The sequence below is a fragment of the Sphingomonas colocasiae genome (genome assembly GCF_019880585.1).
In the GTDB taxonomy this organism is placed as follows: domain Bacteria; phylum Pseudomonadota; class Alphaproteobacteria; order Sphingomonadales; family Sphingomonadaceae; genus Sphingobium_A; species Sphingobium_A colocasiae.
In genome coordinates this window covers 401438-516780 of sequence record NZ_JAINVV010000003.1, presented here as the reverse complement: position 1 = coordinate 516780, position 115343 = coordinate 401438, and the positions used below count along the sequence as shown (strand labels likewise).

General features: G+C 65.7%; 94 protein-coding genes, 1 tRNA gene, 2 pseudogenes and 1 riboswitch (2 of these 98 running past the window's edge). Of the genes and pseudogenes, 54 read left to right on the top strand and 43 right to left on the bottom strand.

Annotated elements, in window-relative coordinates:
* A protein-coding gene (locus tag K7G82_RS05985; RefSeq protein ID WP_246623300.1) for a nucleotidyltransferase family protein crosses the window boundary here: on the top strand, positions 1–433 show its 3' portion. 200 nt of this gene lie to the left of the window's left edge; only the last 433 of its 633 coding nucleotides appear in the window; its start codon lies beyond the left edge, outside the window; its stop codon occupies positions 431–433.
* Positions 434–439: 6 nt separating this feature from the next.
* Here the strand turns inward: K7G82_RS05985 and K7G82_RS05980 are convergent, their stop codons facing one another.
* Both K7G82_RS05980 and K7G82_RS05975 read right to left on the bottom strand, forming a co-directional pair.
* On the bottom strand, positions 440–1627 hold the full coding sequence (locus K7G82_RS05980) for a diaminopropionate ammonia-lyase (RefSeq protein ID WP_222988910.1): 1188 nt from the start codon (positions 1625–1627) through the stop codon (positions 440–442).
* A gap of 20 nt (positions 1628–1647) precedes the next feature.
* The gene (locus K7G82_RS05975) at positions 1648–2811 is read right to left on the bottom strand and encodes a M20 aminoacylase family protein (protein WP_222988909.1); all 1164 of its coding nucleotides are present in this window, start codon (positions 2809–2811) and stop codon (positions 1648–1650) included.
* A gap of 73 nt (positions 2812–2884) precedes the next feature.
* Between K7G82_RS05975 and K7G82_RS05970 the strand changes: the two genes are divergently transcribed.
* From K7G82_RS05970 to K7G82_RS05925, 10 genes are all read left to right on the top strand, one after another.
* Positions 2885–3883, top strand: a complete 999-nt coding sequence (locus K7G82_RS05970) for a polysaccharide deacetylase family protein (protein ID WP_246623299.1) — start codon at positions 2885–2887, stop codon at positions 3881–3883.
* 411 nt (positions 3884–4294) lie between these two features.
* Positions 4295–4945: a protein-L-isoaspartate O-methyltransferase family protein gene (locus tag K7G82_RS05965; protein WP_222988908.1), complete on the top strand. Its 651-nt coding sequence runs from the start codon at positions 4295–4297 to the stop codon at positions 4943–4945.
* A gap of 17 nt (positions 4946–4962) precedes the next feature.
* Entirely contained in the window at positions 4963–6432 is a 1470-nt protein-coding gene (locus tag K7G82_RS05960) for a TolC family outer membrane protein (RefSeq protein WP_222989046.1), read from the top strand.
* 10 nt (positions 6433–6442) lie between these two features.
* A complete protein-coding gene (locus tag K7G82_RS05955; RefSeq protein WP_222988907.1) occupies positions 6443–6919 on the top strand; it encodes a DUF2497 domain-containing protein in 477 nt (158 codons plus the stop codon).
* A 220-nt stretch (positions 6920–7139) separates the two neighbouring features.
* On the top strand, positions 7140–9212 hold the full coding sequence (locus K7G82_RS05950; protein WP_222988906.1) for an alpha/beta hydrolase family protein: 2073 nt from the start codon (positions 7140–7142) through the stop codon (positions 9210–9212).
* 160 nt (positions 9213–9372) lie between these two features.
* Positions 9373–12024: a valine--tRNA ligase gene (locus tag K7G82_RS05945; RefSeq protein WP_222988905.1), complete on the top strand. Its 2652-nt coding sequence runs from the start codon at positions 9373–9375 to the stop codon at positions 12022–12024.
* Between the two features lie 163 nt (positions 12025–12187).
* Complete coding sequence (locus K7G82_RS05940; RefSeq protein WP_222988904.1) at positions 12188–13645, top strand: MATE family efflux transporter; 1458 nt, start codon at positions 12188–12190, stop codon at positions 13643–13645.
* Between the two features lie 7 nt (positions 13646–13652).
* Positions 13653–14606 (top strand): oxygen-dependent tRNA uridine(34) hydroxylase TrhO, encoded by a 954-nt coding sequence (trhO, locus tag K7G82_RS05935; protein ID WP_222988903.1) that lies wholly within the window; start codon positions 13653–13655, stop codon positions 14604–14606.
* A complete protein-coding gene (locus K7G82_RS05930) occupies positions 14596–15246 on the top strand; it encodes a glutathione S-transferase (RefSeq protein ID WP_246623298.1) in 651 nt (216 codons plus the stop codon). Before trhO ends, K7G82_RS05930 begins: the two co-directional genes overlap by 11 nt.
* Before the next feature lie 69 nt (positions 15247–15315).
* Positions 15316–17049, top strand: coding sequence for a DUF885 domain-containing protein (locus tag K7G82_RS05925; RefSeq protein ID WP_222988902.1), 1734 nt, complete (start codon positions 15316–15318; stop codon positions 17047–17049).
* Positions 17050–17088: 39 nt separating this feature from the next.
* Here the strand turns inward: K7G82_RS05925 and K7G82_RS05920 are convergent, their stop codons facing one another.
* Together K7G82_RS05920 and K7G82_RS05915 are read right to left on the bottom strand one after the other, a co-directional pair.
* The gene (locus K7G82_RS05920; RefSeq protein ID WP_222988901.1) at positions 17089–17886 is read right to left on the bottom strand and encodes a hypothetical protein; all 798 of its coding nucleotides are present in this window, start codon (positions 17884–17886) and stop codon (positions 17089–17091) included.
* A gap of 118 nt (positions 17887–18004) precedes the next feature.
* Complete coding sequence (locus tag K7G82_RS05915; RefSeq protein WP_222988900.1) at positions 18005–18886, bottom strand: diacylglycerol/lipid kinase family protein; 882 nt, start codon at positions 18884–18886, stop codon at positions 18005–18007.
* A 112-nt stretch (positions 18887–18998) separates the two neighbouring features.
* Here K7G82_RS05915 and hemB point away from each other — a divergent pair, with 112 nt between their 5' ends.
* The 4 genes from hemB (at position 18999) to K7G82_RS05895 (ending at position 23377) form a co-directional block, all read left to right on the top strand.
* Complete coding sequence (gene hemB, locus K7G82_RS05910; protein ID WP_222988899.1) at positions 18999–19988, top strand: porphobilinogen synthase; 990 nt, start codon at positions 18999–19001, stop codon at positions 19986–19988.
* Positions 19989–20074: 86 nt separating this feature from the next.
* Complete coding sequence (locus K7G82_RS05905; RefSeq protein WP_222988898.1) at positions 20075–22279, top strand: fused MFS/spermidine synthase; 2205 nt, start codon at positions 20075–20077, stop codon at positions 22277–22279.
* Between the two features lie 10 nt (positions 22280–22289).
* A complete protein-coding gene (locus tag K7G82_RS05900) occupies positions 22290–22841 on the top strand; it encodes a GNAT family N-acetyltransferase (protein WP_222988897.1) in 552 nt (183 codons plus the stop codon).
* Entirely contained in the window at positions 22829–23377 is a 549-nt protein-coding gene (locus tag K7G82_RS05895; RefSeq protein WP_222988896.1) for a gamma carbonic anhydrase family protein, read from the top strand. The genes K7G82_RS05900 and K7G82_RS05895 overlap by 13 nt, the downstream gene beginning before the upstream one ends.
* Here the strand turns inward: K7G82_RS05895 and K7G82_RS05890 are convergent.
* A complete protein-coding gene (locus K7G82_RS05890) occupies positions 23364–23879 on the bottom strand; it encodes a hypothetical protein (protein WP_222988895.1) in 516 nt (171 codons plus the stop codon). The two genes, K7G82_RS05895 and K7G82_RS05890, sit on opposite strands and share 14 nt — an antisense overlap.
* Before the next feature lie 85 nt (positions 23880–23964).
* Between K7G82_RS05890 and K7G82_RS05885 the strand changes: the two genes are divergently transcribed.
* The 3 genes from K7G82_RS05885 (at position 23965) to K7G82_RS05875 (ending at position 27026) form a co-directional block, all read left to right on the top strand.
* Positions 23965–24041 (top strand) — tRNA-Arg (locus K7G82_RS05885).
* 236 nt (positions 24042–24277) lie between these two features.
* Positions 24278–25222 (top strand): DinB family protein, encoded by a 945-nt coding sequence (locus K7G82_RS05880; RefSeq protein WP_222988894.1) that lies wholly within the window; start codon positions 24278–24280, stop codon positions 25220–25222.
* 175 nt (positions 25223–25397) lie between these two features.
* Positions 25398–27026, top strand: a complete 1629-nt coding sequence (locus K7G82_RS05875; RefSeq protein ID WP_222988893.1) for a hypothetical protein — start codon at positions 25398–25400, stop codon at positions 27024–27026.
* Positions 27027–27062: 36 nt separating this feature from the next.
* On the opposite strand, the gene K7G82_RS05870 is transcribed toward K7G82_RS05875, so the two are convergent.
* From K7G82_RS05870 to K7G82_RS05815, 12 genes are all read right to left on the bottom strand, one after another.
* Positions 27063–27599, bottom strand: a complete 537-nt coding sequence (locus tag K7G82_RS05870) for a DUF3617 domain-containing protein (RefSeq protein ID WP_222988892.1) — start codon at positions 27597–27599, stop codon at positions 27063–27065.
* A gap of 113 nt (positions 27600–27712) precedes the next feature.
* Positions 27713–28156: an HIRAN domain-containing protein gene (locus K7G82_RS05865; protein WP_222988891.1), complete on the bottom strand. Its 444-nt coding sequence runs from the start codon at positions 28154–28156 to the stop codon at positions 27713–27715.
* Positions 28157–28239: 83 nt separating this feature from the next.
* Positions 28240–29484, bottom strand: a complete 1245-nt coding sequence (locus K7G82_RS05860; protein ID WP_246623297.1) for a glycosyltransferase family 4 protein — start codon at positions 29482–29484, stop codon at positions 28240–28242.
* The gene (locus K7G82_RS05855; RefSeq protein WP_222988890.1) at positions 29481–30140 is read right to left on the bottom strand and encodes a DedA family protein; all 660 of its coding nucleotides are present in this window, start codon (positions 30138–30140) and stop codon (positions 29481–29483) included. Before K7G82_RS05855 ends, K7G82_RS05860 begins: the two co-directional genes overlap by 4 nt.
* Before the next feature lie 96 nt (positions 30141–30236).
* Positions 30237–30983, bottom strand: coding sequence for an anti-sigma factor family protein (locus K7G82_RS05850; protein ID WP_222988889.1), 747 nt, complete (start codon positions 30981–30983; stop codon positions 30237–30239).
* Complete coding sequence (locus tag K7G82_RS05845) at positions 30973–31509, bottom strand: sigma-70 family RNA polymerase sigma factor (RefSeq protein ID WP_222988888.1); 537 nt, start codon at positions 31507–31509, stop codon at positions 30973–30975. The genes K7G82_RS05850 and K7G82_RS05845 overlap by 11 nt, the downstream gene beginning before the upstream one ends.
* A 78-nt stretch (positions 31510–31587) precedes the next feature.
* Positions 31588–32700 (bottom strand): dipeptidase, encoded by a 1113-nt coding sequence (locus tag K7G82_RS05840; RefSeq protein ID WP_222988887.1) that lies wholly within the window; start codon positions 32698–32700, stop codon positions 31588–31590.
* Between the two features lie 22 nt (positions 32701–32722).
* Positions 32723–35131 carry a S9 family peptidase gene (locus K7G82_RS05835; RefSeq protein WP_222988886.1) on the bottom strand — a complete coding sequence of 803 codons (2409 nt, stop codon included), beginning with the start codon at positions 35129–35131 and terminating at the stop codon, positions 32723–32725.
* Between the two features lie 76 nt (positions 35132–35207).
* The gene (locus K7G82_RS05830) at positions 35208–37610 is read right to left on the bottom strand and encodes a TonB-dependent receptor (protein ID WP_222988885.1); all 2403 of its coding nucleotides are present in this window, start codon (positions 37608–37610) and stop codon (positions 35208–35210) included.
* Between the two features lie 487 nt (positions 37611–38097).
* Positions 38098–39546 carry a peptide MFS transporter gene (locus K7G82_RS05825; RefSeq protein WP_222988884.1) on the bottom strand — a complete coding sequence of 483 codons (1449 nt, stop codon included), beginning with the start codon at positions 39544–39546 and terminating at the stop codon, positions 38098–38100.
* Positions 39547–39844: 298 nt separating this feature from the next.
* A complete protein-coding gene (locus K7G82_RS05820; RefSeq protein ID WP_222988883.1) occupies positions 39845–40477 on the bottom strand; it encodes a TetR/AcrR family transcriptional regulator in 633 nt (210 codons plus the stop codon).
* Between the two features lie 52 nt (positions 40478–40529).
* Positions 40530–41735 (bottom strand): MFS transporter, encoded by a 1206-nt coding sequence (locus K7G82_RS05815; protein WP_222988882.1) that lies wholly within the window; start codon positions 41733–41735, stop codon positions 40530–40532.
* A 206-nt stretch (positions 41736–41941) separates the two neighbouring features.
* On the opposite strand from K7G82_RS05815, the gene K7G82_RS05810 reads away from it, so the two are divergent.
* Positions 41942–42187, top strand: a complete 246-nt coding sequence (locus K7G82_RS05810; RefSeq protein ID WP_222988881.1) for a hypothetical protein — start codon at positions 41942–41944, stop codon at positions 42185–42187.
* Positions 42188–42204: 17 nt separating this feature from the next.
* The gene (locus K7G82_RS05805) at positions 42205–43521 is read left to right on the top strand and encodes a L,D-transpeptidase family protein (protein ID WP_222988880.1); all 1317 of its coding nucleotides are present in this window, start codon (positions 42205–42207) and stop codon (positions 43519–43521) included.
* A 99-nt stretch (positions 43522–43620) separates the two neighbouring features.
* Here K7G82_RS05805 and K7G82_RS05800 read toward each other — a convergent pair whose 3' ends face one another.
* On the bottom strand, positions 43621–44586 hold the full coding sequence (locus K7G82_RS05800; RefSeq protein WP_222988879.1) for a 2-dehydropantoate 2-reductase: 966 nt from the start codon (positions 44584–44586) through the stop codon (positions 43621–43623).
* 361 nt (positions 44587–44947) lie between these two features.
* On the opposite strand from K7G82_RS05800, the gene K7G82_RS05795 reads away from it, so the two are divergent.
* The 5 genes from K7G82_RS05795 (at position 44948) to K7G82_RS05775 (ending at position 50215) form a co-directional block, all read left to right on the top strand.
* Positions 44948–45490: a Csu type fimbrial protein gene (locus tag K7G82_RS05795; RefSeq protein ID WP_222988878.1), complete on the top strand. Its 543-nt coding sequence runs from the start codon at positions 44948–44950 to the stop codon at positions 45488–45490.
* Between the two features lie 15 nt (positions 45491–45505).
* Positions 45506–46042 (top strand): Csu type fimbrial protein, encoded by a 537-nt coding sequence (locus K7G82_RS05790; protein ID WP_222988877.1) that lies wholly within the window; start codon positions 45506–45508, stop codon positions 46040–46042.
* A 21-nt stretch (positions 46043–46063) separates the two neighbouring features.
* Positions 46064–46825 (top strand): fimbrial biogenesis chaperone, encoded by a 762-nt coding sequence (locus K7G82_RS05785; protein WP_222988876.1) that lies wholly within the window; start codon positions 46064–46066, stop codon positions 46823–46825.
* Positions 46826–46928: 103 nt separating this feature from the next.
* Positions 46929–49223, top strand: a complete 2295-nt coding sequence (locus K7G82_RS05780) for a fimbria/pilus outer membrane usher protein (protein WP_246623353.1) — start codon at positions 46929–46931, stop codon at positions 49221–49223.
* Positions 49214–50215, top strand: coding sequence for a Csu type fimbrial protein (locus K7G82_RS05775; protein WP_222988874.1), 1002 nt, complete (start codon positions 49214–49216; stop codon positions 50213–50215). The genes K7G82_RS05780 and K7G82_RS05775 overlap by 10 nt, the downstream gene beginning before the upstream one ends.
* A gap of 98 nt (positions 50216–50313) precedes the next feature.
* Here K7G82_RS05775 and K7G82_RS05770 read toward each other — a convergent pair whose 3' ends face one another.
* The 4 genes from K7G82_RS05770 to K7G82_RS05755 form a co-directional block, all read right to left on the bottom strand.
* Positions 50314–51942, bottom strand: coding sequence for an NAD(P)/FAD-dependent oxidoreductase (locus K7G82_RS05770; protein ID WP_222988873.1), 1629 nt, complete (start codon positions 51940–51942; stop codon positions 50314–50316).
* A gap of 48 nt (positions 51943–51990) precedes the next feature.
* Positions 51991–52749, bottom strand: a complete 759-nt coding sequence (locus tag K7G82_RS05765; RefSeq protein WP_222988872.1) for an acyl-CoA thioesterase — start codon at positions 52747–52749, stop codon at positions 51991–51993.
* A gap of 4 nt (positions 52750–52753) precedes the next feature.
* Positions 52754–55057, bottom strand: a complete 2304-nt coding sequence (gene metE / locus K7G82_RS05760) for a 5-methyltetrahydropteroyltriglutamate--homocysteine S-methyltransferase (protein ID WP_222988871.1) — start codon at positions 55055–55057, stop codon at positions 52754–52756.
* 110 nt (positions 55058–55167) lie between these two features.
* Positions 55168–55374: riboswitch (cobalamin riboswitch) on the bottom strand.
* 182 nt (positions 55375–55556) lie between these two features.
* Entirely contained in the window at positions 55557–56426 is an 870-nt protein-coding gene (locus tag K7G82_RS05755) for a DUF3011 domain-containing protein (RefSeq protein WP_222988870.1), read from the bottom strand.
* 177 nt (positions 56427–56603) lie between these two features.
* On the opposite strand from K7G82_RS05755, the gene K7G82_RS30010 reads away from it, so the two are divergent.
* The 9 genes from K7G82_RS30010 (at position 56604) to K7G82_RS05710 (ending at position 70279) form a co-directional block, all read left to right on the top strand.
* Entirely contained in the window at positions 56604–59276 is a 2673-nt protein-coding gene (locus tag K7G82_RS30010) for a winged helix-turn-helix domain-containing protein (RefSeq protein ID WP_281422966.1), read from the top strand.
* 333 nt (positions 59277–59609) lie between these two features.
* Positions 59610–61868, top strand: coding sequence for a TonB-dependent receptor (locus K7G82_RS05745; RefSeq protein WP_246623296.1), 2259 nt, complete (start codon positions 59610–59612; stop codon positions 61866–61868).
* Between the two features lie 84 nt (positions 61869–61952).
* On the top strand, positions 61953–62744 hold the full coding sequence (locus K7G82_RS05740) for an aspartate/glutamate racemase family protein (RefSeq protein WP_222988869.1): 792 nt from the start codon (positions 61953–61955) through the stop codon (positions 62742–62744).
* A gap of 11 nt (positions 62745–62755) precedes the next feature.
* Entirely contained in the window at positions 62756–63082 is a 327-nt protein-coding gene (locus tag K7G82_RS05735) for a cupin domain-containing protein (protein ID WP_222988868.1), read from the top strand.
* Positions 63083–63087: 5 nt separating this feature from the next.
* The gene (locus K7G82_RS05730) at positions 63088–65136 is read left to right on the top strand and encodes a hydantoinase/oxoprolinase family protein (protein ID WP_222988867.1); all 2049 of its coding nucleotides are present in this window, start codon (positions 63088–63090) and stop codon (positions 65134–65136) included.
* 11 nt (positions 65137–65147) lie between these two features.
* Positions 65148–66833 carry a hydantoinase B/oxoprolinase family protein gene (locus K7G82_RS05725; RefSeq protein WP_222988866.1) on the top strand — a complete coding sequence of 562 codons (1686 nt, stop codon included), beginning with the start codon at positions 65148–65150 and terminating at the stop codon, positions 66831–66833.
* Complete coding sequence (locus K7G82_RS05720) at positions 66833–67831, top strand: zinc-dependent alcohol dehydrogenase family protein (RefSeq protein WP_222988865.1); 999 nt, start codon at positions 66833–66835, stop codon at positions 67829–67831. Before K7G82_RS05725 ends, K7G82_RS05720 begins: the two co-directional genes overlap by 1 nt.
* Positions 67828–69078 carry a purine-cytosine permease family protein gene (locus tag K7G82_RS05715; protein WP_222988864.1) on the top strand — a complete coding sequence of 417 codons (1251 nt, stop codon included), beginning with the start codon at positions 67828–67830 and terminating at the stop codon, positions 69076–69078. The genes K7G82_RS05720 and K7G82_RS05715 overlap by 4 nt, the downstream gene beginning before the upstream one ends.
* A complete protein-coding gene (locus tag K7G82_RS05710; RefSeq protein WP_222988863.1) occupies positions 69056–70279 on the top strand; it encodes a metal-dependent hydrolase family protein in 1224 nt (407 codons plus the stop codon). The genes K7G82_RS05715 and K7G82_RS05710 overlap by 23 nt, the downstream gene beginning before the upstream one ends.
* Here K7G82_RS05710 and K7G82_RS05705 read toward each other — a convergent pair.
* Positions 70276–71160 (bottom strand): PhzF family phenazine biosynthesis protein, encoded by an 885-nt coding sequence (locus K7G82_RS05705; protein WP_222988862.1) that lies wholly within the window; start codon positions 71158–71160, stop codon positions 70276–70278. The genes K7G82_RS05710 and K7G82_RS05705 overlap by 4 nt on opposite strands.
* A 234-nt stretch (positions 71161–71394) precedes the next feature.
* Between K7G82_RS05705 and K7G82_RS05700 the strand changes: the two genes are divergently transcribed.
* Positions 71395–73341: a serine hydrolase domain-containing protein gene (locus K7G82_RS05700; protein WP_246623350.1), complete on the top strand. Its 1947-nt coding sequence runs from the start codon at positions 71395–71397 to the stop codon at positions 73339–73341.
* Between the two features lie 134 nt (positions 73342–73475).
* The gene (locus tag K7G82_RS05695; protein WP_222988860.1) at positions 73476–73739 is read left to right on the top strand and encodes a hypothetical protein; all 264 of its coding nucleotides are present in this window, start codon (positions 73476–73478) and stop codon (positions 73737–73739) included.
* A 289-nt stretch (positions 73740–74028) separates the two neighbouring features.
* Here K7G82_RS05695 and K7G82_RS05690 read toward each other — a convergent pair whose 3' ends face one another.
* The gene (locus K7G82_RS05690) at positions 74029–75165 is read right to left on the bottom strand and encodes an arylamine N-acetyltransferase family protein (RefSeq protein WP_222988859.1); all 1137 of its coding nucleotides are present in this window, start codon (positions 75163–75165) and stop codon (positions 74029–74031) included.
* Positions 75166–75485: 320 nt separating this feature from the next.
* Between K7G82_RS05690 and K7G82_RS05685 the strand changes: the two genes are divergently transcribed.
* Positions 75486–76130, top strand: coding sequence for a TetR/AcrR family transcriptional regulator (locus K7G82_RS05685; RefSeq protein WP_222988858.1), 645 nt, complete (start codon positions 75486–75488; stop codon positions 76128–76130).
* Positions 76131–76136: 6 nt separating this feature from the next.
* On the opposite strand, the gene K7G82_RS05680 is transcribed toward K7G82_RS05685, so the two are convergent.
* From K7G82_RS05680 to K7G82_RS05650, 7 genes are all read right to left on the bottom strand, one after another.
* Positions 76137–77828 carry an FAD-dependent oxidoreductase gene (locus K7G82_RS05680; RefSeq protein ID WP_222988857.1) on the bottom strand — a complete coding sequence of 564 codons (1692 nt, stop codon included), beginning with the start codon at positions 77826–77828 and terminating at the stop codon, positions 76137–76139.
* Between the two features lie 28 nt (positions 77829–77856).
* Complete coding sequence (locus K7G82_RS05675) at positions 77857–78633, bottom strand: SDR family NAD(P)-dependent oxidoreductase (RefSeq protein WP_222988856.1); 777 nt, start codon at positions 78631–78633, stop codon at positions 77857–77859.
* A gap of 2 nt (positions 78634–78635) precedes the next feature.
* Positions 78636–79793 carry an acyl-CoA dehydrogenase family protein gene (locus K7G82_RS05670; protein WP_343228532.1) on the bottom strand — a complete coding sequence of 386 codons (1158 nt, stop codon included), beginning with the start codon at positions 79791–79793 and terminating at the stop codon, positions 78636–78638.
* 127 nt (positions 79794–79920) lie between these two features.
* A complete protein-coding gene (locus tag K7G82_RS05665; RefSeq protein WP_222988854.1) occupies positions 79921–81066 on the bottom strand; it encodes a thiolase C-terminal domain-containing protein in 1146 nt (381 codons plus the stop codon).
* 26 nt (positions 81067–81092) lie between these two features.
* The gene (locus tag K7G82_RS05660; protein WP_222988853.1) at positions 81093–84563 is read right to left on the bottom strand and encodes an indolepyruvate ferredoxin oxidoreductase family protein; all 3471 of its coding nucleotides are present in this window, start codon (positions 84561–84563) and stop codon (positions 81093–81095) included.
* Positions 84564–84603: 40 nt separating this feature from the next.
* Positions 84604–85056 carry a Zn-ribbon domain-containing OB-fold protein gene (locus tag K7G82_RS05655; RefSeq protein WP_222988852.1) on the bottom strand — a complete coding sequence of 151 codons (453 nt, stop codon included), beginning with the start codon at positions 85054–85056 and terminating at the stop codon, positions 84604–84606.
* Positions 85053–85880: an enoyl-CoA hydratase/isomerase family protein gene (locus tag K7G82_RS05650; protein WP_246623295.1), complete on the bottom strand. Its 828-nt coding sequence runs from the start codon at positions 85878–85880 to the stop codon at positions 85053–85055. Before K7G82_RS05650 ends, K7G82_RS05655 begins: the two co-directional genes overlap by 4 nt.
* 171 nt (positions 85881–86051) lie before the next feature.
* On the opposite strand from K7G82_RS05650, the gene K7G82_RS05645 reads away from it, so the two are divergent.
* Both K7G82_RS05645 and K7G82_RS05640 read left to right on the top strand, forming a co-directional pair.
* A complete protein-coding gene (locus K7G82_RS05645; protein ID WP_222988850.1) occupies positions 86052–87794 on the top strand; it encodes an FAD-dependent oxidoreductase in 1743 nt (580 codons plus the stop codon).
* A 44-nt stretch (positions 87795–87838) separates the two neighbouring features.
* Positions 87839–88915 carry an aromatic ring-hydroxylating dioxygenase subunit alpha gene (locus K7G82_RS05640; protein WP_222988849.1) on the top strand — a complete coding sequence of 359 codons (1077 nt, stop codon included), beginning with the start codon at positions 87839–87841 and terminating at the stop codon, positions 88913–88915.
* A 90-nt stretch (positions 88916–89005) separates the two neighbouring features.
* On the opposite strand, the gene K7G82_RS05635 is transcribed toward K7G82_RS05640, so the two are convergent.
* Together K7G82_RS05635 and K7G82_RS05630 are read right to left on the bottom strand one after the other, a co-directional pair.
* Positions 89006–89800, bottom strand: a complete 795-nt coding sequence (locus K7G82_RS05635) for an enoyl-CoA hydratase/isomerase family protein (RefSeq protein WP_222988848.1) — start codon at positions 89798–89800, stop codon at positions 89006–89008.
* A gap of 28 nt (positions 89801–89828) precedes the next feature.
* The gene (locus tag K7G82_RS05630; RefSeq protein WP_222988847.1) at positions 89829–91463 is read right to left on the bottom strand and encodes a class I adenylate-forming enzyme family protein; all 1635 of its coding nucleotides are present in this window, start codon (positions 91461–91463) and stop codon (positions 89829–89831) included.
* 222 nt (positions 91464–91685) lie between these two features.
* Here K7G82_RS05630 and K7G82_RS05625 point away from each other — a divergent pair, with 222 nt between their 5' ends.
* Together K7G82_RS05625 and K7G82_RS05620 are read left to right on the top strand one after the other, a co-directional pair.
* A complete protein-coding gene (locus K7G82_RS05625; protein ID WP_222988846.1) occupies positions 91686–92849 on the top strand; it encodes an acyl-CoA dehydrogenase family protein in 1164 nt (387 codons plus the stop codon).
* A gap of 54 nt (positions 92850–92903) precedes the next feature.
* Entirely contained in the window at positions 92904–93224 is a 321-nt protein-coding gene (locus K7G82_RS05620; RefSeq protein ID WP_222988845.1) for a 2Fe-2S iron-sulfur cluster-binding protein, read from the top strand.
* Between the two features lie 59 nt (positions 93225–93283).
* Here K7G82_RS05620 and K7G82_RS05615 read toward each other — a convergent pair whose 3' ends face one another.
* On the bottom strand, positions 93284–93589 hold the full coding sequence (locus tag K7G82_RS05615; RefSeq protein ID WP_222988844.1) for a DUF1330 domain-containing protein: 306 nt from the start codon (positions 93587–93589) through the stop codon (positions 93284–93286).
* Between the two features lie 154 nt (positions 93590–93743).
* Here K7G82_RS05615 and K7G82_RS05610 point away from each other — a divergent pair, with 154 nt between their 5' ends.
* Positions 93744–94415: a TetR/AcrR family transcriptional regulator gene (locus K7G82_RS05610; protein WP_246623294.1), complete on the top strand. Its 672-nt coding sequence runs from the start codon at positions 93744–93746 to the stop codon at positions 94413–94415.
* An 8-nt stretch (positions 94416–94423) separates the two neighbouring features.
* Here the strand turns inward: K7G82_RS05610 and K7G82_RS05605 are convergent, their stop codons facing one another.
* Positions 94424–95209, bottom strand: a complete 786-nt coding sequence (locus K7G82_RS05605; RefSeq protein WP_222988842.1) for an enoyl-CoA hydratase-related protein — start codon at positions 95207–95209, stop codon at positions 94424–94426.
* A 209-nt stretch (positions 95210–95418) separates the two neighbouring features.
* Between K7G82_RS05605 and K7G82_RS05600 the strand changes: the two genes are divergently transcribed.
* The 7 genes from K7G82_RS05600 to K7G82_RS05570 are packed head-to-tail and all read left to right on the top strand — an operon-like array spanning position 95419 to position 101268.
* Positions 95419–96570 carry a cytochrome P450 gene (locus K7G82_RS05600; protein WP_246623293.1) on the top strand — a complete coding sequence of 384 codons (1152 nt, stop codon included), beginning with the start codon at positions 95419–95421 and terminating at the stop codon, positions 96568–96570.
* Between the two features lie 15 nt (positions 96571–96585).
* Positions 96586–97557 carry a VOC family protein gene (locus K7G82_RS05595; RefSeq protein ID WP_222988841.1) on the top strand — a complete coding sequence of 324 codons (972 nt, stop codon included), beginning with the start codon at positions 96586–96588 and terminating at the stop codon, positions 97555–97557.
* Positions 97558–97567: 10 nt separating this feature from the next.
* Positions 97568–97978 (top strand): VOC family protein, encoded by a 411-nt coding sequence (locus K7G82_RS05590; RefSeq protein WP_222988840.1) that lies wholly within the window; start codon positions 97568–97570, stop codon positions 97976–97978.
* A complete protein-coding gene (locus K7G82_RS05585; RefSeq protein ID WP_222988839.1) occupies positions 97975–99165 on the top strand; it encodes an acyl-CoA dehydrogenase family protein in 1191 nt (396 codons plus the stop codon). The genes K7G82_RS05590 and K7G82_RS05585 overlap by 4 nt, the downstream gene beginning before the upstream one ends.
* A 2-nt stretch (positions 99166–99167) precedes the next feature.
* Positions 99168–100268: an acyl-CoA dehydrogenase family protein gene (locus K7G82_RS05580; protein ID WP_222988838.1), complete on the top strand. Its 1101-nt coding sequence runs from the start codon at positions 99168–99170 to the stop codon at positions 100266–100268.
* Positions 100269–100276: 8 nt separating this feature from the next.
* Positions 100277–100792 carry an FAS1-like dehydratase domain-containing protein gene (locus K7G82_RS05575; RefSeq protein ID WP_246623292.1) on the top strand — a complete coding sequence of 172 codons (516 nt, stop codon included), beginning with the start codon at positions 100277–100279 and terminating at the stop codon, positions 100790–100792.
* The gene (locus tag K7G82_RS05570; RefSeq protein WP_222988836.1) at positions 100789–101268 is read left to right on the top strand and encodes a hotdog family protein; all 480 of its coding nucleotides are present in this window, start codon (positions 100789–100791) and stop codon (positions 101266–101268) included. Before K7G82_RS05575 ends, K7G82_RS05570 begins: the two co-directional genes overlap by 4 nt.
* 39 nt (positions 101269–101307) lie before the next feature.
* On the opposite strand, the pseudogene K7G82_RS05565 reads toward K7G82_RS05570, so the two are convergent.
* From K7G82_RS05565 to K7G82_RS05545, 6 genes and pseudogenes are all read right to left on the bottom strand, one after another.
* A pseudogene (locus tag K7G82_RS05565) lies at positions 101308–101457 on the bottom strand (transposase); the annotation flags it as partial.
* A pseudogene (locus tag K7G82_RS30280) lies at positions 101452–101547 on the bottom strand (IS5/IS1182 family transposase); the annotation flags it as partial. The pseudogenes K7G82_RS05565 and K7G82_RS30280, both read right to left, overlap by 6 nt.
* A 677-nt stretch (positions 101548–102224) precedes the next feature.
* Entirely contained in the window at positions 102225–102998 is a 774-nt protein-coding gene (locus K7G82_RS05560) for an SDR family NAD(P)-dependent oxidoreductase (protein WP_222988835.1), read from the bottom strand.
* Positions 102999–103031: 33 nt separating this feature from the next.
* On the bottom strand, positions 103032–104237 hold the full coding sequence (locus K7G82_RS05555; protein WP_222988834.1) for an acetyl-CoA acetyltransferase: 1206 nt from the start codon (positions 104235–104237) through the stop codon (positions 103032–103034).
* On the bottom strand, positions 104238–105692 hold the full coding sequence (locus tag K7G82_RS05550) for an OB-fold domain-containing protein (RefSeq protein WP_222988833.1): 1455 nt from the start codon (positions 105690–105692) through the stop codon (positions 104238–104240).
* A 141-nt stretch (positions 105693–105833) separates the two neighbouring features.
* Positions 105834–106595, bottom strand: coding sequence for an EthD domain-containing protein (locus tag K7G82_RS05545; RefSeq protein ID WP_222988832.1), 762 nt, complete (start codon positions 106593–106595; stop codon positions 105834–105836).
* 391 nt (positions 106596–106986) lie between these two features.
* Between K7G82_RS05545 and K7G82_RS05540 the strand changes: the two genes are divergently transcribed.
* Together K7G82_RS05540 and K7G82_RS05535 are read left to right on the top strand one after the other, a co-directional pair.
* Positions 106987–109311 (top strand): TonB-dependent receptor, encoded by a 2325-nt coding sequence (locus K7G82_RS05540; protein WP_222988831.1) that lies wholly within the window; start codon positions 106987–106989, stop codon positions 109309–109311.
* A 14-nt stretch (positions 109312–109325) separates the two neighbouring features.
* Positions 109326–110984, top strand: coding sequence for an FAD-binding protein (locus K7G82_RS05535; RefSeq protein WP_222988830.1), 1659 nt, complete (start codon positions 109326–109328; stop codon positions 110982–110984).
* Positions 110985–111004: 20 nt separating this feature from the next.
* Here K7G82_RS05535 and K7G82_RS05530 read toward each other — a convergent pair whose 3' ends face one another.
* Positions 111005–111799 carry a crotonase/enoyl-CoA hydratase family protein gene (locus tag K7G82_RS05530; protein ID WP_222988829.1) on the bottom strand — a complete coding sequence of 265 codons (795 nt, stop codon included), beginning with the start codon at positions 111797–111799 and terminating at the stop codon, positions 111005–111007.
* Positions 111800–111899: 100 nt separating this feature from the next.
* Here K7G82_RS05530 and K7G82_RS05525 point away from each other — a divergent pair, with 100 nt between their 5' ends.
* From K7G82_RS05525 to K7G82_RS05515, 3 genes are all read left to right on the top strand, one after another.
* Positions 111900–112775 (top strand): LysR family transcriptional regulator, encoded by an 876-nt coding sequence (locus tag K7G82_RS05525; RefSeq protein ID WP_222988828.1) that lies wholly within the window; start codon positions 111900–111902, stop codon positions 112773–112775.
* 102 nt (positions 112776–112877) lie between these two features.
* Positions 112878–114017, top strand: coding sequence for an acyl-CoA dehydrogenase family protein (locus tag K7G82_RS05520; protein WP_246623290.1), 1140 nt, complete (start codon positions 112878–112880; stop codon positions 114015–114017).
* Positions 114018–114019: 2 nt separating this feature from the next.
* Positions 114020–115012 (top strand): acyl-CoA dehydrogenase family protein, encoded by a 993-nt coding sequence (locus K7G82_RS05515; RefSeq protein ID WP_246623289.1) that lies wholly within the window; start codon positions 114020–114022, stop codon positions 115010–115012.
* Here K7G82_RS05515 and K7G82_RS05510 read toward each other — a convergent pair.
* Positions 114994–115343, bottom strand: partial view of an Lrp/AsnC family transcriptional regulator gene (locus tag K7G82_RS05510; protein ID WP_222988827.1) — the 3' portion only. Its footprint extends 142 nt past the window's final position; only the last 350 of its 492 coding nucleotides appear in the window; its start codon lies off the right edge, out of view; its stop codon occupies positions 114994–114996. The two genes, K7G82_RS05515 and K7G82_RS05510, sit on opposite strands and share 19 nt — an antisense overlap.

Genomic DNA, 115343 nt, shown 5'->3' with positions numbered 1-115343 from the left:
GAACAGGGCGTCGGGGCATGCGCCCGGTTGGGGGATCAAGGACTACGACATCTTCTATTTCGACGATGGCGATCTGTCCTGGGATGCGGAGGATGGCGTCATCCGCGCGGTCGACGCGCTGACCGCCGATCTGGGTGTCACCGTGGAGGTGCGCAACCAGGCGCGCGTCCATCTCTGGTATGCGGAGCGCTTCGGCACCGGCTATCCGCAACTCCGTTCCGCCCGCGACGGGATCGACCGCTATCTGATCGCCTGCACCTGTGTCGGCATCGAGGTCGCGACCGGCGAATTTTACGCCCCCGATGGGCTCGACGATCTGGCGCGCGGCGTGCTGCGGATGAACCCGCGCAATCCCCGGCCGGCGCTGTTCCGCGAAAAGGCGGAAAGCTATCGATCGCGCTGGCCGTGGCTTACGGTGGTGGAGCCGGAATAGCGGAATTCACCCCGGCGGCATGGCGGGATCCAGCCCCGTCAACGCGCGGTAGCGCTCGGGATCGGTCGCGCCCTCGCTGTTGATCGCCAGGATGCGTGCATCGGGGCCGATCCCCAGCGCCGCGCGGCGTGTCGTGTCGCCGGCGATGCGGATAAAACCCGCAAGCCCGGCGCCGCCGCTTTCGCCCGCCACGATCGCCGGATCGTCCCCAGCCGGGCGGGCCAGCCGGTTCATCGCCGCCACGGCATCATCCTCCCCGACGGTCATGAACGCATCGGCCGCACGCGACAGTACGCGCCACGCCAGCGGCGAGGGATCATAGCATTCGAGCATCGCCATCACCGTGGGTTCGCCATGTGCGATCTTCACTGGGCGGCCCGCGCGCGCACTTTCGTACAGGCAGGCGGCGCGCTCGGGTTCGACGACGATCATGGTCGGCCGGGTATCGCCCAGCACCAGCGCCATATGGCCCGCGACCGCGGCGGCTAGGCCGCCGACGCCCGCCTGGACGAAGACATGGGTGGGCGGTGCGGGCAGCGCCTTGACCGTTTCGGCGACGAGCGCGGTATAGCCCTGCATGACAAGGCCGGGGATATGCTCGTAACCGGGCCAGGATGTGTCGGAAACGGTGATCCAGCCGCGCTCGTTCGCGACGCGCGCCGCTTCGGTCACCGAGTCGTCATAGGTGCCCGGCACGCGCACGATCTCCGCGCCGAAGCGTGCGATGGCGGCGACGCGGGCGTCGCTGACGCGCTCGTGCATGAAAATCACGCAGCGCGCGCCGATCAGTTCCGCGCCTTGCGCCACCGATCGGCCATGATTGCCGTCGGTCGCGCAGGCGATGGTGAGCCCGGATGCGATCCGGCGCACCGCGCCGGACTGCATCTCGGCATAGTCGACGGGGCGGCCAAGGGCCCGGCCTGCTTCCGCCAGCACCAGCCGGATAACCGCATAGGCCCCGCCCAGCGCCTTGAAGCTGCCCAGGCCCAGGCGGGGGCCTTCATCCTTGATATGGATCGCGGCGACGCCGAGTTCGGTTGCGAGCGCGGGCAGGGCATGAAGCGGCGTCGGCCGATGATCGGGCCGGTGCGCCAGATAGGCCGCAACCTCTGCGGTGGCGGCAGCGTCGAGCATCGCGGTGTCGCGCGGGTCGAGCGCCGCTCCGTGATCGGGGTGGCTGTTCAGGATCAGCATGGACAGGGCTTTCTTTGGGATCAGGCGAGCGGCAGCCGCTGGCGGGCGATGGTCGCCAGCCAGTGCGCGCCGTTCGTCAGGATCGCGTCGTTGAAATCATAGCCGGCATTGTGCAGCGGCAGGGATTCGGCGCCATTGCCGATAAAACCGAAACAGCCGGGCACGCGTTCCAGGAAACGCGCGAAATCCTCCGAAGCGGTGATCGGCGCGCAGTCGCCGGATACATTCCCGGCCCCGAACACGGTTTCCGCGGCCTGGACTGCGGCCGCCGTCGCGATGGGATCGTTGATCAGCGGGACGAATTCGCGGCTGTAGGAAATTTCGACGGCGCAGCCGTGCGCTGCTGCGATGCCGGCGGCGATCTGCCGCATCTCCGCTTCGATCGCCGCGCTCACCTCCGCGCGGAAACTGCGTGCATCGCCCAGGATGCGCGCTTCGCCCGGCAACACGTTGCGCGTGCCGTCGGTCACGATTTCGGTGACGGAGACCACGGCGATATCGGTGGGGCTCAACCGCCGGGAGACGATGGTCTGCAGCGCAAGCACCGTCGCACAGGCTGCGACCATCGCCTCACGCCCGGCTTGCGGGCGGGAGGCATGGCCGCCGACGCCCTTGATCACGATCTCGAAATTGTCTTCGGCGGACATGGCCGGGCCGGCGGTCGTTTCGAAGCGGCCGGCGGCGATGCCCGGCATATTGTGCAGGCCGTAGATCTCGTCGAACGGAAATCGCTCGAGCAGCCCGTCATCGAGCATGGCGATTGCGCCGCGCCCCCATTCCTCGGCGGGCTGGAAGATCAGCCGGACGGTGCCGTCGAAACCGCCCTCGTCGGCAAGCAGCCGTGCGGCGCCGAGCAGCATCGCGCTATGGCCGTCATGTCCGCAGGCGTGCATGACGCCCGGGTTGCGGGATTGATGCGGCAGGCCGCTGCGTTCGGTGATGCGCAGCGCATCCATATCGGCACGCAGCGCGACCGCGCGATTGCCGGTGCCCGACCGCAGCGTGGCGACCACGCCGGTTCCGCCCACGCCCTCCGTCACATCGGCTATGCCGAAGCCGCGCAGTTTCTCGGCGACGAACGCGGCCGTCTGCCGTTCCTCGAAGCCCGTTTCCGGATGTGCATGCAGCGCATGGCGCCAGGCGATCATGTCGTTGAGGAGTCTGTGATTATGCGGGTCGGTCATTCGGCACATCGTGTCCATGCGGCGGTTCAGCGCCTGAATAGTGCAATCGGCGCGCATGATGTGCTGAAAACCGATGGCCAATATGCAAGTTTCGCGCGCAGTCTTCGGCTTCATCGCCCGCCATTGCCGATCTGTCGCGGTGCTGGCGGCCGCGATGCTGCTTGTTCATCCCGCGATGGCGCCTGCGCAAAAGCGGATCGCCTTCAGTTTCGACGATGTGCCGCGCAAGGCCGGCGGGTTCTTCTCGCCGGATGCGCGGACGCGGACCTTCATCGCCGCGCTCAAGCGAGCACGCATTCGTCAGGCCGCGTTTTTCGTGACGCCGGGCAATCTCGACGCGCCGGACGGCAAGGGCGGGGAGACACGGATCGCGGCCTATGTCCGGGCCGGCCATGTCATCGGCAATCACAGCTACAGCCATCTCTGGCTCTCCAAGACCTCGGTGGCGGACTATGTCGCGGATATCGATCACGCCGCCGCCTGGCTGAAGGGACGCCCGGGCTTTCGCCCCTGGTATCGCTATCCCTTTCTCGACGAGGGGCGACGTGATCTGGCCAAGCGGGCGGAGGTTCGCGCGGCGCTCGCCGAACGCGGCCTTTCCAACGGCTATGTCACCATCGACAATTACGACTGGCATCTCGACGGGCTGGCGACGCGGGCGAAGGCGGCCGGCGAAAATGTGGATATGAAGGCGTTGCGCGATCTCTATGTCGAAACGCTCGTCGGTGCCGCCAATTTCTATGACCGTATCGCGCGGGAAGCGCTCGGCCGCCAGCCCGTCCAGGTCATCCTGCTTCACGAAACCGATCTCAACGCGATGTTCATCGACGATCTCGCCGCCGCGCTGCGCAAGGATGGATGGGAGATCGTTCCGATCGACCAGGCCTATCGCGATCCCATCGCCGCGCGCGAGCCCGATGGCTGGTTCACCAATGGCGGCCGTATCGCCGCGCTGGCGCAGGAAAAGGGGCGGGCGCCCAGGGATCTGATCGATCCGCGCTCTGACGAGGATGTGCTGACCGGCCTGTTCGAGGCGCGCGTCATGAAGCGGGGCAAGGCGCCGCCGCGATGATGGTGCCGGCGCGACGCTCGTCGAATGCCGGCTGCCGTTTGTCGAAAGGGAACGGGCAGGGAACGGCACGCGCGGCATGTGCGCCGCACGGTCCCTTAAGCCGTGGCGGGTAGCGCTGCCCGTGGATGGCCGGCGTGTGGAGGCCTTTCAGGCATTCCGCTCCCGGCCATCGCTCGATGCGCGAATTCGCAGGGCTGAGTGCCGGATTTCAGCGATTTCCGCTGGTGCCGATGCCCTTGTTGGGGCGTATCGACGAAATGGCCGATCTGCGCTCGCATGATCGGCTTTCGATCATTCGTCGATGATGTCTGCTCTTTCGCTTGGCGATGCGTGTTCCAGGGGATAGAAGCCGCGTTGGCGCAATATGGTGTATTGCGCATGTAAGACAGTTGTGCGATCTGGAAGCCGATGATGAGCGAAGCGAATTTCGAAACGATGCGTGCGGCGATGGTGTCCAATCAGTTGCGGACATCCGCCGTGTCGGATGCGCCGGTGGTGGAGGCGATGCGCGCGGTTCCGCGTGAAGCGTTCATGCCTGCGGGCCGGGCCGATCTGGCCTATATCGATACGCCGGTCGCTGTGGGCGAGGGGCGTTCGATCAATCCGCCGCTGGTGACCGGCCGGCTGCTGACCGCGCTTGCGCCGCGCGCCGGCGAACGGGCCCTCGTGGTGGGTGCCGCCACCGGCTATGCGGCGGCAGTGCTCGCCGAGCTCGGCCTGGTCGTCACGGCGCTGGAAGAGAATGCGACGCTCGCCGCTTTTGCGGAAGCTGCGTTGGCGAAGGCCGGGGTCAGGGTCGTGAACGGGCCGCTCGCGGCGGGCGTCGCGGAAGCCGCGCCCTATGACGTGATCCTGATCGACGGCGCGGTGGAACAGGTGCCCGGCGCACTGACGGCGCAGCTTGCCGATGGCGGCCGCATGGCCGGCGCCCTGGTCGAACGCGGCGTGACGCGGCTCGCGTCGGGGCGGAAGGTCGGCGATTCGCTGGTGCTGGCGGATTTCGCGGATTCGGAAGCGGTGGCGCTTCCGGGCTTCGCGGTGCCCGCGGGGTTCGTATTCTGAAGAAGGTTGCGGGTGTGCTGAGAACGAAATTCAGGTCCCTTGCGGGCGTTGCGGCGATCACGGCACTCGGCCTGGCTCTCGGCGGCACGCCCGCTTCTGCGGAAACGCTGCGCGAGGCGCTGACCCGCGCCTATGGCAGCAACCCGACCTTGACCGGCGACCGGGCGCGCCAGCGCGCCGAGGACGAGAATGTGGTGATCCAGCGCGCCCGCTCGCTTCCCAGCGCGAACGCGCAGGCGAACTACACCGAAAATGTCGTTCTGCCGCCCAATGCCATCACCGCGCCGGAGCGCTCGATCTCGCTGCAGGGGCAGATCGAGGTGCCGATCTACCAGGGCGGTTCGGTCCGCAACGGGCTGCGTGCCGCCGATCGCCGCGTCGATGCCGGGCGATCCGTGCTGCGCGGCACCGAGTCGAGCGTCTTCAGCTCGGTCGTCGCCGCCTATATGGACGTGATCCGCGACGAGGCGATCGTTCAGCTCAACCAGGCCAATGTCGGCGTGCTCGACGTGAACCTGCAGGCTACCAACGACCGGTTCGAGGTGGGCGATCTCACGCGCACCGACGTCGCCCAGTCGGAGGCGCGGCTTGCGATCGCGCGCAGCCAGCTCCAGAGTGCCGAATCGCGATTGATCGCGAGCCGTGAGCGCTACATCCAGGTGGTGGGTACGCCGCCGGGTACGCTCGAAGCGCCACCACCGCTGCCGAATCTGCCCGCGTCGCCCGATTCGGCGGTCGAGACCGCGCTGGCGGACAATCCGGATCTGCTCGCCGCGCAGCAGCGGCGCGAAGCCGCGCGCTACGATGTCGGCGTTGCCAATGCGACGCGACTGCCGCGCCTTTCGGCGGTCACCAACGGCCAGTATCAGAACTATCTCGGCACCTTCGGGACCAATGTTCCGGGCGTTTCGATCGCCCAGACGCAGAAATCGGCCACGCTCGGGCTACAGGCGACGATCCCGATCTATCAGGGCGGCGGGCCTTCGGCGCAGGTTCGCCAGGCCCAGGCCCGCGAAGGCCAGGCCATCGAAGGGCAGATCGAGATCGAACGCAGCGTGATCTCCCAGACGCGCTCGGCCTATGCGAGCTGGCAGGCCGCGAACGAGGTGATCACGAGCTCGCAGACCGCTGTTTCCGCGAACCGGCTCTCGCTCGAAGGCGTTCGCGCGGAAAACAGCGTCGGCACGCGCACCATTCTGGATATCCTGAACGCCGAGCAGGAATTGCTCAATTCGCAGGTCCAGCTCGTTACCGCGCGCCGCGATGCCTATGTCGCCGGCTTTACGTTGCTGGCCGCGATGGGGCAGGCGGAAGCGCGTGATCTCGGCCTCGACGGCGGAGCGCTCTACGATCCGGTAACCAATTATAAGCGCGTCCGGCATATCATCTGGGATTGGGACAGCGATCCGAAGCCGGAACCCGTGGCGACGCGTACCGTTGACACGCCGGCCCAGAATCCGTCAGTAACACCGTTACCGAAGCAGTAAGGCTGTGAAGATGGGGGACATCGCCAACGAACCGTCGATGGAAGACATATTGTCTTCGATCAAGCGGATCATCGCCGAAGACGCCGATACCTCGGCGGCAACGGCGCGCGCGCGCGCCGCTGCGCGGCGGAAAGTGGCGCCGGCCCCCGTGATTTCCGAGGAACCGGAGGACGAGGACGAAGTTCTCGAATTGACCGAGACCGTCGCGGAAGCCGATGCCTATGCAGAGGAAGAGCCCGAGCCCATGAAGGAAATCGCGGAAGATCCCGAACTGGTTTCCGAACGCGTGGCCAAGGCCAGCCGGCAATCGCTCGAGTCGCTGTCGTCTCTGATCGTGAAGCCGGAAGCGGGATCGAACACGCTGGAAGGGCTGGTGCGCGAAATGCTGCGCCCGATGCTCAGCGAATGGCTGGACGCCAATCTGCCCGCCGTGGTGGAGCGTATGGTCTCGCGCGAAATCCGCAGGATCACCGGCAAGGACCTGTAAAAACGGTATCATTCCCAGGCGTTTGTCCGGGCTTTCTGATAGTTGCATCACCGTCGCTCCAGTGAAAGCTGGAGCCTATGCGATCCTGATGCATCTCCGAAGCGGATAGACCGAATGGGCTCCAGCTTTCGCTGGAGCGACGGGTGGAAGACGCTAAGCGCTCGTCCACAACCCATTCTCAAACATGGCGGCGCCTGGAAAATGGGTCTATTGAGCGCCCATGAAGACGTTGCTGCTCGCGAGCCTTGCCGCGCTCGCCATCGCCCAGGCGCCCGGCGCCGCCATTGCCCGCCCCATGACTGCCGAGGATCTGGCGACGATGCATCGCATCGGCGCGCCCGCGGTTTCTCCCGATGGACGATGGCTGGCCTATTCGCTGAGCGAAACCGATCTGCCCGCCAACAAGCGTCGCACCGATCTGTGGCTGCTCGATCTTTCGGCGAAGAATGCCGTGGCCGTGAAGATCGCTTCCGCCGCCGACAAGAACGAGCATGATCCCAAATTCTCCGCCGACGGCAAATATCTCTATTATCTGAGCAACGCCGCCGAAAACGAGCAGGTCTGGCGTGTCGGCTTGCCTGGCGGCACGCCCGAACAGGTGACCGAGCTTTCCGCCGATGTCGCGGGCTATGCGCTGGCGCCGAGCGGAGACCGTATCGCGATCTGGGGAGAGCGCAATCTGGGCTGCCGCGATTTCGCCTGTTCCACGGTCCGGCTCGCCAATACCGCGATCGGCACCGGGCGGACCTATGACCAGCTCTTCGTCCGTCATTGGGACGAATGGGAAAATCCCACCGAACGCTCGCGTCTCTATGTCTTCCCGCTCGAAAACGGCAAGGCGGTCGGCACCGGCGTATCGGTGGTCGGCGAACTGGTCGGCGATACGCCCTCCAAGCCCTTTGGCGGCGCGGAGGAAATCGCCTGGGCGCCTGACGGCCGGACGATCTACTTCACCTTGCGCGAAGCCGGGCGGATCGAGGCGACGTCGACCAATCTCGACATTTTCGCGAGTCCCGCCGACGGCAGCGCGGCGCCGGTCAACCTGACCGACGCCAATGACGCGACCGATACGCTGCCCGCCGTCTCGCCCGACGGCAAATGGCTGGCCTATGTCGCGATGAAGCGGCCGGGCTATGAGGCCGATCGCCAGGTCGTCCAGCTCCGCAATCTCGCGACGGGCCAGGTCCGTGCGCTGACCGAAGGCTGGGATCGCTCGGTCGGTTCGCTCGCCTGGGCGAAGGATGGCAAGAGCCTGTTGGTGACGGCGGGCGACACGCTCGACGATCCCGCGTTCCGCGTCGATGTCGCGACCGGCAAGGTGGCGCGGCTCACCCAGGCCGGCACTGCCGGCAATATCCTGCCGCTGGCCGATGGCGGCGCGATCCTGACGATCAATTCGATCCAGGCGCCCGACGATCTCTACCGGATGAGCAAGGCGGGCAAACTCACCCGGCTTACCCGCGTGAATGCCGACAAGCTGGCGCAGATCGATCCGGTGAGCGTCGAGCGTTTCAGTTTCGCGGGTGCCGGCGGGGACCCCGTCTGGGGCCAGGTCGTCAAGCCGCAGGGCGCGGCCGGCAAGTTGCCGGTGGCTTTGCTCGTTCATGGCGGGCCGCAGGGCAGCTTCGGAAATGGCTGGTCCTATCGCTGGAACCCCCGGCTGTTCTCGGCGCCGGGCTATGCTGCCGTCACCATCGATTTCCATGGATCAACGGGTTATGGCCAGGCTTTCACGGACAGTATCAACCGTGATTGGGGCGGCAAGCCGCTCGAGGATCTGAAGCTCGGCATCGTCGCGGCGGGCGCGAAGGATGCCGGGATCGACATCGCCAATGCCTGCGCGCTCGGCGGATCCTATGGCGGCTATATGATGAACTGGATCGCCGGCCAGTGGCCCGACCGGTTCAAATGCCTGGTCCAGCATGACGGCGTCTTCGATGCGCGCGCCATGGCCTACGAGACCGAGGAACTCTGGTTCGACGAATGGGAGCATGGCGGCCCCTATTACGAGAAGCCCGAGGAGTTCGAGAAATGGAACCCGGTCAACCATGTCGCCAAATGGAAGACGCCGATGCTGGTCATCCATGGCGCCAACGATTTCCGCATTCCGGATACCCAGGGGCTGGCGGCCTTCACCGCGCTCCAGCGCCGTGGCGTGCCCTCGCGCCTGCTGCATTTCCCGGACGAGAATCACTGGGTGTTGAAGCCCCGCAACTCGATGCAATGGTATCACGAGGTGTTCGCCTGGCTCGACCAGTGGACGAAGGGGGACGGAAGCGCGACGCCGCGCTGATGGACCGCGCGAGAAGGGCGGCACTCCGACATGTGCCGTACCCGAATCGCAATGAGCAGTTGGAATCTGGTGCGCTTGGCCCGGATTTTTTGTTTCGCCGCGATTTTCGAGTCGTTCGATGATTCCATCGAACTCCAAATCGCTCTAAGGCCCGCTCATCATGACCGAACTCGCAAAGACCTTCGATCCGGCCGCCATCGAGGCGCGGTGGTACGACCATTGGGAAAAGGGCGGACTGTTCCGCCCGGAACGGCTCGACGCCGTACCCTTCACCATCGTCAATCCGCCGCCCAACGTCACGGGCAGCCTGCATATCGGGCATGCGCTGGACAACACCTTGCAGGACGTGCTGGTCCGGCATGCGCGGCTTCAGGGCAAGGACGCCCTGTGGGTGGTCGGCACCGATCATGCCGGCATCGCCACGCAGATGGTGGTGGAACGCAACCTGAATTCGCAGGGCGTGAAGCGCACCGACATGAACCGCGAGGCGTTCGTCGAGCATGTCTGGGAATGGAAGGCGCAGTCCGGCGGGCAGATCACCCGCCAGCTCCGCCGGCTCGGCTGCTCGATGGACTGGAGCCGCGAGCAGTTCACCATGGATCCGCATTTCAGCCGCGCGGTCATCAAGGTGTTCGTCGATCTCTACAATCAGGGTCTGCTTTATCGCGACAAGCGCCTGGTGAACTGGGATCCGGGCTTCAAGACCGCGATCTCCGATCTCGAGGTCGAGACCAAGGAGGTCGCCGGCAAATTCTGGCATTTCCGCTATCCGCTCGAGGATGGCAGCGGCCATATTTCGATCGCGACGACGCGGCCCGAAACCATGCTGGCCGACATGGCGGTCGCGGTGAATCCCGAGGACGATCGCTACAAGGCGCTGATCGGCAGCAACGTTCGCCAGCCGATCACCGGCCGGCTGATCCCGATCGTCGCTGACGAGCATGCCGATCCCGAACTGGGTTCGGGCGCGGTCAAGATCACGCCGGGTCATGACTTCAACGATTTCGAGGTGGGGCGTCGCGCCGGCATCAAGCCGGCGGACATGCTCAATATGCTCGATGCTGAGGCCAAGGTCGTCCAGACCGCCGACGGGCTGGTGCCGGCCGAATTGATCGGGCTCGACCGGTTCGAGGCGCGCAAGCAGGTCGTTGCAGCGATCGACGCGGCGGGGCTGCTGGAGAAGGTGGAGGATCGCACGATCCAGACGCCTTATGGCGATCGCTCGGGCGTGGTGATCGAACCCTGGCTGACCGACCAATGGTATGTCGATGCCGAGACGCTGGCGCAGCCGGCGATTGCCGCCGTGCGCAATGGCGATATCCGCGTCGTGCCCAAAAGCTGGGAAAAGACCTGGTTCAACTGGCTCGAGAATATCCAGCCCTGGTGCGTCAGCCGCCAGCTCTGGTGGGGGCATCAGATCCCGGCATGGTATGGCGACGACGGCAAATGCTATGTCGCGGAAGATGAGGCGACCGCGCAGGCTCAGGCGGGCGCGGACGTCACGCTCACGCGCGACAATGACGTGCTCGATACCTGGTTCTCTTCCGCGCTCTGGCCGTTCGGCACCTTGGGCTGGCCGGAACAGACCGAGTTGCTCAAGCGCCATTATCCCAATGACGTGCTGATCTCCGGCTTCGACATCCTGTTCTTCTGGGATGCGCGCATGGCGATGCAGGGGCTGCACTTCATGAAGGAAGTGCCGTGGAAGACGCTGTATCTCCACGGGCTCGTCCGTGCCGCCGATGGCTCCAAAATGTCGAAGTCGAAGGGCAATACCGTCGATCCGCTCGGCCTGGTCGATCGTTATGGCGCCGATGCGCTGCGCTTCACGCTCACCGCGATGGAAAGCCAGGGGCGCGATATCAAGCTCGATGAGAAGCGCGTCGAGGGGTATCGCAACTTCGCGACCAAGCTGTGGAACGCGACGCGCTTCGCCCAGTCCAACGGCATCGGCGCATCGACGATGCTGCGCGCGCCAGACGCGGTGCTGCCTGTCAATCGCTGGATCATCGCCGAGACGATCGAGACCGTGCAGAAACTCGATCTCGCCTTCGCCGATTTCCGTTTCGACGAGGCGGCGAACGCGATCTACCAGTTCACCTGGAGCCGCTTCTGCGACTGGTATCTGGAACTGATCAAGCCGGTCTCGGTCGGCGAGGAACGTGGCCAGATCGATGACGAGACCAGGGCCGTCGCGGGCTGGGTGATCGATCAGATCCTCGTCATGCTGCATCCCTTCATGCCCTTCATCACCGAGGAGCTGTGGCATGCGATGGGTGAGCGCCAGTACGACATCATCGTCGCGAAATGGCCGCTGGCCGATGCCCATGCGCTCGATGCCGGCGCCGCGCAGGAGATCAACTGGCTGATCCGGCTGGTGTCGGAGGTTCGCGCGGCGCGATCGGAGCTCAACGTGCCGCCCGGCGCCCGGCTGGCGCTGCATGTCCGCGAGGCGGGCGACGTCACCACCGAGCGGCTGTCACGGCAATCGGCGGCGCTCGGCCGGCTGGCGCGGGTGTCCGATATCAGCCACGATGCCGCGCCCGAAGGCGGCGCGATCCAGATCGTGGTGGACGAGGCGACCTATATGCTGCCGCTCGCCGGCGCGATCGATCTCGACGCGGAACGCGCGCGCATCGCCAAGGCGATCGAGGCGGCCGCCAAGGAACGCGACTCGCTGGCCGGGCGCCTGTCCAATCCCAGCTTCGTCGAACGCGCCAAGCCCGAGGCGGTGGAGAAGGCGCGCGCGGACCATGCGGAGAAGGCTGCCGAGGCTGAACGGTTGCAGGCGGCACTGGCGCGGCTGAGGTAGATCAAGCGATGATTCCATTCGACGGGAAAGCGCTTTAGAGAGCTGACCGATCCGACTCCCATCGTCATTCCGGCGAAAGCCGGAATCTCCATGACTCAGTGCACGGGATTCCGGCTTTCGCCGGAATGACGATGGAAGTGGAGTGGGCGTGAGGGAGAAGCGGATGGCCGAGACAGAGAAAAAGACCGGCATCCGTGATCTTACCCAGGGGCCGATCACGCGCACGCTGCTGATCTTCGCGCTGCCGACATTGGGATCGAACATCCTCCAGTCACTCAACGGGTCGGTCAATGCGATCTGGGTGGGCCGTTTCCTGGGCGAGAATGCGATCGCGGCGACCGCGAACGCCAATATCATCATGTTCCTGATGTTCGCGCTGGTCTTCGGTTTCGGCATGGCCGCGACGATCCTGGTCGGTCAGGCGTTCGGCCGCCGCGACGTCGATGCCGCGCGCCGTGCGATCGGTAGCGCGCTGGGCATGTTCGTCGTGCTGGCGATCGTGATCGCGCTGGCCGGCTGGATCTTCTCGCCGCAGATCCTCCACCTGCTCGCGACCCCGGCGGAGGCGGAGGTGATGGCGCTCGCCTATCTGCGCATCATCTTCCTGGTGATGCCCGCATCCTTCCTGTCGGTGCTGCTGATGATGGGCCTGCGTGGTGCGGGCGATTCGATGACGCCGCTCTGGTTCATGGTGCTGAGCGTGCTGCTCGACATGATCCTCAATCCGTTGCTGATCCTGGGCGTCGGCCCGTTCCCGGAACTCGGCATCGCCGGATCGGCGCTGGCAAACGTGATCGCGGGTTATATCAGCGCGATCGCGATGGTCGTCTACATCTATGCGAAGGATCTGCCGATCAGGCTGCGCGGCCCCGAACTCGCTTATCTGAAACCCGATCCCGCCTTGCTCAGGATGATCCTGGGCAAGGGGTTTCCGATGGGCCTGCAGATGATCGTGATGTCGACGGCGGGCCTCGCCATGACCGGGCTCGTCAATCGCGAGGGGCTGCTCTACGCCGCCGCCTTCGGCGTGATCCAGCAGCTCTGGACCTATGTGCAGATGCCGGCGATGGCGATCGGCGCAGCGGTCAGCGCGATGGCGGCCCAGAATATCGGGGCCGGGCGCTGGGATCGGATCGCACAGATCACCCGATCGGGCATCATCGCAAATCTGGCGATGACGGGTGCGCTGGTGCTCGTGCTGGTGCTGTTCGATCGCTACGCGCTCGCATTGTTCGTGGGGGCGGACAGCCCGGCGATTCCGCTGGCCGCGCATATTCATCTGATGGCGGGCTGGAGCTTCATCCTGTTCGGGGTCACGCTGATCCTGTTCGGGGTGATGCGCGCCAACGGCGCGGTCTATGGACCGCTCGTCACGCTGATCATCGCGCTCTATCCGGTGCGTCTGGGGTTCATCCTGATCATGCGCGACGCGCTGGGGCCGGACGCTCTCTGGCTCAGCTTCCCGGTCGGCTCGCTCGTCACCGTGCTGCTCGCGGTCGCATTCTACCGGTCGAACAGCTGGCGCCGCGCGACCCTGATCGTCCCGCCCGATTCGGAGGAATGTCGCGAGGCGGTCAATGCCGAGGCCGAGCCGGCCGGGCGGCTGACGCCCACGGCCTGAGGCGCGGATGACTCGCGATCTCCCCATTTGCGTGGCCGCGCTCTACAGATTCGCGCGCTTCGACGATTGCGAGGCGATCCGGGGTGACCTGGCGGAGATATGCCGCGCGCACGCGATCCGGGGCACTTTGCTGATCGCCCGTGAAGGCATCAACGGCACGATCGCGGGATCGGACGAAGCGATCGGCCATGTGCTGGCGGCGATCCGCGCGCTTCCGGGGTGCGCCGATCTCGATATCAAAGTCTCGCGCGCTGCGGCCATGCCCTTCCACCGGATGAAGGTGCGGCTGAAGCGCGAGATCGTGACGATGGGGGAACCCGATATCGATCCGCTCGCCGACGCCGGCCATTATGTGCCGCCGGAGGACTGGAACGCGCTGATCTCCGACCCCGGCACGATCGTCATCGATACGCGCAACGATTATGAGGTGGCGGTGGGCAGCTTTGCGGGCGCGATCGATCCGCAGACGCGCAGCTTCCGCGATTTTCCCGCCTGGTTCCGCGCCGAACGCGAACGGCTGTTGGGGGAGGGGGCGCCGACCAGGGTCGCGATGTTCTGCACCGGCGGGATACGCTGCGAAAAATCGACCGCCTTCCTGAAGGCGGAGGGCGTGGACCAAGTCTATCACCTGCAGGGCGGGATCCTCAAATATCTGAAGACCGTTCCGGTGGAGCAAAGCCTGTGGCAGGGCGAATGCTTCGTGTTCGATCAACGCGTATCGGTCGGCCACGGGCTCGCGCCGGGCAGCTATCAGCTTTGCCATGGCTGCCGTCGCCCCGTCGGCGCCGCGGATCTCGCATCGCCGCTCTATGCCGAAGGCGTCAGCTGTCCGGCCTGCCATGGCGAGCGCAGCGACGAGCAGCGCGCCGGCTATGCCGAGCGGCATCGTCAGGAGCGTCTGGCCGAGGCACGGGGCGAAGCGCATATCGGCGCGCAACGGCTCCCGCCCGATGATGACTAGGCCGATCCTCTACAGTTTCCGCCGCTGCCCCTATGCGATGCGGGCACGGCTGGCGTTGCTGGTCAGCGACACCATCTGCGAGATCCGCGAAGTGAAGCTGGTGGCCAAGCCGGCGGAGATGGTTTCGGTATCGCCCAAGGCCACGGTGCCCGTTCTCGTGCTGCCGGATGGCCGGGTGATCGACGAGAGCCTGGATATCATGCGCTGGGCGCTTGGCCGCAACGATCCGGAAGGCTGGCTGGCGCGCGGGGACGAGGCATTGATCGCGGCCAATGACGGGCCGTTCAAGCATCATCTCGATCGCTACAAATATCCCGATCGCCATGCCTCCGATCCGGCGCAACATCGCCATGCGGCGCTTGAGCTGTTGCACGTGCTGGAAGCGCGGCTGGCGTCGCAGCCCTGTCTCCGCGGTGATGCACCGGGGCTTGCCGATGCCGCGATCATGCCCTTTGTCCGGCAATTCGCGCAGACCGATCGTGCATGGTTCGATGCGCGGCCGCTGCCGCATCTGCAGGCCTGGCTGGAACGTCGGCTGGCCGCGCCCTTGTTCTCGGCGGCGATGGTCCGGCTGCAGCCATGGCAGGCGGGGGATGCGCCCATCCTGTTTTCGGATCGGGAATCTCAATTCCTGAGCTAAGTCAGCTTTTCATATATTACCAGTTTCGCTAATCCGCCCACGTTACGAAGATAGCGGGGAGGTTGCGTGGTGCGTTGCTGGTCGAAGATGATGCGGACGGGCGTCTTGCTTTATGCGGCGGCGTCGCTGCCGGCGATCGCGCAGGGCGGCTCCGGCGATACCATGGCGAAGATCGCCGACGACATCGTCGCCAACCGCCTGGCCGCCAATCCCTTCCTGCCGCTTTACACGGACATTGGCGGCGGCCGGAACGACATATTGAACGACATCAGCCCGGCGGCGATCGCGCGCAACAATGCCGAGGTGGACGCGCTGCTCGCCCGTCTCGACGCGCTCGACCAGAAGACGCTGACCGATCGGGCGATGGTGCGCGACTATGCGATCGCGCGCGAGATGCTGGAGGCCGAGCGCGGCCTCCGTGTCTGCCATAGCGAGCTCTGGACGGTTTCGCATATGGACGGCTGGCCCGGCAATTTTCCGAATCTGGCCGAGCGCCAGCCCGTGGCAACGCCCAAGGATCGTGCCGATGCGCTTGCGCGCTGGGGTGGCCTGCCCGATTTCATCGCCGCGGATATCGCCAATCTGAAGCAGGGCATCGCCAGGGGCTATGTCGTGCCGCGCTCGGTGGCGGTCCGCGCGCTGGCGCAGGTTGAGGGGCTGATCGCCGAGACGCCCGAGCAATCACCGTTCTTCGCGCCTGCCAAGGCCAGCAACGACACGGCGTTCAAGGCGGCATTCACGGCGCTGGTCCGCGACAGGATCACACCGGCGATCCGTGGCTATCGCGATTTTCTGCGCGATACGTATATCCCGGCCGCGCGCGAAAGCCTGTCGGTGCTCGATCTGCCCGATGGTCGCGCCTGCTACAATGCGATGCTGCGGTCCTACACGACGCTTGATCGGCCGGGTGAAGCGGTGGCGGCGCTTGGCGAACGTACCGTCGCCGCCAATGTCGCCGACGTTCGCGCGATGGGCAAGGCGCTCTACGGCACCGATGATTTCTCGCAGATCGTCGCGCGGGTGAAGGCGGATCCCAAGGAGCGATTCACGTCGAAGGACGAGATCGTCGCCTATAATCGCGAGGTGGTGGAGCGCGCACGCAAGGCGGTGGCGGCGATCATCGACCATGTGCCGCAGCAGCCGCTGGAAGTGCGGCCGATGACCGACGCGATGGAGGCGGCCGGCGTCAGTTCCAACTATACGCCCGCTGCCGATCCGGCGAAGCCCGCGCTCTATATGCTCCAGGTCGGCAAGGTCGAGGATGCCAGCCGCGCCGACATGGCGATCACCGCGGTGCATGAAGGCTATCCGGGGCATCACCTGCAATTCGCCTATGCCGCCAGCCAGCCCAACAGCAAGCTTTCGAAGATCGGCTTCAATTCGGCCTATATCGAGGGCTGGGCGCGCTATTCGGAGCGTCTCTCCGAGGAGATCGGCCTGCTCGATACGCCACAGATGAAGATTTCCCGTCGCGCCTGGCCCGCACGCGGCATGGTCGCCGATCCCGGCCTGCATATCGGCAAGTGGAGCCGCGAACGCATGGTCGCCTATCTGACCGAGACCGGGCGTTTTCCGCCGGAAGTGGCGAAGGGGATGACCGATCGTATCGCTTCGCTGCCGGGGCAGCTGACGGCTTACGATTCGGGCGGCCTGGAAATCGTGGCGCTGCGCGATCAGGCGCAAAAGGCGCTGGGCAAGCGTTTCGACATCAAGGAATTCAATGCGGTCGTGCTGGGCGACGGCGTCGTGCCGCTCGCGCTGCTGCGCAAGAATGTCGAGGCCTGGATCGCCGGCAAGAAATGAGGCGGGCGCGCGGCGAGCCCGGCTCGCCGCGCCTTGCCATCAGGGCTCCTGGCCGACGCGCAGCTTGTAGCTTCCGGTCGCGTCCGTGTTGGAGGTCGTTGCGCGCACGATGAAATCGCCGCTCTCCTCCGGCGTGAAGATCAGCAGGGCGTTCACGCCGTCGCCGCCGTCATCGTCTCCCGCGATCGGCTCGGCATTGGTGCGGCCGGTTCCGGCATGGACCTCGATCATCGGATCGATATCGTCATTGTCGCGATCCATGAACAGGAACACCTGCTTGCCGCCCTCGAAACGGAACTGGTAATCGTCGACGCGTCGTCCGCGGATCTCGCCGTCGGTGCCGGTCAGCGCGCCTGCATAATGTTTGAACGCGATGCTGCTGCTGCCGACGGGGCTGGGCCGCAAGGGCGCCGGCAGCGGCGGCAGATCCCGCATCTTCAGCAGATAGGCGCCGGTGTCCCTGCCGGCGGACGCGACGCGCAGGCGATAGGTGCCGCTGCGTTCGGGCGTGAATTCGATATAGGAAGCGGATCCGTCGCCGCCGTCATCATCCTCGGCAAGCGCCTCGTCATCGTCGTCGGCGAAGGAAATGCGCAGCGTCGGATCGAATGCCTCGCTTTCGGCGCCGAGCGCGTAGCGCTTGCCTGCCTCCAGCGGCATGGTCCGCACCTGATAGGGGTGCCCGTCATTCTTCGGGCTGGCGCTGGTCAGCGCGCCCTGGATCTGCCGCTCGGCCCCGCCGGCTTTTTGGGCCGGTGCAGCGGCGCCGATCGTCAGGGTGGCAGTGGTCAGGGCGGTTGCCAGCCATTTCGCCTTCACGCGCGACACTCGTGTCATTTCATCTCCAACGCATAGTGAACCCGGCAGAATCCGGATGATTTTCCGATGCTGCCCGCGGCGCGGCTAGCGAAGTGCGATGCGTCGGGCAAGGCGGATGCATCTGGCTCCAGATGTATCAGGTTTCAGGCGCGGCAACCTCGATGATCCCGGCGGCGATACGCGCCGTCACCGGGGTCTTGGCCAGCACTTCGCCATCGATCGAGATGGCGAGCGGCGGTTCGGTGCGGACCTTGATCTCGTGGCCGATGAAGCTTTCCACGGTCTCCTTGCGCGCGTCGAGGCGGAAGAAACTGGTGAACCAGTTCCACACCAGCCGGCGCTTCACATGGCCGGTCACCGCCTGCACGACGATCTCGCCGCTGTCGGGCTGGGCCTCGTCGACCAGTTCGGTGCCACCATGGAAGGCGCCGTTGGAAATGCGGACTTCGACCACCTTCAGCCTTTTCTCCTGGCCGTCCTGCTCGACGATCAGCGTGAAAGGCTTGAAGCGGAAGAATTTCCAGGTCGCCCAGATGAGATAGCCGACGCGCCCCAACGCGCCTTTCAATCCGTGCGGCACCGTCTCCGCGATCAGCGGCGAGATGCCGATCGCCGCGCAATTGGCGAAATAATCGCCATCGACCATGCCCAGGTCGATGCGCCGGAAATGGCCGGCGCCGATCACGTCCATCGCGCCCTGCAGGTCGAGCGGAATGCCCAATGTCCGCGCGAAGCTGTTCGCGGTGCCCAGCGGCAGCACGCCCAGCGCCACATCTTCGCCGACAAGCAGGTCGACAAGCCCGCTGATCGTGCCGTCGCCGCCGCCCAGGATCACCAGATCGGGCTTGTCGGCGAGGGCGCGGCGCACCGTCGCTTCCAGCAGGCTGGGCTTGCGCACTTCGTGCGCCTTGACGGGAAAGGGCAGGTCGGCGGCCGCCGCTTTGGCCTTGCGGAACAGCTTGCGCCCCTTGCGCGACTGGGCGTTGACGATCAGCGCGGCGGAATGGACGGTTCGCATGAACGCACAACGCACGGGCGGCGGCGGTGGTGCAAGCGAATCTTTCCGATGATCGGGTGGCTCGCGGGGAAAGGGGTTGCGGCGGCGGCGGCAAAGGCCGAAAGCAGCGGCCATGGCCGCTCCTTTCCCCGCCCTTCGCCTTCGCCGTACCCGTTCCGCGCCGTGGAGCCGGTCGCTTCATGCCGAAACCGTGCTGACCCCCGCCGATCTGATCTGGCCGCTGTTCATCTGCGAAGGGAAGGGCGTCGAGGAGCCGGTGGCGAGCCTGCCCGGTGTCTCGCGCTGGTCGGTCGACAATATCGTGGCGCGCGGCCGCGAAGCCCGTGACCTCGGCATTCCCTGCATCGCGCTGTTTCCCAATACGCCGCACGACCGGCGGACCGACGATGGCGCGGAAGCGCTCAATCCGGACAATCTGATGTGCCGTGCGATCCGCGCGCTCAAGGATGCGGTGCCGGAGGTCGGCGTGCTCACCGATGTCGCGCTCGATCCCTATACCGCGCATGGTCATGACGGGCTGCTCGACGCGGCAGGCTATGTGCTCAACGACGCGACGTCGGATGTGCTGGTCGGCCAGGCGCTCAACCAGGCGCGCGCCGGCGCCGACATCATCGCGCCGTCGGACATGATGGACGGCCGCGTCGGCGCGATCCGCGCCGCGCTCGAAGACGAAGGCTTCGTCAACGCGCAGATCATGGCCTATTCGGCCAAATATGCGAGCGCCTTTTACGGCCCGTTCCGCGATGCCGTCGGCTCGCGCGGCCTGCTCAAGGGCGACAAGAAGACCTACCAGATGGACTATGCCAATGCGGAGGAGGCGCTGCGCGAAGTCGCCGCCGATCTCGCCGAAGGCGCGGACAGCGTGATGGTGAAGCCCGGCCTGCCTTATCTGGACATCATACGCCGTGTGAAGGAGCGGTTTGAAGTTCCTGTATTCGCATATCAGGTTTCGGGCGAATATGCGATGATCGAGGCATCGGCGGCGGCCGGCGCGGGCGATCGCGATGCACTGGTCGTGGAAACGCTGATGGCGTTCAAGCGCGCCGGCTGTTCGGGCGTGCTCACCTACCATGCCGCGCATGCGGCGCGGCTGCTTGCGTAAACACCCTATTCAGCCGGCCTTGCTCAGGCTGGGCTGATGACGCTTGGCACAATCCGGGCGAGGCGAGGGTCGCCGGGCGGTGGTTCATGATCCGGGTCGGGCGGGGGCCGCTGTTCGTCGCCACGATCCTCACCGGATCCTTCCTGCTGTTCCTCGTCCAGCCGATGATCGCGCGGATGGCGCTCCCGCGGCTGGGCGGTGCGCCCGCCGTCTGGAACAGCGCGATGCTCGTCTATCAGGCGCTGCTGCTGGGCGGTTATGCCTATGCCCATGCGATCGGCCGGCTCCCGCCGGCGCGGCAGGTGCTGATCCACCTCGTCGTGTTCGCGTGTGCGGCGCTGTGGCTGCCGATCGGGCTGATCGCCGCCAATCCGGCGCCCGATGCCGAACCCGCCCTGTGGGTGCCATGGCTGCTGCTGCTCTCGATCGGCCCGCTCTTCTTCGCGGTGGCGGCGCAGGCGCCGCTGATGCAGCGCTGGTACGCGTTCGCGAGCGGCGGCCGCGATCCCTATGCGCTTTATGCCGCGTCGAACCTCGGCAGCCTCGCCGGGCTGATCGCCTATCCCCTGGTGGTGGAGCCGCGATTGCCGATCGCGGGGCAAAGCCTGCTCTGGAGCGGCGGTTATGTCCTGCTCGCGCTGCTGATCGTCGCCTGCGCGGTCGCCTTGCCGCGCGGGCGGGCGGCGGCCGTCGATCGCGGGGCGGAGCGCGGCGCGGCGCCCGCCATATCCCGTCGGCTCCACTGGATCGCGCTGGCGGCGATCCCTTCCGCGTTCATGCTGTCCACGACGATGCACCTGACCACCGATATCGTCGCCATGCCGTTGCTCTGGGTCATTCCGCTCGCGCTGTATCTGCTCAGCTTCTCCGTCGCTTTCGCGGCGCGGCGGACGATCGCCGATACGATCACCTGGATCGCACCGCTGCTCATCCTCGTGCTTGGCGGTTTCGCGCTGGTCGATGATCACAGCCGGCCGCTCTTGCGGGCGGCGCTCAGCCTGACGCTGCTTTTCGTTGTCGCGGTCTCGCTGCATACGCGCCTGTATCGGCTGCGTCCGGCGCCCGGCCGGCTGACCGGCTTCTATCTGGCGATGTCGGTCGGCGGCCTTGTCGGCGGCCTGTTCTCCTCGGTGCTCGCGCCCATCGCGTTCGACTGGATCTATGAATATCCCCTGCTGATCGTCGCCGCCGCGCTCCTGGCGCCCCAGCATCATTGGCACGCCGGGATCGAGCGGCTGTGGGGCGGCGGCCAGCGTGCACTTGTCCTGACCCTCGCGGTCGTGGTCGCGGCGCCGTTCGCGCTGCTGCTCAGCCTGGCGGGCTGGAAGGTCGCCGTGGGGGTCGCCGTGCTTGCGCTCGGCATCGTCAGTGTCGGTCGGCCCATTCCATTCGCGGCCTGTGTCGCCGGCCTGCTGATGATCCATGGGGGATGGGCGGCGTTCGTGATCTCGCTTGCCGGCGATGCGCGCACGCGCAGCTATTTCGGGGTCTATACGGTGGCGACCGACGAAGACCGGCAGGTGCGCCGCCTGATCCACGGCACAACGGTTCACGGCATGCAGACGCTGACGCCGGGGCACCAGACCGATCCCACCAGCTATTATATCGCGCGGTCGGGCGTCGGACGGGCGCTGACCGCGCTCCCTCAACTGGCCGGGCCGCATGCGCGTATCGGTATTGTCGGGTTGGGAACGGGCACATTGGCCTGTTATGCGCGGCCCGGCCAGTCATGGCGCTTCTACGAGATCGATCCCGCCGTCGTCCGCATCGCGCGCGACCCCCGCCGGTTCAGCTTCCTGTCGCGTTGCGCTCCGCACGCGCCGGTCATGGTCGGGGATGCGCGGATGAGCTTGCGGTCGGAAACGCCCGGAGGTCTCGATTTTCTCGCGCTCGATGCCTTTTCCTCGGATGCGGTGCCGACGCATCTGCTGACGCATGAGGCGTTCAGTATCTACCGCCACGCGCTTTCGCCGCGCGGGCTCTTGCTCGTCCATATTTCGAACCGCTATCTCGATCTCGAACCGGTGATCGCCGCCGCTGCCGCCGAAGGGGGATGGCATGGCGCCGTTCTGCCGTATTTCATCAGCCGGGATCCGCAGCCCGCTCCGCACGGCTCCAGTTCGGTCTGGGTCGCCCTGTCGCCCGATCAAGGAGTGATCGCGCATTTGATCGGGCAGCGGCTGGACGACGGGGCCGGCAACTGGCGGATGCTGGGCGCGAAGCCCGGCTTTTCCGGCTGGACCGATGATTTTTCGAGCATCCTGCCCCTGGTCAGGGCCTGGGCGCCATAGGGGGAAGGGCATGGCCGAAACCATATTGGAAACCGATCGGCTCCGGCTGCGGACATGGGATGAAGCGGATATCGATCCCTATCTCGCCCATCTCAACACCCCGGCCGTGCTCCGCTGGCTCGGGCCGTTGCAGACGCGCGACGGCGTGGCCGCGGTGATCGCGCGCGTCAATGCGTGCCAGGCCGAGCATGGCCATTGTTTCTGGCTGATCGAACGCAAGGCCGATGGCGCGCTGCTCGGCTTTTGCGGTCTCAAGCGCGTCAACGCGTCGGGTACGGGTTTGACCGGGGAATTCGAGATCGGCTGGCGCCTGCGCGAGGATGGCTGGGGCAGGGGCTATGCCAGGGAAGCGGCGACGGCATCGATGACGCGCGCGTTCAGCGTGCACGGGGCGCCGCGCGTGGTCGCCTTCACCGTTCAGGGCAATGCCGCATCCTGGGGCTTGATGGAACGGCTGGGCATGGTACGCCGCGCCGATCTCGATTTCATCGATCCGGCCTATGGCGCGGATCTCAATCCCACCATCGTCTATGTGATGGAGAAAGACCAATGGACGGCGTGAGCATCATCGATTTCAACGGCAAGACGCCGCGCATCGATCCCAGCGCCTTCATCGCGCCGGGCTGCCGCATCATCGGCGATGTCGAGATCGGGCCGGAAGCGAGCATCTGGTATAATTGCGTGCTGCGCGGCGATGTGAACTTCATCCGGGTCGGCGCGCGTTCCAACGTCCAGGACGGCACGGTGATCCATTGCGATTCGGGCAATGACGGCAAGGGCGGTCATCCGACCATCATCGGCGAGGATTGCCTGATCGGCCATATGGCGATGGTCCACGGCACCTTGCTCAAGGATCGCGGCTTTATCGGGCTCGGCGCGATCACCATGGACGGCACCGTGATCGAATCGGGCGGCATGCTCGCCGCCGGCGGCATGCTGACGCCCGGCAAGACGATCGCCGCGAACGAGATGTGGGGTGGCCGCCCGGCGCGGCTGATGCGCACGCTGACCGACGAACAGGTGGCCGGAAACCTGATGGGCGTGGCGCATTACCGCCAGCTCGCCAAGGCCCATGCGGTGGCTGTCAGGGCTGGCTGAGCCCGTTCCGGAGCGCCGCCAGCCGCTCCACCTGCCGGTTGTACATCGTTTCCACTTCGCTCTGGACGGCCGCCGCGTCGGCGACGCCGCCCAGCTTCGCGTCCTGCGAAGCGCGATCGGCCAGCGACACGTAAAGCGAATCGATCTCGGTCATCGCGCCGGCTGTCGGCGCACGCGCCGAATCGAGCGCGGACAGCTGCGATTGCGCCGTAATCCATGCATCGCTCGACGGTCCGGTGCCGCGCGCGGCCGAAACCGCGCGCTCGGCGGCGGGCAATGCGGCGGCGAAATCGGATTCGCCCTTTCGCGCATCGGCCAGGATTTTCGCAAGCTGGGCTGCCAGCGCGGGATCGGCCGGGGCGGGCGCGATCGCCGGCGGTGCGGGCTCCGCATCGCTGCGCTGTTCGACCGGGCGGGGCGCGAGCGAGGGAAAATCGCCGGTGGGGGCGGTGCAGGCGGCCAGCGCCGGCACGGCAAGAAGCGGGATGAAAAGGCGTTGCATCGGGGATTTTCCTATCTCGCGAAGAAAAGCATCGCAACGGGGTTGCACATCTCTCGGGACCCGCCTATTGGACCGCCTCCAACGCGCGCCCGTAGCTCAGCTGGATAGAGCATCAGACTACGAATCTGAGGGTCGGACGTTCGAATCGTTCCGGGCGCGCCAGGATTTCCGCCGTTTCTCACCCAGTGTGAGGAACGGCGTTTCCTTTTGTGGCTTCCGCCATCGGCCTTGTTGCATTCCGCATGCCCGGTCGCGCCTTCCCTCGCCGCACATGCCGCAATTGGCCGATTTGCCCGCAATCTTGGCGATTTGCCCTCGTCCACGTCCAGGCATCTTCGGGCAATGTCGCCGCCGGCGCCATCGCGCCGGATGCGATCTTCCGCGATGAAGGGAAAACCATGTTCAGCCATATCAGCGTCGGCATAAGCGATCTGGATCGTGCGGCGCTGTTCTACGATGCCTTGCTGACGCCGCTGGGCCTGACCCGGCGGCCGGTGCGGCCGGACGGCGGCCCGCCGGCCTTGTGCTGGCACAAGGCCGGCTCCGGCCTGCCGCGTTTCTATGCCTGTCGCCCCTTTGACGGCGAACCATGTTCGCCCGGCAATGGCGTCATGGTCGCCTTCCACGCGCCTTCCGGGCAGGCCGTGAAACGCGCCTATGCCGCCGGGATGGCGCATGGCGGCCGGGACGAGGGTGCGCCGGGGCCGCGCGATCGATATGGACCGGGATATTTCGGCGCGTATCTGCGCGATCCGGACGGCAACAAGATCCATATCGTGCATCGGGCGGATGTGGCGGATGCGGCCGTGGAGACTGGAAGCGCGTCGGCCATGCTGCGCTTGCTCATGCGCTACAAGGCCTGGGCGAACGAGATCAGCTATCGTCATGTGATGGATCTGCCCGAAGGCGAGGCGGAGCGACAAAGGGCGACGCGATTCGGCAATATCGTGCATACGCTCAACCACCTTCATGTCGTCGACGAGATCTTCCGCGCCCATCTGGAAGGGCGGCCGCACGGTCATGTCGCGCGAAACACCGATCATCCGCCGCCGCTTGCGGATCTTTGGGCGGCGGTGCAGGCCATGGATCGCTGGTACATCGCCTATGCGGACCGGCTGACCGATGCGGCTGCGGACGAGATGGTCGATTTCCGGTTCGTCGATGGCGGCCGGGGCGCGATGACGCGCGCGGAGATGCTCCTCCATGTCGTCAACCACGCCAGCTATCATCGCGGGTTCGTGAGCGACATGCTCTATCAGCTGCCGTCGGAGCCGCCGGCCAACGACCTGCCGGTGTTCCTGCGCGATGCCCACCGCGCAACGCATATTAGCGCTGAACCCTGATCGACAGCCCAAGACGGGCAGGGCGGGAGCACGATAATGCCGATCGCGATGGGTTTTGCCATCGCGACCGGTATGAGCGTTCGGGCCGGCCATGGATGAAAGGGGCATCATGATTGGGCATCCATGGAAGCGACGGAGGCAAGCGGGATCGGACGGCGCGACAGGCCGGCTCCGGATGTTCGCGGCGGCGATACCGCTGCTGATCATGCTCTCGTCCTGCGCGGAATCGCCCGAAAACAGGGTGATGCGGGAGGTGGATGCCGCGCTGGCCGATGTCCGCGCGACCGACAGGCCCGTGTTGCAGCCGATGACCGGCGCGGTCATCGATGCGCTCGCGCGGCAGAATCCGGCACTGGCGGCGCATGGCGACGCATTCGTCGCCCGCGAGCGCGCCTTGCTGGCCGAAGCGACCGCCGCCTTGATCGCGCATGACGGTGGCGAAGCACCGGCGCGCGCGCCGGCCGATGCCGGAACCGCGATGATGCAGCCGCCGCGATCGCAGCGAGTGGCGACGGGCGCGGCCGGTATCCTCTCCTGGATGATCCCGCCGGCCCATGCGCAGGGCGGAGGGGGCGGCCAGGCGGCCGGCATGACCGGCTTTTCCGCCGGCTTCCTGCTGGGCGGCATGGCGGGAACCGGGGCGAAAAGGGGGGAGGCGGGCAAGCTCGCCAAGGATTTCAATGGCAAGGGCGGCGAAAAGGTCTCGCTCGCTGTCGATGTCGCGAAGAATGGCGTTGTCGATGCCTCGGTCAGCAGCAATGTCGATATCCCGCAACTCGGCGCGCAGGCCGGCGGCCGGACGAGCATATCGACAAGAACGCTCTGCCCCGACGCGGAGGGGCGGGTGGAATTCACCGTCCGCCTGCGCAGTGGCGGTGCCGCCGGTTCGGCCGGATATAGTTCGATCAAGGAAGCGCATGTCGCGCTGGTCGTGGACGACAATGCCGAGATCGCCGGCACGGATATCCGCGCCAGCTATGACAGCAGCACATCCGGCCCCAAGGGCCCCGCCAGGGTCGCTGCCACCGCCCATTATGTGGTCGACGGCAATAACGACAGCGAGATGGAGGATTACAGGATCACCAGCGCCACCGGCGATTATGACGCGCTGCGCGACGAAAGCTTGCGCGACACGCTTGTGCTCGCACGCACCGCCGTCGTCGGCGCCAGACTCCATTGGCAGAGCGGCAATTGCATCAGCCTCGATGCGCAGTCGCCCGGCAATGTCGCTCCCGGCACGACCTCTTCCATCGACATCAGGACAATGACGAAAGGCGATTCCGCCGAAATCCGCGCGAAGATCGCGGTCACTCTGGACGGCGGCGCCTCGGTCGAGCCCACGCATTTCACATCGCCGGGCAAGATCATCCATGTGGCCGTGAACGAGCGCAACCGGACGATGCGCATCGGGCTGAAGGCGACCTCGCGGCGCGGTGCGGCATCGGAATTGCTGCGCGTCACCACCAATCCCGAACAATATCAGATCGAGGGCGGCGGCGGGGAGTTTCGCGGTACGGGCATTGTCTGCGATCTCGCCAGGCCGTTCGTCGTGAAAGGCAATGCGAATATCGTGGTGACCTTCACGCCGGCGTCCGAACGCGGCGGCACCTACTCCTATACCGGCCAGATCGCCGGATCCCGGCTGTTCGGGAAGGGAACCTACACGGTGCGCTACGACGGGGACCGGCCCGTCGGGATCAACGCGAGCGGCGCGGGCAGCGCCACCTCACCCTATGGCACCTTCACCAATTCCGGCTCGGAAAGCTATGTGCTTCAGCACACCTACGGGCAGGAATGCGGCTAGCAAAAAAAGGGGGAGCGATGCTCCCCCTTCGCTTGATCAGCCGGTCTGCGACTGGCCGGGCTTCATGTCGGCGGGACAGTCGCCGAGATATTTGGCGTCGATGACGGTCTTCACTTCCTGCTGCGCTGCGGCGGGCAGGTTCGGTCCGCTCATCTTGGTCGCCATCTCGATCTTGTACGCGGAGGAGAAGTCGCCGGTCAGGCTGCCCTTGCTCGTCGCGGTCATGCCCTGGATCGTGCATTCCGAATCGATCTCGTAGCCGGCGGCCACCTTGGTGACGCTGTTCTTGGCGCAGGTCTGGCCCGCGCCCGGCGGCGGCGTGAAGGCATTGGTGCCGGGAGCGGCTTCGCCGACGCAGACCTTGGTCGCTTGCGGCGCGGGCACGCCGGCGGCGGTGATCTTCATTTCCCAAAGTCCGGCCTTGGGCGCGGGCGGCGCATCGGCAGCGGCCGTCGCGGTGTCGCCGGCCGTGTCGTTCGCGGCCGCGGCGCCGTCATTCGCCTTTTCGCCGCCGGAGCATGCGCTGAGCATGAGGGCGCAGGCCGCGGTGCAAGCGGCAAGATAGGTACGCATCAAACTGGATCTCCCCTATTTTCAGGTCACGTGCCCGCCGGCGGAATCCGCCACCAAGCCGGGCTCCAACGTGCCGTTTCGGTTTCGGTTCCATCGTGACGGAACATGATCGTTCAGTCGGTGCTGTCGCTGTCCCAGCCGTCGTCCCAGCTTTCCTCGGACGGAATCTCGTCGGGCCAGAAGCCGTCGGCGCCCTGATCCGGATCGGTGACCTTTTCGAGGTCGGGGCGCTGGGGCAGCAAGGGGGTCTCGCCGTCGAATGCCACGCGGATAAAGGCGCTGCGCTTGGTCATGCCCTGGAAGATCGCCTGGATCTCGCGCCCGTTGCGGATCATCGCGCCGATCCATGGCGCGCGCTCGGCGGTCAGATAGCCGAGCTGGATGCCGCGCGCGCTATAGACGGCGACGGCAAGCGGATCGGCCGGATTATTGGGTTCCGGCCGCAATTCGACGGGTTCGCCCGCCACGCACAGGCGCAGCTCGAACGCCCGCGTGGGGCCGCGCTTGTTCGGATAGTCGATGCCCGCAATGGCCAGGCTGAGCGCGGTCAGCGCCATGGCCGCATCGTGGCAGTATATCCGGTCCGCGCCGTCATGGTTTCGCCGCCATCGAAATTTCGGCGGCGATCGTCAACTCTTGTTCAGACGGCGGACGGCTTTTGCGTGAGCGGCCGCGACAGGCAGTCGCGATAGATATCGACGACATGGTCGAGAATGCCGGCCCATTCATAGCGCTGGGCTTCGGCGGCGGCGGCATGGCCCAGTGCCGCGCGATGATCGGGCATGCGGATCATCCGGTCGAGTTCGGCCGCATAGGCCTCCACCGTGTTCGGCGATACCAGCAGTCCGGTACGGCCATCGTCGATCAGCGCGCGTGCGCTCGGCGCATCGGCGGAAACGATCGCCAGCCCGGCCGCCATCGCCTCCAGCGTGACATTGCCGAACGCTTCGGTGATGCTGGGATTGAGCATGATGTCGGCGCTCGCCACGGCGCGCCCCAGCGCCGCTCCGGAAAGATGCCCCATGAAGGTGGCGTTGCCGAGCTGCCGGGCAAAGGCGTCGCGGCCCGGCCCGTCGCCCACGATCAGCGGGCGGATGCGATGCCCGCCGGAACGGATCGCCTCGATCGTCCGGGCGAATATGTCGAGCCCCTTTTCGCGAACGGCGCGGCCGAAGAACAGCACGATCACATCGTCATCGGCATAGCCGAGCGAACGCCGCCATTCGTGATCCCGGCGGTCGGGCGTGAAGATCGTCCGGTCGACGCCGCGCCCCCATATGCCGACGCGCTCGCCGAGCCCGGCCGCGCGCAGTTCCTCCGCGATCGGGGCATTGGGCGCGAGCACGCGATCGCTGCCGGTGTAGAAACGGTGCAGATAACGCTCGATCCCGTCGCGCAGCATCCGCAGCCCGTAATAGTCGAGATAGGTCTCGAAGCGCGTATGCAGGCTGGCGACGACCGGAATGCCGAGCGTGCGCGCGAAATGCTGCGCGCCGCGCCCGAGCAGGTCGGGCGCTGACAGATGGACGATATCGGGGGCGAAACGCCGAACGTCGCGGCGGATCGCCTTGGGCAACCCCAGGGCGAGGCGATATTCCGGGCGTCCGGGGATCCCGATCGATGGCACCGAAACCAGCTCTCCGGTGGGCGGGAACGCGGCTTCGCGCGCCGTCGGCGAATAGACGCGTACCTGCGCGCCCGCTTCGTTCAGCAGATGACCGACCAGCCGGTTCAGCGCCTGGTTGGCCCCGTCGCGCACGCAATTGTAATTGCCCGAAAACAGCGCGATCCGCAGCGGCCTGCCCGGCACGTTTCGCAGATCGGGGCGCCGGTCGCGCAATACGCGCGCGGCCGGAGAGGGACGCCGCATGGCATATCCGCTCATTTGATACTCCTACCCATGGTTCGTCGTGGATCGCGTTCGAGGCGGCCCGTCAGGATGCGTGCGCCGGCGAGCGGCCCGATGATGCAGATGAGCGCGATGCCCAGCGTCGCGAACGTCCATTGCGTGCCGCTCAGTCCGTCGATCCCGCCCATGCTGCGCGCGGCCAGGAATCCGGGCGCCAGCATCGCCGGCACCCAGAGTATCGCCGAAAGCAGGTTGGCGATCTGGAACGGGCGTTGCGGCATCCGCATCACGCCCGCCACCAGCGGAATCGTCGACCGGATGGGCCCCAGGAAACGACCGATCAGGACCGACCAGAAGCCGTATCTGCGGAAGAACAGCCGCGTCCGCGCGACCAGCGGCAAATGGCGGTTGAGCGGGGCGCGATAATAGATGCGCGACCCCAGCTTGCGGCCGATCGCATAGGACAGTGCGTCGCCCAGCACCGATCCCGCGACCGACCAGAGGAAGACCGGAAGCGGATCGATCACGCCGCTGCCGATCAGTCCGCCGATCATCAGCATCAGCGCGGTCGCCGGCACGAACAGGCCGACGATCGCCAGCGATTCCCCGAATGCGATCAGGCCGAGCAGCGGTCCGGCCCATATGCCGTGCTGTTCCAGGAACAATGCGAGCTGGGCGACGAACTGGTCCATCTCAGCGGCGCTCGTCCAGGCCGCGCGCCGGGCGCGCGGGTGCGGGAATGCGCCGCGTCGTCGCGGCGAAGATCATGTCAGGCAGCATGGATCGGCTCAGAAATAGGCGTTGTCGGCGACGTCGTCGGCTGCGCGGTCGAGGTCCCTGGCCGGGAGCGACCCGATCAATGCATAGGAAACGCCGTCCCGGTTCCAATAGGCGGCGGCGGTGTCGCCGCGTTGCACGGCAACCGGCTGCGTCGTCGCCCGGCTCCTCGTCGGCGTCGCGAACATCGACATGATCTGTCCGTTATCGGTGTGGATCATGAACTGGAGCGCGGGCCCCGCATCGGATGGAAAAAGCTGGACGTCGGTCACCCGCCATCCGCTCAGCGGCACCGGCATGCGGATCCGTGTCGATTGCTGCATCTCGCGCGCGTCGAAATGCGGGGTCTCCACCTGCGAGATCATCGCCGCACGCATCAGGCCGACGCGGTGCGACATCACCGCATCGCCCACATAGGAGGGCACGTCGCCATGCAGCGAGGGCCAGACCAGCATCAGCGCCGCCGCCGCCGCCGCCATGCCCATCGTCGAAAACCCCATGATCGCGGACAGCCGCCACCGCCGCTTGCCCAGGCGCTGGCGCAGCGTTTCGGCGCGGTCGGCCAGCTGCGCGGGCAGGGGCTCGCGCTGCTGCAGCACCAGGCGCAGTGCGCTGCGGACCTTCAGATCGGCCATGACGCGCGCGGCGACATCGGCATGGCGCGAAAGATGATCCTCCACCGCCATGCGCCGTTCGGTATCGAGTTCGCCGTCGATATAGGCTTCGATCTCGAAATCGGTGACCGGATCAATCGGCATCCTTGCCTCCCACGACGCGCAGGCTGGTGATCGCGCGGCTTTCGGCTTCTGCGTCCAGCGTACGCAGTGCCGCGCGGGCGCGGCTGAGGCGCGACATCACGGTGCCCACGGGAATATCGAGCAGCGCCGCGGCCTCCTGATATCCCAGCCCCTCGATGCTGATCAGGTGGATCACCTCGCGCTGCGCGTCGGGCAACTGCATGAAGCGATCGAGCGTCTGCTGAAGATAGGCGCGCTTCTCCTGCACCGGTTCGATCCGGTCGCTCAGCAGCGATGCCCATGCGTCATGACGGGCATCTTCGGCCCGGCGGCGGCGAAGATCGCCCAGAAAACTGTTGCGGACGATGCCGAGCAGCCAGTTGCGCAGCGATCCGCCCGGCCGGAAGCCATCGGCGCCGTCATAGGCGCGCACCAGCGCGTCATGGACCAGGTCGTCGGCCGCGTCCGCGTCGCGGCACAGCGACCGGGCATAGCGCCGCATCGTCGGCACATGCTCCAGCGGATCCTGTTTGCTGCGAAAAGCCATATCGGGAATATGCAGCCGCGAAGCAGTCTATTCCCTGTACGGTGAAATTTTTATCGATCCGTCACGGCATGGCCGGCGTCAGGCGCCCAGGCTGGCCTCGTAGACGCGCATCCAGTTCTCTCCCATCACCTTGTCGATCTCGGCGACGGTCCAGCCGCGGCGCACCATCTCGGCGCGCACCGCCGGCAGCCGCGATATGTCCTCGAAACCGCTCGCATATTGGATGGGGTCCTGAAGATAAGTCATGTCCGGCGGAAAGGCGAAGGACTCTTCCGGGCGGATGACGGAGGTGGCGCCGGTGGTGAAATCGCCGCCGATGCCGATATGATCGACCCCGACCAGCCTTTTCAGATAATCGAGCTCGTCGACATAGCGGCCGATATCGGCGCGCTTTTTCGGCCGGTCGCGCTTGCCGACGTCCTGGCCGCTCCAGCTCATGAACGGTTCGATGGCGCTGACGCCGAACAGTCCGCCGGTGCGGGCGATCCCTTCGATGACCCGATCGGATGTGTTGCGCGGATTGGGATTGAGCGCGGCGACGTTCGAATGGGTGCACACCACCGGCCGCTCGGCCATCGCGATCACGTCGAGGCTCGATCGCTCGCCCATATGGCCGCCGACATCGACGAGCATGCCGAGCGACTGCATCTCCGCCACGATCGCCCGTCCCGCGCGGGAGAGGCCGGTGGCCGGATCCAGGCAGCCGCCGGCAAAGGCGTTGGTGAGATTGTAGATCAGGCCGACGACACGCACGCCCAGTTCGTAGAAGAGCCGCATCGTCGTCTTCGGCGGTTTCGACCACCAGTCGCTTTCGCCCTTCGCCGCGAACAGATCGGCTTCCTGCCATCCGATCGTCAGCGAAAGCCTGCCCTCGCGCTTGATCCGCCGGATATCGGCGGCGCTCTTCGCGATCTCGACGTGCTTGGAATTACGCGCGACGAACTCGAGCAACTGCGACATCTGCAGCAGGGTCGGCAACATGCTGACGCTCCAGCAATCGACGCCCCCCTTGCGCATCAGCGCCAGATAGTCGGCGGTCGGCGCGGCCGGGCTGCACCCATCGACGACGATCGGCACCGCCGGCGCGGCGGCGGCGGCATCGCTGGTCACCCCGGTTCCGGCGGCAGCGGCGGCAACCATGCCGCCTCCCGCGAACTGCATCAGGCGGCGGCGGCTTATCTCGGACGTCATCAACCAATCTCCCCGAAAACGATCATTTCACGGTCTGCGCGAAGGGCATGGGCGGTTCCTGCCGTTGCAGGTGGCGCAGGAAGAATCCGGCCAGCCGGCGGACGGCATAGGGATGATAGCCGACATCGTGCGCGGCATTGGGCACGAGCACGAGATCGAATTCCTTGCCCGCCCTGATCAGCGCGTCGGACAGCGCGATCGTCTGGTTGAAGGGCACATTCTGGTCGATCTCGCCCGCGATCAGCATCAGCTTGCCCTGCAGGCGATCGGCCAGATGCAGATTGTCGACGCGCGCATAGGCGTCGCCATCCCTGCCGGGGATGCCGAAGAAGCGCTCAACCGATATCGACGAGATCATCGTGCTGTAATCGTGCGGGCCCGCGATCGACACCGCTGCCTTGTAGAAATCCGGAAACAGCAGGATCGAGCGCGCGGAGGCATAGCCGCCAAAGGAAATGCCGGTGATGCCGACGCGGTCGAGATCCATATAGGGGCGGGTTAGCGCGGCCGCCCTGATCCCTGCGACATGATCGATGAGCGCGAACGAATCCTCGTCCTTCATCGGTGAGACATGGAAATCGCGCGATCGCCGGGGCGTGCCGCGACCATCCTGCACGACGATCAGGAATCCCAGTTCGGCCAGCGCCTGCATATAGGCCGCGCGCCCGCCCAGCGTGTCGGTGAAGCCCTGCGGCGCGAACGATACCTGCGGCCCCCCATAGATCTGCTCGATCACCGGATAACGCCGATCGGGATCGAAATTGCTCGGCTTCAGCATGATGCCGTGGATGTCGTGCCTGCCGTCGGCGCTTCTGGCCACCAGCCGCTCCGGCGGTTTCCAGCCTGTCGCCAGCAACGCGCCGGCATCGGCATCGACCAGTCCGGCGACCATCGCGCCATCGGCCTTGCGCAGCACGGTGCGCGGCGGTCGGGAGACGGTGGAGAAGCTGTCGACGAAATAACGACCGCTCGGCGAAAAGCGCCGTACCGGCACCTCGTCATGCCCGTTGAGCCCGCGCGCCGGGAAATTGGCGTATACATGATCGGCGTCCTCGGGCGTCAGCAGCCGTGGCTCGCTGCCGTCCAGTTTCGCGCGATAGAGGTGGCGATAATAGGGATTGCGTCCCGCTTCCTTGCCGCCGGCGGTGAAATAGACGGTGCCGGCGCGCTCATCGACGCGCACGATATCGAAAACCGTCCATTCGCCACGCGTCACCGCGTTCTTCAGCACGCCGGTCTTCGCGTCGTAGCGGTAAAGATGCCCCCAGCCGCTGCGTTCGGACCACCAGAGCAATTCGCCACGCGCCGCCAGCAGCCGCACATTGGGCACATGATAGTCGAAGGGGTTGAGGTTCAGATAGGGATCGCCGCGCTCTTCCAGCACGCTCCGGCTGGCGCCGGTCTCGACATCGACGGCGACGACGCCGATCGCGCGAGAATCCCGGGTAGCGGTCACCAGGTAAAGCTCGCCGTCGCGCATGTTCCAGCCGGGTTCGCCGACGATCGCCCAATAGGGCGCATAATCGTGAAAGCCCAGCTTGCCGCCGTCCACCGGCACGATCCCGCCATCGGCCATGTCGATCAGGACCAGCCGGTGGGGCGTTTCCGGCGCGTCGGCGGGGATGGGCATCGCGATCTGGTGCGCGATCGGCCTCGGCGCATCGGGCGGAAGATATTCGACGACATAGGGCGCGGCCTGCACGCCGCGCCGGTCCGAACGTATGGCGAGCACATAGCGGCCATCGGGCGACCAGGTCACGCCGGGAGAAGTCGGCTTCGCCGCGCCGCGCCGTTCCTCGACATAGCTGGTCCGGAATGCGGTGTAGTCATAGGGGAAATCGGCGTTGCCGTCGGTGGTGAGTGCCCGTTCCGCGCCGCTCGAAAGGTCGCGGACCCACAGATTATGATCGCGCCGGAACACCGCGTGCTTGCCGTCGGGGGAGGGAATTTCCGCCGGATCGGCCGCAGGCGCGGGCGCGACCTCGCAGCGGGTGGCCGCGCGGACGCATGTGAAACGCGTGTCCCCGCTTGCGAAGATCACGCTTTGCAGATCGTCGGAATATCGGAAGCTCGCGATCGGCAATCGCGCCGGCGTGACGGGGGTGCCGAGCCTGGAGGAAAGCGTGCGCGCCATCGCGTCATGGTCGAACGATGCCTCGGTGGCGCCCGTTGCGGCATCGACGGTCACGAACCGGTATCCGCCGTCGATCTCGTGCCGATACCAGAAGCGGTCGGTGCCGGCGATCCAGTTGGGAATTGGTGCCGCATTGCGCACCAGCGTGCGCGCGGCTTCGGGATAGAAGCGCGCGGCCCGTTCGATGTCCGCGCGGGTCAGGCCGGGATCCTGCGCGCCGGCGGGGGCGGCGACCACGCCGGCCACCGCCGCCATGCACGACAGCGCGGTCACCGTCCTTGGAAACATGCGCTGCATCATGCGGGTCCTTCGGTGATGGGAATGGGCAATGGCGGCGCATCGCCTGGATGCGCCGCCACCATTTCAGATCTGATCAATACCGAACGGTCACGGTAAGGCCAGCGGTGCGTGGCCGGTTGATGAACGCGGACGACAGCGGCCCGTCGAGCACGCCGTTGACCAGTCGCGCCGAACTTGTCGGGATCGTCGTCGCCTGCAATTCCAGATCGTTGAGCAGGTTGTTGACATAGGCGGTGAGCGACCAGGTTTCTCGCTCTATCCCCAGGCGGATGTTCAGCATCTCCATGCTGCCGAGCTTGCCGGTCCGGAAATTCTGGGGGAAGGTCTCGCGTTCGCCGATATATTGGAAGGCGATCTGGCCGGTCAGGCTGGTGCCACCGTCGCCCAGCGGATAGCTGATGTCCGCGCCGGTCGAGAAGGACAGTTTCGGCACGTTGGGCGGGCGGTTGCCCTTGGCGAGATCCTGGTAGTCGGCCGGTGCGCCCGCGACGGCGAAGACCGACATGCCCCTGGTATATTCCGCCTCGGTCAGGTTGCCGCTGAAGAACAGCGAGAGGTTGCGGTTGACCTTGTAATGGCTTTCCACCTCGACGCCGTAGATCCGCAGTTGCGGGCCGTTGGCGGTCAGGGCGCCCGGATTGCTGATGCCGATCTGGGGATTGTCGAAGTCCGAATAGAAGCCGGCGATGTTGAAGGTGAGATTGCCGTCGAGCAGTCGCGTCTTCAGGCCGATCTCGCCGGTCACGATATCGTCGGAATCATAGGTCAGCGCATCCTCGAACGCGGCCGAGCCGACCGGGCCGAAACCCAGGGCGGAGAAGGGGCTGTTGAGCCCGCCGTTGCGCACGCCGCGCGCGACGGTGCCGTAGAGCATCGCGGTTTCCGCGACGTCGAATTCGAAGCCCAGCCGCGGCAGGAAGGTGTTCAGCTTGAAATCGAAGCTTACCCCCGGTCCGCCGGGCGCGGTCAGGCTTTCCACATCGTTGGGCACGGGGAAATAGACCGGCGCGTAGATATCCGCCGGGTTGCTGAAGATCGGCGAGAAGATGCCGATCACATAGGATTCGACCAGCGTGGAGCGCACCTTCTCGTTGACGTAGCGGGTGCCCGCGAACAGCCGGAACCGGTCCGACACCTTGTAGTTCAGCTCGACGAAGCCGGAGAACTGGCGCGTGTCGACCCGGGTGGTGGTGCGTTCGATCTCGGTCGTGCCGGTGTCGGTGATGTTGGCATAGCCGTCCCCCGTCACCAGCGCGGTGCTGATCGCCTTGGTGTCCTGATAATAGGCACCGGCCACCAGGTTCAGCGGTGAATCGAAATCGGTGATGAAGCGGAATTCCTGCGAAATGCTCCGTTCCTTGCCGCGCGTGCGCGCGATCGCCGTCAGATCGGACGACAACAGGTTGCTGGCGGTGTTGAACGGCGGGAATGCGTTGAAAAACCCTTCGAAGCCATAGGTATAGGCGGAGCTGAAGGTCTCGGCCTGGCGCTTGCGGTTATACAGGCCGGTGATGGATTCGATCGTGAAGCGATCGGATTTGTAAGAGATCTTGCCGCTATAGAGTTCGAAATCGTCGGTGTTGGAACCGTCGATCAGGCTCAGTTCGGGCGCGATCAGATCCTCGCTGCCGACCGAATCCCCGATCGTGCCCGGATTGATGAAATTGAGCTCGCCGATATTGTCGCGGCCGACATGCGCTGCCAGCCGGATGCTCAGTTCGTCCGTCGGCTTGTAGAGCAGAACCGCCCGTCCGCCCCAGGATTCGAACGAGTTCATGTTCTTCTTGTTGAGGCCGATATTGTCGATATAGCCGTCGTCGTTGCGGTAATAGCCGACCAGGCGGATGCCGAGCTTGTCGGGCACGATCACGAAGCTGGTCGCATTTTCGAAACGATGGTTGAAGCCGCCGCTCTTGGTGGTCCCGATGCCGCCGCTCCAGGTGCCTTCCACCATCTTGCCGCTGCTCAGGTCCGGATCGGCGGAGAAGTAACGGATGACGCCGCCCATTGCGCCTTCGCCGAAATAGGTGGGCTGCGGACCGCGCAGCACCTCGATCCGGTCGAAATCGAAGAAGTTGAAGTCACGCTGCGAGGCGGATGCGGACGCGACGGAGATGTCGTCGACCAGGATCGAAACCAGCGGCTGCAGCGCGTTGCCTGAAACCTGCGTGCTGTTGGTGACGCCGCGGATGTTGATCTCGTTGGAATTGGGGCCCCGGTCGAGCATCTCGACGCCGGCGACGCGGTTCGACAGATCTTCGAAATCGACGATACCCGATCGGCTGAGTTCGCGGCTGTCGAGCGCGGTGATGCTGCCGCCGATATCCTGCACCGATTCCTGGCGGAAGCGGGCGGTGACCACGATTTCCTCGGGATTGTCGCCTGCGTTGGCGGTTTGCGCCGCCGCTTCGGCCGCGCCGAAAACGAGCACCGACATGCCGGTCAGGAACCAGGCCTTCTTCCCCCTGTATGACATTCATACCTCCTCTGATGGCATGGCCTGACCGGCCATGCATTGATGTGATTGCTGTGCGTGCGAAGCGGATTGCTCATGCTTCGTCGCGGCGATGCGTCCGTGGATGATCGCCGCGGATTTCGTCGGTCCTGCCTCTTCCGGACAGAGTTGTATGGATCGGATCTTCAGGCCGGGCCGGGCGCGAAGTCGTTCCGGAAGTCAGGGATTCGGCTGCCTCGCATGCCCGGGCGGAGCGGTCCGAATCACTGTTTCATCATGATGTCCCTGTGTAGTAATACAGAACTGTATTGTAAAGGTCACGATTGTGTAACGATGTTGCGCAAGTGCGGAAAAACGGGCGGTCGGCATTGCGAATGGGGCGATCGGCGGGGTCGCCGCGCGCTTATGCCAAGGTGCAGGGATGCTGACGCATCCGCACCTTGGACCGCTCAAGCGCCGCGCGGGCTTATGCCAGGACGCGATGAGTCACGCTCATCGCATCCTGCTATTATGCCCATCGCCGCAATGGGCGCGCGGATGTCTGTCGGCGGGCTTGCGGCTTCGTGGCGAAGGCGTCGGGCGGCGGTGGCGCGAGCAGCCGCTTCAATGGCCCGGCGACGAGCAGCATGATCGCGAAGGCGGCGAAGGCGAGCATGGCGTGGAGCGCGAAGAAGCCGGCATGACTCATCGCTTCCCAGGATCCGGCGAGCGTACCGACGAGCAGGTTGCCGAGGAAGATCGACAGGAAGAGGATGCCCGTCATCGTGGCGTTGAGCTGCGCCGGCGCCGCACGTGAGAACAGCGCCAGCAATGTCGGCCAATAGAAGGTGAAGCCCAGCGCATTCAGCGCGTAGAGGAGGATCGGCCAGATCGCGCCGACGGTGGCGCCGTTATCCGCCCGCCCGGCGGGAATGGTCATCATCAGGTTTGCGGCGGCGATGATCAGATAGCCGGTCGCGATCCTGCCCATCTCGCCCGGTTCGCGCCCGCGTTTCGCCTGGCGGCGCCAAAGCGCGATCAGCAACGGCACCGCAAGGATGCAGAACAGCCCGTCGAGCGCGTTGAACGATGCGGTGGGCACGGTCCAGCCGAACAACCGGCGGTCCACCGATGCCTCGATGAACAACAGGCCCGCATTCATTTCCTGATAATAGGCGGCGCAGGGCAGGATCGCGATCATGCTCAGCAGCAGCAGCGCGGCGATTGTCCGTCCGTCCCTCGCGGTCAGCGGCATCCGGCCATGCATGCCCGGCGGCCGCTTGCGGTCGGCGGGAAGATGCTTCCATCCGGCCAGATAGACGGCCAGCGCGGCCAGCATCAGCACGCCGGCGGCGCCGAAGCCGACATGCCAGCCGAAGCGCTGCGCGAGCAGGCCGCACAGCAGCGGGCCGAGCAGCGCGCCGGCGTTGATCGCGGCGGAGAATATGGCGAAGGCGCGCGTGCGCCGCCCTTCGTCGCCGGGCGGGTAGAGATGGCCGACCTGAACCGAGATATTGCCCTTGAGGCAGCCGGTGCCGAGGATCAGCAGCGACAGCGCGATCAGGAAGGCCGTTTCGACGACCATCAGTGCGTGACCCGCCGTCATCAGCAGTGCACCAAGCACAACTGTACGGCGTTGGCCAAGCAGGCGATCCGCCAGCAGGCCGCCGAAGATCGGCGTGAAATAGACGAGGCCGGAATAGAGGCTGAACAACTGGCTTGCAAAAGCCTGGGTGGATAGCGGGCCGGTCATCGCTTCCAGCGCGGAACGGAAGGATGCGAGCCCCAGCACCTCGCCGGCGGCAGCCGGCGTCAGCAGGTGCTGGATCATGTAGAGCAGCAGCAATGCGGACATGCCGTAGAAGGAGAAGCGTTCCCAGGCCTCGGTGAAGGCGAGATAGGCGAGCCCCATGGGATGGCCGGCGAACCGGCGGCCATCACCATCGGCCTGTGCCGGAGGGAGGGGCGCTGCCGTCACTGCGCGCTCCATGTGCGCGAAGCGGCGGGCGGATGTGCGGCCATGATGCCAGGCGATCGAAACGGAAGCATCGCGGTCTCCAGCCGGTACCGCCGAAGCGGATCCGCGCTTCGTCCGGCACTAGAAATACAGTTCTGTATTGTTATCGCATCGTGATTTCGAGGCTGTCAAGCCCGGGCGTCAAGGGGCGTCGCCCGCGATTGCGCGCACGCGATACGGTCAGGAAGAATGGGATGGGCCCTTGGGGGGAGCAGGCTTATGCCGGGCTTCGATGAGGCAAGCTCATCGGGATCCGGGATCAGTCGTGTCCGGTGAACACGCGGATATAGCTGCTGGTCAGCGTCTGCCGCTGTTCGAGCGATTCCTTCAGGCCCGTCGCATAATAGCCGACCTGATGAAAATAGACGATCCGGGCGCGGATCAACGCGTCGTGGTCGTCATATCCGTTTTCGGCAAAGGCTTGCCTTATGGCCTCGATGCGAACGGCATCGGCTTCCTGCACCGCCTTCTCCACATCGGGCGACATGTTCGCCCAGGCACGGACGGCGCGGTCATAGGCGGCGCTGAAGCCCTGTTCCAGGATGTAGAGATTGGCCAGTCGCGTCAGCCGCTCGTCCATGGTTCCCGGCTGCGCGATCACGTCGAGCATGGGTTGGGTGTTGCGCGCGCGCCAGTCTTCGAGCAGCGCGTCGAGCAATTCGGCATGGCTCTTGAACCGCCAATAGAAACCGCCGCGTGTGACCCCGGCGATCTTGGCGAGCCTGTCGATCTTCACGCCGACAATGCCGTCCTCGATCAATGCCCGTCGCGCGATATCCACCCATTCCTGCGTGGACGGCGTATGTTCGGGCGGCGGTGTCCGCCGCCAGGTGCGCCCCGGCTTCCCCGATCTGGCGCGTGGGTTCGTCTGTGGCGGCTTTGGCTCTGACATGGCCGCCTCATTGCCGGATAACCCGATATGCGGTCAATCATACCATCCGCGCTCAGCGATCAGCGCAGCTCTTCTGCTGCCACAGCGCCGTTACCAGCAGCATCGCGCCGACCAGGGCATAGGGTGCGCCATTGTCCATCGTGTAGATGGCGGTGCCGGCGATCGGCCCCAGGATCACGCCCAGCCCCTGTGCCGCCGCGATCGTGCCCGCGGTCGCGCCCTGTTCGTGGCGATCGACCGAATTGGCGGCCAGCGCGGAAACGGACGGATAGACCCAGCCCATGCCGAACGCGGCGACGCCGTAACAGGCCCAGAGCATGGGCGCGCTGCTCGCCAGCGTGACGGAGGCGAAGCCCAGCCCGCCGATGATCCCGCCCAAACGGATGAGCCGGGCGGGCGGCCAGCCCAGCTTGCGCAGCACGATCTGTGCCAGCACCAGCGCCACGCCCACCGTCGCCAGCGCGATGCCCGCGGCGTTCGCGGCACGTGCGGGATCGAGGTTCAGCTGGTCGAGCGCATAGAAACCCACGGTGATCTGCGCGATGGCGACGCTGAACATCGCGACGAAGGCCACCGCCATCGGGCGGCGCAGGCGCGTATCGGTCAATCGCAGCGGCCGGGCATTGGCCGGGGCGCGAAGCTCCTGCCTGGGCAATACGCGCCAGAGCACCAGCAGCGCCACCGCCGGCAGCGCTGCGGTCAGGTAAAGCGGCAGGCTCAGGCTGATCGGGCCGATCAGTCCGGCGGCGCCCGGGCCGATGACCATGCCCGCCGCACTCGCCGCGCCGACCGTCGCCATCGCCCCCGCGCGCCTGTCGGGTGCGACATGATCGGCGACCAGCGCGGCACTCGTCGCCGGCACCGCCGCATAGAAGATGCCCGCCACGCCCCGGCCGATCAGCAGGCCGGCAAAGGCGATCGCCGGCAGCATGGCAGTGCGCAGCGCCAGATCGATGAACAGCGCGAGCAGGAAATAGCTGATCGCGAAGCCGGTCAGCCCGAACAGGATCACCGGCCGCCGGCCGCGCCGGTCGCTCGCCGCGCCCCACACCCGCGCCATCAGCATCCAGGCGACACCCGCCACCGTCATCGCCGCGCCCACCTGCCAGGGGGCGAGCCCGATCACCCGCGCGATCGGGCCGGCGAGCGCCACGAACGCCATCATCGCCATGGAGCAGACGAAGCTCTCGAACATCAGCGGTTTCAGGCTGAAGGGAGGGGCGGCCGCCTCACTGGGGGCGTCGGCGATGCTGGTCATGATGATCCTATTTGCGAGTCGTTCGCAATTGTGCGGAAACTGGTTGCCGAGATCAAGTTTGGCGATGGGATCCGCCGATTGCCGCACCGGACGCACGATCCGTCGCGCGAATGGTGAACGCCGCGTAACGAACCATGCGTCCGGGCGTTGGAGGGGCGCGTCTGTGCGTACGGGGTGTCCCGGCGCCCTTGAAAGGGAGCAAGTCTATGCGTTTCCAAACCGTGATGTTGGCCGGCCTCGGCGCCCTGGCGCTCGGCGCCTGCGCCAAGCAGCAAGAGGTCGCTTATGCGCCGCCGCCGCCGCCGGGTGCCGTTCCCGGCAGCACCGCCGCCGATCGCGACGGTGACGGCATCATCGATGGCTATTACACCGCCGACGGCATCTATCATCCCAATGCCGTGCCGGCCTATAATCCGCCGCCCACCCCGACGCGCAAGGGGGAACGGGGCTGATCGCTTCGTTTCGGGGAATGCGCGCAAGTCGCATTCCCCATTATCTGATCCTTGCGGCCGCGCTCTGCGCCGGCCCGGTCCATGCTGCCCCCGCCGGCAAGTCGCCCCCCAGGGCCGCGCCGTCCGGCCCGGCCGGAGAGGCCGTCGCGCTCGCCATCCGGGATCAGGCGGGCGGCGCGGTCAAGAGCTTCTATGCGGATCGCGGCTTTCGGCCGCTCTGGGCAGCGGGCGGCAGGATCGGCCGGTCCGCCGACACGCTTATCGGCTATCTCCGATCGGCCCATGCCGATGGATTGCGGCCGTCCTCTTACAATATCGATGAACTGAGCCGGGCCGTCGCGGCGGCGCGCGGCGGCGATGCGCGCGCGATCGCGCGCGCCGAACTCGATTTGTCCGCGGCCTTTGCGCGCTATGTCCAGGATCAGCGCCGCTCGGGCGTTCGCATGACCTATGCCGATCGCCGGCTCAAGCCGAAACGGCTCGGCGCCGAAACCGTGTTGCGCGCGGCGAGCTTTCCCAAGTCGCTCGACGATTATGTCGCCGATATGGGCTGGATGAGCGCGCAATATGTCGGGCTCCGCGCCCTGGCCTTGCGCGCCGAGAAACAGGGGCTGGCAGGCGACAGGCTGGCGCGCCTCCATCTCAATCTCGATCGCGCCCGGCTGCTGCCCGGCCCCTATACGCGCCATATCGTCGTCGATGCCTCGTCGGGGCGGCTCTGGTATTATGAACTGGGCAGGCAGGTGGGCACAATGCGCGTCGTCGTCGGCGCGAAGGAAACGCAGACGCCGATGCTGGTGGGCACGCTGCAATGGGCGGTGCTCAATCCCTATTGGAACATCCCGACCTATCTCGCGCGCAACAGCATCGCGCCAAAGGTGCTTGCCGGCCGTTCGCTCGCGGCGCAGCGCATCGAGGCGCTGTCGGGCTGGAGCGCCGACGCACGCCGGATTCCGGCGTCCGAGATCGATTGGGACGCGGTGGCGTCGGGCAAGCGCGAAGTGCGGTTGCGCGAATTGCCGGGCGGCGCCAATTCGATGGGGCGCGTCAAGTTCATGTTCCCCAATGACGAAGGCATCTATCTGCACGACACGCCGGCGCGCGACTTGCTGAAGAAGGAGGATCGGCACTTCAGCAATGGCTGCATCCGCCTGGAAAATGCGGCCGAACTGGGAAAATGGCTGCTCCGTAAACCGCTTTCCGCGGCATCGAAGCAGCCCGAACAGGCGGTGCCGCTGCCCGTGCCGGTTCCGGTCTACCTCACCTATATCACCGCCGCCGCCACCGATAAGGGCATCGCCTTTCGATCCGACATATATGGCAGGGACGATTAGAGCGGGCTGCGCGAAATATGAAATCGCGCGGCCCGCTCCGGATATTCGTGATCGCATCGTTTTCGCGGAAAACCGGTTCCCGCTTTTCCGCACGATGGCCTAGCGTCGCTCGATACGGCACCTGTCGAACAGGCGCGTCATGCCAAGCAGCGCGTCCATATAGGGCGTGGGAATGCCTGCCTGGGCGCCGATGGCGCGGGGCGCGCCGAGCAGCGCCTCGATCTCGATATCCCGGCCGGCCTCGACGTCCTGGAGCATCGAGGTCTTGAACGCGCCCAGCTTGCGCGTCACCAGCATGCGATCCTCGCCGCTTTCGGTGATCGGGCAGCCGATCGCGGCGCCGATCGCCGCGGCTTCGGCCATGATGCGCAGCGTGAAGGCGGCGACCAGCTCGTCGTCGAGGATCCGGTCCGCCGTCGCACGGGTTAGCGCCGAAATGGGGTTCATCGTCATGTTGCCCCATAATTTGTACCAGATGTCCTGCTGGATCCGTTCGCTCACGCTCACGTCCAGCAGCGCATCCCGGAACAATGCGGAGACGCGCTCTAGACGGCCGGTGACGGCGTGCGAAGGTTCGCCCAGGATAAGCCCCTTGCCGAAATGCCGGCGGATCACACCCGGTTCGATGGTCGAGCAGGATGCATGCACGACGCAGCCGATCACCTGATCGGCCGGCAGCGCCGCGCCGATGCTGCCCTCGGGATCGAGCGAGGCTGGGCGGAGGTCGGGGCGGTCGTCCAGGAACCACCAGGGCACGCCGTTGAGCATCGGCACGATGATGGTGTCGCGGCTGATCAGCGGGCGGGCGGCTTGCGCGGCTTCGCGAAGCGCCGGGGCCTTGACCGCGATCACCAGCAGTTCCTGCGGGCCGAGTTCGGCGGCGTTCGCGGAGGCTGCCACCCGGGGCGCGATCTGCCCACTCTCCTGATCGAGGATCAGGCCGTTCGCGCGAACGGCCTCCAAGGTTGCGCCCCGCGCCAGCACCGATACCGGCGATCCGGCCGCAGCCAGCGCCGCGCCGATCCATCCGCCGATTGCGCCGGCGCCCACGATTCCGACCTTCATTGCCTGTCCTTCGCCATGATCGCCGCGCCATAGCAGGCCTGAGGTGGCGGCGCGATGCATCGGATAAGCGGATGGACGGGCCTGTCTGGTGTTATCCGGAAAAGGGAAGCCTTGGAAATCCGTCGAAAATACCACCCAAAATGAGTTGCAAAAATAACCGAAAATCCAACCGTTTTGAATAATACTTTGGATGTATCTATAAAGTAAGCTTCCCGGTTCAACTTGGTTCAATAATGAATATTTAACCGTTCTTATCTATCGATGTGTCTATGATTTGCTGAAGTATTTGGTTTGTCGGGTTCTTCTGTTCTTCGCCTGGCATTTGCCGGCAAATATGGGCGGTGTTTCGATGGAGAGGTTTATGAACGTGAAATCCATATCGGTAGCATGCGCAATGGTCGCGGTCGCGACGGGCACGGCGGCGCGGGCCGATGTCACCGGCAGCGTCGACGCGACGATCACGCTGACCAGCGGTTGCATCATCAACGAGCAGCTGACCAATAACGGCGCCAGCAACAGCGATTTCGGCACGATCGATTTCGGATCGCGCAACAGTCTGTTCACTTCGGCGGACGGAGAGGCGGTCGGCAGCGGTACGGGCATCGCGATCCAGTGCACGCCGGGCATCACGCCATCGCTTACATTCGGCGCCGGCCAGAATGACGGCCAGGGCACGGGTTCGGGCAATCGTGCGATGGCGCATGCGACGGAATCGGGCCAATATGTGAAATATGGCCTCTATTCCGATGCCGGTCGCAACACGCTGATCGCGATCGACGGCAGTCTGGCGCTGGCCAGTGACGGCAGCGCGCAGGTCATCCGCGTCTATGGCCGCGCCTATGGTGCGGCGGGGCTCGTCGCCGGCAACTATTCCGATATGGTGCTCGTCACGCTCGAGCTTTGACGAAGGGGCGGGGCCGTGGCGCGGATCGTCGTTGCCGGTGTCGGTGCCTTGCTGGCAGCCGCGGCGACGATCCCGTCCGGGCCGGCCCGCGCTGAAACGGGCAAGTCCTTCGAAGTGGCCGCGACGATCCAGCGGGGGTGCCTGATCGAAGGGCCTGGGGCGGGATCGGGAGCGTTCGGGCATCTCGATTTCGGCACGGTCTCCGCATTCACGAGCGGAATGCGTTCGGCGAGCGTGACCTCCAACCAGACGATCACGCTGCGCTGCACGCCGGAAACCGATCTGCACATGTCGGTGGATGCCGGAACGCATCTCTCCGGCGGCGTGCGGAACCTGCAGCGCGGCAGCGATGTCGCCGGTCGCATCGGGTACACGCTCTATTCCAACGCGGGCTACACCGATGTGATCGCGCCGGGAGCGTCGATCGGCATCACCGTCGATGCGACCAACTATACCGACATTCGGCTGCCGATCTTCGGTCGGTTGACGCTTTCGGGCCTGCGACCGGCGGGCGTTTACGGGGATGTGCTGACCGTCACGCTGAGTTGGTGAGATTTTGGGGAGGGGACCATCATGCGGCATTGCATCATTCCGGTCGCACGGTTGCTGGCATCGCTCGGTGCGATGCTGCCCGGTGCGGCGATCGCCCAGGCGGGGGCCGTGCTGATCTGGCCGGTCGATCCGGCGATAGAGGCCACGCAGCGCGCGACCGCGCTCTGGCTGGAGAATCCGGGAAAAGCGCCGATCCAGCTTCAGGTGCGGGTGTTCGGCTGGCAGCAGTCCGACGCGGGCGATCACTATGTCGCGCAGAATGAAGTGATCGGTACGCCGCCCATGGTTCGGATCGAGCCGGGGCAGCGCCAGCTTGTCCGCCTGACCCGCACCACGCCGGCGCCTGCCGGCACGGAGGTCGCCTATCGCGTCATCGTCGACGAGATTCCCTTGCCGACCGCGGTCGCCGATCGGGCGGACGCCGCGCGAATCCAGTTCCGGATGCGCTACGCCATCCCGCTCTTCTCCTATGGTGATGGACGGTCGCGGCCCAAGCCGGCGGGCGGCGCGTCGGCGGGAGCGCCGGCACAGGCGCTTGGCTGGCGCATCGTCTCCGAAGGCGGAAAGCGGTTCCTGGAAATGCACAATGCCGGGCAGACGCATGTCCGCCTCGTCAATGTCAGCTTCGAAGCGGACAAGAAGCCGTTCGCGCCGGGTCTGCTCGGCTATGTGCTGGCGGGCGCTACCATGCGCTGGCCATTGCCCGAAGGCGCGGGCAATGGCGTGCTCCGATTGAGCGTGAATGGCGAGGCCGTCACCATGGGCGCGGTCTCGGGTGACTGACGCGATGCCGTCGCGATATCCGCCATCATGCCCATGCGGGGCCGGCGTCGGCCGGTGATGCGTCGTGCGATCCGTTCCTTCAGCGCGGGCGCGCAGGGTGCGGATGCTGCACGGTTTTCTGGCGGCATTCGCCGCGCTGACGGCATCGCCGCTCATGGCTTCGTCCGGCCGGTTCGACGGCATTCCCGCAGCGGATGATCGCATGCCCGCCGCGCAGACGCTTCAGCTCGAACTGGTCGTGAACGGCGTTCCCTCGGGCGTGATCGTCCCGGTCACGCTCGGCCAGGGGCGTTGCGAAATGGCGGCATCGGATCTGGTCGCGGCGGGCGTCATGCTTCCCGCCGGTCTGTCGGGCACCATAGAAATTGCCGCGCTCGATGGAGTCGCGGTCGATTATGATCAGTCCAATCAGCGCCTCAGGCTCGATGTGCCCAGCACCTGGTTGCCGCATCAGTCGGTCGGCGGCGGGGGCACGGCGCGTGTCCGGCCGCAAAGCAGCTTTGGCGTGGTGCTCAACTATGATCTCAATTTCGTCGATACCGCCGATCGCGCGCCGCGCGCCGTGGCATGGGGCGAAGCGCGGATGTTCGGCGATTTCGGGCAGGTGTCGCTGACCGGGGCGGTGCAGGGCGGGCACGTGATCCGCTACGATCTCAACTGGAGCCATTCCGACGACGAACGCATGATCACCTATGAAGCCGGCGATTTTGTGACGCGCAGCCTGCCCGGCAATCGGCCCGTACGCATGGCGGGAATCCAGATTTCGCGCGACTTCTCGGTGCGGCCCGATGTGATCACCTATCCCTTGCCCGAATTCGCGGGCGATGCGCGGTTGCCGTCGGCGGTCGATCTGCTCATCGACGGTTATCGCGCGGCCGGCGGGCAGGTCGCCCCCGGCGCGTTCGCGATCGGCGCGATGCCGGGCCTGAACGGCGCGGGGCAGGCGACGCTGGCGGTCACCGACATGCTCGGCCGGCGGGTCACCACCACCATCCCCTTTTATGTCAGCAACGACCTGCTTCGCCCCGGCCTGCTCGATTTTTCGGGATCGGCCGGTGTGCTGCGTCGCAATTACGGCCGCCGGAACTTCGACTATGGCCTTGCCGCCGCGACCGCAGCCCTGCGCTACGGCGTTTCGCGCCTGATCACGGTGGAAGGATCCGCCGAGGCCGGCAGCGGCTTCGCCTCGGCGAGCCTCGGTGCGCTCGTCCAGCTCGGCAATGCGGGCGTCGTCAATGCCGGCTATGCGGTGAGCGACGATCATGGCGAAACCGGTGACCGGTTGACGCTGGGTTATCAATATCGCGCGCGGCGCTTCGGTTTCGCGGCGAGCCATGTCCGCGAAAGCGATGGGTTTTCGGACCTTTCCAGCATCGGCGATCGCCATGCCGCGCGCACGACGACGATTGTCGCGACCAGCCTGTCGAGCGATGCGCTCGGCAATTTCGGCGCCAGCTATGTCGAGACCAGCGATCGGCGCGGGCAGGATCTGGGGCTGGCCAGCGGATCCTGGTCCATGTCTCTCGCCCGTGGCGTCACCCTGTTCACATCGGGCACCTACGAGGTTCGCCGCCGCCAATGGTCCGGCGCGCTCAACCTGATCCTGCCGCTGGGCGGCAGTCGCGGAACGGCGGCGACGAGCGTGGCGCGCGAAGCGCGGGGCGCCACCACGTTGCGTGCCGATTACGGCCGCGCCATCCCGGCGAGCGGTGGCCTGGGCGGTAACGCCATGCTGGCGCGCGCATCGGATACCGGGCTTTATGGTTCCGGTGAACTGGCATGGCGCAGCGCCGCGATGGAAGTGCGCGGCGGCGCCTATGGCCGCCGTGGCAACATCACGCGCTGGGCGGGTGTCAGCGGATCGGTGGTCGCGATCGGGAACGATGTATTGCTCGCCAATCGCATCGCCGATTCCTTCGTGCTGGTGAACACTGGCGGGCGGGCGGGCGTGCCGGTCCGCTACGAGAACCAGCTTGTCGGCCGCAGCGGTGGTGACGGGCATGTGCTGGTGCCCTGGGTGCCGGCCTATTATGCCGGGCGCTACTCGATCGATCCGTTCGATCTGCCGACCAATGTCGCGGTTCCGGTCGTGGAAAAGAGCGTCGCGGTGGCGCGCGGCAGCGGTCTGGTGCTGAATTTCGACCTCAGGGAGATGCGGTCCGGCCGGGTCACCTTGATCGATGCGCAGGGCGTTCCGCTGCCCGTCGGTGCCATCGCGTCGATCAACGCCGGCCCCGCGCTGGCGATCGGCTGGGACGGTTTCCTGTTCGTCGAGACGCTCGAGGATATCAATGCCGCCATCGTCACCTTGCCGGACGGAGGGCGCTGCACCGCCGAATTCGCGGCGCCGCCGCCGGGCGCGGAAGATGCGATGATCGGGCCGGTCGCATGCCGCTGATCCGTACGCTCCTGGCCATGCTGGCCTGCGCCGTTGCGCTGTTGGCGGGGCGCGCGCATGCGCAGACTTTCGGTTCCTGCACCGTCGCGACCGCAAGCTCGACGCTGGGGCCGGCGGGATCGTTTACGGTCGCCAGCACCGCCCAGCAGGGCAGCGGATCGAGCGGGCTGGGCTGCAGCGCGATTTCGGTGGCGACCAATTCCTATCTGAAGGTGAAACTCGAAAGCTCCACCTTCACCCTGACGGGGCCCGGGGGGCGGACCGTTCCCTTCATCGTATCGGCGGCGCCGAACGGCACCGCGATCACCACGGGCGCCGAGGCCGATTTCTCGAGCTTCGATCTGCTCAACCTGTTCAGCGGACCGGGCGGGACGGTGCCGCTCTACTTTCGAACGACGCCGACCGGCGGGCTGGCGTCGGGCACCTATCAGGGCAGCGTCAACCTGCGCTGGTATTTCTCGGTCTGCACGCTCGGCGTCGCGGTCTGCCTGGCGCTTTCCGAAAGCCCCGGCTTCGTGCGGCCCGGCCTGTTCACCACTTTGGCCTGGGGGGCGGGCGTGCCGGTGACCATCAACGTCTCGCTCACCGTCGACAAGGACTGCGCCATCACCGCGCCCGATGTCGATTTCGGTACGGTGGCGCTGGTGTCGCAGTTCACGCCGAAAACCCGCACCATCTCGATCCGGTGCAGCGCGGATGCGAGCTACACCGTGGGCCTGAGCAATGGCGATAATTATGCGGGCGGCTCGCGGCGCATGAAGCTGGGCGGCAATTACCTTCGCTACGAGCTCTATCAGGGCACCAGCGGCTCGACGCGCTGGGGCCCCAGCGGCGGCGAGCGACGGAGCAGCGGTGCGGCGGATAGCAATCCGGGCATCCATGACGGCAGCACGCTTCAGGGGTTCACCTATCGCGCGATCGTCGATCCCGGGCAGGCGACGCCGGTAGCGGGGCGCTACGCCGATAGCGTCCTTGTCGACGTGGTGTTCTAGACTCGGTCCGGTTCAGATTGAACCGGACCGAGTCCGACGTCTTCTGATGTGTCGCGGTTCCCGAGCCGGCAGGTGAGGCCACCTGCCTTGGAACCACTCTAGCTCCGCGCACCCGCGATGCTGGCTGCAACCGCTTCCGCCACCTTGATGCCGTCGATCGCGGCGGAGAGGATGCCGCCGGCATAGCCGGCGCCTTCGCCCGCTGGGAACAGCCGCTCGACATTGAGACTCTGGAGATCCTTGCCGCGCGTGATGCGGATGGGGGAGGAGGTCCGCGTCTCCACCCCGGTCATCACCGCATCGGGATCGTCGTAGCGCGGCAACTGGCGGCCGAAGACCGGCAGCGCCTCGCGCAGCGCCGCGATCGCGAAATCGGGCAGGCATGAAGACAGGTCGGTCATGGTGACGCCCGGCTTGTACGACGGGATCACGCTACCCAGTTCGGTCGATGCCCGCCCGGCCAGGAAATCGCCGACGCGCTGGCCGGGCGCGTGATAGGACGAGCCGCCCGCGACATAGGCGAGCGATTCCCAGTGGCGCTGGAAGGCGATGCCGGCCAGCGGGCCGTCCGGATAGTCGCGCGCGGGATCGATCGCCACGACCAGCCCGGAATTGGCGTTGAATTCGGCGCGCGAATATTGGCTCATGCCGTTGGTGACGACGCGGCCCGGCTCGGACGTCGCGGCGACCACGCGCCCGCCCGGGCACATGCAGAAGCTGTAGACCGTCCGGCCATTGGCGCAGTGATGCGACAGGCTGTAGGCGGCGGCGCCGAGATCGGGATGGCCCGCGCAGCGGCCATAGCGGGCCTGGTCGATCCAGGATTGCGGATGCTCGATGCGCACGCCGATCGAGAAGGGCTTGGCCTCGATATGGACGCCGCGTGCGTGCAGCATCTCGAAGGTCGGCCGCGCGCTATGGCCGACCGCGAGCACGACATGGTCGGCCTCCAGGAAATCGCCGCCGGCCAGATGCAGGCCGCGCAGCCGCGCCTTGCCGTCCGGTGCCCGGTCCAGTTCGATATCGTCGACGCGCGTCTGCCAGCGATATTCGCCGCCCAGCTCCTCGATTGTCTTGCGGATGCTCTCGACCATGGAGACGAGGCGGAAGGTGCCGATATGCGGATGCGCCTCGGTCAATATGTCTTCGGGCGCCCCCGCTTTCACGAATTCCTCGAGCACCTTGCGGCCCAGGAAGCGTGGATCCTTGATCCGGCAATAAAGCTTGCCGTCGGAAAAGGTGCCGGCGCCGCCCTCGCCGAACTGCACGTTGGAGTCCGGATTGAGCTCGGCGCGGCGCCACAGCCCCCAGGTATCGCGCGTGCGTTCGCGCACCACCTTGCCGCGATCGAGGATGATCGGGCGGAATCCGGCCTGCGCCAGGATCAGCCCGGCGAACAGTCCGCAGGGGCCGGCGCCAACCACCACCGGGCGCAGGCCGGACCAGCCGGCGGGCGCGATCACGGGCGCGCGATAATGCGTGTCCGGCGTCGGGCGCAGGTTATGATCATTCGCTAAGCGCGCGAGCACTGCCGCTTCGTCGGCCAGTGTCAGGTCGAGCGTATAGACGAGCTGGATCTCGCCGCGGCGGCGCGCGTCATTGCCGCGCCGCACCAGTTCGAAACCCAAAAGCTCTTCGGGCGCGATGTCGAGCCGCCGGCAGATGGCGGCGGGCATCGCATCCGCTTCATGGTCGAGCGGCAGGGACAGTCCGGAAAGGCGAAGCATGCGCGGCTCCTACCGGCAAATCGCCGCCGCGCCAATCGGCTGTGGCGGTTATCGGACCGGCCGGCCGTCGCGATCGACCGCGACCATCGTGAAGATCGCCGATGCCGCCCGTCGGCGTTCTCCGGTCAACAGCGCCTCGGCCGAGAGCTCGACGCCGATGCGCACCGAACTCCGCCCTGTCATCTTCACCTCTGCGGCCAGCTCGACCATTTCGCCTTCGTGGATGGCCGAGGTGAAATCGACGCGTTCGGAAGCCGCCATCACCATCACCGCGCGCTTGTGCCGGGTGGAGGCGATGAAGGCGGCCTTGCCCATCATCTTCAGCGCATCGCCGCCATAAAGCGTGCCGTAATGATTGGTCTGCGGCGGAAACACCATGTCGACCATCCTGAGCCGGCCGTCATCGGCGGGCTCCGCTGATACGAAACCAAGCGGCGGCAGCGGAAGGCACGTGTCCGGCCCCTTTGCCGCGACCAGCGTGAAGCGCCCGCGCGTGCACAGCCGGCGCTCGCCGCTGATCGGCGCTTCGGCGACCAGCGAAACCTCGACGTCGAGCGAGGCGTTGCCGACGCGGACGACCTGCCCGGTCGCTTCGATCATCTCCCCGGCGCGAGCGGGCGCCGCGAAATCGATCTTCTCCGAAGACGCGGTGACGAACGGCGCCCGGCCGTGGCGCGAGGCGGCGAGGAACGCCAGTTTGTCCATATGCGCGAGCGCCACGCCGCCGAACAGCGTGCCATGATGGTTGGTGTCGCCCGGAAAGACCATGTCGATCAGGCGGACGGTGCCGGCGGCGTGGCGGGTCATCGCGTCAGCCCTCCGCCGCCAGATCGGCGCGCAATGTGCGGGCGGCGGCGACCATCGCCGCGATCGCCGGGCGCACCTCCTCCCATGTGCGGGTCTTCAGGCCGCAATCGGGATTCACCCAGAGCTGGTCGGGGGCAAGGTGCCGCCGCGCCATGCGCATCAGCGCCACCATTTCCGCCTCGCCGGGCACGCGCGGCGCATGGATGTCGTAGACGCCCGGGCCGATCGCGGCGGGATAGCGATAGCGGGCAAAGCCTTCGAGCAATTCCATCTGCGAGCGCGCGGTCTCGATCGAGATCACATCGGCGTCCATCGCGCCGATCGAGGGCAGGATGTCGTTGAATTCCGAATAGCACATATGGGTGTGGATCTGCGTCGCATCGTCGGCCCCGGCGGCGGCAAGCCGGAAACATGCCACCGCCCAGTCGAGATAGGCCTGCCAGTCGCGCCGGCGCAGCGGCAGGCCTTCGCGCAGAGCCGCCTCGTCGATCTGGATCGCCTGCGCGCCGGCCTTTTCCAGGTCGAGCACCTCATCGCGGATGGCGAGCGCGATCTGCCGGCACGACGCTTCGCGCGGCTGGTCGTCGCGCACGAACGACCAGTTGAGGATGGTGACGGGGCCGGTGAGCATGCCCTTGACCGGCTTGTCGGTCAGCCCCTGGGCATGGCGCCACCAATCGACGGTCATCGCCCTGGGCCGCGACACGTCGCCATACAGAATCGGCGGGCGCACGCAGCGCGAACCATAGCTCTGCACCCAGCCATTGGCGGTGAAGGCGAATCCCGACAATTGCTCGCCGAAATATTGCACCATGTCGTTACGTTCGAACTCGCCATGGACAAGCATGTCGAGCCCGGCCTCTTCCTGCCAGCGGATCGCGCGTTCGGTCTCCTCCCGCAGGAATTGCCGATAGGCGTCCGTATCCAGCCGGCCGCGGCCATGTTCGGCACGGGCATGGCGCACGTCCGCCGTCTGCGGGAAGGATCCGATGGTCGTGGTGGGGAAGGCGGGCAGGCCGAGCGCCGCCTGTTGCTGTCCGCGCCGCGCCGCGTGACCGGAACGGCGGTCATGCATGGCGGGGGTGATCGCGGCGATCCGCGCGGCGACCTGTGCGTCATGGATCCTGGGCGATGCGCGGCGCAGCACGGCGGCCTGGGTGGAGGCGGCGAGCTCCGCCGCGACGCTTGCGCGTCCGTCGACCAATGCGCGATTGAGGATGGCGAGTTCCTCCAGCTTCTGTACGGCGAAGGCCAGCCATTGTTTCACTTCGTCGTCCAGCTTGTGCTCCAGCGCGAGATCGACGGGCACGTGCAGCAGCGAGCAGGATGGTGCGATGACGATGTCGCGCATCGCGGCAACGGGCTCGAGCCGGTCGAGCAAAGCCTCCAGGTCGGCGCGCCAGATATTGCGGCCGTCGATCACCCCCAGCGACAGCAGCAGCGATCGGGGCGCGGCTTTCAGCAGCGGCGCCAGTTGGTGCGGCGCGCGGACCAGATCGACATGCAGGCCGGAGACCGGCAGCGAGGCGGCGAAGGACAGAGTGTCGTCGAGCCCGCCGAAATAGGTGGTCAGCATCAGTTTCGGCCCGGAACGGGCGAGCCGGGCATAGGCGCGGGTGAAGGCGCGGCGCTGGCGATCGTCGAGATCGGTGACGAGGATCGGTTCGTCGATCTGCACCCAGTCCGCGCCCGCCAGGGCGAGCTGGCCCAGGATCACGCCGTACAGGCCCAGTATCTCGTCGAGGCGGTCGAACGGATCCAGGCCATGGCCTTTCGCCAGGCTCAGCCATGTCACCGGCCCGACGATCACCGGGCGCGTTTCATAACCCTGGGCCTTCGCTTCGCGATACTCTTCGACCGCCTTCAAACGGCCGAGCGCGAGCCGCTGTCCGGCATGGAGTTCCGGCACCAGGAAATGATAATTGGTATCGAACCATTTGGTCATTTCGCACGCCGTCAGGCTGGCATGCGCATGGCTGCAGCCGCTCTCTTCCCCGGCCGTGCCGCGCGCCATCGCGAAATAGGTGGCGAGGCCGGCCTCACCGTCGGCCGCGCCGTAACGTGCCGGGATCGCGCCGAGCATCAGGCTCATGTCGAGCATGTGATCGTAGAGCGAGAAATCGTTGGATGGCAGCCAGTCGATGCCCAGCGCCTTCTGGCGAGCCCATGTGGCGGTGCGCAGTCCGGATGCGGCCTCGTGCAATTCGGTTTCGCCGGACTGTCCGGACCAATATCGCTCCAGCGCGAATTTGAGCTCGCGGCGCGGGCCGATGCGCGGAAAACCAAGCGAGGCAATCGTAACGGTCATGTCTTCTTCCCCGAAGTGGGGCGGAGGGCCATCGGACCGGACACGTGCGCGCACGGCACGGCTGACCCGGCTGTGGACGCGCAAGCGGCCAGACCGGGCACCCCGCCGGTGGACGTTATCGCGTCGAAGGCAGGTCTCCTGGCTTGCGGGTCAGCGCGGACGGCCTGGCCTTCCCGGCGGCCGAAGCCGCCAGTGACACGTGATGACCGCCGCTCGCCGCTTACAGTTGCGGGGGCAGCACCGGATTTTCACCGGTTTCCCGTCTTAGCTCCGGCGCGGATATGCCCGACCGAAGAACCTCGACCCCATCAGCATCGCCTGTGGCGGCGCATTCGTCAAGTATGATATAAAGATTTCTTTATATAAGGCGTATATTGATCCGATATTCCGGTGGATATCGAGATACTGCATGACGCGGAAATGGCGATCTTCCGGCCGCCCGGAAGATCGCCATTCCTTCATCGTCACAGCTGGTCGCGGCGCGATGCCGCGCCCTTTCTCAGCTCGTGAAATCGAGCTGAACCACCTTGCTCGGCGTTGCACGGCAATAGATCGGCACGTCGCGGTCGCCATCGGGATAGGTCGCGACCAGCTCGGCCGCGAAGCGCCAGCCGCCATTGCCCGGCTCGATGCTTCTCAGACGGTCGAAGCGCAGCCGCGTTCCACCCGTCGCGCCGATCTGGCGCGAGGCTTCGAACAGGCAGGTCTGCATCGACGGCCTGGCTTCCGCCGGCAGCGAGGAGAGATCGGCGGAGATCGCGGCGGGCGGGCCCGGCGGATAGCTGGGCGGCGTTTCGGGCGCGGCAGTTTCGGCGGGCTTGTCGGCCTTCTTGTTCTTGCTGGCGAGCAAGGCGACCAGCCCGGCCGCCACGGCGACGCCGCCGATGATCAGCCCGGTGCTGGGGCCCTTGTCGCGGTCTTTGTCCCAATCAGGCCGGCCGTCGTCCCATCCGCCGCCCCAATTATTGCCATAGCCGTAAGCGAACGTGCCCCGGCAGTTGCGCGACACCCAGATCGAGCGGCGATCATAACCCCAGGTCCGTCCCTGGACACAATTGCCGCTGCCGCGCGTCAGCAGCACCACGCGGTTCTCGGTGCGCGCATCGCAGCGCTTCATCCGGTTGTTGCGCGATTCACACACGATCCGTCCGGCATAGCCACGGTTCCGGTCATAGCCGGGATTGGGACGCGGCGGCTGGATTTCCGGCCGGCCGGGAACGGGATGCGGCAGTGGCACCGGGCGATCGGGAACCGGCTGGGGCAGGGGCACCGGGCGACGATCCGATGGCCTGCTTTGCGCCATCAGCGGCGTAATGCTCTGTGCCGTCAGTGCGGTTGAAAGAAGGATTGTGCCGAAGATCCGCTTCATGTCGCGTCCTCTCTTGCTCGAAAACGATCCCCTTCGATCGTTTCGGTGGCAGCATAACCCGAATGCCGGGACCGCACAGCACGAATCGCGATGAATAATGCGTCAAGATTTCAGGCTGTTGCGGGCAACCCGACGCACCATGTTGCAGAGCGGATCGATTGCGAGGATAGGAATGGCATGTCGGATACCATCGACGGCGAAGCCGCGCGGCGCTGGCTGCTCCGTTCCAAGCTCGATCTGCCGCGCAACAATGTCTGGCTCGTCGGCCGGCCACGGCTGTCGTCACGGATGGACGGATGGCTCGGCCTGGATCTCGCCACCGTCGTCGCGCCCGCGGGTTATGCCAAGTCGACCACCGTCGCCGAATGGTGCCGTGGCGCGCGCGATCGTGGCGCCGCCGTCGCCTGGCTGACGCTCGACGAGGGCGACGCCGACCCCTCGCAATTCCTGTCCTATGTCATCGCGTCGTTGTCCTCCGCCGGGCTCGATCTCGAATGGCTGGAGGCCGGCGCCGAAGAGGGATTCCTCGCCAGCGGAATCCCTTCGGTGATGTCGGCCATGCTCGACGCGGTCGCGCGTTTCGGCCAGCCCGTGCTGCTGGTGCTCGACGATTATCACCGGCTTGCCTCGCCTGCGGTCGATGCGGTGATGAAGGCGATGCTGCACGCGATGCCGCGCAACATGACGATCGTTGCGGCGTCGCGGACCGCGCTGCCCTTCGATGTCGCGCATCTTCTGGCGGCCGGCCGCGCCGATGAACTGACGAGCGAAGCGCTGCGCTTCACCGCCGAGGAACTGGCCGCCGTCTTCGAACGTCCGATCGGCTCGGAAACGCTGGAGATCCTGCTCGAGCGTACCGAGGGCTGGCCCGTCGCCGTCCAGCTCGCCAAGCTGCTGGTCGGCGACGATCTCGACAATAGCCGCATCGCGCGTTTCAACGGCGGTTCGGGTCATATCGCCACCTATCTGGCGGATCAGATCGTCGGTGATCTCGATCCCGACCTCCAGTCCTTCCTGTTGATGACCGCGCCGCTCGAGCATTTCAACGACGAGCTCGCCGCCGCCGTCACCGGACGTGACGACAGCATGCGGACGATCGCGCGGCTCGAACCCCTGGGGGCGCTCATCGTGCCCCTGAACGAGGGCGGCGCCGGCTATCGCTATCATCACCTGTTCGCCGAATATCTGCGCAACGAATTGCGCCGGCGGCATGGCGAGGTGGTGGTGCGCGACGTCCATCGGCGCGCGTCGCTCTGGTACGAGCGCAACGGCTATATGTCCGATGCGGTGCGGCACGCCCGGCTCGCCGACGATTATGATCGTTGCGCGCGACTGATCGAGGGTGCCGGCGGCTGGGAACTGATCCTGTTCGGCGGAATCGGCTATCTGCGCGGCCTGTTGCAGCAATTGCCCGAGCCTGTCGTCCAGGCCTATCCGCGGATCTCGGTCGCCAAATCCTATTCCTGCCTCAAGGACGGGTTGCTGCAACAGGCGCGCGCCTTTTTCGACATCGCGGCGCACACGCACGAGGCCGCCCGGTCGGGCGATGCCGCGCTCGAACGCGATCTGCTCAACGTCGGCGCGCTGCTCACCGTCTATGAGGATCATCATATCGACGGCGACGGCGTGGCCCGGCTCGACGCCGGGCTGGCCCGGATCGCACCCAACGATCCCGTCACCCGTTCGATCCTGTCGTGCCAGCTCGTCGTCTATGAACTCGCGCTCGGGCGGTTCGACGCCGCCGATCGCCGCGCCCAGCAGACCATGCGCATGATGCGGCAGGCGCGCACCGTGCTGGGGCTCAATTATTGCTTCCTCCATGCCGGCCTGGCGGCGATGTATCAGGGGCGGCTGAAGGCGGCGGAGGCGCATTTCAGCGTCGCGCGGCGGATGGCGGAGGAGAATTTCGCCTTCGATCCCGGATTGCGCGCGCTGTCGCGATTGCTCGCCACCTGCCAGCGTTTCTGGGCGGGCGAGGAACCGGACGTGCCGCCCGAACAGCTTCGCGCCGACCTGGATCAGGTGGAGGGTTTCGACGGCTGGGTCGATATCTATTATGTCGCCTTGACCGTCGAGCATTTCCAGTTGCGTGACCATGACGCGGCGATCGAACGCGCGCGGCGGATCGCGCAGGTGCGCGGGCTGGAACGGCTCGACCGGCTGGCCGACGCGCTGGTGCTGATGGAGGCCGGCCATGCGGACAGGATGTCGGTGGCGATGCGGCTGCGGCAGGATCTGCCCGACGGATGCTGGGAACAGGATCGCTTCCGCTGGCTCGTCTATGCGGAAAGCCGGCTGGCGCTGGCGGCGCATTTCGCGGCGATCGATCGTGCGCGCGCGATCGCGATGCTGGGTGACGGGCTGCGCTGCGCGCGCGGCACCGGTGCGTTGCTGCATGTGCTGCGCATGTTGATCGCGCGGGCGCAGCTTCTCGATCTCTCCGGCGATCGGCCGCGCGCGATCGAGGATATGATCGAGGCCCTGACGCTCGCCGCCTATGACACCGCCTATGGCGCCTTTCTGGAGAATCGCGGTTCGCTGCCGCTGCTCCGCGCCGTGGTGCGCCATGCGCAGGATTCCTATGTCGACATATTGGTCGTCGATTTCGCGTCCAACATCGTCGCCCGGCTGGCGCGGGTGAACGAGGATCGCGGGGAAGCGGGGCTCTCCCTGCGCGAGCGCGAGGTGCTGGAGGAACTGGCGCAGGGGCGGTCGAACAAGGAGATCGCCCGTCTGCTCGACATGACCGAGCATACGGTGAAGTTCCATCTGAAGAATCTGTTCGCCAAGCTGGATGTCGCCCGCCGCACCCAGGCGGTCGCGCGCGCGCGCGAACTCGGCCTGATCTGACACCCTGACCGTTGGTTTCGAGTGCAGGTTCGAGCCTGCCGAGAACCGAAGTCGAGAAGGCGGCGGCGTCGAGCCCTTCTCGGCGGACGCGTCTCGACAGGCTCGACGCTTCTCGAAGCGAGAGGGCCGGGGTGAGGTCAGCCAGGCAAGACCTACCCGTTCGAGTAGGTTTTGGCGGGCACCGCCGCCCAGCCTAGCCGAATCCCGCCTGCGGCTATGCTTCGCGGCGATTGTTTCCCGACACCGCCTGCCCGACACGAAGGGGGTCAAGAACATTCGACCCGTCCGGGGCCAATGCCCCGAAGACGGCGCGACAGCCCGAGGGGGGACGAGATGATGATTTCGGTCAAACGGAAACTGGCGACAGGCGCGGCCCTGGCATGCATGGCCATCGTGCAATCGGCCTGGGCGCAGGATACCGGGGCGCAGGAAGCGCAGGGCGAGACCATGGGCGTCGAGGACATCGTCGTCACCGCGCGCCTCCGCAACGAGAATCTCCAGGACATTCCGCTCGCGGTCACCGCCTTTTCGGAACAGTCGATCGCCGATCGCAAGATCGAAGGGGTGAGCGACTTCCTGTCGGCAACGCCCAATATCTCGATCAACCAGTCGCAGAGCGCGGGCGTTTCCTTCATCACCGTGCGCGGCGTCTCGCAGGTCCGCAACGGCGAGAGCCCGGTCGCGGTCGTCATCGACGGCGTCCAGCAGGTCTCGTCGCGCCAGCTGACCCAGGATCTGTTCGATCTGGAGCGGATCGAAGTGCTGCGCGGCCCGCAGGGCGCGCTCTACGGCCGCAACGCCATCGGCGGTGCGATCGTCATCACCACGAAGAAGCCGAGCGACACGTTCGAAGGTTCGGCGACGCTGGGCTATGGCCGCGGGCAGGATTACCGAGCGCGCGGATCGGTCTCCGGGCCGATCGCCGGCGACGCGCTGCGCTTCCGCGTCGCGGCCAGCTATCGCAATCTCGACGGCTATTACCGCAACACCTATCTCAACCGGAAGGTCGACGGGATCGAGGATCTCAACCTGCGCGGCCAGCTCTTCGCGCAACTGGGTGAGAATTTCACCGCCGATCTCAAGGCGCAATACGGCCGCACCGAAGGCGGCGGCGTCAATTTCCAGTATCAGTCCGCCAAGTTCGATCCGGCGAAACCCTGTTTCCTCGATCCCGCCAATCCGTTCGGCGGGCCGGCGCCCGACGCCGACCGCGTCGTCCGCAGCTTCTGCGCGACCAATCTCGGCCATAATGTCCGCAAGACCGGGCAGGTTTCGCTCAAGCTCGAATATGATGCCGGTTTCGCGACGATCACCAACGTCACCGCCTATGATCGGGTGCAGGAATATGTCGCCGGCGACCAGTTCGCCTATACCGCGAGCGTCGACGTCTTTGGCACCGACGGCACCCAGACCCAGTTCGAGGACATGAAGGCGTGGTCGAACGAACTGCGGATCGCCTCGCGTTCGGATCAGGCCTTTCGCTGGATGGTCGGCGCCTATTATCTCGATACGAAGCGCTTCATCTCGACGACGACGGGCGACGACAATCTGCAGGGGATCGTATCCGTCCGGCGCACGCCGCAATTCACCAACCCGGCGAACCCGACGCTGTCCTTCTTCGCCGACGACAATCACAACCGCGCCTGGGCGGTCTTCGGCAATCTCGCCTATGACGTGACCGACAGGTTCGAACTGTCGGTCGCCGGGCGCTACGACAAGGATCGCCGCCGGCAGACCGTACGCGCGGACCAGACCGGATCGCTCCCGCCCGGCTGCTCGGCGGCGGCGCCCGGCAATTGCATCAAGCGCAACAGCTACGATCTGTTCCAGCCTAAGGTTTCCGCCAAATACCGGGTCAGCGACAATCTGAACCTGTTCGGATCCTGGGGCGTCGGTTTCCGCTCCGGCCAGTTCAACCAGAGCGGCGTCGCCGCGGTCGCGCAGGCGGCGGGCGTCAACGGCGTCTCGGATGTCGTGCAGCAGGAAGAGGCCGAAACCTTCGAGCTGGGCTTCAAGAGCGACCTGTTCGATCGCCGACTGCGCCTGAACGGCACTTTCTACACGACCAAGGACAAGAACCCGCTCTATTTCGTGTTCCTGGGGGCGATCGGCGGGCAGGTGCTGGTCAATATCGATCGCGTGCGCTCGACCGGCTTCGAACTGGAAGCGCAGGCCAAGCTTGCCGAGGGCCTCGATGCCTTCGCCAATTACGGCTATACCCGCAGCCGCATCCGCAAATATTCGGTCGATCCCAGCCTGGTCGGCAACCAGACGCCTTATGTCCCCAAGGACAGCTGGGCCGCGGGGCTGCAATATCGCACCGCGATCACCGACGATTTCGGCCTGTTCGCACGCGCCGATGTCGAACATCATGGCAGGCAGTTCTGGGATCCGGAGAATTCGACGGCGCGCAGCAGCTATGAACTCGCCAATCTCCGCCTCGGCGTCGAGCAGCCCGACGGACGCTGGTCGCTGATCGCCTCGGTCGATAACCTGTTCGACAAGAAATATAATGCGGAATGGGTGCTCGGCGGTTTTGCCCAGCCCGGCCTGCCGCGCACCTGGTCGGTCGATTTCTCGATCAAGTTCTGACGCCTCGGGGGCGGGGACGCCCCAAACGCAAATCGCATCAATCCCGCGCCGGCCCTGTGCCGGCGCGCAGGGAGAGGTTTTGACATGACCGACACGACACGCGTGCTCTGGGTGAACCCGATCGGCAAGCCCGCCTATGACGATCCGATGGGCGCGCTGATGGGCGGGATCAAGCAGCGCGACACCCGGGTCGACGTGGTTTCGCTCAATACCAGGCTGCTGCCCGATCATCTCGAATATCGCACCTATGAGGCACTGATCGTGGCGGACATGGTCCGGCTGGCGCGCATGGCCGATGGCGAGGGCTATGACGCGATGGTCATCGGCTGTTTCTACGATCCGGGGCTGGAGGATGCGCGCGAGATTTCGGGCGGCACCGTCGTCGTCGCGCCGTGCCAGGCGTCGGTCCAGATCGCCGCCAATCTCGCCAACCGCTTTTCGATCATCATCGGGCAGGAGAAATGGGCGGTGCAGATGCGCGAGCGCGTCACCGCCTATGGCTATGCGCATAATCTGGCGTCGATGCGCGCGATCGGGATCGGCGTGCCCGATCTCCAGAAGGATTGCGACTTCACCACCGCGCGCATCCTGGAAGCGGGGCGCCGCGCGATCGAGGAGGACAAGGCGGAGGCGCTGATCCTCGGCTGCACCTGCTCGTTCGGCATGAACGAGGTCGTGCAGAAGGAACTGGGTGTTCCCGTGATCGATCCGATCCTGGCGGCCTTCAAGATGGCCGAATTCCTGGGCGGGCTGCGCCGGCAATTCGGCTGGACGCCGAGCCGGGCATGGAGCTGCGCGCCGCCGCCCGAGGCCGAACTGGCCGGCTTCGGCATCTTCTCCGCGGCCCCGCCGATCGGCAACCGCGTCAGCTATTGAAGGATAATATCATGGAAATCATTCCGATGCGCTGGGCGGATACCGGCGTGCAGATCGACACTCTGGGCGAGCGAAGCTGGCAACGCCCGACCGCGACCGCCTTCGGCATGGCGAGCTTTCCCGAAGGCGTGCGGCACCCGGCTGAGGGCTATTCGATCCATGCCGGCACCGAGATCTCGTTCATCCTCGATGGCGCGTTCGATGTCGAGACGCCCGACGGCGTTACGCGGGTGACGCGCGACCATCTTGTCGTGATCCCGGCCGGCGAGCCGCATGCGACACTGACCCGAGTGACAGGCCGTGTCGCCTATTTCCTCGTGACTGAAGAACAGGAGTAACCAGGGTGCGCGCATCCAGCGATGTCGGCGGGACCTTCACGGACCTCGTCTATTATCAGGTCGATCCCGAGACCGGCCAGTGCGGCGAGGTCCGCACCGCCAAGGCCGATACCACGCCGCCGAACTTCGAGCAGGGCGTGCTCGATACGCTCGCCAAGTCGGGCGTGCCGATCGGCGAGCTCGATTTCTTCGCGCATGGCTCGACCGTGGTGATCAACGCGCTGACCGAGCGCAAGGGCGTGAAGACCGCCTTGATCACGACCAGGGGCTTCCGCGACGTGATCGAGATCGCGCGCGGCAATCGCCCCGATCTGTTCAACTTCAACTTCCGCAAGCCAAAACCATTCGTCGAACGCTATCTGCGCGGCGAACTCGACGAGCGCGTCACCTATCGCGGTACGATCGAGCGGCGGGTGGACCTGTCGCCGCTGCCCGCGATGATCGATGCTTTTCGTGCCGACGGCGTCCAGGCGATCGCGGTCGCTTTCCTCCATGCCTATGTCGAGCCCGCCAATGAGCGCGCGGTGGTCGCGGAGATCCGCCGGCTCTGGCCCGAGGTCTCGGTGCTCGCCTCGCACGAGGTGAGCCGTGAATGGCGCGAATATGAACGCACCAACACCACGGTGCTGTCGGCTTATGTGCATCCGATCACCCAGCGTTACGTCGAGCGGCTCGAGGATCGGCTGAAAGACGGCGGCTATGCGCATCCGCTCTACATGATGCAGTCCAATGGCGGCATCGCGACGGCGGAGGCGGCCAAGGCCAATCCGATCGCGATGGTCGAATCCGGCCCGGCCAGTGGCATCTTCGCCGCCGCCTATATGGGCCGCCGCATCGACGAGCCCAACCTGATCGTGCTCGATATCGGCGGCACCACCGCCAAATGCACCCTGGTCGAGGATGGTGAGGTCAAGGTCACCACCGAATATCATATCGAGCGTGACGCCCGGAATCCCGGCTATCCGATCCAGACCGCGGTGTCGGAAATCGTCGAGATCGGCAATGGCGGCGGATCGATCGCCTGGATCGACGAAGGTGACAAGCTGCATGTCGGCCCGCGTTCGGCGGGCGCGCGGCCGGGGCCGGCGGCCTATGGCCATGGCGGCGCCAATGCGACGACGACCGACGCCAATCTGGTGCTCGGCCGCATCGATCCGGCCAGTTTCGTCGGCGGCGAGCGCGAACCCGACTGGGCGGCGGTCGATGCCGCCTTCGCGCCGCTCCAGGCGCGGCTCAATCTCTCGCGCGAGGAAGTGGCGCGCGGCATCGTCCGCATCGCCAATGCCAATATGACGGCGGCGCTCCGGCTGGTTTCGACCAACAAGGGCTATGATCCGCGCGATTTCGCGCTGATGGCCTTTGGCGGCGGCGGCGCGATGCACGCGGTGGCGCTGGCGGAGGAATTGCGCGTCCCGCATGTGATCGTGCCCGTCAATTCCTCGGTCTTCTCGGCCTGGGGCATGTTGCTGACCGATCTCAGGCGCGACTATCTCCAGACGCACCTGACGCGGCTCGAATCCGCCCAGGCGGCCGAACTCGCGAGCGGCTTCGCGGCGATGCGGCTTCAGGCGATGGACGATTACGGCCGTGACGATGTCGGCTTCGAGCATTTCCTCGACATGCGCTATATCGGGCAGGAGCATACGGTGAAGATCTCGGCGGTGCGCTCCGCCGACGGCGATGTCGATATCGCCGCGACCGCCGACGCCTTCCACGCCGCGCACGAGAAGCGCTTCACCTATCGGCTCGACAACGCCATCGAGGTGGTGAACTTCCACCTCGTCGCGACGATCGCGGTCAACAAGCCCGAACTCGCCGAAAAGCCCGTCACCGGCCGCGCGCTCGGCGATGCGGTGATCGCCACGCGCAGCGTCGATTTCGATCAGCACGGCATCCACGATGCGACGATCTACGACGGGCTGCGGCTGGAGCCGGGCATGGCCTTTCAGGGGCCGGCGATCATCCAGGAACCCTCGGTCACCTGCGTCGTGCCGCCGCCCCACAGCGTGACGATCGACAAATACGGCAATTACCACATCCATCTGGCAGCCTGAGGAGCGATCCGGTGCAGCACGACATCTTCACGATCGAGATCATCAAGGACGCGATCGTCGCGCTGGGCGACGAGATGTTCAACGCGATGATCCGCACGAGCATGAGCCCGATCATCTACGAAACCACCGATTTCGCGGTGGGCGCGACCGATGCGACCGGCAATCTGCTGGCGCAGGGCAATGGCGTCACCGCCTTCCTCGCGACGCTCGACACCGCCGTTGTCTCGCTCCTCGAACATTATCCCGATCCGGCGTCGATCCGGCCGGGTGACGTCTTCATGTCCAACACCCCGTATGAGGGCGGCGGCACGCACCTGTCGGACGTCGTGATCCTCGTGCCCGTCTTCGACGGCGAGCAACTGATCGCCTGGACGGTGAACAAGGCGCACTGGACCGAAGTGGGCGGCGCGCAGCCGGGCAGCGTCTCGACCAACGCGACCGAGATCTATCAGGAAGGGCTGCGCTTCACCTTCCTCAAGCTCTACGATCGCGGAGAGGTCAACGCGGCGCTGGTGCAACTGATCCGCGACAATGTCCGACTGCCCGATTCCACCATCGGCGACATGCATGCCGGCGTCGCCGCCGCGCGTGTCGGTGCGCGGCGTATCGGCGAACTGCTCGATCGCTATGGCCGCGACCAGCTTCTCGAGGCGATGCGCGAACTGCTCGACTATGGCGAGCGGATGACGCGCGCCGAACTCGTCAAGCTGCCCAAGGGCGTGTTCGAGGCCGAGGACGTCGTGGAGGAGGATGGTCTCGGCAACGGCCCGTTCCCGATCCGCGTGAGGGTGACGATCACCGATGACGAGATGATCGTCGATTATAGCGGCACCGCATTGCAGACCACCGGGCCGATCAACTGTTCCTATACAGGGCTGGTGACGGGCGCGCGCTGCCTGTTCAAGGCGGTCACCAATCCCGACATCCCCGCCAATGGCGGCTGCTTCCGCCCGCTCAGGATCGTCTGTCCGCCCGGAACCATCATCAGCGCGCAGGCGCCCGCGCCGGTCTCGCTTTATTACGAGCCGCTGATCGCCGCGATCGACGTGTTCTGGAAAGCGCTTGCCCCCGTGCTGCCGCGCCGCCTGTCGGCCGGACACCAGCGGACGGTGGGCGCGACCTTCATTTCGGGCACCCGGCCCGAAAATGGCGAGCTGTTCGTGATGGGCGAGCCGCTGGTCGGCGGCTGGGGGGCATCGTCCGACCTCGACGGTGACAATGGCCAGTTCTGCTGCGCCAATGGCGAAACCTACAACATCCCCTGCGAGCTGTTCGAAAGCCGCTACGCGCTCCAGGTCGATCAATATGCCTTCCACAATGCCGATGGCGGCGCGGGTCGCCAGCGCGGCGGCAAGGGCGTCGTGCTCGATTATCGCGTGACCGCCGAGGAAGCCTATCTCACCTATGCCACCTCGCGCAGCGAGGCGCGGCCCTGGGCGCTCGACGGCGGCCAGCAGGGATCGACCAACTATGCCGAGATCCATCGGCATGACGGCAGCGTCGAGCGCCACACCATGTGCACCACCGTGCCGGTGCGCCGCGACGAGGTGATCCGCATCTACACCGCCAGCGGCGGCGGCCATGGCGATCCGGCGCAGCGCGATCGCGACGCGCTGCTGCGCGATATCCGCAACGGCTATGTCACCGCCGAACAGGCCGTGCGCGATTATGGCGTCGATGTCGCGGAGGCGATGTGATGGGCGATTTCCGCGCGCTCCGCTTCCATGCGCTCGGCGATCCGGTCGAGGTGCTGGCGATCGACCGGATCGGGCACGCGCCGCTCGGTACCGGCGAGGTGCGGATCCAGGTCGCGGCCTTCGCGCTCAACCGCGCCGACTGGCTGTTCACGCGCGGCGAGCATTATTCGCTGCCCCGTTTGCCGTCGCGGATCGGATCCGAATGCGCGGGCACCGTGGTCGCGGTGGGCACGGATGTCGATCCGGCGCTGGTCGGCCGCCGCGTCTGCACCGTGCCCTTCCACAATGCCGATTATGGCGTGCAGGGCGAGTTCGCGACCGTGCCACAGGCCTATCTCGCACCCTGGCCGGAAGACCTCACCGCCGAACAGGCGGCCGCCGCCTGGATGCAGTATCTGACCGCCTGGTTCGCGCTGATCGGCGTCGCCGATATCGGCCCCGGGGATCATGTGCTGATCCCCGCCGCGAGCAGCAGCGCAGGGCTCGCCGCGATCCAGCTTGCCAGGCGCCGTGGCGCCGGCGTCATCGCGACGACGCGATCACCGGACAAGGTCGAGATGATCCGCGCGGTCGGGGCGGACGTGGTGCTGGTTGTGGGCGATGGCGATGACCTTGCCGCCCGTATCCTGACGGAAACCGGCGGAAAGGGTGTCCGTGTGGTCTTCGATCCCGTCGGCGGCCCGTTCGTCGCCGCCTATCTCGACGCGCTGGCCGATGATGCGCGCATCTTCATCTATGGCGTCCTCTCCGGCGGGGCGACCGAACTCGATATCGTCCGCCTCGTCCGCCACGCGGCGGTGGTTCATCCCTATTCGATGTTCAATCATGTCCGGCATCCTGAGCAACTCGCGCGCGCCATCGCCTGGATCGAAGCGGAGATCGCCGCCGGCCTGCGCCCGGTGATCGATACGGTGGTGCCCTTCGACGATGCGATCCAGGCCTATCGCCGGCTCGACAGCCAGGAACAGATCGGCAAGATCCTGGTCGGCATCGCGTGACCGGAGATTTCCCGCGCCAGCCCGTTCCGGAGGACCGGGCGACGCGCCCGGCGGCGACGGTCGCGCTGATCGTCGCCAATGCGGTGATCGGGGTTCCGATCATCTTCCTGGGCGGATCGATCGACCGCGATCACGGCATGGCGCGGGGCGCGTTGATCATTGTCATCGGCTGCGCGCTGACGGCGGCGCTGGCCATGCTCACGGCCTGGGCCGGCGTTCGGTCGCGCTGTTCGACGGCATTGCTGGCCGAACGGAGCTTCGGCCGCCAGGGCGCGCTTGTCCTGAACGTAGCGCTCGGCGCGGCGCTGCTCGGCTGGTTCGCCGTCGAAATGGGCTTTATCGGCCAGCTGCTCGCCAGCGCCATGCGATTGACGCTGGGCATCGGCATATCGCCCGCGCCGGGCATCGTCGTCGCTTCGCTCGTCATCGGCGTGGTCGCCATGTTCGGCATCGCGGTGATCGCACGCGCGCCCTTGCTGTTCGCGCCCTTGCTGGTGCTGCTGGTCGGCTTTGTCGGTTTCGCCGCCATTCCCCGATTGAGTGAAGCACCGGTGTCGATCGGCGGAACCTCGATCGGCACCGGCATTTCCGCGATCGTCGGCGCGTATGTCGTAGGCTGCCTGATCATGCCCGATTACAGCCGTTTCGTCGGCAAGGCACGCAATGCCGCGATCGCGGCGGGGGTGGCGCTCGGACCGGTCTGGGCGGTCGTTCTCGGCTGCTATGCGGCGGCGGGCGCGGTGACGCGCAGCGACGAGCCGATCACGATCCTGCTCGCGCTCGGCATGCCGGCGATGCTGACATTGCTGCTGCCGCTCGGGCTGATGCAGAACGGGATCATGTGTCTCTATTCCTCGGCGCTCGCGACCTCGACCTGGCTGCGCGGCTTGCGCTTTCCGGCGATCGTCCTGGCGACGATGGTGCTGGGCATGGCGCTGGCGCTCGCGGGCGTCCAGGCCGGCTTTGTCGGCTTCCTGGTGCTGCTGGCCTTCGTCTTTCCGCCCGCCGCCGCGATCCTCGCGGTCGAGGCGCTGTTCGCGCCGCATGACGGCTCCGAAGCGCGGGCCGGGTTCCGCTTCGTCAATCTGGCGATCTGGGCGCTGGGCAGCCTCGCCGCCGCGCTCAGCGAATATCATGGGATGGGATTGAGCGGCATCTCGGCGCTCGACGGCTTCATGATCGCCTTTGCCGCCTCGTTCATGTCCCTCAGGATCAGGAAACCAGATGCAGCGCACGCTTCTTCGTAACGCCGTCGTCTTCGACGGTGTCAGCCCCGAACTGACAGATCGCGCCGCGATCCTGATCGAGGGCGATCGCTTCGCGGCGATCCTGCCCCTCGACACGACGGGAGCGGCGGATCGCGTTATCGACATGGACGGGCGCTGCGTGATCCCCGGGCTGATCGACGCGCATTTCCACGCCTATGCGTCCGATATCGACTTTGTCCGGCTCGAAAGCCTGCCGCCGACCTATCTGGCGCAGCGCGCGCGGCATCTGATGGAGGATGCGCTGAAGCGCGGCTTCACCACGGTGCGCGACGTGGGCGGCGGCGATTACGGGCTGTGGCGTGCGATCGAGGAAGGCTGGATCGCCGGACCGCGTCTTTTCTATTGCGGCCGCGCCTTCAGCCAGAGCGGCGGGCATGGCGATATCCGCGCGCCGCACGAGCATGACGATGTCTGCGGATGCGCGGGTCGCGGCATCCTGGCCGAGCGCGTCGACGGCGTCGATGCGATGCGCAAGGCGGCGCGCGAGGCGCTGCGCCAGGGCGCGCATCACCTGAAGATCTTCGTCTCGGGCGGGATCGCCTCGCCCAGCGATCCGATCTGGATGCTGCAATTCTCGGAGGACGAGATCGCCGCGGTCGTCGATGAGGCGCGCCGCCGTCGCGCCTATGTCGCGGCGCACGCGTACACCGCCGAAACGATCGCGCGCGCCGTCCGGCTGGGCGTGCGCACGATCGAGCATGGCAATCTGATCGACGAGGCGGCGGCACGGGCGGTGGCGGAGAATGGCGCCTTTGTCGTGCCGACGCTCGCCACCTATGAGGCCTTCCGCCGCAACGGCGTCGCCGAAGGCGCCGCGCCGCATCTGCTCGCCAAGCTGGAGGATGTGGCGGGGCAGGGGCTGGAGGCGATCCGCATCTGCCGGCGCGCGGGCGTCCGGCTGGGGTTCGGCACCGATCTGCTCGGCACGCTCCACCGCCACCAGCGCGACGAGTTCCGCCTGCGCGCCCAGGCCGAAACGCCCTTCCAGATCCTGGAATCGGCGACCTCGGTCAACGCCGCGATTTTGGGCCGGGAAGGGCAGCTCGGCACGATCGCGCCCGGCGCCTTCGCCGATTTCCTCGTCATCGACGGCAATCCGCTCGACGATATCGCGCTGCTCTACGAGGATTCCACGGCGATCCACGCCGTGTGGAAAGGTGGGCGGCCGGTCACCGCCTAGAGGATCACCTTCCCCGAGAACATATCGACGCAGCGCCCGCCCACGCTGGCGCGGATGCCGTCGGGCGCCCGCCAGGCCCGCAGCGACAAATGGCTTTCGCGGCCCATCTCGACGCCCTGGACCGCGTCATAGTCCAGCACCTCGCCACCCTTGATCGACAGGCGGAGCGCCGCGAGCGCGGCATTGGCGCTGCCCGTCGCCGGATCCTCCCAGGTGCCGGCGAGCGGCGCGAACATGCGGGCGCGGATGCCGGATCCCTCGACCGCGTAGAGGAAGATCGAAAGCCGCCCGCCGGGTTCGACGGTGGCGGCCGCCAGGCGGCGATAGGCGGCAAGGTCGGGTACCGCCGCGCCAAGCGCTTCGGGCCGGACCTGGACCAGCACGAAATCGACGCCGACGCTGGCGCGGACGGGCGGATGTTCTGCAAGCATGATCGCATCGGCGGGCAGCGACAGGCATTGGGCGATGCCGTCCACGGGTAGCTCGCCCAGCAGGCTCAGCGGCTGCGGCGCGTCGATCTCGGCGCCGACCGGAGCACCGTTCTCCTCGATCAGCCGGACGTCGACGAGCCCGGCGACCTCCTCGAAGCGCAGTGTCTGCCCGTGGGCATGGCCGTGCCGGGCCAGCACATAGGCGGTGCCGACATTGGGGTGGCCGGCAAAGGGCATTTCGGCGGTACGGTTGAAGATGCGGACCCGTGCGGTATTGGCGGAATCCTCGGGCGGCAGCACGAAGGTGGTCTCGCTGTAATTGAGCTCGGCGGCCAGCGCCTGCATCGTTGCCGTGTCCAGCCCCTCCGCCTTGGGAAACACCGCCAGCGGATTGCCGCCGAAACGCCGTTTGGTGAACACGTCGATCGTCAGATAATCGAATTCGGCCATATGCTATCCTTCAGCCATGCGGCGGCGATCCTGCCCGTCGGTGTCGCTGCGGAACAGGGCCCCATTCGACACTATTCGAGGATCGTTCCACCGGCGAGCATATTGACTTTCGGCGCGTTGCGGCGCCTATTTCCAATCAGGATTCTTTTTGCACATCTTATCAGTTTTTTTCATGAGCGGGCGCCGGCAATGTGACTGGTGCCGCCATGGACGGGGAGGTTTATCGTGAAATTCATGCTCGCTCTCGCCTTGCTGAGCCTTCCGGCCGCCTTGGCCGCCCAGGCGCCGGTTCCATCCGATACGCCGGGCAAGACCGCATCGGGCATCTCCTATACCCAGCCGCGCGACTGGACGATGACGGTGAAGGGCAGTGCGACCATATTCGCCGCGCCGGAGGCCAATCTCAACATCGCGGTGGTCGATGCGGGGGAGGCCGAGTCCGCCCAGGCCGCCGCCGCGAAGGCCTGGGCGGCATACCGGCCCGATGCGGCGCGGACGGTGCGGCTGGTGAGCCCCGCCGCGCGCGGTGACGGCTGGGACGAGCGGGTGGGCATCGCCTATGAAACCTCGCCCAACGAGCGGGCGACGGTTTCGGCGCTCGCGCTGCGCAAGGACAAGGGCTGGACGGTGGTGATCACCGACGGCGCCGAATCGACCGCCAACAAGCGCTCCGCCGCGACCTCGGTGATCCAGGGGAGCCTCCGTCCCGCCGGCTATGCGCCGGAGACGTTCGCGGGCAAGGCCGCGCACCGGCTGACGCCCGATCGCATCCAGGCGATCCGCGATTTCGTCGCGGAATCGGCGAAGCAGCTCGAAGTGCCCGGCGTCGGCATCGCGCTGATCGATCAGGGCAAGGTCGTCTGGGAAGGCGGCGTCGGCGTGCGCGAGATCGGCGGGAACGAGCCCGTGACCGCGCACACCAAGTTCATGGTCGCTTCCAATACCAAGGGCATGGCGACGCTTTTGCTCTCGGTGCTGGCCGATGAAGGCAAGCTGCGCTGGGACCAGAAGGTGACGGACCTCTATCCCGCGTTCCGCCTGGGCAGCGACGCCGTCACCCAGTCCACGCTCGTCCGCCATCTCGTCTGCGCCTGCACCGGCCTGCCGCGCAAGGATTATGCGTTCATCCTGGCCGATGCCGGCGCGCCGGCGTCGGACACGTTCCGCCAGCTCGCGGAAACCCAGCCGACCAGCAAATTCGGCGAATTGTTCCAATATAACAATCTGATGGCGTCGGCCGCCGGCTATCTGGGCGGGAGCCTCGCCTATCCGAAGATGGAATTGGGCGCGGCCTTCGACAAGGCGATGCAGACACGCATCTTCGGGCCGCTCGGCATGCGCGATACGGGTTTCGACAATGCGGCGGCGGAAAAGGGCGACTGGGCGCGGCCGCACGGGCTGGATGTCGATGGCCGGATGGTCGAGATTCCCAACACCTTCAATCACCTGATCGTGCCCCACCGCCCGGCTGGCGGGGCCTGGTCGAGTGCTGCGGACATGGCGCGCTATGCGCAGCTCGAACTCTCCAAGGGGTTGACGCCAGAGGGCAAGAGGCTGGTCAGCGAAGCCAATCTGCTCGAACGCCGCAAGCATGGCGTGCCGATCGGGGAGAATGGCTGGTACGGCATGGGGCTGATGGAGCGCGTCGTCTCGGGCGTGACCGTGGTCACGCATGGCGGCACCTTGCAGGGCTATCACAGCAGCTTCTTCGTGCTGCCCGATGCGGGCATCGGCGCGGTGATCCTGACCAATGCCGATCCCGGCGCCTCGATGATCGCGCCCTATCTCCGCCGCCTGCTCGAAGTGGTTTACGATGGCAAGCCGGAGGCCGCGCAGGACGTCGCCGCGGTCGCCGCGCGCATCAAGGCCCAGGCCCAGGCACGCCGCGCCAAGCTGACCGTGCCGGGCGATCCGGCGGTGCTGGCGGGGCTTGCGACGACCTATCGCAGCCAGATCGACGGCAAGATCAGCTTCAGCGATCGCGGCGGCGCCAAGTGGATGAAGGCGGGCTTCATCGAAGGCCCGGTCGCCACACGCAAGAATGCCGACGGCACCGTCTCGATCGTCTCGGCCGGCGGCGGCGCGATCGGGGTCGAAGCCGTGGTCGGCAGCAAGGACGGCGCCCGCACGCTCACCGTCCGCGACAGCCAGCACGACTATGTCTACACGGAGGTGCGCTGACGGCGTGACGGGGAAGGGCGGCTCCGCCCATCCCTGGATCCAGCCATTTTGGGTGGTAAAAAAACTTTTGCCAACAAGGGGATGGTAACCATGCGTTGCCAGCATGCCTCGGTTGATCGAGGAGCACCCCCCACATGCTCACTTTCAAGGAGAGGGCTTATTGCGAGCGCCGCGCGGTGCAGGAGCGCCAGGCGGCGCTTCATGCGCGCGATCCGGCCGCAAAGGCCGCGCACCTGAAGATGGCGCGCCATTACGAGCTGATGCTCGATATCGAGCATGGGCTTGTCTGCGAACAGGCCGGCGGGCGAAACGCCGAAATGCCGCGTTTCGATGTGTTGCCGCCGAATGCCGGGATGGATCTGACGCAACTGACGAACGGGCCGCGCAAACGCACATGAGGGGCGCGCGGCAACTGCGATCGTCCGCGCATCATCCCATCAGGCCCGATCGGTACCACCGGCCGATCGCAGGCAGCCGACGCAATTCGCAACCGCAATGGCGGCAGCGGCCATGGCGGATTCCGGCCGCATCGATCCGGATATCGCCGGAAACCACATGCCGCCCGGCGTCGCAGTCCGGGGGAAGGGGGGCGGGCAGGGTGCGTGATGCTGTCGGCATCGGATAACTCCAATCGATGTCCGATCATCGCATGGCGGGCATGCCGGCGAACTGACCGGTAGATGAATTTCACGTAAGCTGCGCTGCCGCGCGTTCGATCAGCGGGCGCCAGGCCGCCTCCACATCCAGCAGGAAGATGTCGCCGAGTGCTTGCCCGATGCCGGACGCGTCGAGATGACGGCGCTCGATCGCGCCGTCGGCGGAACGGATGGTCAACCGGTTGTCGAGCAGTGTGTGGCGCGCGTCTGCCGTGATCCTGGCGACGATCAGTTTCTGACGGAAGATCGATGCCGGGCTGGTGGATGTGTACCAGTTGAACAGCGCATAATGACCGTCGAGCATCGGTTCGGGCGACAGGTCGTACAGCGTCTGCCATCCATCCTGGATCCGAGCCTGGAGATAGAGGCCGGATCCCACGCCCACGAACCGGAAGGATTCGTGGCCGGTCGGCTGTTCGTCCCCGATGTCGAGCCGCAGCGGGGCCGGCGGCACGCTCGATCCGAAGCCGACATCGGCGAGCCAGGGCGTGCCGTCGATGGTGACGCGCAACGCCATGTGCGTACGTGGCGGCGGCGGCGCACCCGGCGCCTTCATCCAGCGGACGCCGGCGACGAGCCCGTCCACCGCGAAGCCGATGGCGGCGAGCACGCGCTTGAACAGGCCGTTCTGCTCGTAGCAATAGCCACCCCTGCGCCCGCCGATCAGCTTGGCATCGACCGCCTGGGGCGCCAGATCGATCCCGCGATCGAGGAGCACGTCGATCGCCTCGAAGCTGATCGACGCGAGGTGATGTTGTTGAAGCGCGCGGAGCGTTTCGATCGTCGGTTCGAGCGGTCCCTTATAGCCGATGCGATCGCAATAGGCGGGCAGGTCGACCGTCGGTGGCGCGATTCCTCGCGCGGCGGTGGCGATCTGATGTGCGGCATAGGGAGCATAGGTGCGGATGAAGCGGGCACCGGGCGAGTTTCGGCGGAGCCGCCGTTCGAGCGTCTCCGCGATCTCCGTCGAAACGCCCGCGCCGAACGAGATCAGGTCGAATGCACCGTCGATGCCGGCAAGCGCGCGCTCGATGGTTTCGCCTCTGGCGACGAGGCCGGCTGCGGCCAGTTCGTCGGTGATCGTTTCCAGCACCTCGGTCCGGCCGCCCACGGCGAGGATGCGGGGGCGGGGAAGCCCTTCGATTGTCGGCGATTCCGGGAAAGTCATGCGCGGGGCTCCTGTCGTGGGAGCGCGTGGATAATTCCTCAACCAATGTTGAGGTCAAGCGGTTTCTTGCACGACCACGGAAGCGTCGGGCACGAGGTGCCGCCGTACGGCCTTTGCGGATGGGCTGGACGTCTTTCTCCGGGAAATCCGGCCCATTTTCCAATGGCGAAGCCGGTCGATGACTGATAGTCGAAAACCGCCTGTGGAGGGATCGCCATGTCGCGATTTGAGAGGATGCGGAATATTCGGGAGAGGTGAGTCGCCCAAGCGCGTATCCCGCAGTCTTCGTCAACAAGATCAAAAATTCAAAGGCTTGAACATTGCGACGGAAAACACCGATACAGAGCCGGGCCAAGGTCACATCGGAAGCGATCCTGGAGGCGGCGGAGATCATCATCCTGAAGGATGGGTACGACAAGGCCACGACCAATTATATTGCGGAGCGTGCCGGCGTCAGCATCGGATCGCTCTATCAATATTTTCCGAACAAGGATTCGCTGCTCTCCGCATTGATCGAACTGAAGGTTTCCCGGCTGGCCAACGGCGTGCGCATCATCCTGCAGGAATCGATGGATTTGCCGCTGGCGGATGCGAGCCGCAGGATATTGACCTATCTGCTCGACAATTTTCGCGAGCATAAGGTGCTTCTCTATTCGCTGTCCAAGCAGACGCCCGAACTTGTCGAACTGACCCGCAACCTGTCGGTGGAGAAATTCACCCACGCCACCAGCAGGGCGCTGTTCGAACGCCATGCCGGGGAGATCACGGTCAAGGATCTCGATCGGTCGCTCAACATCCTCGAGATCGCGGTGCTGTCGAACATCAGGCGCTACATATTGGAAGAACCCGCCGACCTGACCGACGAAGCGTTCATCGACGAGATGGTGCGGCTGTCGATGGGATATATGAAGGCCGGGGACGCGCTGTATCGGCCCAGCGCCGCGGAAGGCGCCGTGCCGGCCTGACCGGATCTATCGGACGCGGCCGGCGATATGGTTGGCCGCGATATAGGCGAATACGGTCGCCGGCCCCAAAGTGCCCCCGCCGCCCGGATAGCAATTGCCGAAGGGTGAACCCGCGCTGTTGCCGATCGCGTAGAGATTGGACAGCGCCGTTCCCTCCCTTGGCATCACCCGTCCGCTGGCGTCGGTCTTGAGCCCGCCCTTGCTTCCCAGGTCGCCAAGATCGATCCTGACCGCATAATAGGGCGGCGTGTCGACCGGCCCCATGCACGGATTGGGGCCGACATCACTCTTGCCGAAATAGCGGTCGAAACCGTTTTCGCCGCGGCCGAACGCCTCGTCCTTGCCGTTCCCGGCATAGAGATTCATCGTTCTGACCGTTTCGGCCAGCGCGGCTGCATCGACGCCCATCTTCACCGCGAGCGCCGCGATGCTGTCCGCCTTGAAGATATAGCTGTCCCACCATTCGGCGGGAAGGCCGCGATCGGGCATCACGAAGCTGGGCAGGATCGCGCCGCAGGGATAGCGCGCGCGGAACTTGGCGTCGAAGATCATCCAGCAGGGGATGTTGGCGCCGGTCCGCTGGTGATCCGCGATCATCGCCTGGCCGAACTCGTCATAGGAGCAGCTTTCGTTGACGAAGCGGCGGCCGAGCCGGTTGACGCACAGGCTGAAGGGGTGGCGATGGTCGAAGAACATCGGCTGCGCGACGTCGAGATTGGGGACGGCGCGCGACGGCAGCTGCATGCTCGGCGCCCACCAGTTCGCGTCCAGGCATTCGGTGTCGGCGCCGATCCGGCTTCCCATCAGCAGCGCATCGCCGACATTCATGCCCTTGGGCGTCAGGCTCCATCTCGCGTCGGTCGGAACGGGCAGCAGCTCGTCGCGAAGCGCCTGATTCTGTTCGAAGCCGCCCGCCGCCAGGATCACCCCGGCACGGGCGCCGAACCGCACCGCATTGCCCTTGAAGGCCGCGTCGACGCCGGTCACGCGTCCCTGGTCCACGGTCAGGCCGGTCGCCCCGCAATCGAGCAGCAGCGGAATATCCCGATCGAGCATGGCCTTGCGCAATCCGCCGATCAGCGCCCGGCCCATGGTGAGCCGCCGATCGTGGCGCGTTCTGCGTCGCCATGACAGGTCCAGCCAATATTTCAGGATCAGCCGGGCGGCGACCCATTGCCAGCCGGGGCCCCGGGCGGACAGGGCGAAGGATTGCGGGAGATTGAGGGCATATCGACCGAACAGCCGGTATCCCAACGGCGATTCCCGCAGATTGAAGAACGCCTCGCCAAGCTCAGCGCCGTCCAATTCGGTCGGAAACAGCGAGCGCCCCGTCGAAGCGCCCGGCGCCCCCGCGATATAATCGGGAAAGCCGGGAACCGGCATCATCGGCACGCCGATCTGGGCGAGATACCCGATCATCTCCCGCCCATGGTCGACATAGGCCTCGAGCTTGTCGACGCGGAAGCTGTTCCTGCTGACCGCGTGGAGATAGGTAAGCGCCTGTTCGCGATCGTCGTTTTCTCCGCCGATGCCGTGATCGGGGATCCAGATGCCGCCGCCCGACGTGGCGGAGGTGCCGCCGTAACGCCGCGCCTTTTCGATGACGACCGGGCGCAGGCCCAGATCGTGCAGGCGGACGGCGGCAAGCAGGCCGCCCGCGCCGGATCCGCATATGACGACGTCGAAATCCGTGTTCATATGGTCCTCCACGAAAGGGCGTTCGGGTTTACAGGCTGTAGCCGCCGTCCAGTGTGAGCGTCTGTCCGGTGACGAAGCGTGCGCGGTACGACGCGAAGAACAGCACCGCCTCGGCGACCTCGTCGGCGGTTCCCAGCCGTTTCAGCGCCGAATTGCGGATCGCCGCCTCGATATAGCGCTCGTCATAGGCGATGCCGATCAGCTTGCGGAACAGCCCCGCGTCGATCAGGCCGAGCGCGACGGTGTTGGCGCGGATGCCGCTGCGACCCTCCTCGCGCGCGATGCCGGTCATCAGCGCGTCGATCGCCGCCTTGGGCACCACCGACAGCGCATCCTTCGCGGGCCATCTTGAAAGACCGGTGGTGCTGATCGTCACGAAACTGCCGCCGCGCTGGCGCATATGGGGCAGCAGCGCATGGGCCAGGTTGAAGAAGCCGTTGGTATCGGCATCCATCACCTGCCGGAACTCGCCCGGATCGATATCGCCGACGAACTTCATCGAGATATGCGATCCGGCGGCGTTCACCACGGTATGGATGCGCCCGTGCTTCGCGACGATCTGCGCGCAGCTGCTGGCGACCGCCGCCTCGTCTTCGAGTGCGAGCGGCAGGCAATCGGCGGTGCGGCCATGGCCGCGAACCGCCTCGGCCACGGCATCCGCCGCCGCCTGGTTGGTGCGATAGGTGAGCACGATATCGGCGCCTGCCGAGGCAAGCTTTTCGCAGATCGCCCGGCCGATGCCGCCGCTGCCGCCGATGACGAGCGCCACGCCGCCGTCATCGGGAAAATCGGGGGATGCGGCCATGGTCAAAAGCTCCTCGCGATGATTTCCTTCATGATCTCGTTGGTGCCGCCATAGATCATCTGCGCGCGCGCATCGGTCCAGGCCCGGGCCACCGGATATTCGAGCATATAGCCATAGCCGCCATGCAGCTGGACGCATTCGTCCAGCACGCGGTTCTGCAATTCGGTGCACCACCATTTCGCCATGGCGGACGCTTCGGCGTCGAGCCGGCCGGCCGATGCGAGGTCTATGCATTGATCGATATAGACGCGGGCGATCTGCGTCTTGGTCTTGCATTCGGCGAGCTTGAACCGGGTATTCTGGAATTCGACGAGCTTCTGGCCGAAGGCGCTGCGCGATTTGACGTAGTCCACTGTCGATTCAAGCGCGACCTCGCAGCCGGCGGTGGCGCGGATGGCGATCATCAGCCGCTCCCATGCCAGTTCCTGCATCAGATAGCGCAGCCCTTCGCCCTGGCGGCCCAGCAGGTTGCTTCGGGGAATGCGGACGCTGTCGAAGAAGAGTTCCGCCGCGTCCTGTGCCTTTTGCCCGACCTTGTCGAGCGGCAGGCTCTTGCTGACGCCGTTGCGGTCGGCTTCCACCAGGAACAGCGAAAGGCCGCTGGAACCGTCATCCTGTTCGGTCTTCGCGGCCAGGATGATCAGATCGGTGATATAGCCGTTGGTGATGAAGGTCTTGGATCCGTTGATCAGATAATCGTCGCCATCGACCACGGCGCGCGTCGAGATCGCCCGCAGATCGGATCCGCCGCGCGGCTCGGTCATGGCGAGCGAGCCGATGACCTCGCCGCGCGCCATCCTGGGAAGCCATGCCTGTTTCTGCGCCTCGTCCCCGAAGCGCTCGATATATCCGGCGACGATTTCGGAATGCATGACGAAGCCGGGGCCGGCGGCGTTCGCGCGCTGCTGCTCCTCGATCAGCACCGCGCTGTATTTGCGGTCGGCACCCGCGCCACCATATTTTTCCGGCGTGGTGACGCACAGGAAACCGTGCTTGCCCGCCTCCAGCCAGACATCCCTGTCCGGGTGGCATTGCCTGTTCCACTTGTCGAGGTTCGGGATCACGAAATCCTGCATGAAGCGGCGGACATTGGCGCGGAAAAGATCATGTTCGCTCGAGAAGATCGTTCTTCCAATCGGCAGGAATTGCGGTGGCGTCACGCTCTGGTCCTCTAATATTCGTCGTTCGGGAACGATCGTCCGATCTGCTCGAAAATCGCTAGCCGGAAGAACTGGATGGATCGGTGCGTACCCTTCGATCCGGCTCATTTTGAACTCGTTTTCGGCTTCAATTGCGCAGGATCAGCGCGCCGTTCGGGGTCGTGTCGCATGATGTGACCAGGCAGGTTTTCGCGCCCGCGATCTGGGTATGCGCGCTGCCGCGAAGCTGCTTCACCGCTTCGGTCATCAGGTTCATGCCGTGCAGATAGACTTCGGACAGGCTGCCGCCCGATGTGTTGACGGGCAGGCTGCCGCCCGGGCGCAGTTCGCCGCGCGCGGCTAAATCGCCGGCCTCGCCGCGTTCGCAGAAGCCATAGGCTTCCAGGCTGAACAGCACCAGGGGCGCAAAGGCGTCGTAGAGCTGGGCGACATCGATATCGCCGGGCCCGATATCGGATTGCCGCCAGAGATTGGCGGCGCAGCTCCAGGATGAACTGCGTAGCGGATCGGCGCTGTGATAATCGGTCATCAGCTGATGCTGCGCCTTCATGCCCTGCGAAAAGGCGTGGATATGCACCGGCGGTTGCGGCCCGTCTGCGGCGCGGTCGGCGCGCACGAGCACCAGCGCGATCGCGCCGTCGCTTTCCAGGCAATTGTCGTACAGACACAGCGGATCGGAGATCATCCGCGCGCCCAGATACTCGTCGAGCGAGAGCGCCCGTCCGCCCATCAGAGCGCGCGGATTGCCCTGTGCATAGGCCCGCATCGACAGCGCCACTTCGGCCAGTTGCGCACGCGTCAGCCCATATTCGTGCATGTAGCGCCGGGTGAGCACCGCCACCTCGTCGACGGGGCGGAGCAACCCTTGCGGCCGAGACCATTTCCAGTGATCGGTGACGGTGCTTTGCACCCCCGCCCAGAGCCGTTTCGATCGCGCGCCCCGTTTCCGCGAGCGCCAGACCACGCCGACATTGGCGATGCCGGCGGCGATGGCGAGCGCGAGATGGCCGACGGCGCCGCAACCCGCGCCGCCGCCATGCGGCGATTGCGAGAGATAATGGACATCGCCCATGCCCAGGCTGCGCGCGATCTCGAACTCGGGCGTCTCCTCATAGGTGTAACAGGAAAGCGCATCGACTTCGGAAGGGGGGATGCCGGCATCGTCGAGCGCGGCCTTGATCGCACGGCAGGCGAGCTGGAATTCGGAAGCCTCCAGATGTTTCGAGAATGGGGTTTCGCCGATCCCGACGATTGCGGTCCTGTCTTTGAGCACGGCCTGTTTCCGATCGGATGGGCGGGTTATTCGGCGGGAATGGCGGTTGCAGGCGCGGGCGCGAAAAAGCGTTCGAGCTGCCCGGCAAGCCGCGTCCGCGCCTTTTCGAGATGCGCGTCCTTCACCGTGTCATAGCCGCGGATCTGCTCGGGATAGGATGCGATCTCGGCGGCGAGATCGTAATTGCCGCTGTCTAGCCGCTCGACCAGCGATGCGATCATCGTCTCGTAATCGGCGATCAGCGCGCGTTCCGCCTTGCGATGGCTGCCATATCCGAAGATGTCGAACGCCGTGCCGCGCAGGAATTTCAGCTTCGCGAGCACCGTATAGAGAAACATGGTGCCCTGCCCGAAGCGGCGTTTCCGGTATCGCCCGGTCGCCGGATCGCGCCGTTGCAGGATCGGCGGCGCCATATGGAATTCCAGCCGCAGATCGCCGTCGAATTCCGCCCTGATCGCCTGCATGAAGCTGCCGTCGCTATAGAGCCGGGCGACTTCATATTCGTCCTTGAAGGCCATCAGCTTGTAGAGATAGCGGGCGACCGCCTTCGAGAGCGCGTCGTCCCTGTCGGGAAAACGCCGGTCGACGGCGCGGACGCGTTCGGCAAGCGCCCGGTACCGCGCGGCATAGGCGCTGTCCTGATAGGCGACCAGTTCGTCGGCGAAGCGATCGATCAGGCCATCGGCGGTCTCGGTCCCGCTTGCCTGCGTTTCCTCCGCGCCGTCGGATGCGAGGCTTTGGACCGCGGCAAGATCCGCCGCCGCGATCCGGCCCCAGGCCAGCGCGGCCCTGTTCATCGCCACGCCCACGCCGTTCAGCTCGATCGCCTTGAGGACCGCGCCGAGCGAGAGCGGCATCCAGCCCTTTTGAAGCGCATAGCCGACCAGGAACAGGTTTGCGCCGATCTCGTTGCCGAGCAGCGCATAGGCAAGCCGTCCGGCATCGACGAATTCGGCCTGGTTCGTCCCGATCGCCGCGCGGATCAGGTCCATCATGCGGTCCGCGCCCAGGTCGAGATCGGGATTGCCGGCAAAGGCCGATGTCGGCGCGACGCGCGTGTTCACCACGGCGCGGCTGGTGCCCGCCGCCAGTTTCGACATCACGTCCTGCCCGGTGGTCACGACGATGTCGCAGCCCAGCACGAGATCGGCGACGGTGATGCGCGTGGCGTGCAATTGCTCGGGATGCGCGGCGATGCGGACATGGCTGGTGACCGGGCCGTTGCGCTGCGCAAGCCCGGCGACGTCGAGCACCGAACATCCCTTGCCTTCGAGATGCGCGGCCATGCCCAGCAGGGCGCCGATGGTGACGACGCCGGCGCCGCCGATCCCGGTGATGAGCAGGCTGAAGGGCGTATCGACCGGTGCGGAAACAGGCTCGGGGAGGTCGGCGAGCAATGCCATGGCCTGTGCGGGCATGTCCGCGCCACGGCCGGCGCTGCGCGTCTTCGGGGTGCCGCCATGCACCGTCACGAAGCTGGGGCAATAGCCCTTGGTGCAGGAGAAATCCTTGTTGCAGGCGGACTGGTTGATCCGCCGCTTGCGGCCGAAGGGAGTTTCGACCGGCTCGATCGCGATGCAGTTGGATTGCACGCCGCAATCGCCGCATCCCTCGCAGATCCGGGGATTGATGAAGATGCGGCGATCGGGATCCTCTGCGCGGCCGCGCTTGCGGCGACGGCGCAGCTCGGTCGCGCAATATTGCTCGTAGACGAGGATCGAGACGCCCTCGGTTTCGCGCAGTTCTTTCTGCAGCAGGTCCAGATCGTCGCGATGATGGATGGTGACGCCGGGCGCGAAATCGTAGCGGGTGTCATATTTGGCGATATCGTCGCTGACCACGGCGATCCGCCGCGCGCCTTCCGAATGGACCTGCCGCGTCAGCGCGTCGACGCGGACATTGCCCTCGATGCTCTGGCCGCCGGTCATCGCGATCGCGTCGTTGACCAGGATCTTGTAGGTGATGTTGCTGCCCGCCGCGATGGCGGCGCGGATCGCCAGCAGGCCGGAATGATAATAGGTGCCGTCGCCCAGATTCTGGAAGATGTGCTTGCGATGGGTGAAGGGGGCAAGGCCGATCCAGGGCGCGCCTTCGCCGCCCATTTGGAACAGGGTGGGCGTGTTCCGCTCGGGCAGGAAGGTCGCCATGCCGTGGCAGCCGATCCCGCCGAAGGCGATGCTGCCCTGCGGCACTCTGGTCGAACTGTTGTGCGGGCATCCGGCGCAGAAGCTCGGCAGTCTGACTAGCGACCCGCTTGCGGCCGCCGGGGTTGATCGCGGTCCATCCGTCCGCGCCGCGATGTCGGCGCCGAGCCCCGCGAGCAACGTCGCCAGCATCGCCGCGAGATCGGGTGCGTTCAGCTCGCCCTCCGCCGGGATGAGCGGGCGGCCTTCGGCGTCGCGCTTGCCGAGCAATATCGGCGCCGAGCGGTCGTTGACGAACATGCCGGCCAGTTGCGGCTCGATCACCGGGCGTTTTTCCTCGACGACCAGGACATTGGCATAGGCGCGCGCGAAATCCCCGATCAGCTCGGGTTCGAGCGGCCAGGGCATCGCCACCTTGAACACGCCGATGCCGTGCTTCAGGCATGAGGTCTGATCGAGCCCGAGCTGTTCGAGCGCCTGCATCAGATCGAGATGCGCCTTGCCGGTGGTGACGATGCCCAGCAGGCCGCTCTCGCCATGGATCACCGGGCGGTTGAGCCGGTTGGCGCGGACGAATGCCTGCACGGCGGGCATGCGTTCCTGATAATGGCGCCGCTCGACCATCACCGGATGGATGCCCCAGCGCGCGTTCAATGCGCCTTCGCCGGTCGCTCCGCCGCCGGGCAATGCGATCGTCACCCGATCCTGCGATATGTCGACCGATGCGCTGCTCTCGATCGTGTCGGTCACGCATTTCATGCCGATCCAGCAGCCGGAGAACCGCGACAAAGCGATGCCGTAAAGCCCGTAGTCCAGATAGTCCTGCACGCTCGACGGATTGAGATAGGGCATGCCGTAATGGATGAATGCCTGATCGCTCTGATGCGCGATGGTCGAGGATTTGGCGCCGTGATCGTCGCCGGCCAGCACGAGCACGCCGCCATGCCGCGACGAACCGGCATAGCTGCCATGCTTCAGCGCATCGCCTGCGCGGTCGAGCCCGGGCCCCTTGCCGTACCAGAGCGCGAACACGCCGTCATAACGCGCCTCGCCGAACAGGTCGGTCTGTTGTGATCCCCAGACGGCGGTCGCGCCGAGTTCCTCGTTGATCCCCGGCTGGAAGACGATGTGATGCGCGTCCAGATCCTGGCGCGCGGCCTTGAGCGCGGTATCGTATCCGCCGAGCGGCGAACCGGTATAGCCGGAGATGAAGCCCGCGCTGTTCAGTCCATTGGCCAGATCGCGCACGCGCTGCATCATCGGCAGGCGGACCAGCGCCTGCGACCCAGAAAGATAGACGCGCCCGCTTGTCTTCCGATAGCGATCGTCCAGAGCATAATCGGCTTGCATCATGCCAGGCACTCCATGGTCTTGCGGGCGTCGGGCGAGGACATCACGCCGCCGAAGCCCTGGGGCCGATCCGCCAGCAGGGCAGGGTGCAGTCTTCGGAGGCGTCGAGGAAATCGATATGGATGGGTTGGCCGATCGCGATGTCCGCCGCGGTGATGCCGGTGGCGTCGCCGTCGGCGTTCACCGCCAGCCCGGCCATCCTGATCCCGGAATTCTCCGCCAGCGCGCCGATGATGGTGACATAGGGCGCCAGTGCCTCGAAGGCCGGCAGCAAGGGCGGAGCGGGAACCGCGAACGACCAGACCGCCGCTTCTCCCGAGACGGGCTGCCAGGCGACATTCTCGGATTGGCAATGCGGGCACATCGGGCGCGGCGGAAACCGCATTTCGCCGCAGGCCGCGCAGCTTTGGACGACCAGACGGCGTTGCCGCGCATTGATCCAGAAATCCCGGTCGAGCGGATCGTCGGTGAAGGGCAGGGGGGCGTTCTCGATCATGACGGTTCGTCCGTTCCGGCATAGGCCGCCCAGCGCGGCGGACGACGCTCGCCGAACGCCTTGATCCCTTCGGCGAAGTCATGCCCCTGATTGTGCGCGACGATCGCGTCCCATCCATCGGTAGAGGCGTCGTGAAGGCCGCGTTCCTTCGCACTCCAGATCGCCTTCTTGGTGGCGGCCATCGCGCTCGGCGAATTGCGCCTGATGCGATCGGCCAGCCGGCGCGCGCGTTCGATCAATTCTTCGCCGGCGCAGATCTCGTCGACCATGCCCAGCCTGTGGGCGTCCTGTGCGCTCATCTTTTCGCCATTGCCGGCCAGCGCCAGCCGCAGCACCGCGCCCATCGGCATGCGCCGCGCCAGCGCGATCGGCTCCAGCGCGGCGACGAGCCCGACGCTGACATGCGGATCCGCGAAGGTCGCCTCGTCGCTCGCGAGGATGATGTCGCATTCGGCGACGAAATGCAGGCCGCCGCCCAATACCATGCCGTTGACCGCGCAGATAACGGGCTTCCACACATGGTTCTGGTGCGGCGTCCAGCGGATCGAGGCGATGCTCGGCGCGCCGGCTTCGTCGGTGATCATCTCCGGCAGGTCGGCCAGGTCGGCGCCGGTGCAAAAGGCCTTGCCGCCCGCACCGGTGACGATCGCGACGATCGCCGCCGGATCGCGGTCGAACAGCCGCCATGCCTCCGGCAATTCGCGGCTCATGACGCTGTTGACGGCGTTGAGGCGCGCCGGGCGGTTGAGCTCGATCAGTGCGACGCCGTCATCGACCCGATAGTTCAAGGTATCGAAGCGAATTGTCTGGCCTCCCCGGATCATGCGCGTTCGGCCCTGGACGGACCACTGTCCGCTCTGAACCATGGGCCGATCTATGTTCGCCGATCGCGCTCACGAAAAACTCGCTTTTGTTGCCGCCGGCGGCCGGTTTTCCTGACCGTAGGAGCGGATAAGCGAGTTTTATTTGAGGGCGAGCTGAGGTCTGATTGCCCGATGCAGAGAGCAAGCGCGCATCGTGACCAGCCGGCGCCCGAAGGCGCCGCTTCGGAGGACAGTTTCGACGTCATCGTCGTGGGTTCGGGGGCGGGGGCGCTGCTGGCGGCGGCGCGCGCGTCCGATCTCGGCGCGCGTGTGCTCGTCCTGGAGAAACAGGCGCGGTTCGGCGGGAATTCGGCGATGTCGGGGGGCGGTATCTGGGTACCGAACAACAGCCGGATCGGATCGGTCGGCATCGCCGACAGCGACGAGGATGCCTTCTCCTACCTGCGCGCGGTCATCCCCGCCGATCAGATCGCGGACGAGACCATCCGGACCTATATCCGCTCCGCGCCCAGGATGATCGACTATCTCGAAAGCATCGGCGTGCCTTATCGTCCGGTCGCGAAATATCCCGATTACTATCCCGGCGTGCCGGGCTGGCGCGAAGGCGGGCGCACCATGGATTGCGCGCCGCTCGACGGGCGCGAACTCGGCGAATATTTCGATCGCCTCGGCCAGATGCCCGCCGCGTCCAAGGCGTTCGGCACGATCAACCTGTCGATCACCGAAGCCTCCAGGATCCAGGCGGTCGCGCCGGGCTGGCAGAGGATCGCGGCGGGTGCGCTGGCGCGCTATGCCGTCGATATCGGTGCGCGGCTGCGCGGCAGGCGGGATCGCCGGCTGTGCATGGGGGAGGCGCTGGTCGGCCGGCTGTTCCTGGCGATCCGCAAGCGAAAGGTGGTCTTCAAACTGGGCGTACCGGTCTCCGGCCTCGATTATGACGGCGATCGCGTCTGCGGTGTCGTCGTGCGCGCGGATGACGGCAAAAGGCAGGTCTATGAAGCGCGCAAGGCCGTCATCGTCGCGGCGGGCGGCTTCGAGCGCAGCCGCGAGATGCGCCATCGCCATCTCCCCAATCCGACCTCGCCCGACTGGTCGGCGGGCAGCGCGGGCAATACCGGCGACATGATCGAGGCCGGGCGACGGATCGGCGCCGCCACCGGATTGATGAACGAGGCCTGGTGGGCGCCGTCGGTGCGCTGGGGCGATCGCACCGTCATCCTGTTCTTCGAAAAATCGAAGCCGGGATTGATGATCGTCGATCGCACCGGCCGGCGGTTCATGAATGAATCGATCACCTATAATTCCTACGGCAAGTGCATGTACGGCGAGAATTACGATCTCAGGGATCGCGTGCCCGCCTATGTCATCTTCGACAGCCGCTATCGGTCGCGCTACATGTTCGGCGGGCTGCTGCAATCGAGCATGTCGCCGGACTGGATGAATCCGGGCGCCTTCGGCCCCAACGGCATGCTCACCAGGGCGTCGACGCTCGATGAGCTAGCGACGAAACTCGGCATCGATGCGCAAGGCTTGCGGACGACGGCGGCGGAAATGGCGCGCTTCGCGGAAAGCGGCATCGATGAGAGGTTCGGTCGCGGCGCCGACGCGCACGACCGCATGTATGGCGACGAACGCGTCACTCCCAATCCCTGCCTGGGCCCGATCGACACGCCGCCCTTCTACGGCGCGCCGCTCTATCCCGGCGATATCGGCACCAAGGGCGGCCTCGCCATCAACGATGACGGCCAGGTTCTGGACGAAGCGGGCAAGCCGATCCCGGGGCTCTACGCCGCCGGCAACAGCTCCGCATCGATCATGGGCGATAAATATCCCGGCGCCGGCTGCACCTTGGGGCCGGCGCTCACCATCGCCTATCGCGCGGCGGGCAGGATCATGGGCGCCAACGAGGATTGACGCTTTCGGGCGTCCACGAATTCAACACATGACGGGGCAAGAGAGTGGCCAGGACCAAAGACTATAATCTGGGCGATTTCGATTTTCCGCGCGGCTGGTTCATGATCGCCGACGCCGCCGAACTGGGAGAGAGGCCGCTGCCGCTGCGCTTCTTCGGCAAGGATTTCGCACTGTTTCGCGGGCAGAGCGGGCGGCTTGTGCTGCTCGACGCGCATTGCAGCCATATGGGCGCGCATCTCGCGGGATCGGCCGACGCGTCGATCGTCGTGCATGGCGAACAGATAGAGGGGGATTCGATCCGCTGCCCCTATCATGGCTGGCGCTACAATCACGAAGGTCAGGCCGACGATATCCCTGGTTTCGACGGGCCATGCCCCAAGGCGGCGAAACTCGCATCCTATCGCGTCCGTGACGTGATGGGCGCGATCATGATGTGGCACGATCCCGAAGGCGGCGAGCCCGATTTCGATCCGCCGGCGCTGGCCGAATGGGACCTGCCCAACTGGGTGAACGGCGATTACGACCATCTGGGGCGGCTGGAGATCCATCCGCAGGAAATCCTGGATAACATGGCCGATTCCAATCATCTGGGGCCGACGCATGGCTCGCCGTGCGAATATTTCGAGAATGAGTTCAAGGGTCATCTCTACTATCAGCGGCAAGGCGGGTTCCGCCGCGAATATGACGCCTATCTGATGACCTATACTTGGTATACCGGGCCGGGCCTGCTGCTTTCCAGGCAGGCGATCGGCGATATCCGGTCGATCGAATTCATCTTCCATACGCCCGTCGAGGATGGTGTGGTGCAGGTCTGGCACAACAACCTGCTGATGGTCGCCAACCCCGTACCGACCGCCGAGGATCGCGGACGGGCAAAGGCGATCCAGAACGAGGTGCTCGCCGCCTTCAGGCAGGATTTCGCGATCTGGACGAGCAAGGTGCCGGCGCTGCGGATCATGAGCGTGCCGACCGAGCGCAATTTCAAGCTCGGGCGCAACTGGTACCGGCAATTCTACAATCCGCGCGATCGCGCCGGCGATGTCCATCGTTCGACCGATGGCCGGCACGTACCGATCCACAAGCTGCCGCCCTATGAGATGTCGCTGGAGCTGGAAGGCTGATCGTCGCGTACCTGTCCGAAGCAAAAGGCCCCGGCCGGTCTTGAGACCGGCCGGGGCCTTGTCGTTGCCTCCGATGCCGCAGCCGGCCGGTCAGCGGCCGGTGAACTGCGGCTTCTGCCGGTTCTGGAACGCCTCCAGCGCGATGCGGTGATCGTCCAGGAGCTGCGTCACATTCTCGAAGGCGGCGGCGCGGTCGATGATCGCGTTGGCGGTCACCTTCAGCCCGGCATTGATCGACGCCTTGGTCCATTTGATCGAATGGGTCGCGCCCTTGGCCAGCCTTTTCGCCATCGTCGCGACGGTTTCGTCGAGCTTGTCCGCCGGCACCGCTTCGGTGATCAGCCCGATGGCGGCGGCGTCGGTGGCGGTGATCGGATCGCCGGTCAGCAGATAGCGGCGCGCGCGGGCATAGCCGATCAGTTGCGGCCACATCACCGCGCCGCCATCGCCCGCGACCAGCCCCACCGAGACATGCGGATCGGCGAACACCGATTGTTCGGACGCGTAGATGAAGTCGCAATAGAGCGCGAGCGAACAGCCCAGCCCGATGGCGGGGCCGTCGACCTTGGCGATGATCGGCTTTTCGAGATCGAGCATCGCATTCTGGATCTTGCGGTCGCGGCGGATGCCGATGCTCGTCGCGGCGGCGTCGCCATGCAGCGACAACAGCCATTTCAGGTCCCCGCCGGCGCAGAAGGCGCCGCCGGATCCCGCCAGGATCACGACATCGACGCTTTCGTCGCGATCGACATCGTCGAAGATGCGCGAGAACTCCTCGTGCAGGTCATGGTTGATCGCGTTCTTCGCCTGCGGCCGGTTCACCGTTATCGTCAGGATATTCCCGTCCTTCTCGACGAGAAGCGCCTGGTATCGATCATAGTCCATGCCTGTATGTCCTTCGATGTGAAATGCGTCAGGGGATGCGTTCATCGACGAGGCCAAGCCGCTCGCAGGCCATTTGCCTCAGGATGAATTTCTGGATCTTGCCCGAAGGGGTGAGCGGGAACGCATCGACGAACACGACATGTTCGGGGACTTTCCAGCGCGAGATCCGTTCGGCGCACCAGGATCGGATCCCGTCGCCGTTCGCCTCGATCCCGTCGCGCAGCCACACCATGGCGCAGGCGACTTCGCCATATCGCGCGTCGGGCACGCCGATCACCGCGACATCGCGGATCGCGTGATGGTCCTTCATATAGGTTTCGATCTCGAGCGGAGAGAGATTCTCTCCGCCCCGGATGATCATCTCCTTCCTGCGCCCGACGATCGCGACGAAGCCGTCGCCATCCATCCGCGCGAGATCGCCCGATGCGATCCAGGCGTCCCCATGCTGATCGTCGGTGTCGTCCGGCCGGCTGCCATAGCCCATCATGCCGCCGGGGCCGCTATAATGGAGCTCGCCGACCTCGCCGATCGGCACCGAACGGCCCTGTGCATCGCGGATGGCGACGCTGACGCCGATCAGCGGCGTGCCGCTGGTCCGGGTCTTCTTGTCGGCGCTGTCGGCCGGAACCGTGGTCGTGGTGACGCCGCAGGTCTCGGTCTGGCCATAGCAGTTGATGATATCGGCGCCGAAAACATCTTGGCAGCGCGTCAGCAGGTCGCGCGTTACCGGGGCGCCGCCGACGATGATCGTCTTCAGCGCGTCGAGCGAGCGGCCGGCGATCGAGGGATCGTCGAGCATCGCGATCAGCATCGTCGGCACGCCGATGAATGCGGTGCAGCGCTCGCGTTCCAATATGTCGAGCGTGACCGCCGGCTTGAAGATGTGGAGCGGCAATGTCGTCGCGCCGACGAGCATCGCGCCGGGGATCGAGTTGCCCGACCCGCCGACATGGAACAGCGGAAATCCGGGGCAGACGCGGCTGTCCTCGCCCAGACCCCAGATGCGATAGGCGTTGCGGGCGGTGGTGGTGATCGCGTCGTGCGAAAGCCGCACGGCCTTGGGCACGCCCGTCGTGCCCGATGTATATTGGATCATGAAGAGATCGTCGGGGCTGGTGTCGACGAACGGCGGCGTCTCGGGGGCGTTCGGCAGCAACGCGCTCCATATGCTGGAAAAGCGATGGACATGACGAAGGCCGGGCGCGTCGCGCCGCGCCGCCTCGACGATCCCGGCGGCTTCGGTTCCGCCGATCAGGTCGGCATGGAAGATGCCGGCGGCGTCCGAATCCCGCAGCGCGAAGCTCAGTTCGTTCAGCTTGTACAAGGGGTTGAGCGCGACCAGCACGAGCCCGGCCTTGGCGATCGCATATTCCAGCAGCACCCATTCGGCGTGATTGGGGCCCCAGATCGCGATCCTCTCGCCCGGCGCATAGCCCAGCGCGATCAGCGCGGCGGCCAGGCGCGCCGCGTCGCGATCGAGCGTCGCATAGGTCCAGGCGATATCCGCGATCGCCGGCTGGTGGCGATAGACCACGGCTTCCTTGTCGCCCCAGCGCGATGCGGCGGCGGCGAGCGCGGCGCCCAGCGACTGGCGCTGGCCGGGCGGGGGCGGTGCCGCCGGCGGTGCGATCCATTCGGACAAAAGGGGATTGGGAGCTGTCATGCGGTGCTTTTTTGAGTTGCGGCATTGGCGACATGGCATCGCCGCGGCGGCGTCCAGCCCTCGGACTAGGCTCGCGAAAGGCTCAGCTAAAACTCGTTTTCCTCGACCGTCCATGCCCCCCGGATCCGGATGCGAGTTCAATTTGAATGGCTTTGGACCTTACCCAAGTCCCGCATTCGCCCCGCAAAGGGCAAGGGATCGACACGGGATCATGGAAAGCACATGAACAGTTTCGCCGAGCCGGAGCACATCCAGATGCTGCGGGAAACGCTGTCGCGTTTCATCGAAAGGGAGATGCCGCTCGAACTGGTGCGGAAATGGGATCGGGAAAACCATTTCCCGCGCGAGATCCATGAAAAGCTGGCGGCACTGGGGCTGATGGGGCTGACCGTCGCGGAGGACTTCGGCGGCGGGGGGCGCGATATCCGCGCGACGATGATCGCCATCGAAATGCTCTGCGGCCGCAGCATGGCGGTCGGCGGCCCGTTCATCCAGTCGGCCTGCTATGCCGGCCTCAACATCGCGGAGGTCGGCAGCGAGCGCCAGAAGCGGGAGATATTGCCAAGGGTGGTCGGCGAAGGGCTGATCTTCGCCTATGGCATCAGCGAGCCCGATGTGGGGGCGGATGTCGCGGCGGTACGCAGCACGGGCACGGTCGTCGGCGATCGGCTGGTGATCAACGGCGCGAAGCGCTTCTGCTCGGGCGCGCGGATTTCCGACTATATCTACACGCTGGTGCGGACGGGGCCGAAGGAAGATCGCCACCGCAACCTCTCGCTCGTCCTGGTGCCGTCTCAGGCCCCGGGCATCACGTTCGAGGCGCAGGATGCGCTCGGCCTCAAGGGCACCGGCACCTACGATGTCAGCTTCGCCGATGTTTCGGTGCCGATCGAAAATGTCGTGGGGGAAGAGGCCGGGTGGAACAATGCCTGGTCGATGCTGGTCGGGCCGGGTCTCGATATCGAGAAGATGGAGGTCGCGGCGATGGCGCTGGGTATCGCGGCGGCCGCCGTCGACGAAGCCTGGACCTATGCGCAGGAGCGCCAGCAGTTCGGCAAGCCGGTCTCCGCCTTCCAGTCGGTCCGCCACATGCTGGCGGAGGTGAGGACCAAGCTCCATGCCTGTCGCGTCCTCACCTATCATACCGCCGATGTGCTCGACGCTTCAGGCAAGGCGCCGGTGGAAACGTCGATGGCGAAGCTGTTCGTCTGCCAGGCCGCGCAGGAGATCGTGCTGACCTGCCAGCAGATCCTGGGGGCCTATGGCTATATCCGGGAATTCGACATGGAACGGCATGTCCGCGACATTCTCGTCATGCCGATCCTGGGCGGTTCGTCCGCGATCCAGAAGAACAATATCTGCAACATGCTGAAGCTGGCCAAATGACGCGCGCCGAAAGGCGCGTGCAGTGGCGCAACGTGAACGGAGACGGGCGGAGAGATGCCGAAGATCACTTTTATCGGCCATGATGGCGCCGAACATGTCGTCGAGGCCGAAGCCGGCATTTCGGTGATGAAGGCGGCGGTCAACAATATGGTGCCGGGCATCGATGCCGATTGCGGCGGCGCCTGCGCGTGCGCGACATGCCATGTCTATGTCGATGCGGCCTGGACGACGCGGGCGGGCGCGGCCGACGACATGGAGCAGGCGATGCTCGAATTCGTCTCGGAACCGGAAGAGAATTCGCGGCTTTCCTGCCAGATCATCATGAGCGAGGCGCTGGACGATCTGGTCGTCCGGCTGCCGATCCGGCAGGGCTGAATGGCATGCGGGTGATGGGGCGGACGACGGCGCCGGTGACGGAGCAGGCGCGGCGGCGATCAGCCCGGCGGGGCGCAGCCTTCGATCAGCGCCAGCTCGGTCGCCACGCCGCTGCCCTGGCGCAGCGCGATCATCCGGGCATAATCGGGGTCGCGATACCAGTTCTCGGCCGCCTGGCGATCCGGGAACTCGATCAGCACCAGTGCATGGCCCAGTGGCTCCTTCCCCTCCAGCCTTTCGCTGTCGCCGCCCTTGACGAGGTAGCGGCCGCCATGACGCGCGACGAGGGGCTCGGTTACCGACCGGTATTCCCGGTACCAGTCCCAGTGATCGACAGTCAGTTTTCCGAAAATATAGGCCGGCATCAGACACCTTCGCTTTCCCGGCCAGCCTATCGAAGCGGGGGTTCAGGATGAACTCGTATATCGCCGTCGCCGTCCGGCGCGCGGCTGTCGACAGGGGAAGAGGTTTGGCGATATGGCGCGTCTCGCGGAGAGAATTCAGAAAAGCGGGTCGCCCATGACATCTCGTATCCCCACCCCCCCGGGCGCTGCGCCGAAGGGCGATGCGCGCACGGCGGAGGTATCGGATATCGATCGCCGCAAGAGCCCGAAGCAGCAGCGCGCGGTGATCACCGCCGAAGCGCTGCTCCAGGCCGCCGAACAGATCATCGTCCGCGAAGGCTTCAAGAACGCCACGACCAACCGGATCGCGGAGGTCGCGGGCGTCAGCGTCGGATCGCTCTATCAATATTTTCCCAACAAGCAGGCGATCGTCCGGGCGCTGGTCGAAGAGACGGTGTCACGGGCAGCGGCGCGCGTCCGGGAAAATCTGCGCAACCTGATGGACGAACCGCTCGAACCGGCGCTGCGCAGGATCATGGGGCTGCTGCTGGAGATCTATCGGGAAAATCACTTCATCCTGTTCCGCATATTGGACGATGTTCCCGAACTGCGGCAATATACCAAGAGCCTGGCGGTGGAGACCTATACCCATTCCACCAACCTGGCATTTCTCGAACAGCATCATGCCGAGATCAGGGTCACCGATCTGCGCACCGCGCTGCTGCTGATCGAGCGGGCGACGATCCACAACATGCAATATTTCATTACGGACAACCCGACAAATCTCACAGAGGACCAGTTCCTCGACGAGATCACGCGGATGGCGGTCAATTACCTGACAAAGTGAAACCATGGTCAGCCGGCGGAAATCCTCTGCCGGATGGCGGCAAGCCGGTCGCGGACAAAGGGCGAGTGCAGCAGGTCGTGAAAGCTCCGTGCTTCTTCGGCGATTGCGATCCCGATGGCCTCGCGCGTGCCGGCCTTCAACAGACGCTTGGTCTCGGCCACGGCATCGGGTGAAAGCGCGGTGATGCCCGCCAGCCGGTTGGCGACATGGGCGGCGAGGTTTTCGGCGGCGACGGTCTCGTTGACGATGCCCAGGGCGATCCCCTCCTCCGCGGAACAGCCACGGTCCTTGAGCAGCAGCGCCATCGCCCGGCGCTGGCCGACAAGCTGGGGCAGATAGGCGCTGGACGCGAATTCGGGGATCAGGCCCATGTCGGCGAAGGGAAAGACCAGCCGGCAATCGGGCACGGCATAGACGAAATCGCAGTGGAATAGCATCGTCGCGCCGATGCCGACGGCATCGCCATTGAGCGCGGCGGCAACCGGTTTGGAGAAATCGGCCAGTCTCTTCATGAAGATATAGGAAGGCTTCTCGTCATAGGCGAGGGCAAGGCCCTGCGCGAAACCGCTGACGTCATGGCCTGCGGTGAAGATCGGTCCCGATCCGGCGAACAACAGGCAGCGCACGGTGTCGTCGCGCTCGGCGCGACCGATCAGGTCGATGATCCGTTCGTACATCGCATAGGTGATGGCGTTGCGCTTGGTCGGCCGGTTGAACCTGATCGTCATCACATGGTCGCGGATATCTGCCAGGAGATCGTCCGATCCCGCCATATCCGCTTCATCGTCCCGCATTGCCGGCTCCTCTCCCGTTCGGTGCCGAAACTAGGGCGGCGGGCATCTTAGGTTGAACTCGCTTTCGGCGGGCCGGCGTCTTTCAGGGTGCTGTAACGCGAGTTTCTTCTGAACACCCTCTCTCAATAAGCTGGAGGAAAGCTGAGAAGACACAGAATATCCGGGAGTGGCGCGCGTTGCTGGACTATGATCCTTTTTCGGATGCGGCGATGCGCGACCCGCATGCCCAATATCTCGAACTCCGCAAGAAGAGCGGGCCGTATTTCATCGAGAAATACAATGCGTGGGCGCTCGTCCATTTCGACGACATCTGGAAAGTCAGCGTCGAGCATGAAGCGGACATGACCTTCACCGCCGGTCAGCCGCTCACCAATGTGCTGCTGAACGAACCCGTTCCCCATGCCTTTCCGAGCATGGACCTGAGCGAACACCGCAAATGGCGGCGGATCGTCCATGCCGACTACACGAAATCCAATGTCGAGAGCGATCGTCCGCGCATCGAAGCGCTGGCGCGCGAGTTGCTGGCGCCGTTGGTCGAACGCGGCCGGTTCGATTTCTATACCGATTATGTGAACCGGCTGTTCGCGATCAACGCCGGCCATAATCTCGGCCTCGGTCGCGACGAATCCATCGAATGGCGCCGGTTGATCGACGAGACCATGCATCGCGAGACCGGGCAGGTGGGGACATCCTCGCCGCGCAACCATGCCGCCGCGATGGCGCTTTTCGGCCAGCTCCACGCCTATGTCGAAGGGCTGCGGCGCAATCCCGAACGGGCGGGCGGGCATATCCGGAAATATCTGGAGGCGGAGGTCGATGGCCGCCGGCTGGAGAACCAGGATATCGTCAGCCTGCTGGTCATATTCCTGACCGTGGGATCGGGCACCACGCCCAATGTCTGCGCGGGCGCGGTCTATTATCTGGCGCAGCACCCCGATCAGCAGCAAGCGGTTCTGGGTGATCGATCGCTGACGCCGCGCGCCTTTTTCGAAGCCGCGCGGTACGACCAGCCCACCAACATATTATGCCGGCGCGCGATCCGCGATATCCCGGTCGGTGGCGAAACCATCAGGGCGGGCCAGAATATCCTGATGGTCTATGCGTCGGGCAATCGCGACGAGGCCGAGTTCGAGCGGGCCGGCGAATTCGACATCTTCCGATCCTGCCCGCGCGACCTGACCTACGGGATCGGCGGGCATAAATGCCTGGGCATGCATCTCGCCACCATGGCGGGCACGATCGCGCTGGACGAATTCTTCAGGATATCCGGGCGCTACCGCGTCGACAGCGCGAACTGCACGCGCGCCTATGGCGAGTTCCTGTCCGGCTTCGATCATGTGCCGGTGGAACTCGGTGCCTAAAATCAGGAGCAATCTATGTCGATACGAAGCCTTGGCTATGTCGGGTTCGGCGCGCCCGATCCCGCGGTCTGGCTGGACTATGCCACCAATATCCTCGGCCTGATGCCGGCGCGTGCCTGTGCGGGTGAGGATTGGGGCATACCCGCGATGCCGGGATCCGGCCCTAAAAGCGCCGGCAGCGGCGTGGCGGAGGACGGCAGCGTCTATCTGAAGATGGACGAGTGGCAATGGCGGATCGCCGTGCATCCGGACGCGACCAATCGCGGCATCAAATATATCGGGCTGGAGGTCGAGGATCAGGCCGATCTGGAGGCGCATGTCCGCATCCTCGGCGAAGCCGGTTTCCCGGCCGAACTGGGATCGGCGGAACAGGCGCGCCGGCGGGCGGTGACCGGGATCGCTTATGTCCAGGATCCGTGCGGCAATGCGATCGAACTGTTCTTCGGCCCCACGATCGACCGCAAGTTCAAGTCGCCGCTGGGCATGGACTTCCTGGCCGGGCCGCTCGGGCTCGGGCACATCAACCTGATCACGTCGGGCAAGCTGGAGGCGGCGCAGGATTTCTACACCCGGATCCTGGGTTTCGACCTGGTCGACTATATCCGTTTCGGCGGCGGCAATTCCGCCAATTTCTATGGCTGCAACGCCCGGCATCACTCGATCGGGTTGCTCAAGGTCGGCAATGTCGTCGGCATCCACCACATGATGCTGGAGGTGACCGAGGTCGACATGGTGCTCCAGTGCCTGGAGCGTGTGAACGATGCCGGCATCCAGGTGACGTCCACGCTCGGCCGCCACGTCAACGACAATATGCTCTCCTTCTACATGCGTTCTCCCTTCGGCTTCGAGGTCGAGATCGGGTTCGGCGGACGGATGATCGACGCGGGCTGGAGCGCGAACGAGTTCGTCGAGGGCGATATCTGGGGGCATCGCGGCCTCGATCCGGAAACGATCGAGAAGAATCTCGCGTCGGCGCCGAGAGGATAGGGGACGGATCATGGCGGCGAAACTCGCGCAGCAGCATGTGGAGATCGGGCTGGTGTCGAACGGCATCGATAGACCGACCCGCTTCTATCGCGACCTGATGGGCTTTCCGGTGGCGGGCAGCATCGAAATTCCGAATGTCGGCACGATCACGAGGTTCCAGGCCGGGGACAGCATCATCCGCGTCCTCGTGCCGGTCGAGCCGGCAGCGGATCCGGCAGGGCAGGGCGGTTTCCAGGCCGTGGTCGGCATCCGTTATCTGGCGCTTCGCATCGCCAATCTCTCGGAGATGGTCGATCGCATCGCGACGGCGGGCTTCGCCGTTCCGGTGCCGGTCAGGGCCTTGCGGCCGGGCGTACGCGTCGCGCTGGTCGAGGATGGCGACGGCAATACGATCGAACTGATGGAGGAAAGCGCGGCATGAACTTCGCCTTTTCCGACGAGGAGATGGGGTTCCTGAAGGATTTCCAGGACCATCTCGCGCAAGAGCGGCAACGTTCGGACGCCGCCGTCATCTTCGCGCCGCACCGCGAGACCGATTCCTGGCTGGTCGACGGTCCCGAACGGCGCGCCTTCATGAAGCGGCTGGCGCAGGCCGGCTATATCGGCATGTCCTGGGCGCGCGACTATGGCGGCCGCGAACGGCCGGGCATCTACGATTATCTGCTCAACGAGGAGCTTTCGAGCCAGGGCGCGCCGATCATCGGCAAGGGCGTGGGCTGTATCGGCAAGACGATCATCGCGCATGGATCGGACCGGCTGAAGCGGGAGTTCCTGCCGCAGATCCTGGCCGCCGATATCGAATTCGCGCTCGGCTATTCGGAACCCGGCGCCGGGTCCGATCTCGCCTCGCTCAGGCTGCGCGCGGAGCGCAAGGGCGAAAACTGGGTGCTCAACGGCCAGAAGATGTGGACGACCTCCGCGCATTTCGCCGACTGGTACTGGGTGGCGGCGCGAACCGATGCCGAGGCGCCCAAGCACAAGGGCATCAGCGTGTTCCTGGTGCCGATGGATCATCCCGGGCTCACCGTCACGGAGGTGAAGACGATGGGCGATCATCGCACCAATCAGGTGTTCTTCGACAATGTCGACGTGCCCGGCGATTATCTGGTGGGGGAGGAGAATGCGGGCTGGCGCTATGTGTGCGAGGCGCTCGATTACGAACGCTTCGCGCTCTACACGGTCGGGCCGTTGCTGCTCAAATTCCAGTCGCTCGTCGAGCTGCTGAAGCTGGCGCGCCGGGGCGGGGCGCCGCTGGCGGCGGATCCCGTCATCCGCGCGCGCGTCGCCGAACTGGCCTGCGAGACCGAGACCGCGACCATGCTGCAACGGCGCGTGATCGCGCGCGCGATCAAGGGCGATGTGCCGACCGTCGAGGCGGCGATGTACAAGCTCTACAGCACCCGGCTCGGCCGGAGCATCGCCAATTATGCGCTCGATTGCCTGGGGCCGCTGGGCCTGTTGCGATCGGGAGCGCCCCATGCCCCCTTTGACGGACGCTGGGAGATGTCGGACCGCGCGACCGTTGTCGACACCATCGGCGGCGGCTCGTCGGAAATCCAGAAGAACATCGTCGCCCGGCGCGGGCTCGGTCTGCTGGTCGGAGCGTAATCATGGATCTCGATCTCACCGAAGAACAGGAAATGCTGCGCGGCACGGTGCGGCGGATGTGCGAGAGCCTGTTCGATCCGCAGACCGTCCGCCGGCTGGAGCACGAGGACGACAAGTTCGATCGCGCCTTCTGGGATGAACTCGGCGCCGGCGGCATCTGCGCGCTGCGCATCGACCCGGATCATGGCGGCGCCGGCATGGGCGCACTCGATCTGGCCCTGGTGTTCGAGGAATTCGGCCGCGCGCTGGCGTCCTCGCCCTTTCTGTCGAGCTGCGTGCTTTCCGCGTCGCTGCTGTCGAGGATCGGATCGGAATCCGCAAAGCGGGAATGGCTGCCCGGCATGGCGCGTGGAGAGGTGGTCGCGATCCCCGCCTGGCAGGAAAACGACCTGATCGGCGATGCGCCGGCAACGGCGATCGATCCCGTCCGTGGCGTCGTCAACGGCGAGAAATTGCTCGTGCCCTTCGCCAGCGTCGCCGATATCTTCCTTGTCCATGGCGCTGGCCCGGACGGTGACGCATGGGCGCTGGTGCCCGCGGATGCGCCGGGCATCTCGATCGTCGCGCAATCCAACCATGCGTCGCAGCCATTGTTCGCCGTCCGCTTCGACGATGTCCGGATCGGTGCTGCCGCCATCTTCGCGGCGACCGAAGTGCCGGATCCGGGCAGCGAGGCGTTCGGCGACGTGCTGATCGCGGTCGCGGCGGAAGCGGTCGGCGCCGCGGACCGGCTGCTCGCGCTGACCGTCGACTATGCCAATCAGCGCAAGCAGTTCGGGCGCCCGATCGCGAATTTCCAGGCGGTGTCGCATCCCTTGGCGGACTGTGCGACCGAGCTGGAGGGGATCAGATATCTTGCCTATCAGGCGGCCTGGGCGAAGGACGGGAACATGCCCTGGCGCCATCTCGCCCAGATGGCCAAGCTGCAGGCCGCCACGCTGTTGCGGCGGCTGGCGACGGTCAGTGTCCAGATCCATGGCGGCATCGGCTATTCGATCGACGGCGATCCCCAGCTTTTCTACCGGCGCGCCAAGCATCATGAACTGATGTACGGAACCGCCGACGATCTGAAGGCGCGTATCTCCGATCACATTTTCGCATGAGCGGCGGCATGGCGGCCGCTCTGGACGATCGGGTTCTCAGCCTGATCGGCGTACCGCAATATGCGGCCGGCCCGGGCATCGCCGCCAATCCGGTGAATGTGCGGGCGATGTGCGCCGCGGTCGAGAGCGGAAATCCGGTCCATTGGGACGATCAGGCGGCCCGCGAACTGCTCGGCGATGCCTATTGCCCGGCGACGATGCTGCCCGCCTGGGGACGGCCCGATGTGTGGGAGCCGGGGCAGGGGGCGCCGCTCAAGGCCCTCCAGGCGCATTTCGATCTCAAGGATCTGCTCGGCTATCCGGCGTCGATCGTCGTCTCGTACACCATCAGCTTCCACGCGCCGGTGCGGATCGGCGATCGCCTGCACACCAGGCAGGTGCTGCGGCAGGTGGGTGGTCCCAAGCAGACCAGGCTCGGGCTGGGGCGTTTCTGGACGATCGAGATGCAGTATCTCGATGATGACGGGGGCCTTGTCGGCGTCGAGCGCTACGAATTTTTCGGCTTCGAGAAGGCAGGGGCATGAAGATGCTGCTGATCGGCGATGTCGCGGCCGGACAGGTCATGCCCGAACTCGCCTTCGATGTGACGGCGACGCGCATTGTCGCCGGGGCGCTCGCCAGCCGCGACTATTCGCCGCTGCATCATGATCATGGCTATGTGGTCGGCACCGTCGGCCAGCGCGACATCTTCGCGAACACCCAGTTCCAGGCGTCGCTGTTCGAACGGTTCCTGGGTGACTGGTCGGGGCCGCGCGGGCGGATCGCGCGCATGCGGTTCAGCATGACATCGTCGATCTTCGCGGGCGATCGCGTGACGATCGGCGGGATCGTGGATGCCGTTTTCGCCGATGGACCATGCGGCCCGGCGGTGACGGTGACGCTCGGCATGACGGTCGCGGACCGGGTCATGACCAGCTGCGAGGCGCTTTATGCGCTGCCGGCCGGCCCCGGCGACAATCCGTGGGAAAGGCAGGCAGAGCGCTGGCTTCCGCCTGAATAACTGGGCCATAGACTCACGAGCGCGCAGCCGCAGGCGCATTGAGGCGAGTTGGACCATGGCAAGGAAGTTTGCTGCCAGCTTGGCATAGCGAGTGGCGATGCGGCGGAAGTGCTTCAGCTTGGAGAAGAATCGTTCGATCAGGTTGTGCTCGCGGTAGAGCGGTTTGCTGAAGCAGGGTTTCCACTTCCGATCATCTACGTGCGGAACGCCTCGCGGCTTGTCGGGCAACTATGGCTCGATCACGCGCCATTCGCAGTCGGTCAGGTCATATCGGCTCATGCCAACGCTGAATCAGAGCTAAGCACGATAGGAAAGCGGTCAGTCGGCTAACGACGATTGCGGCCACTGATTGTACATGAGATGATTGGTCGATGCAGGGATACCTACCTCGGTCGCCTCGGGCGATAGCGGTGTTACTCACAGTGTTCATTGTTGGAAGTTGCAGCAGTCCGCCTAAGCGCTTGGAAGCTGCGGCAAGGCGGTCTTGCCTCGCGCAGGGCGGCTACGAAAGTCGCAGCGCCTTCGGCTTCCCGATCTGCCAGTTCCGCTACGCCGATGGGGGAAAGACATGTTCCGGCAAAGCCGATTGTCAGGGGCAGTGCCTCATGAGCGTCGATGGACCGCCTGAGAAACCACTTCCCAAGCCGGGCGATTTGGCAAATGGGTCTTGCCAATCGGAACACTACAATCCCGGCTGTTTTGCTAAAATCGAAGGTGGGAAGATCGGCTCAGAAGGCGCGTGGTGCGAGGACTGAAGCTACCATCGACTTCCACCCATAGCTGTCATTGCCATTATGGGTTCACGGCCTAGGTCCGATCGACATTCAGTTCAGACCGAGCCGAAAATGGTGCTTTTTTTCGTGACCCGGGGCGCAGCGCACTTTCGGTCCGTGAGCACCGGAAGCGCGAGAAAACGCCATTTGCAGGCCGGTACTGGCTGAATGTCGATCGGGTCCTTAGGACGTGATGTGGAAGCCGCCATCGATGCCGATATGCTGGCCGGTGATATAGGCGGCGGCATCGGACAGGAAGAAGCAGGTGGCGGGCGCGATCTCCTCGGGCGTCGAGAAGCGGCCGAGCGGAATGGTCTCCAGATAACGGTCGCGAAAACGCTCCTGGCGGATCGTCTCGGTCATCGCGGTCTCGACCAGGCCGTAGCAGACGCTGTTGACGTTGATGTTGAACCGCCCCCATTCGCGCGCCGCGCTCATCGTCAGGCCCATGACGCCTGACTTCGCCGCGCCGTAATTGATCTGCCCGAAGGTGCCGCGCCGGCCGGCATCGGAAGAGACGTTCACGATCGATCCGGGATTGGGATCGCCCTGTTTCGCCTTGCCCACCAGATGGCGGCCGACGGCCTGCAGGCAGACAAAGGCGCCGGTCAGGTTCACGTCGATCACAGACTGCCATTGCGCGCGGTTCATGTCGGTGATCATCGCGGCGCGGACGATGCCGGCATTGTTGAGCAGGCCGTTGAGATCGCCGAATTCCGCCACGGTCTGGCGTACGACATCCGCGACGAAATCCTCGTCGGTCACGTCGCCGGCGAAGCACCGGACCGATGCGTCGCCATGGGCGGACAGGCCGTCTTCCAGCGCGTCCCGATTGATGTCGACCGCCGCGACGCGCGCGCCCATGGCGACGGCGTGTTCGGTCAGCGCCTTGCCGATGCCTTGGGCGGCGCCGGTGACGATGATGACCTTGTTTTCGAGCGATGCGGGATGTTTCATGTCGAGGCTGTTCCGGTTCTGATGAAGGGGGCGTCAGCTATCCAGCCGTCCGAAGATGGAGATGCTGCATACATTGTTGTTGGGAAAACCGCCGAGATTGTGGGTCAGCGCCCGGCGTGGCCGGATGAGCTGGCGATCACCCGCGCGCCCCAGCAACTGGCTATAGGCTTCGTACGCCATGCGCAGGCCCGACGCGCCGATCGGATGGCCGAAGCATTTCAGCCCGCCGTCGATATTGCTCGCCACCTCGCCATCGGCGTCGAACTTGCCGTTCAGCACGTCGCGATAGCCGGCGCCGGGTTGTGAGAGGCCCAGATCCTCCATGGTGACGAGTTCGGTGATCGAGAAACAGTCATGCACCTCGACCAGGTCCAGTTCGCGCACCGGATCGGTGATGCCGGCTTCGCGATAGGCCTTGCGCGCGGCGATCCGCGTCGTGTGCGCATAGCTGCCGTCCCAGTCGTTGTGCGACATCTCCGATCCGTTGCTGAGCGAGAGCTGCATCGATTTGATGCTGACGAGTTCGCCCGTCTTCCCCAGGCGTTTCGCCATGTCCGGGGTGGTGACGATCGCGCAGGCCGAACCGTCGCTGACGCCGCAGCAATCGAACAGGCCCAGCGGATAGGCGATCATGGGCGCGTTCAGGATCGCGTCCTTGGAGATCCGCTTGCGCAGATGCGCCTTGGGATTGCGCGATCCGTTCTCATGGCTTTTCCATGATATATGGGCCATCGCTTCCTTCAGCGTGTCCATCTTCAGATCGTGGCGCGCGGCATAGGCGCTGGCGAATTGCGCGAAGGATCCGGGCGCGGTGACGCCGGGCTGCCACAGATCGTTGAAGGTGCCCCGGCTGCGTTCGGGCAGGCCGCCATAGCCGGTGTCCTTCAGCTTCTCCACGCCCAGCGCCATGGCGATGTCGACGGCGCCCGCCGCTACCGCATAGACCGCGCCGCGCAGCGCCTCGGATCCCGTCGCGCACAGATTTTCGACGCGTGTCGCCGCGATGTTCGGCAGCCGCAGCGCCTGCGACAGCGACAGCGCCGACTTGCCGAGATTCTGCTCGTCCATCGACAGGCCGAACCATGCAGCCTCGATCAGGTCGCGATCGATGCCGGCATCCGCCACCGCCTCCTGAAAGGATTCCGCGATCAGATCCTCGGCGCTGCAATCCCAGCGCTCGCCGAAGCGCGAGCAGCCCATGCCGAGGATGACGACCTTGTCCCGAATGCCTTCAGCCATTTATCGCACCTTTGCCATGCCGACCGGGGCGGCTTTCCAGAAATAGCGGTGGAAGTTCCGCTTCGGATCCTTCTCCTTGATGCGGAACACGAAGCGGACAGGGGTGCCGACGCTCAGTTCGCCGGGCTCGCAATCGGTGAATTCCATCATGATCACGCCGCCATCGTCGAAGGCGACATTGCCGTAGATGAAGGGCGGATTGGCGGAGACGGCCAGCCAGTCCTCGGTATAGGATTTGACGCGGCCGATCTTGTGGCTGAACGGTTCGTCGATCTGGGTGTCGAAGCGGCGGCAATCCGGATTGACGCAGCATCGTCCCTTCGGGAATTGCCGCGTCCCGCACGCCTCGCACCGGCCGCCGATGAAGCTGGTCGCGGTCTTGCGATGGCGATTGAAGGCCGAAAGCGCGGTGCGGTTGTCGCGTTCCGCGCGGATGCCCCAATCCACGTCGATCTGTTCGTTGAACGACAGGAAGCGCAGATAGTTCAGGTCTTCGACGCCGCCATCCAATTGATCCCGGACGGTGTCGATATCGGGCCGGTCGGCGATCGCGTCGGTCGTCTCGAACAGCAATGTCTGGCAGCCCTGCGCGACATTGGCGAGCAGGATGGTCTCGCCCGGTGCCGCCTGTTCCAGCGCATGGCACAGCATGATCAGGGCATGGGCGGATCCGGTGTCGCCGCACGCCGCGTCGAGCGGATCGATCAGCCGGTTCTCTGCGAAGCCGCATTTGCCGGCGATCTGCCGGGCGGCGGCACGGCCGACGCCCGCGATCACGACATGATCGATGGCGGCGGCGTCGCGACCCGCCTTGCGCAGCAGCGTCTCGATCGCGGGGGGCGCGATCTTCATATCGCCCTCGTCGCGCACCCAGCGTTCCTCGAGCAGATAGTCGGTCGGCGCTTTCGCGCTTCGGTAATGGCCGACGAAATCGACGGCGGTCGAATGCGTGGCGACGAACCGCGCGATCGGATTTTCGGCGCCGGTGACGACCGCCGCCGCCGCATGGCCGAGCGCGAGTTCCTGCGCCGATGCGATCCGCGCCATGCGCCGCTCCGATGCGACGGTCAGCGCCGGCCGGCCATTCTCCAGCGCGCCGATCAGCGCGGTGACGCCGCATCCCAGAAAACCCGTCACATCGGCGCAGCGCAGATCGAACGGCAGCGCCAGCGCTTCGGTCAGGATCACCGAATTCGCGCGGTCGGCAAAGGGTGGGGTGGTGCTCGCGAACTGAATGATCTCGAGAGCGGGCTCGGGCGCGTCGCCCAGGCAGCGCCGGCCCGCCTCCACCGCCATCGTCAGGCTGTCCTCGTCATGCGCGCAGATGGTGCGATGGCCCTTGCCCTGCGCAGCAAGCGCCGGGTTGGCCCATCTGTTCGCATCCGCGATCGCCTTTCGGGCGAGGCGCAGCCGCGGCAGATAGGCGGCGATCGACGCGATACCGGTGTTGCCCAATCTTCCCTCCGTTGCGATCCCGCCGCCGCCGGTGCGCGGCGGGGGCGATCCCGTGCCTAAGAAGGGGAAGCCTCAGGTAAAACTCGTTTAGGGTGGTTCCGGGGCAGGTGGATCTACCCGCCGGCTCCGGAACCACGGAAATCAGGGACGTTCAGCGCCGATCGGCGAGATATGCTCTTGGACGCTCACCATCGTGATCGAATTGCGGTCGAACAGTTCCGCCTCGTCGGCCGCGATCGCCGCGCCGACCTTTTCGTCCGCATGGATCTCCAGGAACTGGTGATATTGATCCTGCGTCCAGAACCAGACTTCGGTGAGCACATCGAAATCCGATTGATCGCCGGTTGGAAAGCTGCGTCGGTATCGGGCGAACATCGGTACGCCGTCCTTCGCCAGGACGCGCAGCGCCAGCGCGCAATGGCCGTGTTCATAGCGTTCGACAAAGGCCGCGCGCGACATGTCGCTTCGTTTCCGGATCGTGCCGAGCAGCTTGATCGCGGGCGGGCCGTGATGGCCGGCGGGGCGGGGCTGAAGCGTATCGGCAGGGGTGATGAACTCCTCGCAGGTGGCGATCCTGGTTTCCCCCTGCCGGAACAGCCGCGCTTCGCTCGTCCGGATCGCGCCGGAAATCGCCTTGTCCGCAAGCGCGGTGTTGCAGGCCTCCAGCGCCTGCGCGTCCCTGAACCAGAGCTGGGTAACCACGTCGTAATCGGGCCTCCAGCTTTCGTCGCCTGGATGCGCGCGCGATACCATCAGGCCGGGCACCACATAGCTTCTGCGATAGCCGGAAAGCGAGGGCAGCAGCGATGCGACCAGCGGCGCATGCTCGCGTTCGTACAGGTCGATGAAAGTGCTGGTCTCCAGCGCCGGCCTGGCCTTCAGAAACGCGATCTGCTTGATCATCTTCCTCCCCTTTCGGATCCTGCATCCGGGCGCCGATCTAGCGCTCGCTATCGCTCATCTTGAACTCGTGTTCGCGATGGATTCTGCCCTCCGGCGTCGGCGTGTGGAAGGCGCGTTTCTCCCGCGAAAATCGCGCCGTCGTGCCGGTTTCCAGTCCTCCGAACACCCGGTATCCGGCGCCGCCGACCGCCCGAAGCGGTTGGCAATTGTTCCCGTAACTCAAAGATGTTAGGAGGTATTTCAAGCCGGAGATCGCGCTTTGGCGTCCGCTGGAAGCGAGCGGAACGCGAGCTGAAATTCAGTGCTTCCCGATCTAGCTTTTCTTCATCAACCAGAACAGGAGCCAGGCTGAACCGTGATGACGGCCGGCCTGGTGCGAGGGGAGAGAGGCATGAAGTCGGCGAAGAAGCATCTGTTGCGGTCGGTGGCGCTGGGGGCGGTGACCTGCGTGTCCATGCCCGCATTCGCGCAGGTCGAAGAGATTGTGGTGACCGCGCAGAAGCGCGAGGAGTCGATCCGCGACGTTCCCATTTCGATCATCGCGGTGCAGGGCGACGAACTGCGTGACCGCCAGATTTCAGGCGTCGAGGATCTGGCGAAGGGGCTGCCCAACGTCTTCGTCTCGAAGGACACGGTTTCGAACAACATCTATGTCCGTGGCGTCGGATCGGGATCGAATGCCGGCTTCGAACAGGCTGTCGCGACATTCGTCGACGGTGTCTATCACGGGCGTTCGCGCTATTCGCAGTCGACGGTGGTCGATCTCGAGCGGATCGAGGTGCTGCGCGGCCCCCAGACCATCTATTTCGGCAACAACGCCATCGGCGGCGCCTTCAGCGTCACCACGACCAAGCCCAGTCTGGACGAATGGAAGGGCTATGCCCTGGCATCCTACGAATTCGTCGCCAACGAACCGGTGGTGGAGGCGGCGGTGGGCGGGCCGATCATCCCCGGCACGCTGGCGGTGCGCGTCGCCGGCCGATATTCCGATCTGAACGGCTTCGTCAAAAATCTTGGCACCGGAAAACGCGATCCCAAGGTGGAGGACAAGTTCGTCCGCTTCTCCGCGCTCTGGCAGATGGCGCCGGACTGGGCTGCGACGTTCAAGGCCGAATATGGCAAGCAGGATTCCAAGGCGCCCTTCGCGGCGCAGCTCACCAATTGCCCGCCGCCCGCGCCCTTCAATCCGGCGACGACCTTCTCCTGCGCCTATGCCATCGCGACCGGGCAGGAGGCCGATTTCGATTTCCGGCGTGCTTCCGGCCCCGGCGAGCGCGGCGAAATCGAGGCCTCGGAATATCTGCTCAAGATCGAACGCGACAATAGCGACGGCCCCGGCTTCGTCGCGCTCGGCTCCTTCTCCAAATATGATTTCCTGGTGGCGGCCGATACCGATGGCGTGCCCGCCAATTTCTTCAGCTATAATTCGCCCGAGGATCTGAAACAGACGACGCTCGAACTGCGCGTCACCTCGCCCGCGCAATCGAAGCTGCAATATATCTTCGGCGGCTATTTTCTGGATTCGGAATCGAACGTCCATACGACGCTCAATTTCCCGTTCGCCAATGTCCTGTTGACGGGCCCGCTGGCGCCGCTTGCACCCTATGCGCCGCTCGCCGGGGTGATCGATCTCAACCAGAAGGAAACCGCGCTCTCGGCCTTCGGCGCCGTGACCTATCCCTTCACCGATCAATTCTCGGTGACCCTGGGCATGCGCTACACCCATTCGAAGAAGCAGGGCATCCAGTCGGCGACCAACGCCACCGGCAATGATCCGCTCGGCCTGACGACGACGCGGCTGCCCGCGGCGCTGCAGCCGGTCGCCTTCTTCCTGACTGGCTTTGCCGATCACACGACCAGGGCGACGGTGAAGGATGGCGCATTCCTGCCGTCCGCCACCCTGCAGTACAAAGTCGATCGAGACCTGACCTTCTACGCGAAGTTCAGCGAAGGCTTCAAGGCCGGTGGGTTCGATGCAGTGGAACTGACCGGTGTGCCCGGTCGTCTGACCTTCTTCCCCGAAACCGTCAAGGCGTATGAAATCGGCGTCAAATCGCTGCTGCTCGATCGCAAGCTGGCGGTCAACCTGTCGCTGTTCCGAAGCGACTACAAGGATCTGCAACAGAGCGTGACGCAGATCACGCCGACCTCCGCCTTTATCCAGGTCACCAATGTCGGCGGCCTGAAGACCCAGGGCGCGGAGGCCGAGCTACGCTGGCAGCCCAGCCAATATTTCGATTTCGGCGTGGACCTCGCCTATCTCGATGCCGCCTACAAGGAATATGCCGGCGCAGGCTGCACCGCCGCGCAGGCGGCGATCGCCCAGGCCAATGGCACCTTGCCCTGCGTGCAGAACCTCACCGGCCGCGCGCCGCCGTTCGCGCCCAAATGGTCGGGCAATGTCCGGGCCGGCTATAACCAGCCGATCGGCAGCACGCTGCGGGTGCGCGCCGATGCGATCCTCGCTTTCTCCAGTTCCTACGACGTGGCCGCCGACAAGGATCCGGCGACCCGCCAGCGCGCCTGGCAGCAGCTCGACCTGCGCCTGGGCATCGGCGAGATCGACGAGAAATGGGAAATCGCCTTTGTCGGCAAGAATGTGACGAACACGAAGATCATGGGATCGGCCACCGATGTCGTGGCCTCGTCGGGATCCTATACGCGCGTGATCATGCGCGGGCGCCAGCTGGGCGTGCAGGCGCGCTATAATTTCTGAGGCGGGAAGCGCCAATGAATGCGGATGATCCCAATTGGAACTCCCGGATAGGGGCGCCCGTCAGGCTCGACGCGCCCGATGATATGCGGTGGAACGATAGCGCCGATGTCGTGATTGTCGGCCTGGGGGGCGCGGGGATCTGCGCGGCGCTCGAAGCCTTGCATCAGGGGGCCAGCGTCATCGCCATCGACAGGTTCGAGGGCGGTGGCGCCACCCGCATGTCGGGCGGCGTCTATTATGGCGGCGGCGGGACGCGTTACCAGCAGGAAGCCGGCATCGAAGACACGGTGCAGGCCATGTACGATTATCTGAAGCTCGAAGTGGCCGACGCGGTTCGTGACGAGACGCTGCTCGATTTCTGCCGCACCAGCAGCGCGAACATGGACTGGCTGGCGGCGCATGGCGTCCGGTTCGGCAGCACCGTCTCTCCGGTGAAGACATCCTATCCCGGCAAGGGGTATTTCCTCTATTATTCGGGGAACGAGGCGCAGGCCGATTACGCCGATCACGCCAGGCCCGCGCCGCGCGGCCATCGTGCGGTGGGGGACGGGCTGACCGGGCATCGCCTGTTCGATCCGCTGCTGCGATCGGCGCTCGCCATGGGCCTGAAACTCTACAGCTACAGCGAGGCCCGGCGCTTCATCCTGTCCGCCGATGGCGAGATCGCGGGGGTGGAGATCCAGCATGTCGACACGGGATCGCGTGGCGCATCGGCGCTGCGCAAGATCGGCGCGGACTTTGCCAAGGCGTCGACATTGCTGTTTCCCGCGATCGCGCAGAAGCTGGTCCGCAAGGCGAACGCGATCTCGGATGGTGACGGCCGGACGAAATCGATCGGGATCGGCAAGGCGGTGATCCTTTCGGCGGGCGGCTATATTCACAACCGCAGGATGGTCGCGCATCACGCGCCCAAATATCTCGGCGCCATTCCACTGGGCAGCATCGGCTGCGACGGATCGGGCATCCGGCTCGGCCAGTCGGTGGGGGCCAGGGTGGACGGGCTGGAGATGATTTCCGCGTGGCGGCAGTTCAATCCGCCGGCCTCCCTTGCACGCGGGATCGTCGTCAACGGTCGCGGCGAGCGCTTCGTGTCGGAGGATTGCTATGGCGGCAAGATCGGTCACCATATCGGGGAGGACCATGGCGGCGTTGCCTATATCATTCTCGACAGTCGCTTGAGGCGGCAGGCGTTCCGCGAAGCGATGCCGGGCCGGCGGAAGCTGTTCCGTCTCCAGGGGGCACCGGCCTTGATGGGGCTTCTGCTCAGCTCGACAAAGGCCGGATCGATCGAGGCGCTTGCCGGCAAATGCGGCATGGATCCCGCCACGCTGCGGGCGGAGGTCGATCATTACAATCGCGCCTCGGCCGGGCTGGAGGCGCCGAAATTCCGCAAGCATCCCGATTTCATCGGCCGGATCGTCGAGCCGCCATTTTATGCGATCGATATCTCGATCCATAACAAGCGCTATCTGTGCCCCTCGATCTCGCTGGGCGGCATCGTTGTCGACGAGGCGACGGGCCAGGCGCTGGACGGGGCGGGGCAGCCGATCCCGAAGCTGTTCGCCGCCGGCAAGACCGCGAAGGGCATCTCTTCGCATCGCTATGTCAGCGGCATATCGCTCGCCGACTGCGTCTATTCGGGCCGTATCGCCGGCCGGGCCGCCGCCGGGTGACGGCCGCCCGGCGGCCCCGATCAGAAGGGTTTCGGTGCGCGCTTCTCGACGAATGCGGCGATCATTTCCTCATGCTCGGCGGTGTGGTGCGCCAGCGCCTGATAGGCGGCCGACAGTTCGAGCAGCGGGCCGAGTTTCATGTCCTGCCCCTCGCGCAGCAGTCGCTTTGCCATCCGGGTGGAATGGCCCGGATTGGCGGCGATGCTCGCGGCGATCGTGCGCGCGCGGTCCATCAGTTTTTCCGGCGCCAGCATTTCGGTCACAAGGCCGTATTCGAGCGCTTTCGCGGCATCGATCGTCTCGCCGGTCAGCGTCATCTGCGTCGCGCGCGGCATGCCGATCACGCGCGGCAGCAGCCACGCCCCGCCGTCGCCGGGGATCAGGCCGAGCTTCACGAAGCTTTCGGCGAACAGCGCGGTATCGGCCGCGATCCGGATGTCGCACATGCAGGCCAGGTCGAGCCCGGCGCCGATCGCCGGGCCGTTGATCGCCGCGATCACCGGCACTTCCAGTTCGTAAAGTGCCGCCGGGATCGTCTGGATGCCGGTGCGGTAATTGTTGCGGATGGTATAGGGCGATCCGCCGAACATGCCGATCTTCTCGCGCATATGCTTGACGTTCCCGCCCGCGCAGAATGCCTTGCCGCTGCCGGTCAGGATGATGGCGCGCACCGTCGCGTCGCGCGTCATCTCCGCGCAAAAGGCGGCGATCTCGTCGCTATGCGCGGTTTCGGAGATCGCGTTGCGCTCCTCCGGGCGGTTGAGCGTGGCGATCACCACCGGGCCATCGCGTTCGACGAGAAGGAAGGGATTCATATGCGCACGGGCTCCGGAACCAGGAAGGTCCAATCCCTAGATGGGGTCGCGCGCCTTGACCAATATTGATTTCCCGACACGCGATATGCGGTGACTATCGATGGACCTTCGCCAGTTGCGCTATTTCGCGACGCTCGCCGAAACGCTCAATTTCCACCGCGCGGCCGAGCGGCTCCATATCTCGCAGCCGCCGCTGACCGTCGCCATCCGCCGGCTGGAGGAGGAATTGGGCACGCGCCTGTTCGATCGCGAAAGCCGGGGCGTGCGCCTGACCGATGCGGGCCGCGCCGCCTTGCCCGCCGCGCGCGCGACGCTTGAACAGGCGGCCCTGTTCCGCAGCATCGCGCAACAGGGGCAACAGGGCGAACGCGGCCTGATCTCTGTGGGTTTCGTCGGTTCCGCGATCAACGCCGCGCTGCCGCGCATCCTGCCTGCCTTCCGGGCGCGCTATCCCGAAGTGGATCTGCGGCTGGAGGAAATGACGAGCGTCTCGATCTGCGCGGCGCTTGCGGCGCGGCAACTCGATGTCGGGCTGGTGCGGCTGCCTTTGATGGATCCGGGCGATTTCGAGGTGGCGGTGATCGAGCGCGACCGGCTGGTCGTCGCGCTGCCCGCCAACCACGCGCTGGCGGGCGACCACGAACTGGCGCTTGCCGATCTGGCGGGGGAGCCGCTGGTGCTGCACGGCGCGGTCAGCGTGTTGCGCTCGATGGTGCTGCTCGCCTGTCGGCAGGCCGGTTTCACGCCGCGCATCGCGCAGGAAGCGACGCAGGTGCAGACGATCCTGAGCCTGGTCCAGTCGGGACTGGGTATCGCGCTCGTTCCCTCGGCGATGGCGGGGACCGTGCCCGAAGGCGTGCGGCTGATGCCGCTCACCGATCCGATCCATGTCGAAATGGGGGTCGCGGCGCGGCGCGATGCCGGGGGGCTGGCGCGCAACTTCGTCGCGACGGCCTGTGCGGCGGGCGATACATGATCGGTATCGGATCCGCGCAAACAAATATTTGATCGCACCCGTCATTGCGCTGCATGTCGGCAGGCGGACGGACAAAGGGGAGGCGGAGCGCTGTTCGAGACATTGACCCTTGCGGCGCTGCCGGCGGCGGACGAGGCGATCCGCCCGGCTATTCGCGCGTTGATCGAGCGTGCGATCGCCGGCACGCCCGCCGATATCCGTGCGCGATCCTGGCTGGGCTTCGATGCGGCGTTCAGCCGCGAACTCGGCGCCGCCGGCTTCCTCGGGCTGACCCTGCCCAAGCGCTATGGCGGCGGCGAACGCGGCGCATTCGCGCGCTTCATCGTTGTCGAGGAATTGCTGTCGGCGGGCGCACCGGTCGCCGCGCACTGGATCACCGAACGCCAGACCGCGCCGCTGATCCTGAACTTCGGCACCGAAGCGCAGCGCAATCGCTACCTGCCGGGCATCTGCCGTGGCGAACTGATCTTCTGCATTGGGATGAGCGAGCCGGGATCGGGATCGGACCTGGCGAGCGTGCGTACGCGCGCCGAACGCACGGGGAGCGGCTGGCGTGTCAACGGCCAGAAGATCTGGACGACCAATGCCCAGCACAGCGATCACATGATCGCGCTGCTGCGCACATCGGGCAGCGCGGAGGACAGGCATGCCGGCCTGTCGCAGATGATCATCGATCTGAAGGCGCCGGGCGTCACCGTCCGCCCGATCGTCGACCTGACCGGCGGCGCGCATTTCTGCGAGGTGTTTTTCGAGGATGTCGAGCTGCCCGCCGATGCGCTGATCGGGCGCGAGGGCGAGGGCTGGAAACAGGTGACCGCCGAACTGGCGTTCGAGCGCAGCGGCCCAGAACGCATCTATTCCAGCGTCGTGCTGCTCGACGCGTGGATCCGCCATCTCCAGGCGTCCGGCCGGGCCGATCCCGCGACAGCGGCGCTGGTCGGCGATTTCACCGCCCGCATGGGCGTGCTGCGCGCCATGTCGATCGCCTGCACCGCACAGCTCGCGGCGGGCGAAAGCCCGGCGGTGGAGGCGGCGCTGGTCAAGGATCTGGGCACGAGCCTCGAACAGCAATTGCCGATCGCGATCGGTGACGATCTCGCCGCGCATCCCGACGAACCGGTCGATGCCGAACTTTATCGGACGCTAATGTACGTCACCCATATCGCGCCGAGCTTTTCGCTGCGCGGCGGCACGCGTGAGATCCTGCGCGGCATCATCGCGCGCGGCATGGGGCTGAGATAGGCATGAACGAGTTTATCGAACCTTTCGAGCGCATGATCGAGACGATCGCGACCCCGGCGCTGGTCCGCGCCGTCGAACATGGAATGGATGCGGCATCGCTTTGGGATGTGGTCGCCGCCTCGGGCTTTCTCGATGCGCTGGTGCCCGAGGATCGGGGCGGGGCGGGGCTGTCTCCGGCGCAGGTCCATCCGCTCTGGCTGGCGCTCGGCCGTCATGCGGTGCCGCTGCCGATCGGCGAGACGATGATCGCCCGTTATCTGCTGGCGATGGCGGGCGCCGATCTGCCCGACGGACCGATCTTCCTTGCCGAAGCCAGGACGGGCGCCGAATGCGTCATATCCGGCGGCCTGCTCGCCCGCCATGCGCTGGTCGAGGCCGATGGCGCGCTTCATCTGGTCGAAACGGCGTCGATGGCGCCCGCGCCGACGGGCGTGAACGGCAGTCTTGCGGCGCGCGTCTCATGGAGCGGCCCCACGCGCGCCGCGATCGGTGCCGCGCCGGCGGGCGGGCTGCGTTCGCTCGGCGCGATCCTCAACGCCGCCCGGATCGCCGGCGCAGCGGCGCGGCTGACGGGCATGGCGACGGCCTATGCCAATGAACGTATCCAGTTCGGCAAGCCGATCGGACGGCAACAGGCGCTTCAGCAGACTCTGGCGGTGATGGCGGAGGACATGGTCGCCGCGCGCATCGCGTCGCAGCTCGGCTGCGCGGGGGGCTTGCCGCCTTCACCGGCGGCGGCGGCCACCGCCAAGTCGGTCGCGAGCGCCGCCGCTGCCCGGATCACCGCCACCGCCCATGCCGTGTTCGGCGCGATCGGCATCAGCGAGGAGCATGATCTGCAGCTCTTCACGCGCCGGCTGCACGAATGGCGGCTGGCCGATGGCGCGGAGACCTTTTGGAATCGTCGGCTCGGCGCGTTGCGGCTGGCGGTGGAGATGGGCTCGGTCGATTTCGTCCGGGCGTGGCAGGATGCTGGTCAGGATTCTTCGCTCTGAGCTTCGGGCGGTTGGGTGATCTTCACCAGCCGCGCATTATATTTGAATGTCTTGATCGCGATCGCGGTCTCGACATGGCGGACGCCGGGTAACACCCTGATGCGTTCGGAGGCGATGTCGGCGAGCATCTCCAGTTCGTCGAACAGGCACAAAGCCAGAATGTTGAACCGGCCGGTCGTCGCCATCACCCCGTCGACCTCCGGAAGACGCGAAAGCGCGCCCATCACGGCGCGGACCGATCCGGTTTCCGCCTCGATATTGATGAAGGCCAGGCGCGATTTGCGCGCCATCGCGAGCCCCGTGATCGCCGTGAAGGCGATCAGCCGTTCGC

Excerpts from the sequence above, each read along its gene's own strand:
- K7G82_RS05980 (WP_222988910.1), bottom strand. The coding sequence starts at position 1,627 with ATGCTGATCCTGAACAGCCACCCCGATCACGGAGCGGCGCTCGACCCG.
- K7G82_RS05975 (WP_222988909.1), bottom strand. The coding sequence starts at position 2,811 with ATGACCGACCCGCATAATCACAGACTCCTCAACGACATGATCGCCTGG.
- K7G82_RS05970 (WP_246623299.1), top strand. The coding sequence starts at position 2,885 with ATGGCCAATATGCAAGTTTCGCGCGCAGTCTTCGGCTTCATCGCCCGC.
- K7G82_RS05965 (WP_222988908.1), top strand. The coding sequence starts at position 4,295 with ATGAGCGAAGCGAATTTCGAAACGATGCGTGCGGCGATGGTGTCCAAT.
- K7G82_RS05955 (WP_222988907.1), top strand. The coding sequence starts at position 6,443 with ATGGGGGACATCGCCAACGAACCGTCGATGGAAGACATATTGTCTTCG.
- K7G82_RS05950 (WP_222988906.1), top strand. The coding sequence starts at position 7,140 with ATGAAGACGTTGCTGCTCGCGAGCCTTGCCGCGCTCGCCATCGCCCAG.
- K7G82_RS05945 (WP_222988905.1), top strand. The coding sequence starts at position 9,373 with ATGACCGAACTCGCAAAGACCTTCGATCCGGCCGCCATCGAGGCGCGG.
- K7G82_RS05940 (WP_222988904.1), top strand. The coding sequence starts at position 12,188 with ATGGCCGAGACAGAGAAAAAGACCGGCATCCGTGATCTTACCCAGGGG.
- trhO (WP_222988903.1), top strand. The coding sequence starts at position 13,653 with ATGACTCGCGATCTCCCCATTTGCGTGGCCGCGCTCTACAGATTCGCG.
- K7G82_RS05930 (WP_246623298.1), top strand. The coding sequence starts at position 14,596 with ATGATGACTAGGCCGATCCTCTACAGTTTCCGCCGCTGCCCCTATGCG.
- K7G82_RS05920 (WP_222988901.1), bottom strand. The coding sequence starts at position 17,886 with ATGACACGAGTGTCGCGCGTGAAGGCGAAATGGCTGGCAACCGCCCTG.
- K7G82_RS05915 (WP_222988900.1), bottom strand. The coding sequence starts at position 18,886 with ATGCGAACCGTCCATTCCGCCGCGCTGATCGTCAACGCCCAGTCGCGC.
- hemB (WP_222988899.1), top strand. The coding sequence starts at position 18,999 with ATGGCCGCTCCTTTCCCCGCCCTTCGCCTTCGCCGTACCCGTTCCGCG.
- K7G82_RS05905 (WP_222988898.1), top strand. The coding sequence starts at position 20,075 with ATGATCCGGGTCGGGCGGGGGCCGCTGTTCGTCGCCACGATCCTCACC.
- K7G82_RS05900 (WP_222988897.1), top strand. The coding sequence starts at position 22,290 with ATGGCCGAAACCATATTGGAAACCGATCGGCTCCGGCTGCGGACATGG.
- K7G82_RS05895 (WP_222988896.1), top strand. The coding sequence starts at position 22,829 with ATGGACGGCGTGAGCATCATCGATTTCAACGGCAAGACGCCGCGCATC.
- K7G82_RS05890 (WP_222988895.1), bottom strand. The coding sequence starts at position 23,879 with ATGCAACGCCTTTTCATCCCGCTTCTTGCCGTGCCGGCGCTGGCCGCC.
- K7G82_RS05880 (WP_222988894.1), top strand. The coding sequence starts at position 24,278 with ATGTTCAGCCATATCAGCGTCGGCATAAGCGATCTGGATCGTGCGGCG.
- K7G82_RS05875 (WP_222988893.1), top strand. The coding sequence starts at position 25,398 with ATGTTCGCGGCGGCGATACCGCTGCTGATCATGCTCTCGTCCTGCGCG.
- K7G82_RS05870 (WP_222988892.1), bottom strand. The coding sequence starts at position 27,599 with ATGCGTACCTATCTTGCCGCTTGCACCGCGGCCTGCGCCCTCATGCTC.
- K7G82_RS05865 (WP_222988891.1), bottom strand. The coding sequence starts at position 28,156 with ATGGCGCTGACCGCGCTCAGCCTGGCCATTGCGGGCATCGACTATCCG.
- K7G82_RS05860 (WP_246623297.1), bottom strand. The coding sequence starts at position 29,484 with ATGAGCGGATATGCCATGCGGCGTCCCTCTCCGGCCGCGCGCGTATTG.
- K7G82_RS05855 (WP_222988890.1), bottom strand. The coding sequence starts at position 30,140 with ATGGACCAGTTCGTCGCCCAGCTCGCATTGTTCCTGGAACAGCACGGC.
- K7G82_RS05850 (WP_222988889.1), bottom strand. The coding sequence starts at position 30,983 with ATGCCGATTGATCCGGTCACCGATTTCGAGATCGAAGCCTATATCGAC.
- K7G82_RS05845 (WP_222988888.1), bottom strand. The coding sequence starts at position 31,509 with ATGGCTTTTCGCAGCAAACAGGATCCGCTGGAGCATGTGCCGACGATG.
- K7G82_RS05840 (WP_222988887.1), bottom strand. The coding sequence starts at position 32,700 with ATGACGTCCGAGATAAGCCGCCGCCGCCTGATGCAGTTCGCGGGAGGC.
- K7G82_RS05835 (WP_222988886.1), bottom strand. The coding sequence starts at position 35,131 with ATGCAGCGCATGTTTCCAAGGACGGTGACCGCGCTGTCGTGCATGGCG.
- K7G82_RS05830 (WP_222988885.1), bottom strand. The coding sequence starts at position 37,610 with ATGTCATACAGGGGGAAGAAGGCCTGGTTCCTGACCGGCATGTCGGTG.
- K7G82_RS05820 (WP_222988883.1), bottom strand. The coding sequence starts at position 40,477 with ATGTCAGAGCCAAAGCCGCCACAGACGAACCCACGCGCCAGATCGGGG.
- K7G82_RS05815 (WP_222988882.1), bottom strand. The coding sequence starts at position 41,735 with ATGACCAGCATCGCCGACGCCCCCAGTGAGGCGGCCGCCCCTCCCTTC.
- K7G82_RS05810 (WP_222988881.1), top strand. The coding sequence starts at position 41,942 with ATGCGTTTCCAAACCGTGATGTTGGCCGGCCTCGGCGCCCTGGCGCTC.
- K7G82_RS05805 (WP_222988880.1), top strand. The coding sequence starts at position 42,205 with ATGCGCGCAAGTCGCATTCCCCATTATCTGATCCTTGCGGCCGCGCTC.
- K7G82_RS05800 (WP_222988879.1), bottom strand. The coding sequence starts at position 44,586 with ATGAAGGTCGGAATCGTGGGCGCCGGCGCAATCGGCGGATGGATCGGC.
- K7G82_RS05795 (WP_222988878.1), top strand. The coding sequence starts at position 44,948 with ATGAACGTGAAATCCATATCGGTAGCATGCGCAATGGTCGCGGTCGCG.
- K7G82_RS05785 (WP_222988876.1), top strand. The coding sequence starts at position 46,064 with ATGCGGCATTGCATCATTCCGGTCGCACGGTTGCTGGCATCGCTCGGT.
- K7G82_RS05780 (WP_246623353.1), top strand. The coding sequence starts at position 46,929 with ATGCTGCACGGTTTTCTGGCGGCATTCGCCGCGCTGACGGCATCGCCG.
- K7G82_RS05775 (WP_222988874.1), top strand. The coding sequence starts at position 49,214 with ATGCCGCTGATCCGTACGCTCCTGGCCATGCTGGCCTGCGCCGTTGCG.
- K7G82_RS05770 (WP_222988873.1), bottom strand. The coding sequence starts at position 51,942 with ATGCTTCGCCTTTCCGGACTGTCCCTGCCGCTCGACCATGAAGCGGAT.
- K7G82_RS05765 (WP_222988872.1), bottom strand. The coding sequence starts at position 52,749 with ATGACCCGCCACGCCGCCGGCACCGTCCGCCTGATCGACATGGTCTTT.
- metE (WP_222988871.1), bottom strand. The coding sequence starts at position 55,057 with ATGACCGTTACGATTGCCTCGCTTGGTTTTCCGCGCATCGGCCCGCGC.
- K7G82_RS05755 (WP_222988870.1), bottom strand. The coding sequence starts at position 56,426 with ATGAAGCGGATCTTCGGCACAATCCTTCTTTCAACCGCACTGACGGCA.
- K7G82_RS30010 (WP_281422966.1), top strand. The coding sequence starts at position 56,604 with ATGTCGGATACCATCGACGGCGAAGCCGCGCGGCGCTGGCTGCTCCGT.
- K7G82_RS05745 (WP_246623296.1), top strand. The coding sequence starts at position 59,610 with ATGATGATTTCGGTCAAACGGAAACTGGCGACAGGCGCGGCCCTGGCA.
- K7G82_RS05740 (WP_222988869.1), top strand. The coding sequence starts at position 61,953 with ATGACCGACACGACACGCGTGCTCTGGGTGAACCCGATCGGCAAGCCC.
- K7G82_RS05735 (WP_222988868.1), top strand. The coding sequence starts at position 62,756 with ATGGAAATCATTCCGATGCGCTGGGCGGATACCGGCGTGCAGATCGAC.
- K7G82_RS05720 (WP_222988865.1), top strand. The coding sequence starts at position 66,833 with ATGGGCGATTTCCGCGCGCTCCGCTTCCATGCGCTCGGCGATCCGGTC.
- K7G82_RS05710 (WP_222988863.1), top strand. The coding sequence starts at position 69,056 with ATGCAGCGCACGCTTCTTCGTAACGCCGTCGTCTTCGACGGTGTCAGC.
- K7G82_RS05705 (WP_222988862.1), bottom strand. The coding sequence starts at position 71,160 with ATGGCCGAATTCGATTATCTGACGATCGACGTGTTCACCAAACGGCGT.
- K7G82_RS05700 (WP_246623350.1), top strand. The coding sequence starts at position 71,395 with ATGCTCGCTCTCGCCTTGCTGAGCCTTCCGGCCGCCTTGGCCGCCCAG.
- K7G82_RS05695 (WP_222988860.1), top strand. The coding sequence starts at position 73,476 with ATGCTCACTTTCAAGGAGAGGGCTTATTGCGAGCGCCGCGCGGTGCAG.
- K7G82_RS05690 (WP_222988859.1), bottom strand. The coding sequence starts at position 75,165 with ATGACTTTCCCGGAATCGCCGACAATCGAAGGGCTTCCCCGCCCCCGC.
- K7G82_RS05680 (WP_222988857.1), bottom strand. The coding sequence starts at position 77,828 with ATGAACACGGATTTCGACGTCGTCATATGCGGATCCGGCGCGGGCGGC.
- K7G82_RS05675 (WP_222988856.1), bottom strand. The coding sequence starts at position 78,633 with ATGGCCGCATCCCCCGATTTTCCCGATGACGGCGGCGTGGCGCTCGTC.
- K7G82_RS05660 (WP_222988853.1), bottom strand. The coding sequence starts at position 84,563 with ATGATGCAAGCCGATTATGCTCTGGACGATCGCTATCGGAAGACAAGC.
- K7G82_RS05655 (WP_222988852.1), bottom strand. The coding sequence starts at position 85,056 with ATGATCGAGAACGCCCCCCTGCCCTTCACCGACGATCCGCTCGACCGG.
- K7G82_RS05650 (WP_246623295.1), bottom strand. The coding sequence starts at position 85,880 with ATGATCCGGGGAGGCCAGACAATTCGCTTCGATACCTTGAACTATCGG.
- K7G82_RS05645 (WP_222988850.1), top strand. The coding sequence starts at position 86,052 with ATGCAGAGAGCAAGCGCGCATCGTGACCAGCCGGCGCCCGAAGGCGCC.
- K7G82_RS05635 (WP_222988848.1), bottom strand. The coding sequence starts at position 89,800 with ATGGACTATGATCGATACCAGGCGCTTCTCGTCGAGAAGGACGGGAAT.
- K7G82_RS05630 (WP_222988847.1), bottom strand. The coding sequence starts at position 91,463 with ATGACAGCTCCCAATCCCCTTTTGTCCGAATGGATCGCACCGCCGGCG.
- K7G82_RS05625 (WP_222988846.1), top strand. The coding sequence starts at position 91,686 with ATGAACAGTTTCGCCGAGCCGGAGCACATCCAGATGCTGCGGGAAACG.
- K7G82_RS05620 (WP_222988845.1), top strand. The coding sequence starts at position 92,904 with ATGCCGAAGATCACTTTTATCGGCCATGATGGCGCCGAACATGTCGTC.
- K7G82_RS05615 (WP_222988844.1), bottom strand. The coding sequence starts at position 93,589 with ATGCCGGCCTATATTTTCGGAAAACTGACTGTCGATCACTGGGACTGG.
- K7G82_RS05610 (WP_246623294.1), top strand. The coding sequence starts at position 93,744 with ATGACATCTCGTATCCCCACCCCCCCGGGCGCTGCGCCGAAGGGCGAT.
- K7G82_RS05605 (WP_222988842.1), bottom strand. The coding sequence starts at position 95,209 with ATGCGGGACGATGAAGCGGATATGGCGGGATCGGACGATCTCCTGGCA.
- K7G82_RS05600 (WP_246623293.1), top strand. The coding sequence starts at position 95,419 with ATGCGCGACCCGCATGCCCAATATCTCGAACTCCGCAAGAAGAGCGGG.
- K7G82_RS05595 (WP_222988841.1), top strand. The coding sequence starts at position 96,586 with ATGTCGATACGAAGCCTTGGCTATGTCGGGTTCGGCGCGCCCGATCCC.
- K7G82_RS05590 (WP_222988840.1), top strand. The coding sequence starts at position 97,568 with ATGGCGGCGAAACTCGCGCAGCAGCATGTGGAGATCGGGCTGGTGTCG.
- K7G82_RS05585 (WP_222988839.1), top strand. The coding sequence starts at position 97,975 with ATGAACTTCGCCTTTTCCGACGAGGAGATGGGGTTCCTGAAGGATTTC.
- K7G82_RS05580 (WP_222988838.1), top strand. The coding sequence starts at position 99,168 with ATGGATCTCGATCTCACCGAAGAACAGGAAATGCTGCGCGGCACGGTG.
- K7G82_RS05575 (WP_246623292.1), top strand. The coding sequence starts at position 100,277 with ATGGCGGCCGCTCTGGACGATCGGGTTCTCAGCCTGATCGGCGTACCG.
- K7G82_RS05570 (WP_222988836.1), top strand. The coding sequence starts at position 100,789 with ATGAAGATGCTGCTGATCGGCGATGTCGCGGCCGGACAGGTCATGCCC.
- K7G82_RS05560 (WP_222988835.1), bottom strand. The coding sequence starts at position 102,998 with ATGAAACATCCCGCATCGCTCGAAAACAAGGTCATCATCGTCACCGGC.
- K7G82_RS05555 (WP_222988834.1), bottom strand. The coding sequence starts at position 104,237 with ATGGCTGAAGGCATTCGGGACAAGGTCGTCATCCTCGGCATGGGCTGC.
- K7G82_RS05545 (WP_222988832.1), bottom strand. The coding sequence starts at position 106,595 with ATGATCAAGCAGATCGCGTTTCTGAAGGCCAGGCCGGCGCTGGAGACC.
- K7G82_RS05540 (WP_222988831.1), top strand. The coding sequence starts at position 106,987 with ATGAAGTCGGCGAAGAAGCATCTGTTGCGGTCGGTGGCGCTGGGGGCG.
- K7G82_RS05535 (WP_222988830.1), top strand. The coding sequence starts at position 109,326 with ATGAATGCGGATGATCCCAATTGGAACTCCCGGATAGGGGCGCCCGTC.
- K7G82_RS05530 (WP_222988829.1), bottom strand. The coding sequence starts at position 111,799 with ATGAATCCCTTCCTTCTCGTCGAACGCGATGGCCCGGTGGTGATCGCC.
- K7G82_RS05525 (WP_222988828.1), top strand. The coding sequence starts at position 111,900 with ATGGACCTTCGCCAGTTGCGCTATTTCGCGACGCTCGCCGAAACGCTC.
- K7G82_RS05515 (WP_246623289.1), top strand. The coding sequence starts at position 114,020 with ATGAACGAGTTTATCGAACCTTTCGAGCGCATGATCGAGACGATCGCG.